We start from the raw sequence: 112,839 nt of genomic DNA on the forward strand, positions 1-112,839 counted from the left end.
ATGTTCGAGGCCGCCCTCAAGAAATAAAAAACTAATTACCATGTGCAGCGGCGGCGGACGCCGCCGCACTGCAGCGTCGAATTCTATTCATGAACCTATGGCATCCACTACCAAAGTTGCCGCAATCCTGATCAATATGGATGGATTGGCGGCGGTCGGGCCGCGCAAGCCGCTTCCGTAACGGAGCGGGGACACCGGCCGCAAGCTTTTGGATCGGTCTCCGAAGTCCGGCACGCGAAACCGTCGTGCCGGACTTCGCACGCGAGGGCTGTGGGGTCACGATGTTCAGAGTAGCGGCGCGCAACTGGGCTGGCGCGCACCTTGCCGATATTGCCGCGCTGGCGCTGCTTGGCGCGCTCTCCGTGGTGGCGCTCCTGACCTTCCGCCACTACGGCCTGGGATGGGACGACTACACCCACGCCGAATATGGCGAACTGCTGCTCGCCTACTACACCTCCGGCTTCGAGGACACGCGGGCGCTGTCCTTCGTCAATCTCTATTATTACGGCGGCGGCTTCGACATGCTGTCGGCGATCGTGGCGCGCATCCTGCCGCTCGACCTGTTCGCCGCCCGCCGCCTGATGGGCGCCGTCGTCGGGCTGATCGGCCTCGTCATCACCTGGCGGCTCGGCCGCCGGCTCGGCGGCCCCAATGCCGGCCTTGCTGCGCTGGTGCTGCTGACGCTCTGCCCGCTCTATTACGGCCACATGTTCATGAACGCGAAGGACGTACCCTTCGCGGTGGCCAAGATCAGCCTGCTCTATGCGCTGGTGCGCGCCTTCGAGGAATATCCAAAACCGTCCTGGAAGACGGTGGCGCTGTTCGGCCTGACCCTCGGCCTGACCCTCGGCACCCGGGTGATGGGCGGCATCGCCGTGCTGTCGGTGGGGCTCGCCGGCATCGTGCTGCTGACGCTGGAGGCGCGGCGGATCGGCCTGAAGTCGGCCATCGGCCGGTTCGGCGCCTTCGCCGGCATTCTGTGCTGCGGCCTGGTGCTGGCCTATGGCGTGATGGGGCTGGTGTGGCCGTGGTCCATCGCCGAGCCGCTCAACCCGGTCCGGGCGGTGATGTACTTCACCAAGTTCTGGGAGGTGCCCTGGCGCGAGCTCTACGAGGGCTCGGCGGTTCTTGTGCCGGAGATGCCGCGCGGCTATGTGCCGACGCTGTTCGCGGTCACCATGCCGGAAGTGTTCCTGCTGCTGGCGCTGCTCGGCATCGGGGTGGCGCTGCGCACGCTGTTCCGCGCCGACGCGCCGCCGATCCGCCGCACCATCGAGATCCTGCTGCTCGGCGCCGCCCTGGTGCCGATCCTGGTGACGGTGGCGACCAAGCCGGCGATGTACAACGGCATCCGCCACTTCGTGTTCGTCACCCCGCCGCTGGCGGTGCTCGGCGGGCTGGCCGTGGCCTGGCTGATCGAGCGGCTGGCGCCGCTGCCCCGGCTGCGCGCCGCCACCTTCGGCGCGCTGGGCCTCGCCGCGTCGGTGACTGTCGTCGACATGGTGCGGCTGCACCCCTACCAGTACGCCCACTACAACCATCTGATCGGCGGGCTGCAGACCGCCGACCGCGAGTTCATGCTTGACTATTGGGGCCTCGCCTTCAAGCAGGCCGGTGAGGAGCTGCGCGCCGAGATCGACCGGCGGGGCCTGAAGCCGCCGGTGGGGCGGCGCTGGAAGGTCGCCACTTGCGGCCCGCACAATGCGGCGCGCATCGCGCTCGGCCCCAATTTCGTCGTCACTTACGACACGCACGGCGCCGACTTCGCTCTGATGCTCGGCGAATACTACTGCCAGCGGCTCCCGCTGAAGCCGATGGTCGAGGTGAGCCGGGAAGGCGTGATGTTCGCGGCGGTCTATGACGTCCGCAGCGCCGACCCGCTGGCCAGCGTGTTCTCCACCCCGCCGATCCAGCCGCCGCTGCCCAACCAGCAGCAGGCCTCCGGCCGTGCGGCGATGCCGCGGCCGGCGGCGCCCTGACCGCGGCCGCCGCCGCCACCGCGCGCCGGGCCGGCTGACGGCCGCGGAGCCTCTTGAAGGCGCGTGCCTGTTGTGGGCACTGTGAGCCGGCGCGCCGGGAGCGGGAAGCCGTCAGCGGGAACCTGCGCGCGGGGGGCGGCGCATGAACAGCCTGGCACGGATCGACTGGATCGCGAAGGTTCCGGGGCTCGACCGGCTCGACGGCGAGGCGCGAGCGCTGATCGCCACCCGCACGCCGCTGGTGCAGGTGCCCAAGGGCGGCCACGCCTTCGCCGCCGGCACCGAATGCAGCTCCTATCTGGTGGTGGTGACGGGCTGCGTGCGCGTCCAGCTCATCGCCGAGAACGGCCGCGAGATCGTGCTCTACCGCGTTCGCTCGGGGGAGAGCTGCGTGCTCACCACCTCCTGCCTGATGACCCGCGCGCCCTACGGCGCCGAAGCCATCGCCGAAGACGACGTGGTGGCAGCGGCGCTGCCGGGCGAGACCTTCCGCGCCCTGCTCGCCAGCTCGGCGACCTTCCGCGACTTCGTGCTGGCGGCCTATGCCGACCGCGTCGCCGACCTGATCCTGACCATGGAAGACGCGGTGTTCCACCGCATCGACCGGCGGCTCGCCCGCCTCCTGCTCGCCCGCAGCATGGCGGCGGTGACGGCCACCCACCAGGAACTCGCCGCCGAGCTCGGCTCGGCCCGCGAGGTGGTGTCGCGACAGCTCAAATCGTTCGAGAAGCAGGGGCTGGTCGTGCTGTCGCGCGGCCGCATCGACATCGTCGACCGTGCGCGCCTCGTCCGCCTCGCCGACGAGGCGGATTGACCCGCCGCCCGTCTGCCGTTTGTGACGTTTCCCGGCCGTTTGTGACAAGGTCACCGACGCTGCGGCGGCCATCGGTCATGGTGACGCCATGCCCGACGGGCACCGGCGTCCCCGGCCGGCCACCAAGTCACTTCTGGAGACGTAGAGAATGACCACCAACGTTGGCGGGATCGACCGCGCGCTGCGTATCATCGCCGGTATCGCCCTCATCGCCTTCGCGCTGCTGTCGGGCAACCAATATGCCTGGATCGGCTGGATCGGCGTGGTCCCGCTCGCCACCGCCATGCTCGGCTGGTGCCCGGCCTATTCGATGATCGGCGTGTCGACCTGCTCGCGGTAGAGCGTCCGCCGATCTGATTGGATCAAGCGGACGCGTCTCAAGTCTTTGAGTTATCGCATTCTCTCTCGCAAAACCGGTTCCCACTTTTGCGGAGAATGCTCTAGACGCAAGCCGCACGCCGTAAGACGATCCCGGCCTGCGCGGCTCACGCCGCCGGGCCGGGACGACAGCCTGGGCCTCATCATCCCGAGCGAGGCGCCGGCCGAGACCGGGATCGTCGGCAGAATAGGCCCCCTCTATCCTGAAGGCGATCCCGGCTTGCGCGCTGCGTGCTTGGCCGGGACGGCGACGGGGGCTCACCAGCCCACGTCGGGGGCCTGGGCTTGGCGCTGCTTCATCATGCGCTGCGAGATCTCCACCGCCTGGCCGAAGGTGCCGAGACCGCGCGCCTCCAGCATCACCAGCAGCTTCACCCACAGCTTGGCGGTGGCGATGGCGTCGCCGAGCGCGGTATGGCGGCCCTCGACATTGACGCCGAGCCGGTGGGCCATCGCCGACAGCGAATGGTCGGGCTGGTCGGGAAACACGTGGGCGGCGAGCAGCAGCGCGTCGAGCACCGGATTGTCGAAGACGACGCCGGCCTCCTTCTCGCGCTTGGCCAGGAAGGCCATGTCGAAGGCGATGTTGTAGGCCACCAGCACCGCATCGCCGGCGAATGCCTTGAACGTCGGCAGCACCTCGCGCACCGGCGGCTGGCCGGCCACCATGTCCGCCGTGATGCCGTGGAACTTTATCGAGGCCTCCGGAATCGGCCGGCCGGGATCGATCAGCTGCAAATAGGTTTCGCCGGTCAGCAGCCGGCCATTGACCACCCGGACCGCGCCGATCGAGATCAGTTCGTCGCCGCCGCCGGGATTGAGGCCGGTGGTCTCGGTGTCGAACACCACGAACGCAATCTTGCGCAGCGGCGTCTCGGACAGCGTGGTGCGCGCCGGCTTGAACAGGTCGAAGTCGTAGAATTCGGGGCGCGGCGGGATCGGCTCGGGCGACGCGGGCACGCTGACCGGCCCCTCGGTGGTCTCGGTGAAGGTCAGCACATAGCCGGAGATCTCGCCCGTGGGCTCGCGCATCAGGCCGAGCCGCGCCTTCAGCGAGATTTCGGAGTCGAGCGCCGACACCACGCAGCGGTGAATCCGCAGCACCGGGTGGGCGTCCGAGGCGGAGCGGCGCAGCATCTCCAGGGTCTGGCGGATCGGCTCCTCGGCCAGCACGCCGAACAGCGGCCGGTCGAGCCCGAGCCCCGCCGGCCGGTGCAGCAGGCGCCGGGCCGCCTGATTGTAGAGCAGGATGCGGTGGTCGAGATTGCACACCACCACGCCCTCGGCGAGGTCGACCAGGATCGCCTCCAGCCGGCTCATCTGCTCCTCGGCGCGCCGGGTGGCCGCCGCGATGGCCTTGCCGGTGGCCTGCTGCGCCGCGTCGAGCTTGCCGAGCAGGGCCGCGATCTGCTCCGGCAGCCGGCCCAGCGCGTGCCCGTCCGGCACGTCCAGCGCCCGCGCCTGCGGATTGTCCTGCAGGAGCCGCAGGTCGCGCGTCAGCGCCTCCAGCGGCAGGATCAGCCGGGCGTGCAGCAGCCACCACCCGGCGAGCCCGGCCAGGATGCCGCCGCCGGCGACCAGCGAGACATAGAGCCCGGCCTGCGCCGGCGGCGCCCCCGCCGCACTGGCGACGGCGAGGATGGCCGCCGCCGCCACCACGGCGCCGACCAGACCGATGCCGCCGACCACGGCCAGGACGAGCGTGCGTGGCTGCATCCTCTGCTCCCTGTGCGGTTTCCGGGCGATCCCTACGGGAACCCGCAAACGATCTCGCCGAAAATCCTCGTCCGGCAGCGGGATTTCCGCGACCGGACGACGGCTCGAAGGCCCGATCGGCCGCAAACCGCCTGAACCCCATCCAGACGGAAGACTGGTTCGACCGAAACAATCGTACAAGGTCGCATTGAGACGAGTCGACTGTGCCTGCATATTGTTGCAGGGAAAACGACATGCTTCAGACCAGCGCCACGCCGCTGATCGCGCTCGACGCCGTGGCCATCGATTGCGATGCCAGCGACGTCGATCCGCGGCGCGCCCGGCTCGGCCGGATCGGGGCGGCGCGCATCCGCGCCGGCCGGCTGACCGACGACAGCCTCGACGATACCCTGCCGGCCGCAACGGACGATGCCGCGCTGCCGGACATGGCGGGCGTGGCCGGCCGGCTCGACGGGTTTCTCGGCACGGCGGTGGTGATCGGCCACGAGGTCGGGTTCGACCTGGCGGTGCTGGGGCGCGAATACGAGCGCGCGGGCCTCGCCCGCCAGCCGCCGCGGGTGCTCGACGTGCGGGCGCTGGCCGAGGTCGTCCGGCCCGACCTCGCTGGCTTCTCGCTCGATGTTCTCGCCGGCTGGCTGGGGCTTGCCGCGCCCCCGCAAGCGACGCCCCCGCACGCTTCCCCGGCCGCGCCCGAGCGGGCGCGGCTGATCGCCGCGATCTTCATCGCCCTGGTGCCGCACCTGCGCGAGACCGGCATCCGCACCCTGGCCGAGGCCGAGCAGGCCTGCCGCGGCCTGCTGGAGGCGCGCGAGAGCGGCCGGCGCACCGTGGCGGAAGACGACGCCGCGGCCAGCCGCGTCGATGCCGAGCGCACCTTCGCCCAGCTCGACAGCTATCCCTACCGCCACCGCGTCGCCGAGGTGATGTCGCAGCCGCCGCTATTCACCGCTGCCGACGCGCCGGTGGCGGCGGCGCTGAAGGAGATCATCGACCGGCGCATCTCCTCACTGTTCGTCGCCCCGCCGGGGGCCGCGCCGGAGGACGGCCCGTTCGACGCCGAGGGCGTCGGCATCGTCACCGAACGCGACCTCGCCCGGGCCCTGGCCGAGCACGGGGTGGCGGTGCTGGCCATCTCGGTCAGCGCGATCATGAGCGCGCCGCTGGCGGCGGTGCCGGCGGACGCCTTCGTCTACCGGGCCATCGGCCGGATGGACCGCCTGAGGGTGCGCCATCTCGGGGTGGTCGACGAGATCGGCCAGGTTGTCGGCGCGCTCTCGGCGCGCGATCTTCTGCGCATGCGCGCGCGCGATGCCGTCTCATTGGGTGACGAGATCGACGAGGCGCCGGATGTGCCGGCGCTGGCCAAGGCATGGGCGAAGATCGCCTCGGTGGCGGCGAGCCTGCTCGCCGAGGGCGTCGGCGCCCGCGACATCGCCGCGGTGATCTCGCGCGAGCTCGGCGCGCTCACCCGCCGTGCCGCGGTGCTGGCCGAGCAGACGCTGAGGGCGCGCGGCCGCGGCAAGCCGCCCTGCCGCTACGCCGTGCTGGTGCTGGGCTCGGCCGGGCGCGGCGAGAGCCTGCTGGCGATGGACCAGGACAACGCCATCCTGTTCGCGCACGGCGCGCCGGACGGACCGGAGGACCGCTGGTTCGCCGAACTCGGCAGCGAGCTCGCCGACATCCTGCACGCCGCCGGGGTGCCGCTGTGCAAAGGCGGGGTGATGGCCAAGATGCCGGCCTGGCGCGGCAGCCTTGAGACGTGGCGCGAGCGCGTTCGCCACTGGATCACCCGCTCAAAGCCGGAGGATCTGCTGTCGGTCGACATCTTCTTCGATCTGCGCTGCGTGCACGGCGACGCCCGCATGGCGCGCGACCTGTGGCAGGAGGCGTTCGACGCGGCGCGCGGCCAGGTCGGCTTCGCCAAGCTCCTGGCCGAGGCCGGCGGCCATGCCCAACCGGCGCTCGGCCTGTTCGGCGGCTTCAAGACCGAGAGCGGCCGCGTCGACCTCAAGAAGACCGGGCTGTTCGCCATCGTCACCGCGGCGCGCTGTCTCGCCATCCGCCACCATGTCGTCGAGCGCTCGACCCCGGCGCGGCTGGCCGGGGTGCGGGCGCTTGGCGTCGGCGGCGAGCGCGACCTCGACCATCTGGCCGAGGCGCAGAGCGTGCTGCTCGAAGCCATCCTGCATCAGCAGATCGAGGACGTGCATTCCGGGCGGCGGCTCGGCAATGCCGTCGATCCCGGCCGGCTCGATGCGACGATGCGCGAGCGGCTGAAGGAGGCGCTGCGCGTCGTCGGCACCATCGACGAGCTGGTCCGGACGCTGATGTTCGCTGCCGCCCGCTGAAGCAGAATGCGGGCTTCACTCCGGCACGCAGATCCGGCCCTGCGCCTGCGCCACCAAGGTGCGCACCAGCAGGACGACAATCAGCACCAGGAGAAACGCCCACAGGCCGAGCCCGGCAAAGGTGACGCCGGGGATGCCGGCCTTGGCGCCATAGGTGAGGGTGGCGATGGTCAGCCCGGCCGTGGGGAAGGACAGCGCCCAGAACGGCACGCCGAACGGTGCCTTGGCGATACGGCCGGCGGCGGCGACCACCAGCAGGGCAAAGGCGATGGTGGCGCCGAAGAGCACCTGCGCCCCGGCATCGAGCCCGCCGGTGAGCTTCACATAGGCGATGAAGGCCACCGCCGGCGGCGCGATCAGGATCGCCAGCGTCGGCACCAGCTTGGGCGGCAGCGGCGCCTCGAACACGAAGCGGTGGATCACCATCGGCAGCAGCACCAGCCAGAACATGAGGCCGGTGCCGAAGAACAGCCACGACACCGACAGGTAGCCCAGATCGACGCCGGCGATCGGCATCACCACATTGCCGACGGCGGGGATGAACCAGGCCGGATTGAGCGTGGCGACCGGAATGGTGCGCGGCCCCATCCAGTGCGACACCACGCCGACGAAGCCGATGGCGTGACCGATGGCGGCGATGATCCACACCACCCGCGCCACCCCCGGCGCATGGGGCAGCAGCATGGTCGCCACCAGCGCCAGCGCGATGCTGGCGGCCGGGAAGAAATTGATGCGCACGTGGTGGTGCCATTCCGCGACCACCGCGTGGGGATAGCGCAGGAGCTTGATGAAATAGGCTAGGAAGATGAAGCTGCCCACCGCCAGCGTGATGCCGGCCGCCGTCAGCGCGATCCACTGCGCGGTGACGGCGAGGCCGCCGCCCAGGGCGCGCGCCGCCGCCTGGCTCGCCAGCGTGGTGCCGGCCAACCCCATGACCATGCCGAACAGCCCCACCGGCATGTGCGCCAGCGCACCCTCTTCGCGTGCCGGCGGGGTGTGGAATTGTGCCGGTTTCTCAAATGTCTCGACCGCCTGCAATTGCGACATGGCCTGCTCCAGCTTCACCAAGTGAACCATTCCCCAGCGAGCTCTTCCGAGTGAACTATTCCAAGTGACCTATTCCAAGTGAACTATTCCAAGTGGATCATCCCCAAGTGAGCGATCCCCTATTTGGCGGTCCCCGATTTGGCGGTCCCCACTTGCGCTTGACCTCGCAGGTTCCCCTCGCAGGTTCCACGCGCGGCGTCGGTGACCTTGTCACCGACGCCCGCCGGGCGCGCAAGGCGCGCAAGGCGCACCAGATGCGCTTGGTACGCTAGGCGCACCAAGGATCGGTATTTGTTGCGTCTATTCACATGTGTAAATGTGTAATGACATTGGCCGTCCGCATGCCAAGCTTTCGCGAGGGGATGTCATGAGCGGTCCGGCGCGTCCCGCCCGCTGCGTTTCGACGGTGCCGTCGCGGCCGCGCCGCCCGGCGAGCGGCGCCGGCGCGCTGCCCTCGCCCTTCCCAACCGGCGCGATATCCCGATGACTCCTCCGCATCTCCCCCGCAGCGACGCCGGCCCAGGCGAGCCCTCCCTCGACGTCGCCGAGCTGTTGCGGCATGCGCGCGACGCCAGCGAGTTCCTCAAGGCGCTGGCCCACGAATCGCGGCTGGTGATCCTGTGCCTTCTGGTTGAGGGCGAGAAGTCGGTGATGGAGCTGGCCGAGCTTCTGGACGAGCGCCAGCCCGCGGTGTCGCAGCAACTGGCGCGCCTGAAGGGCGAGCACCTTGTGCGCGCCCGGCGCGAGGGCAAGCACATCTATTACTCCCTGGCGCGCGACGAGGTGCGCGCGATGATCGTCGCCCTGCACGCGGCGTTCTGCGCGCCGTCCTGCGGCGGCAAATGACCGCATCCCTGCCGCGCGTTTGCAGGCGTTCAGAATTGGCGCCGTGCGTGATTTGGTAGTCGTTTCCGCTCCGGTGAGTCTGAACGGGTCCGCACCGTCGCCGCGCGCCTCGTCCCCCCCGATCCCCCGGTCTCCGTGCCGCGCCCTCCCGTGCGGCAGGCCCCGCACTCTTTTCCTCACACCTTTTGCCCCGACCCTGCGGCCATGACGCTTCCCCTGAAGGGCATGCTCCTCAAACTGCTGGCGGTGTTCTGCTTCACCGGCCTGTCGGGGCTCGTGCGCCACATCGGCACGGCGGTGCCGGCCGGCGAGGTGGTGTGCTTTCGCGCCTTCTTCACGATCGTGCCGCTCCTGGCGTGGCTCGCCTATGAGGGCGAGCTGGCCACCGCCCTGCGCACGCAGCATCCGCTTGGCCACTTCTTTCGCGGCCTCACCGGCATCTTCGCGATGTTCTTCATGTTCACCGGCCTCGCGCTGCTGCCGCTGGCAGAGGCCACGGCCATCAGCTTCGCGATGCCGCTGATCTCGGTGGCCTTCGCGGCGCTGTTCCTCAAGGAGAAGGTGCGGCTGTTCCGCTGGAGCGCGGTGGCGGTGGGGCTCGCCGGGGTGCTGATCATCCTGTGGCCGCGCTTCGGTGGGGGCGACGTCACCAGCACGGCGGCCATCGGCGCACTCGCCTCGCTCACCGGCGCGGTGCTGTCGGCGGGTGCGGTGGTGCAGATCCGGCGGCTGACCTACACCGAGACCACCGGCGCCATCGTGTTCTATTTCGCGCTCTATTCGACGCTGATGGCGCTGGCGACCGCGCCGTTCGGCTGGGTGGTGCCCGACATCGAGACCATCGCCGCCCTGATCGCCACCGGCCTGCTCGGCGGGGTGGCGCAGATCCTGATGACGCAGAGCTACCGCTACGCCGACGCCTCGCTGCTCGCGCCGTTCGACTATACGGCGATCATCTGGGCGACGGCGCTGGGCTGGGTGGCGTTCCGCGAGGTGCCGGGGCCGATGGTGCTGGTGGGCGCGGCGATCGTCGTCGGCGCCGGGCTCGTGGTGATCTGGCGCGAGCGCCGGCTCGGCCTCAAGCGCAGCCGCGAACGCGAGGCGGCGACGCCCGATTGAGGCGGCTTGCGGACGATCGGGATTGCGGCTGATCGGCCGCAATCCCGGTGAGTGTCCGGGCCGCCGCCTCAGCCGGCCGCGGCGCCGCTGGCCTCCGCCCGGCGGCGAGCCCGCCGCTCGGAAAAGCCCGCGATCCAGCGGCAGATCACATAGAACACCGGCGTGAAGACGAGGCCGAACACGGTGACGCCGATCATGCCGGAGAACACCGCGGTGCCGAGCGCGCGCCGCAGTTCCGAGCCGGCGCCGGTGGCCCAGGCCAGCGGCACCACGCCAAGGATGAAGGCGAGCGAGGTCATGATGATCGGCCGCAACCTCAGCCGCGCCGCCTCCATCGCCGCGGCGAAGCGGTCGCGGCCCCCGTCCTCCAGCTGCTTGGCGAACTCGACGATCAGGATGGCGTTTTTCGATGCCAGCGCGATCAGCACCACGAAGCCGACCTGGGTGAGGATGTTGTTGTCCATCCCGCGCAGCAGGATGCCGGCGATCGAGGCGACGAGACACATCGGCACGATCAGGATCACCGCCAAGGGCAGCGTCAGGCTTTCATATTGCGCGGCCAGCACCAGGAACACGAACACCACGCCGAGCACGAAGGCGAAGGTGGCGGTGTCGCCGGCGCGCTGCTGCTGGAAGGCGATGTCGGTCCACTCATAGCCGATGCCCGGCGGCAGGGTCTCGGCGGCGATCTTCTCCATGATCGCCATGGCCTGCCCTTGCGAGGTGCCGGGCATGGTGTCGCCGTCGAGCTCGGCCGCGGGATAGATGTTGTAGCGCGGCGTGCGGTAGGAGCCGGAGATGTCGCGCACCGTGGTGAAGGAGCCGAACGGCACCATCTCCCCGGCCTTGTTGCGCACGTGCAGCTTCAGAATGTCGTCCGGCTCCAGCCGGTAGGGCGCGTCGGCCTGCGCCTGGACGCGGAAGGTGCGGCCGAACAGATTAAGGTCATTCACGTAGGACGAGCCGATATAGACCTGCAGCGTGTTGAAGGCGTCGGCGATATTGACGCCGAGCATCTGCGCCTTGGTGCGGTCGATATCGAGATAGAGCTGGGGCGTCGCAGTCTCGTAGAGCGAGAACACCTGCTTCAGCCCCGGCGTCTGCGCCGCCTTGCCCATCATGCCATAGACCGCGCCCTGCAGCGCCTGCGGCCCGAGCCCGGCCCGGTCCTCGATCATCATGCGAAAGCCGCCGGCATTGCCGATGCCGTCCACCGGCGGCGGCAGCACGACGATCATGAAGGCGTCCTGGATCGCCGCGAACTTGCGGAACAGCTGGCCCTGGATCGCCGTCGCCGACCGGCTGGGATCGCCCCTGCGGGCCTCGAACGGCTCCAGGATGACGAACATCGCCCCCGCATTGGGCGCGTTGGTGCGGGTGGCGCCGGAGAAGCCGACGATGTTGACGACGTGGGCGACGCCGGGCGTCGCCAGCACCATGTCGGCCGCCTTGCGCATCACCGCGTCGGTGCGCGCCATCGAGGCGCCGGGCGGCAGCTGCGAGGCCACCACCAGCACGCCGCGGTCCTGCTGCGGGATGAAGCCGCGCGGCGTATCGGCGAAGAAGTTGAGGCCGGCGGCGATGATCGCCGCATAGGCGATCAGCATCACCACCGCGATGCGCACGACCTTGCCTACCACCCAGCTGTAGCTGCGCGCCACGCCGTCGAAGCCGCGGTTGAAAAGGCGGAAGAACGCGTGGAACGGCTTCTCCCACCATGTGTCGCGATGGCGCGGATCGTGGGGCTTCAGCAGCAGCGCGCACATCGCCGGCGACAGCGTGAGCGAGATGATCAGCGAGATCACCGTGGCGCTGGCGATGGTGAGCGCGAACTGGCGGTAGAACTGGCCCGAAATGCCGGTGATGAACATCGAGGGAATGAACACCGCGCACAGCACCAGCGCGATGGCCACCAGCGCGGTGCCGACCTCGTCCATGGTCTTGCGCGCCGCCTCGTGCGGCTCCATCCCGGTGGCGATGTTGCGCTCGACGTTCTCCACGACGACGATGGCGTCGTCGACGACGATGCCGATGGCCAGCACTAGGCCGAACAGCGACAGATTGTTGATCGAGAAGCCGGCGACGCTCATCACGAAGAAGGTGCCGATCAGCGAGATCGGAATTGCCAGAATGGGGATGATCGCCGCCCGCCAGGTCTGCAGGAACAGGATCACCACCAGCACCACCAGCGCCACCGCCTCCAGCATGGTCTCGATCACCGCATTGACCGACTGCTGGATGAACTGAGTGGGGTTGTAGAGGACGGCGTATTTGACGCCCGGCGGGAAGGACTTGGACAACTCCTCCATCGTCGCCAGCACGGCGTTGCCGGCGGTGAGCGCGTTGGAACCCGGACGCTGGAAGACGCCGAGCCCGACCGAGGGGTCGCGGTCGAGATAGGAGGTGGAGGCGTAGTCCTGCGCCGTCAGCTCGACCCGCGCCACGTCCTTGATACGGACGATGGCGTTGTCGGTTTGCTTGACCACGACGTTGGCGAACTGCTCGGGCTCGGTGAGCCGCCCCAGCGTCTGCACCGCGACCTGGAAGGCAAGCTGGTCTGGCACCGGCGGCTGGTTGAGCACGCCCGAGGCGACCTGGATGTTCTGCGCCTGCAGCGCGGCGGTGACGTCGCCCGCCGTCAGGTTCAGCGACTGCAGGCGGTCGGGATCGAGCCACACCTGCATCGCATAGTCGCGGCTGCCGAACACCGTGATGGAGCCGACGCCGTCGACGCGCGACAGCACGTCCTTGATCTGGATGTTGGCGAAGTTGGAGATGAACAGCGTGTCGCGCGACTTGTCGGGCGAATAGAGGCTCACCACCATCAGGATGTTGGGGGAGCTCTTGGCGACCGTGACGCCGATCTGCTGCACCTGGGATGGCAGGCGCGGCGTGGCGGTGGCGACGCGGTTCTGCACCTGCACCTGGGCGATGTCGAGATTGACGCCGATGTCGAAGGTCACCGAAATCGTGAAGCGGCCGTCGGCGGTGGAGTTGGAGTAGATGTAGAGCATCCCCTCCACGCCGTTGATCTGCTGCTCCAGCGGCGCCACCACGGTGGCGGCCACGGTCTCGGAGCTGGCGCCGGGATACTGTCCGGTGATGTTGATCACCGGCGGCGCGATCTCGGGATACTGCGCCACCGGCAGGCGGAGGAACGCCACGCCGCCGAGAATGATGAAGACGATCGACACCACCGAGGCAAAGATCGGCCGGTCGATGAAGAAGCGGGACAATCGCATGGGGGCGCTGCCTTATTTCGCCGGGGCGGCGGTGGGGCCGGGGGGCGCCGCGCCCTGCGGCTGCGGCGTCACCTTCATCATCGGCCGGATGCGGGCGAGGCCGTTGACCACCACGCGGTCCTGCGGCGACAGCCCCTCCTTAACCACCCTGAGCCCGTCGACGAGCTGGCCGAGCACGACATATCTGGGCTTGGCGATGTCGTCGTCGCCGACGACATAGACGAACTTGCGGATCTGCTCGCTGGCGATGGCGGTGTCCGGCACCATCAGCGCCTCGCCCGCCGCCGCCGCCGGCACCTGGATGCGGGCGAACACGCCGGGCGTGAACAGGCCGTTGGCATTTTCGAACACCGCGCGGCCGCGAATGGTGCCCGAGCCCTTTTCGACCACATTGTCGATGAAATCCATCTGGCCCTTGTGGCCGAAGGTCTTCTCGTCGATCAGCCGCAGCAGCACCGGCGTCCGGCCCTCCCGGCTGGAGATGCTGTCGACCCCCTCCTTGGCCAGCCGCTGGTAGCGGATGAAGGAGGCCTCATCGATGGTGAACTCGAAGCGGATGGGATCGGTCGAGACGATGGTGGCGAGCAGCGTGGTGTTGCCCGTGACGCCGCCGGTGACCAGATTGCCGGGCGACACCCGCCGGTCGCCGATGCGGCCGGAGATGGGGGCGCGCAACTCGGTGAAGGCGAGGTCGAGCTCGGTCTGCTTCACCGCCGCCTCCTGCGCCGCCACATTGGCCTCGGCGACCCGCTTGGCCTGGACGCGCTGGTCGAAGGTCTGTTCGGTGATAGTCTTGTCGCGCACCAGCTGCTGGGCGCGGTTGAGATCGGACTCGCTGAAGGCGAGGTTGGCCTTGGCTTGGGCCAGATTGGCCTTGGCCTGGGCCAGCGTCGCCTCGAACGGCCGCCGGTCGATGGTGAACAGCAGGTCGCCCTGCTTGACGAGCTGGCCGTCGGTGAAATGGATGGCGTCAAGATAGCCGGACACGCGGGCGCGAACCTCGACGGCGTCGATCGCCACGAAGCGGCCGACATATTCGTCGGTCTCGGCCACCACCTTGCGCACCGGGTTGGCGACCGTGACGGCCGGCGCCGCCGGCGGTGCCGGCGGCTGGCTGCCGCCGCAGCCCGCCAGAAGACCGAAGGCCACCAAGCCCAAGACGAACAAGCCGGTGCGGCGTGCACCAGCGCCCATGATCCGCATGCGGTCTCCCCTCGCCGCCCTCGGCCTCCGATGTGTCCGGCACGGGGCGGCATTATCACGGACTGTGTCGAACGCTCCCTATGGCACCGGGACGCGGCGACAATCAAATGCGATCTATTGCTGCCGATCCATCAACGCCGGCGATGGCCGATGCTCCGGCCGCCCTGTCACGATGAACCTGCGTCTTCGGCAACCGAACCGATATGGGGGATGGCGGACGATTTCGCGAGTCATGGCGCGCCACGCCGCGATAATCCCTGTCCGAACAGGCGGTTCCCGGCGGACGCGCGATGAGGCGCCGCCCGCGGGCGCGGTTTCAGCCGCAACAAGACATGCGGTTCGATCGGGACTGACCTTCAGTCACCTTTCCGTGATCGACGGGCTGGCCGGCGCCCCGCGCCGCCCCAGCAGGGCCCGCAGGCGCCGCCGCCCAAACAGCGCCAGCACCACGCCGACATAGACCAGCGCACCGATGAGCCCGAGCGCCGCCAGCGTCAGCTCGTCGTGCAGCGGCAGGCCGGCCAGTGCGGCGCGCAGCGGCGCCTCGGCGAACACCAGCACCAGCGCCAGCGCGCCGCCGGCGGTGAGAATGCGGGCGGCGGTCGCCACCGTGTCGCGCCCGAGGCCGGGAAAGCCGCGGCGCGCCGCCAGCACGGCAAGGAGGCCAACATTGACCCAGGCGCCGGCCGCAGTGCCGAGCGCCAGGCCGATCTGCGCCAGCGGCGCCATCAGTGCCACCTTCAGCGACACATTGACGAACACGCCGGCGAACACCGCCACCATCGGCGTGAAGGTGTCGCGCCGGGCGTGGAATGGCGCCACGAACGCCCGCAGCACCACGAAGGGCAAGAGACCGGTGGCGTAGGCCGCCAGCGTCTGGCCGGCCGCGGCCGCGTCGGCACTGGTGAATGCACCGCGCGCGAACAGCGCCTTCATCACCAGGTGCGGAATGGTCAGGAACACCGCAAGGCACGGCACCGCCAGCAGCAAGGTGATGGCGATCACCCGGCGCTGCGCCTCGGCGGCGCCCGCCTCGTCGCCCGCCGCCAGCCGGCGCGCCATCTCCGGCAGCAGCACGGTGCCGGCGGCGATGCCGATGACGCCGATCGGCAATTGCTGCAGGCGGTCGGCATAATAGAGCGCCGACAGCGCCCCGACCGGCAGCAGCGAGGCGATGATGGTGTCGGCGAACAGCGCGATCTGCGTGCCCATCGAGCCGATGGTCGCTGGCCCCAGCGCCTTGAAGAAGCGGGCCACCGCCCCGCCGAAGCGCGGCCAGCGGAAGGGCGGCAGGATGCCGGCCCGGCGCGCATCGGCCATCAGGAGGGCGAGTTCGGCGATGCCGGCAACGAACACGCCCCAGGCGGCCGCATGGGCGGCGGTCGGAAACGCCGCGGCACCGGTCAGCGCCGCGACGATCGCGACATTGAGCAGGATCGGCGCGCCGGCCGCCGCGGCAAAGCGCTTGTGGGCGTTCAGCATGCCGCCGAGCAGGGTGACGACGGAAATGAACACCAGATAGGGGAAGGTGATGCGGATCAGCGCCACCGCGAGGTCGAAGCGGCCGGCATCGCCGGCAAAGCCCGGCGCCAGGAGGTCGATCACCTGCGGGGTGAACGCCATGGCGAGCGCGGTGACGAGCCCGGTCGCCAGCACCAGCAGCGTGAGGATGCGGCCGGCGAAGGTGCGCGCCGCCTCCTCGCCCTCCTCCTCGCGGGCTCTCGCATAGGCCGGCACGAAGGCGGCGTTGAAGGCGCCTTCGGCGAAGATGGCGCGGAAATGGTTGGGCAGCCGCAGCGCCACCAGGAAGGCGTCATTGAGCGGGCCGGCGCCGAGCACGGCGGCGAGCACCACGTCGCGGACGAAGCCGGTGACGCGGGAGAGAAGCGTGAAGCCGCCGACGGAGAGGATGCCCTTCAGCATGGCATGCGCTTATGTGAGGAGACTGAGGTCGCCGACGCGAGACGCGTGAATCTTGTGGTGATCCTAGAAAAGACGCCGAAAACCTAGTTAGCGTCGGCATCTGCCTTGCGGAGAGGGTGCCAAATGAAGCGAGGGCGGGTGAGGATGTCTCCTAATTAGATGGGTTGGGCTTCAATATTGCGCCAACCTTGTTCCCGGCTGGACGGAGTTGTTCAATTAAAAACTCCTCGAAAGAGGGCGCCTCAAACGCGTTAGCCACGGTGATAAGCGTCACCGACGCTGCATTTTCTCGCCACCATGACATAGGTAGTCTGTGGTCATGTGCAAACAAGCGATCACCAATGCTTTTTGCAAATGACGCCTTTCCAATGTAAAGCGGCTTATAATCTTCCGAAAAATACACGTAGCAGCCAGACTTGTAACTTTCTGATGTGCCGCGCCAACTTTTTATGGTGTGGTGAAACACTCCAAACGACATGAGGGCAGGGTGTCGAAATTCATTGCAATATTTCGCAACGACTCCAAGTAGGAATTCTCCATCTTTCATGCCCCCACTCCTGCTCGGCCACATTGTTAACTGCACAGCGTTGATGAATAATTCTCCGCCTAAAATGGTGGCTTCAAAATTAGGGCATTACCGGTTGACTGGTAAACTGGTGGCGTCCGTTTCCCTTACCCGCCTCGCTATCTCTCGCCACATTAAGATTGCGAGCCGCCCTCCCAAAAATGAAGAGGGTCGATAAGTCACGCCAGCGCCCGACGCACCGCCTCGATGATACGGCCTTGCGTCGCCTCGTCGAGATAGCCGTGCATCGGCAGCGAGATCACCTCGTCGACCAGCCGCTCGGTCACCGCCAGGCCGCCGTCGGCGACCGGGAAGTGGCGGTAGGCCACCTGCTGGTGCAGCGCCTTGGGATAATAGATCGCGGTCGGGATGCCCTGCGGGCGCAGGTCGGCGGCGAGCCTGTCGCGCCGGCCGGGCCGGAGGCGCAGGGTGTACTGCGCCCACACCGAGGTGAGCCCCTCGGGCACGCGCGGCACGATGGCGAGGTCCTTGAGCGCGGCACTGTAGGCGGCGGCGGCGCGGTCGCGGGCGGCGATCTCGTCGTCGAAGATCTTCAGCTTCTCGATCAGCACCGCCGCCTGGATGGTGTCGAGCCGCCCGGTCATGCCGAGGCGGACATTGTCGTACTTGTCGGCGCCCATGCCGTGGACGCGCAGCGAGCGCAAAACCTCGATCAGCGCATCGTCGTCGGTGAACACCGCGCCGCCGTCGCCATAGCAGCCGAGCGGCTTGGCCGGAAAGAAGCTGGTGGCGGTGGCCACGCCGAACGTGCCGACCTTGCGGCCCCGATAGGTGGCGCCGAAGCTCTGGGCGGCGTCCGACAGCACCGGCAAGCCGTGGCGCTCGGCGACCGGCAGGATCGCGTCATAGTCCGCCGGCAGGCCGAACAGGTCGACCGGAATGACCAGCGCCGGCCTGAGGCCCAGCCGCCTGGCGGTGGCGATGCCGCGCTCCAGCCCCTGCGGACTCATGTTGAAGGTCGCCGCCTCGACATCGACGAACAGCGGCGTCGCCCCCACCAGCGCCACCACCTCGGCGGTGGCGCAGAAGGTGAAGGACGGGCAGAACACCGCATCGCCCGGCTTGATGCCCTGCGCCAGCAGCACCAGCATCAGCGCGTCGGTGCCCGAGGCGCAGCTCAAGGCGTGCCTGGCGCCGCAGACGGCGGCGAGCCGGCTCTCCAGCTCGCGCACCTCCGGCCCGAGAATGTACTGGCCATGGTCGATGACCCGTGCCACCGCCTGATCGACGGCCGCGCCGAGGCGGCGGCGCTGGGCGCCAAGGTCGATGAAGGGAATCGCGGCAGGCTCGGTCATGTCGTGCATCCGGTCTGGGAGGACGTTTGGAGCATCCGCCGATCAGACTGAAACGGCCGGACGACCTAAGCTTGTCGCATTCTCGTTCGCAAAACCGCTTCCCGCTCTTGCGGAGAATGCTCTCGTGTCCTGCCCGCGAAGTTCGCCGGATTGCCAGCGAACGAAGCGGACAAGCAGGCCACTAGCGCGCCTTGCGCACCTTGGCGGCGGCGAAATCCGCAATGGCGGGCGCGTTCGCCGCGCCGGCGAGGCAGCGCATGGCGATGTCGAGGCTGATCACCCCCTCCTCGCCGGTGACGCCGGGCGGAATGCCGCTGCTCAGCGCATTCAGGAAGCTGTTCAGCTCCAGGCGCAGCGGCTCGGTATGGCCGACCGGCAGGTGGCGCATCGAATAGCTGCCGTCGGGGCGGTAGCCGGAACATTCGGTCACCTGGCGGGTGATCAGGTCGCCGATGACATACTTGTCGCGGGTGGCGACGTGGATGTGGCGCGCCTTGAACGGCGTGAGCCAGTTGGTGTTGATGTGCGCCAGCACGCCCGAGGCGGTGCGGAACTGCAGGAGCGCGATGTCCTCGCGCTCGGCCACCGCGTTGGAAAGCTGCGGCTGGACCTCGACGATGTCGGATTCGGTCAGCCAGCGGATCAGATCGATGTCGTGCACGGCGAGATCGATCACCACGCCGACATTCGACATACGCGGCGGAAACGGGCCGACGCGGGTGATGGCGATCGACAGGATGTCCTCGTCGCGGATCGCCTCCTTGACCGTCTGAACGGCCTGGTTGAAGCGCTCGACATGGCCGACCATCAAGGTGACCCCGGCGCGGACGGCCTTTTGGACCAGGTCGCGGCCTTCCTCGGGGTTGGAGGCGATCGGCTTCTCGATCAGAACATGTATGCCGCGCTCGATCGCCAGCGTCGCCAGCGGGTGGTGCAGATGAGTGGGGGCGGCGATCACCATCGCCTCGCAGCCCAGCGCGATCAGCGCCTCGATGTCGGGGACCGCCTGGGTGCCGAGCTGGGCGGCGACCGGCGCGGCGGCCGCGAGGTCTGGATCGGCAATCGCCACCAGATCGGCGGCCGCAATCTCCGAGAGCACCCGCGCGTGGTTGCGCCCCATGACGCCGCAGCCGACCACGCCGATTCGCACCCGTTCCCCGTCCGGCCGCACCGTCTGTGACGCCATCACCTTCTCGACCTCGAACATGACTTCCGACTTCCGGCGCATCTAACACGCTCGAAACGGCGGCGCGACACAGGAAGCCGGCCGGCCCGGCGCGTTTGCGATCACGACTCGTTGCGACACGTTACCGGTTTCGAGCGCATCCGGCGAGTTGTGCCGGTTGCAGCCAGCCTGCCCTAACGTCCGCTGGTGCCACGCGAATCAGCTTCTTTATCCGCACCACGGTAACTCTTTCTTCGGCGACCTCGATTAGGTTGTGTGGCTGACCCCGCCCGATCCTGCGTGGAATGCCATGTCCCTGTCCTTGTCCTTGTCTGCCGCCAAGGCTCCGCTGCTCGCCGACCTCGACACGGTGCTGACCCGCAGCTCCCACTCCCAGCGCGTCGATGCGCTGCGCAGCGTAACGGACCTGTTCATCTCCTCCGAGCCGAGCCTGACCGACGCGCAGGCGGCGCTGTTCAATTCCGTGTTCCAGCGCCTGGTCAGCAACATCGAGGCGGCGGCGCGGGTCGAGCTGTCGGAGCGGATTGCCCGCCTGCCGCAGGCGCCGCACGGCGTCGTGCGTGGGCTTGCCCTCGATCCGGACATCCACGTCGCCCAGCCGGTGCTGCGCCATTCGCAGGTGCTGCGCGACGAAGACCTGGTGTGCGTGGTTGAAAGCCACGGCCGCGAGCACATGCTGGCGATCGCGCAGCGCGAAACCCTCGGCGCCACCGTCACCGACGCGCTGGTGAAGCACGGCGACAATGAGGTGATCCGCATCGTTGCGGCCAATGACGGCGCCAAATTCTCCCGCGCCGGCTTCCACCGGCTGATCGACCGCTCCAAGGGCGATTCCGACCTGCAGGAGGTGATCGGCACCCGGCCGGACCTGCCCGACGACTGCTACCCGGCGCTGCTCGCCCAGGCCACCGAGGCGGTGGTGCGCAAGCTCAACGCGGCGCGCTGCTTCCACGACCCCAGCCGCATCCGCCGCGCCGCCCACGACGCCGCCGACCGTTTCGCCGCGCTGCTGCTCGACGAGGACTCGGACCTGGCGCAGGCCATGGTGGAGGTGCAGGCGCTGCGCGACTGCGGCCGGCTCGACGAGCGCCAGCTTCGCGATTTCGCCCGCCGCCGCCAGGCCGCCCACGTGCTCGCCACCATCAGCCTGATGTGCGACCTCGGCCTCGCCGTGGCCAAGCGCCTGTTCGAACTCGACACCGTCGATCCGCTGGTGGTGGTGGCCAAGGCCAACGGCATCAGCTGGCTGGCCTTGCGCGACGTGCTGCGGGCGCGCGACGATCGCGGCACCACCGAGGCGGCGCTGGCCCAGGCGTTCGACGCCTATACTAAGATGACGCGTGAGACCGCCGGCCGCATCATCCGCTTCTGGCAGGTGCGCGACCCTTCGGTGCGCCCGCCCGCCGCGGCGTGAGAGGCCTTGCGGGCGAGGGGCTTGCCGCCGCGCCGCGGAGTCGGCCCCTGCGCTAAAATCCCAGCAGCGCCGCGATCTCCTCGGCGGCCAGCGACACCGGCAAGGTGCCCTCGGCGACCGCCTTCTCCAGTGCCGGCACGCGGGCGCGCACTGTCGGGTCGGAGTGGATCTTGGTCTTCAGCCGGTCGTCGACCATCGCCCACATCCATTTCACCTGCTGGGTGCGGCGCTTCTCCTGCAGCTCGCCGACGTCCGAGGTCTTCTTGCGGTGGTCGAGCACGTGCGACCACAAAAGCTCGATGCCCTCTTTCGTCGCCGCCGAATAGGTGATCACCGGCGGCTGCCACACCGCCGAGGCCGGGGCGAGGATGTGCAGTGCCGCCTTGTATTCGGCCGCAGCAATGCGGGCGCGGGCGAGGTTGTCGCCATCGGCCTTGTTGACGGCGATCAGGTCGGCGAGCTCCAGCAGGCCCTTCTTGATGCCCTGCAGCTCGTCGCCGGCACCGGGCAGCATCAGGGCGACGAAGGTGTCGGTGAGGTCGGACACCGCGGTCTCCGACTGGCCGATGCCGACCGTCTCGATCAGGATGACGTCGTAGCCCGCCGCCTCGCACACCAGCATGGTCTCGCGCGTCTTGGCGGCGACGCCGCCCAGCGTGCCGGCCGAGGGCGAGGGCCGGATGAAGGCGTTGTCGTCGGCGGCCAGATTCACCATGCGCGTCTTGTCGCCGAGGATCGAGCCGCCGGTGCGGGTCGAGGACGGGTCGACCGCCAGCACCGCGACCCGGTGGCCCTTGGCGGTGAGGTGGCTTCCCAGCACGTCGATGGTGGTCGACTTGCCCACGCCCGGCACGCCGGTGATGCCGACCCGGGTCGCCCGGCCGGTGAAGGGCAGAAGCTCCTTCAGCAGCGCGCGGGCATCGGCCTGGTGGGCCGGCTTCTTGGACTCGACCAGCGTGATGGCGCGGGCCACCGCGGCGCGGTTGCGGGCGCGCACGCCTGAGACCAGCGCCGCGATGCCAGCAAGATCGGGGGAGCGGGCGAGGTTCGTCATGCCCTTCGCTTAGAGCATTCGCCGCAAAAGTGGAAACCGGTCGTGTCGGGAATTGCGCGCCGGCGCAGGGGAGGGCGGACCGCGGCCGCCATCGGCCGCTTGACTTCGTCGCGAGGGAGCCGCAAAGCGGCGCCATGTCGCTCGCTCGCCCTTCCGGTTCCGCAGCGCCGCCGGTTCGGGCGGCCGACTCGTCCTGGTTCGACCGCGCGCTCGCCGCGCGACGGCCGCTGGTGATGGGCATCCTCAACGTCACGCCCGACTCGTTCTCGGACGGCGGCAGGTTCGATGCGCCTGACTCCGCGCACACCCGCGCCCGCGCGATCCAGGCCGAAGGCGCCGACATTCTCGACATCGGCGCCGAATCGACCCGCCCCTATGGCGACGCCACGCCGGTTTCGGCCGAGGCGGAATGGGCGCGGCTCGCCCCGGTGCTGCCGGCGGCGGTCGGCCTCGGCATTCCGGTGTCGGTCGACACGATGAAGGCCGAGGTGGCGGCCCGCGCGCTGGAGGCCGGCGCGGCGATGCTCAACGACGTGTGGGGCCTGCAGCGCGACCCCGACATGGCCAGCGTCGCCGCCGAGCACGGCGTGCCGGTGGTGGTGATGCACAACCGCGAGGCGGTCGACCCCGACATCGACATCGTCGCCGACATCGAGCGCTTCTTCGACCGCTCGCTGGAGATCGCGGCGCGCGCCGGCATCTGGCGCGAGCGCATCGTGCTCGATCCCGGCATCGGCTTCGGCAAGACGCCGGCCCAGAGCCTGATCGCCATCGCCAGGCTCGCCGAGTTCTCGGTGTTCGGCCGGCCGGTGCTGATCGGCCTGTCGCGCAAGCGCTTCATCGACGCGGTGTCGCCGGCCGCGGTCGAGCGGCGGCTCGGCGGCTCGCTCGCCGCCAATCTCGCGGCGGTGTCGGCGGGCGCGCGCATCGTGCGGGTGCACGACGTGTTCGAAACCGTGCAGGCGCTGCGGGTGGCCGCCGCCCTCGAGGGCGTGCGATGAGCGGCCATGCCGGCGACCGGCTGTTCGTCACCGGCCTGACGCTGCACGCCTTCCACGGCTGCCACGCCTTCGAGGCCAAGCTCGGCCAGCGGTTCGTGCTCGATCTGGTGCTGGAGCTCGACCTGGCCGCCGCCGCGGCCAGCGACCGGCTGGAGGATACCGCCTCCTATGACGCGATCGTCGAGGTGGCGCGCGACGCCTTCTGCAGCCGGCGCTTCAAGCTGGTGGAGGCAGCGGCCGGCGCCGTGGCCGACGCCCTGCTCGCGGCGTTCGAAAGGCTCGAATGCGTGCGCGTCACCGTGCACAAGCCCAACGCGCCCTTGGAGGCAGTGTTCGCCGATGTCGGCGCCACGCTGGTGCGCCGCCGCCCGCAGTCCTGACATGACGGCGGCCGCCGTCGACACCATTCTCGGGCTTGGCGGCAATCTCGGCGACGTGCCGGCGACGCTCGACCGGGCGCTGGCGCTGCTGGCAGAGGGCGGCAGTGTGCAGATCGTGCGCGCCTCCTCCGACTGGCTGACGCCGCCCTGGGGCCTCGCCGACCAGCCGACGTTCGTCAATCGCTGCGTGCTGGTGGAAACCACGCTGACGCCGCGGGCGCTGCTGGAAACGGTGCTCGGCGTCGAGCGCCGGCTCGGCCGGGTGCGCGAGGCCGGGCCGCGCTGGGGGCCGCGGCCGATCGACATCGACATTCTCGCCTATGACGACGTGACCCTCGACGAGCCGGGCCTCGTGCTGCCGCACCCGCGGCTGTTCGAGCGCGCCTTCGTGCTGGTGCCGCTGGCCGAGATCGCGCCGGACCGGGTGATCGCCGGCCGGCGGGTGCGGGACGCGCTGGCCGAACTCGACACCGGCGGCATCGTGCGGCGGGCGTAGGAAGTTATCCGGTTTCCGGTCGATCCCTTCGGGATACCGGAAATGGTCTCGCCGAAAACCCCTTGTTCGATAACGGGATTTTCGGCGATTTGAATACGGTTCTCCGGCTTGATCAGCCGGAGAACCGTATTACCTCGCTATCGGCGCGGCGGGCGAGGCGGTGCGCTTGTCGAACTGCCGCACCGCCGCGTTGGCATCGGCTTCGCCGGCGCCATAGACCTCGTCGCGGCCCTTGCGGCCGAGGTCGCGTGCCGATGCGGCGAGGGCTGCGCGCACCGCGTCGGCCGAGAGCGTCGGGTCGCGCTCCAGCATCAGCGCCACCACGCCCGAGACGTGAGCGGCGGCAACCGAGGTGCCCGAGGTGAAGGCGTAGGCGCCCTCGGGCCCCGGCACCAGCACGTCGACGCCGGGCGCGGCGATGGTGACGTGGCGGCCGCGATTGGCCAGGTCGAACACCTTGTCGTCGGCGTCGGTGGCGGTGACGGCGATGACGTTGCGGTCGGCCGCCGGATAGAGCGGCGGCGATTTCGGCCCGGCATTGCCGGCCGCCGCCACCAGGATCAGGCCGCGCTCGTGCGCTCCTGCCAGCGCCCGGCCGAGCAGCGCGTCGCGCGGGCCGGCGAAGCTCATATTGACCACCCGCGCGCCCTCCGCGAACGCGGCATCGAGCGCCCGCAGAACGGTGACGGTGGTGCCGCCGGCGCCCTCGCCTTCCGGCCGGAAGGCGGTGATGGCAACAAGCGACGCCCCGGGCGCGACGCCGACGAGCTGGGCGCGGGCGGCCAGGGCGCCGGCCATGCCGGTGCCGTGGCTGTGCGGCGCCGCCGTCCCGTCGGTGCCGGTGACGTCGAGGCTCTTGGCGAGCGCCCCGGCGAGTTCCGGATGGGCCGGATCGACCGCGGAATCAATCACCGCCACCAGCACCCTGTCGCCGCGCGCCATCTGGTGGGCCTCCGCCAGGCGAAGCGCCCGCGGCGCATAGAGCAGCGAGGGATCGATCGTCGCGGCGGCGGTGCCGGAACTGGCCAGCTTGAACGTCGCCCGCGGGGTGCTGAAACGGTAGTTGGGCTGGGCGGAGGCGACGCGCCGCTCGCGCGACAGCGCCGCCAGCACCGCCGGCAAGCGGACGCCGTCCGGGAGCCGGTAGCGATAGATGGTGCGGCCGGCCAGCACGAAGCTCTCCTCCGACAGCCGGACCAGCTTCAGCCGCCGCTCGATCGCCGCGATCTGGGCCGGCGTGACGCCGCGGCCGACCTCGACCAGCACCTCGTTGGGCACGAACCGCGTCTCGCCGCGGGCGATGGTGAAGCGCGGCGCGGGCGGCGACGCGGCGGAGGACGGCGCGGAAGGCGGATTGGGCGGCGGCGTGGGCGTGTGATGGAACGGGCGGGGCGGCGGATTGTCGCGCACATTGCCGCGCCAATCGTCCTCGTCGCCGCGCGGCCGCGTGGCGGCCTGGGACTGGGAGGCAGCGATCAGGGCGCCGATCGCCAGCGCCGCGCCGATGCCGATCGCCACGCCGGCGGCATTGCCGCCGCCGCTGTGGCCGCCGGACCCGCCCGAGAAGGGGCTGCCGCGCTCGTAATTGGTCTGGGCGGCGGACACGCCGGCCCGGCCGATCAGGGCCAGCACGGCGATGGCGACAACGGCGCAGTGCCGCAGCGCACGGATTCGGGGTCGGGACATCGCCATCTCCTCGCTGTCTCGGCTCGCGTGGCCCTGGTCGTCACTGTCACACGTCGCGTCGGTCCATACGTCTTATTTAGTGCACCGGCGCAGCCATCCGCACCAACGTGCGGTCGGCGCCAAGGCGCTGAACGATCTTGTTCAACTCCTCCGGCGGCAGCCTATCAGCCGACACGCGCAGCTTGAACAGGCCGCCGGCGCGCGGACCATCGACAATGACGGCTTCGTTGGCTTTCAGGAACGTCAGCACCTGGGCGGCGGTCGCCGTCTCGGTGAAGCCGACCAGCACGAAGCTGCCGCCCTGCGGTTCGAACGTCGGGGCGGACGCGGTGGAAAAGCCCGCCGGCCGCTCCTCGATCAGCAGCGAGCCGATGATGCCGGCCTGCACCACCAGCGCCAGCGCGGCGGCGGTGACGGCCAGCGCCAGCGTGCGCGGCGCCAGCGCCGCCAGCCATTCCGACAGGCGCGAGGCAAGCCCGCCCGGCGTGGCCAGGGGGTATTTCGGCTCGGCGTCGATCTTGGCGAACAGCTTCTCGATGGCGTGGGGCGAGGGGGCGCCGAGCCGCTCATTGACGCGGATGGTCTCGTCCAGCTCGTCGCGGACCAGATCGAGCCGGCGCGCAAGCTCGGGGTCGGCGCGCAGCGCGGCCTCGACGCGGGCAGCCTCGGCGGCAGACAGCCGGCCGGTGGCATGCCACGGCAAGAGCTCATCGATGGCGGCGCGCTCGTCCTTCAACTCGGTCATGGCCAACCCCTATCGATTCCTGCCGCCTGCAGCATTTCGGAGAGCTTCTTTCGCGCATAGAACATGCGAGTCTTGACGGTATTCTCCGGAATTCCGACGATCTCGGCGACCTCCTCGATCGTTTTCTCATGGTAGTAGACCAGATCGATCACTTCGCGATGATCCACCGACAGCCGCTGGATGCAGTCGCGAAGCAGCTCGCTCTTGTCCCGCTTCTGGGCCGCAACTTCAGGATCATCGCCGGTGTCCTCGATCGCCTCGGCCTTGGCCTCGTCCAGTTCTTCGGACTTGGGACGCCGCAGCGCCGAGTAGGCCTTGTTGCGGGCGATCGCCAAGAGCCAGGTCGAGACGCTGGAGCGCGCCTCGAAGCGGCCGGCATAGCGCCAAACGTCGAGAAACACCTCGCTGATCACGTCCTCCGCCGCGGCCTCGTTGCCGATCAGCCGCAGGACGAACCGGAACACCTTGATCTGGTGCCGGGCGAACAGCACCTGCATGGCCATCCGGTCGCCATTGGCGATCCTCAGGATGAGCGCCTCGTCCGAACTCGCCGTCATGCAAGCTCCGATGTCGTCCGCTCGCAGGTTGGACGCGCGAGCCGCAGATTGGGTTCAATCACGGGAGCGCAATTTTGCACGGGCTTGAGTGCACGCAAAGCCGCAACCGGGACGTTTTTTGCCCAGGCGCACAAACCCAGGTGCACAATATGAAAGTGGCCGGGACGATGCCCGGCCACTTTGAAGATCGGTCTTTCAGAGCCCAGTCAGGCCTGCGCGCGCAACTGATAGCGGGCGCCCGGGATCGCGTGCAGGAAGCCGTTGGACATCGGCGCGTCGCCGATCAGCCCCTGCAGCGCGGTGGTGGCCTCCGCCCCGTCGCGGGCGCCGTCGGCGACCTCGCGGAAGAGCTTGGCCACCGCCACCATGTCGCAGGCATGCGGCGACAGCCGGAGCGCGGTGACGCCGGCTGCGGCAAGCGCCGGCACGTCGGCCAGCAGGTTGGCGTAGGTCTGCGACATGGTCTGGATGCCGTTGACCGCCAGGAAGCGCTCGCCGTCCAGCGTGTCGACGGCGAGGCCGTCGAGATCCTGGGCGCAGACGAACTGGCAGGAATCCTTGTGCAGGCCGTGGACGCGGGCGTGGTAGCAGCGCGCCGAGACCGCCAGCGGCACCCGGCCGAAGGCGAACAGCTCGGTGTCGACGCCTAGGGGGGCTGCCGCCTTGGCGATCACCGCGATCGAGGTCAGCGGCAGCTCCGGCGGCAGGCACACGGTCTTGGCGCCATAGCCGGCCAGCGTGCGCATCGTGCCTTCATTGTAGACATTGACCAGCGGCCCGACCGCGAACGGCCGGCCGGCCAGCGCCGAGACCGCGGTGATGTCGTTGGCCTCGACCAGACCGGTCCAGTCCTCGGCGGTCGCCACCACCCGGTGGCGCTCGCGCGGCAGCGTGACCAGCGCCAGCGTGGACAGCACGACCTCCTTGCCAGCGCGCTGAAGGCGCTCGACGGCCTCGCCCATCGCCTGCTCGCGGAACGGCTCGCGCTTGGAGCACACCACCTCGCCGATATAGACGCGCTCGACCGGCATCTCGTCGGCTACGCGGGCGTAGAAGTCGCTCCAGATGTCGTTAGGCCAGTTGAACAGCACCGGCCCGAGGGACAGCTTCATCGTGTTGGTACTCATGAGCGGACTCTCAGCGCCACGTCTTGCGGTAGGCGCCGCCGGTGGTGGCGCCGCCCTCGGTGAGCGCGGCCAGCGCGCCGGCGCGGATCTCCAGGCCGCGGTCGAGCGAATCGACCGCCGCCCGGAACGCCTTCACCACCGCGTCGGCATAGGCGCGGCTCCTCTGCCGGCCCTCGATCTTCAGCGCCTTGACGCCGGCCGCCTTGAGGCCGGGCAGGAGCTGGGAGGCATCCAGGCTCGCCGGATCCTCGAACACGTGCGTGGCCTTGCCGTCGATGACGAAGCGGCCCTTGCACAGCGTCGGATAGGCCGCGGGCTCGCCCTTGGTCACCCGGTTGATGGTGAACTCGCCCAGCCGCGACACGAAGGTCGAGCCCTCCTCGCGGTAGGAGATGCAGCCGGCCGGCGAGCAGGCGCCGTGCATGTTGGGCGACTTGCCGGTGGCATAGCTGGAGAGCAGGCAGCGCCCCTCGGCCATCACGCACAGGCCGCCGAACACGAACACCTCGGTCTCGCAGGTGATCTCGCGATGGATGGCGGCGATCTCCTCGACGGTGACCACGCGCGGCAGCACAACCCGCTCGACGCCGAACTGCTTGACGTAGAACTGGATGGCGTCCGGATTGGCCGCCGCCGCCTGCACCGACAGATGAAGGCGCAGGTTGGGGTGCTTCTCGCGGGCGTGGGCCAAGAGGCCGAGATCGGCCAGGATGACCGCGTCGGCACCGGCGGCTTCCGCGTCGGCGATCGCCCGGTGCCACAGGTCGACGTCGCCGGCCCGCGGGAAGGTGTTGATCGCCACCAGCACGTTGCAGCCGCGCGCATGGGCGCGGGCGATGCTGTCGGCCAGTTCGGCGCGCGAGAAGTTCAGGCCCGGAAAGTTGCGGGCGTTGGTCTCGTCATTGAAGCCGCAATAGACGGTGTCGGCACCGGCGGCGACGGCGGCGTCCAGCGCGGCCGGCGTGCCGGCGGGGCAGACGAGTTCGAGCGAACCCTTGGCAGGTCTCATGGCGTGCTCTCCCGGGGAGGCGTCGCCTGGCGATCGCTGCCGGCGACCAGGAAGGTGCGGGCGAAGCGCTCGGCGAGGTCGGCGCCGTGCGTCACCAGGCCCGAGGCCGGGCCGAAGGCATGGGCGGTCTCGACGACGATGTCGACCGCCTCGGCGTCGAGCGCATTGCGCAGCGCCACCACGGCCTCCATGTCGCCCTCGACCACGATGTCGCGCGAGAAGAACAGCGCGTCGCCGTCGAGCCGGCCGCGCACCATGTCGAGCAGCACCAGGAACGGGCCGGCGATGCGGGCCGCGACATCATGCCCCTTCAGGCTGCGCAGCGCCTCGATGCGCGGGCCGGCCGGATCGGGCGTCAGGATGAACGCGAAGGGCAGGTCGGTCGGCTCGATGCCATAGCGCTTGAACGCGTTGTCGCCCAGGCGGTCGAACATGCCTGTGTGCTGGGCGAATACGCGCGTCAGGCTGGCGGCGACGCCCCATTCCAGCGGCGTCAGCGGCAGCGGCCGGGCGAGCAGGCGGACAAGGGGGTGCAGAACGGGGAGGTCGGTCACGGGCTCTGTCACACTGATGGTTGGCGGGTGGGGCGGACGTGTACCCGCAAACGGCAGCGGGCGGTTTGGCACAGATCAATCCCTTCGCGCCATTACGGGATTCACCGGGCATGGCAGCATTGCCCTGTGTGCACCAAGTTGCCAATCCCGAACGCGCGGCCTAAGGCCTCAGGCCTTCGCAGAGGATCACCCCGTGCCCATCCGCAGCCTGCCCCCCTTCCGCGACCTGCCCGCCTTCCTGACCTTCCTTGAGGGAAAGGGCCAGATCCACCGCATCCGCGAGCCGGTCTCCACCGTCCACACGGTGACCGAGATCCACCGCCGGGTGATCGAGAAGGGCGGGCCGGTGCTGGTGTTCGAGCGCCCGATCCGCGCCGACGGCACCATCTCCACCATTCCGCTGGTGACCAATCTGTTCGGCACGGTGGAGCGGGTGGCGCTGGGCTTCGGCATCGGGACGGAGGATCTGCGCCCGCTCGGCGAGGCCTTGGCCGAGCTGCGCAGCCCCTCGGCGCCGAACTCGCTGCGCGACCTGCTGAAACGGCTGCCGCTCGCCCGCGCCGCGCTGCGCACCCGCCCGGCCGAGACCTCCTCGGCACCGGTGCAGGAGGTGGTGATCACCGGGGCGGAGGTCGACGTCACCCAGATCCCGGTGCAGACCTGCTGGCCGGGCGAGCCGGCGCCGCTGATCACCTGGCCCTTGGTGATCACCTGCCCGCCCGGCGAGTTCGAGCCCACCCACGCCAATGTCGGCGTCTACCGCATGCAGGTGCTGGGGCCGGACCGCCTCATCATGCGCTGGCTCGCCATGCGCGGCGGCGCCCAGCATTTCCGCCGCTGGCAGGCGCAGGGGCGCGACATGCCGGTGGCGGTGGCCATCGGCACCGACCCGGCCACCATCCTGTCGGCGGTGATGCCGCTGCCCGAGGGCATCTCGGAACTCACCTTCGCCGGGCTGGTCCGCGGCGAACGGCCGCGCCTGACCAAGGCCGTCAGCGTGCCGCTGATGGTGCCGGCCGATGCCGAGATCGTCATCGAGGGGGTGGTGTCGGCCACCGAGACCGCGCCGGAAGGCCCGTACGGCGACCACACCGGCTATTACAACTCGGTCGAGCCGTTCCCGGTGATGCGGGTCACCGCCATCACCCGCAAGTCGAAACCCGTCTATCTCTCCACCTTCACCGGCCGCGCGCCCGACGAGCCCTCGGTGATGGGGGCGGCAATGAACGAGATGTTCATTCCGGTGGTGAAACGGCAGTTCCCGGAGATCGTCGACGTCTGGCTGCCGCCGGAGGCGTGCTCCTACCGCATCGCCGTGGTGGCGTTCAAGAAATCCTATCCCGGCCATGCGCGGCGGCTGATGATGGCGCTGTGGAGCGTGCTGCCGCAGTTCACCATGACCAAGCTGATCATCGCGGTGGATGCCGATGTGAAGGCGCGCGAATGGTCGGACGTGATGTGGGCGGTGGCGACCCGCTCGGACCCCTCGCGCGACCTGCTGGTGCTCACCGACACGCCGATCGACTATCTCGACTTCGCCTCGCCGAAGGCGGGGCTCGGCGGCAAGCTCGGCATCGACGCCACCACCAAGATCGGCACCGAGACCGAGCGCGAATACGGCCAAGTGCTGGGCATGTCGTCCGATGTCGCGGCGGTGGTCGATGCGATCTGGCCGAAGCTGGGGCTGAAGTAACCGCCGAATATTCGAGCGGCATCTTCACTCCGCCGCGATCGGCAGGGCGCCGGCGGCGAGATGCCGCGAGGCGGACAGCACCTCCAGGGCGACGATGCGGCCGTCCTTGTCGAAGTCGAGCACCACGCCCGGCGCGACCTCCTCCGACTCCACGACCTTCGCCTCGGCGAAGCGCACATAGAGCGCGTCAGTGTCCTTGTCGTAGAGCGTCTTCATCGGCGCCGGCCGGCTCACTCGGCGGCCGAGAGGATTGTGCCGCCGAGGTGGCGCGAGGGCGCCGGCACCTCGCGGCCGAGATCGCGGGCGGCTTCGATCCAGGCGCGGATGGCGTCCTGGACGTTGACGATCGCCTCTTCCGGCGTCTCGCCGTCGCTCATGCAGCCGGGCAGGTCCGGCACGATCGCCGCGAAGCCGCCGCCGTCCGCCTCGGACAGCGGCTCGACCACCACCGGGTATTCAAGACGGGTTGGGTCATTGCGGGTCATGGGCTTTCCTCACGGTGTCGACGAACGCCACCAGCCTGCGAATATATACCGGCTTGATCGGCCTCTTGTAGGGCACGGTGAGAATCGCCGGCACCGCCGGGTGGGCGACCTTGAAGTGCGAGCTGCCGCCTCGCGCCGCCTCGCAGGTGATGCCGTGCTCGCGGCATAGCGCCTCGACGTCCGCGATGCGCCAATCGCCCTGCGGGTTGCCGCGCATCTGCTCCAGGCGCTTGCTCACCTCGGTTGCCCTTCCGCACGCCGGCGCTGCCGATGGTCCCGCCGGCGTCGCTCAGGCCTTCTTGAGGAACTCGGTCTTCAGCACCAGGCCCTTGACCTGCTTGGTGTTGCACTCGACCTCGCCGGAGGTGCCGGTCAGGCGGATGTTCTTGACCAGCGTGCCGCGCTTGATGGTCTCCGACGTGCCCTTGACCTTGAGGTCCTTGATCACGGTGACGGAATCGGCGTCGGCGAGCTGGTTGCCGTTGCTGTCTCTCACGATGTCGTCGCTCATTGCTTTTCCTTCCTGCGCCGGGGCGGCGTGCATGTCATTGATGATCAAGCAGTTGCGCCGACTCGGCACATTGTCCCCATTATCCCCGGTGACCTACTATATTTGGGGCTTTGTTCATTCCTGGCGTCGACTTCTTGACGTCGGACGGAGAGTCGACCTAGCTTCCGGTTGCGTCGCGAACAAAAAGAGGCCGCCGCGTTGGCGCGCGACGGCCTCGATATTGCGACCACGGGGCTGGCCCGTTTTCGTATGCACCGCGAGGTCTATAACCCGCGTGGAAATTGTCCAGCCTCAGGCGCTACCGACCAAAGTCAAATCCCCCCGGGAAGGAGGCTTTTGGTCACCACCTCAAGCACCTGAAAGGGCTGGATAAAATGGCAAAAGTTCCCAATTTGGTCACCATCCCAGACCAACTCACGCTCGACCTGGAAATTGCCGCCGAGCGCGAGATTGACGGAATTGGCATGGGCGTCCTGTCGGACGGTTCGACCTATCTGACGCTTCGCGGCTTGGCTAAGATGTGCGGGGTCGATCACTCCGGCCTCATCCGCCTGACTGCGCAGTGGCAGGAAAGTCCGCAGCCGCCACGTATCCGAAAAATCAGGGAGATCGTCCGCGATCAGGATGGCGATGATCGAAGGGCTTTCCTGGGTATCAAAAAAGACGGAATTATCCATCATGCAGTTCCAGAGAAGGTCTGCATGGCTATTCTTGAGTATTATGCATTCGAGGCCCCCGGAGAGCAGCGGGAGCTCGCGGCGCGAAATTATCGACTACTGGCTCGCAAGAGCTTCCGCGACTTCATTTATGCGGCAGTTGGCTATAACCCAACGAACTCAAATGTTATTGAGTGGCAACAGTTTCACGATCGAGTTTCCTTAACCTATCACATGGTTCCTGACGGATACTTTAGCGTGTTCAAGGAACTTGCGGACATGATAGTTACATTAATCCGCGAGGGCGCCAGTCTTGGGCCGAACTTTGTCCCGGACATCAGCGTTGGACTGCACTGGGGGCGTCATTGGACAGACAATAACCTCGACCACGTATACGAAGCGCGAATTAAATACCCACACAGTTATCCAAGATATTTTCCGCAGTCTGCATCCAACCCGCAGCCGGCTTTTTGCTATCCGGATGAATCTCTTCCTGAGTTTCGCAAGTGGATGCGGGATGTTTACTTAAAACAGAAGCTGCCGACCTATTTGCTCGGAAAGCAAAAATCTGGTGAAATTGCCGCCCCTGCTGTGACAAAAGCTCTCACGGCACTTTCGGCTAATCGGAAGAGAGCCCTAACAAGCCACTGACGGGCACACGGTGACCGGTCTGCCCAACGTGCGTTGGCCGGTCACCATCTGCCCGTAAAGCTTGGCCCACCTCCCAGACCTATGCCCTTCCGCAGCCGTACGCCCGGCCCGCCGCCGTTTTCCGGGATGAACTCGACGCCGGCCTCTTCGAGGGCGCGGCGGATGGCGGCGAGGTTGCCTGTTGTTGGAACTCGACGGCCCTTCTCGGAATCTCGGAGCGTACTCTCGTCAAGGTCGGACTGATTGGCGAACAGTGTCTGCGATCAGTCCAACAAGCCTCGCACGGCCAAGGTCCAGACCAAGTCGGGGCGCCGAGCCATCACCTGCACGAATTCTTGGCATACGCCTCGGGCGCCGAGCCCCAGCCGCGGATCTCCTCGGCGCGGGCGATGGCGGCCTCACGGTCCATCGGCCCGTCGACGGCGCAGTACCAGCCGGGCGCGAAATTGGGGGTGTCCGGGCCGGCTTCAACGACGACGCTCATGATCGCCTCGTGCTGGTCGCTCCAGTAGGCCGCCTCGCTCCGCTCGCGCGAGCACACGAGATCGCGTACCAGCCGCAGGCGGCGCGGCTTTCGGCCATCGTGACGGGGCCGGACTCAGCGGCACCGGCGATGGTCAATCCCAAGGAACAAGCGAGAGCGCCCGCAAACCGCATCGGCCCGTCCGACTCACAGGTTGCAGGGCATCATACCGCAACCGCGCCCGACCAGCGCCCCCCGCTCACCCCTTGTCGTAGGGGTTCTTCGGCTCGCGATAGGCGACGCGGATCGGCGTGCCGGGCAGCTCGAAGGTCAGGCGCAGCGAATTGACGAGGTAGCGCGTGTAGCTCTCCGGCAGGGCGTCGAGCCGGGTGCCGAACAGCACGAAGCTCGGCGGGCGCGCCTTGGCCTGCGTCGCGTAGCGGATCTTGATGCGCCGGCCGCTGACCGCCGGCGGCGGGTGCTGCTCCAGCACGCCCTCCAGCCAGCGATTGATGCGCGCGGTCGAGACCCGCTTGTTCCAAACCTCGTAGGCCGCGACCACCGCGTCCATCAGCCGGTCGAGCCCCTGGCCCTGCTGGGCGGAGACCGCCGCGATCGGCACGCCGCGGATCTGCGGCAGGGCGTGGTCGGTGTCCTCGCGCAGCCGCTTGATGGCGCCGGCCTTGGCCGGCACCAGATCCCATTTGGTGAAGCCGATCACCACCGCCCGGCCCTCGCGCTCGGCGAGGTCGGCGATGCGGGTGTCCTGCTCCTCAAACGGCTTGGTGGCGTCCATCAGCACCACCACCACCTCGGCGAAGCGCACCGCGCGCAGCGCGTCGGCCACCGACAGCTTCTCCAGCTTGTCCTCGATGCGGGCGCGCCGCCGCAGGCCGGCGGTGTCCCACACCTGGAAGGCGCGGCCGTTGAAATTGAGGTCCACCGCGATGGCGTCGCGGGTGATGCCGGCCTCAGGCCCCGTGAGCAGCCGGTCCTCGCCGAGCAGCGCGTTGATCAGGGTCGATTTGCCGGCATTGGGCCGGCCGATCACCGCCACCTTGATCGGCCGGGACGGATCGGGCGCCTCCCCGGGCTCCGCCTCCTCCTCGTCGTCGGGCGGCGGGCGGGTGGCCTCGGGCAGGGTCTCGCAGATGGCGTCGTAGAGGTCCGACAGGCCCTCGCCATGCTCGGCCGACAGCGGGATCGGCGTGCCGAGCCCGAGTTCGAAGCCCTCCACCGCGGCCGCGCCGCCCTTGCGGCCCTCGCTCTTGTTGGCGATCAGGATCACCGGCCGGCCGGCGCGGCGCACCAGGTCGGCGAAGGCGCGGTCGGTCGGCGTCAGGCCGGCGCGGGCATCGATGACGAACAGGATGGCGTCGGCGTCGCGGATCGCCGCCTCGGTCTGGGCGCGCATGCGCCCCTCCAGGCTTGCGGTGGCCGCCTCCTCGAGCCCTGCGGTATCGACGATGGTGAAGCTGAGGTCGCCCAGCCGGCCCTCGCCCTCGCGGCGGTCGCGCGTCACGCCCGGCCGGTCGTCGACCAGGGCCAGGCGCTTGCCGACCAGCCGGTTGAACAGCGTCGACTTGCCGACATTGGGCCGGCCGACGATGGCGAGGGTGAACATCTGCGCTTCCTGACGAAACGGGCTGAGACGGTCTCCGTCTCGGAGTCTTGTCCCTCTCCCCATGTGGGAGTGGGTGCCGAGCGATCAAAGATCGCGAGGCGGGTGAGGGGTAACATCGAGGCGACGTGAAGCCCCCTCTGCCGGCTCGACCTCGCTCCGCTCGGCCTTGCCACCCTCACCCGCAAGGGGAGAGGGCCGGAAGAGGGCCGGTCAGCCCCGCCCTCAATCCTCCGGGGCCGGCTGCTGTTCTTGCTGCTGCTGGGCCTTGGCGCGCTTCTTGGTCTTGCCCGCGGCCGGCGCGGCCTGCTGCGCCGCCTCGGGCGGCTGCTCGACCACCGGCGGCGGCGCGTTGGCCGGCTGGGGCGGCGGCTCGCCATAATTCACGCCGGGCACGCCTTCCGGAAACAGCGGCTTGCGGTCGCCGGGCAGCGGCGCCTTGCGCTCGTCGAACGGGTTGAGCTTCTCCATCGTCTCGCAACCGGCCACCGCCAGGGTCGCGGCGACGAGCAGCGCGAGACGCACCGCCGGAAATGATCGCCTGCGCATCATCGCCTCAATTCGCCTTTGCCGGTTCGGTCTTTGCCGGTTCGGTCTTGGCCGGCTCGGTCTTGGCCGGTTCGGCTTTGGCCGGTTCAGCCTTGGCCGCCTTGGGCGCGCCGCCGGTCGACAGAAGCTCGCGCAGGATCTCGCCGCGCAGCCGGAGGCTGGAGCTTGCCGCCGGATCGCTCATCAGCATGTCGGTCCATTTCATGGCCTCGGAGCGCTCCCCGGCCTTCCAGGCCGAGGCCGCCAGAAGCTCGCGCGCGGTATGCCGGTAGGCGCTCGCGGCCGACCCCAGCGGCTCCAGGCGCGGCTTCATCTCGGCATAGGGAGCGGAATCGATCAGGATCAGCCCGGCCCGCACCTGGGCGAGGTCGCGGATCAAGGCCGGCGCGCCGGAATCGGCGGCGATGGCGTCATAGGCGGCAACCGCCGCCGCCTTGTCCGTGGCCGACAGCACGTCGGCGCGCGTGAGGCGCGACAGCAGGGCATAGCCGCCCGGCCCGTCGCCCTGCAGCGACGCCAGGGCGGCCTCCGACTCGGCTGTCTTGCCCTCGGCGGCAAGGCGCAGCGCCGCCTCGAAGCGGACGCCCGCGGCTTCCGCTTGGCGGTGCTGCCACCACTCCCAGCCGCGCCAGCCCGCCACCCCGATGACGATGGCGACAGCCAGGGCGAGCACGAGGCCGCCATACTTGTCCCACAGCGCCCGCAGCTTCTCGCGGCGGACTTCCTCCTCGACTTCCCGGAAAATGTCGGACATCGGCCCAATGAACTCCCGATCGGCCGTCAGGCCTTAAGGTGGGGTCGTGGCGAGGCCGTGGCAGAACCGGCCGCCCTGGTCAAGCCCCGACGCCCGGCAGCACCGGCACGCCGATCAGCCAATGGTGCACGCCGAACAGGAAGGCGAGCCACAGCAACGTGCCGGCGATCACCGAAATGGTGTCGGCCCTGGTCCAGCCGCCGGGGTTGTCGGGCACCTTCAGGCCGCGGCGCTTGACCGAGATGCGGTCATAGACCCCGAACGCCAGGAACGAGCCGAACAGGGCGATCGAGCCGAGGTCGCCATTGGCCAGGAGATGGGCGAGCGCCCAGATCTTGATGCCGGCCAGCATCGGATGCTTGATCCTGTAGCGCAGCAGGCTCGGCCGCGGCGGCATGGCCGCGAACACGATGAAGGACGGCAGCATCAGGGTCAGCGCCAGGTGCTGGGTCCACACCGGCGGGGTCCACACCGGGATCATGCCCGCGGCGCGATAGTCGCCGAAACCCACGACGATCAGCACCAGGCCGGTCATCGCCACCGCGCCGTGGACGGCCTTGTAGACGTTCTCGTTGCCGCCGAGCGCGGCGACGAGGCGCCCGCGCAGCGGCCGAAAGGTCGGCAGCAGATGGGGGGCGAAGAACAGCGCAAGGCCGAGAACGAGCAGCGTCATGGGAGATCCGCGGGCTGAGGGCGGCAGGAAAGGTGGCAGATGGGGCGGCGCAGATATAGGCGAAAACCATGCCCGCCGGTACTCATCGTGTCATCGTCGCCCCGGGCGAGCGCAAGCGAGACCCGGGGCCGTCAGCAGGACAGCGAGCGAGCGCCCAAAACGATCCCGGGCCGCGCCGCTTGCCCGGGACGACAGGAAGCCGCCCGAACCTCACCCCGCCGGCTTCTTCATCGCATAGGTGTGCTCGGGGCCGGGGAAGGTGCGTGCGCGCACCTCGCTCGCATAGGCCTCGATCGCAGCAGTGATGCCCGGCCCGAGGTCGCCGAAGCGCTTGACGAACTTCGGCACCCGCGGGGTGAGGCCCAGCATGTCCTCCATCACCAGCACCTGGCCGTCGCAGGCCGGCGAGGCGCCGATCCCGATGGTCGGGCACGCCACCTCGGCGGTGATCTTGCGGGCCAGCGGCTCGGCCACCGCCTCGATGACCATGGCGAAGGCGCCGGCCTCGGCGACCGCTTTGGCGTCGTTCTCGATAGCCGCCCAGTCGGCCTCCTCGCGGCCCTGGGCGCGGAAGCCGCCCAGCACATTGATCGACTGCGGGGTGAGGCCGATATGGGCCATCACCGGGATGCCGCGCTCGACCAGGAAGCGGATGGTCTCGGCCATGCGGCGGCCGCCCTCCAGCTTCACCGCGCCGCAGCCGGTCTCCTTCATCACCCGCGCGCAGTTGCGGAACGCCTCCTCGCGCGAGGCCTCGTAGCTGCCGAACGGCATGTCGACCACCACCAGCGCGCGCTTGGAGCCGCGCATCACCGCCTGGGCCTGCAGGATCATCATGTCGAGCGTGACCGGCACGGTCGATTCCAGCCCGTGCATCACCATGCCGAGCGAGTCGCCGACCAGGATGACGTCGCAGGACGCATCGGCAATGCGCGCGGTGTGGGCGTGGTAGGCGGTGAGCGACACGATCGGCTCACCCCCCTTGCGGGAGCGGATGTCGGGCGCGCTCAGGCGGCGGACCTCGGCGGACGCGGACGGCAGGGGGGCGTGAACGGACATGGGGGGACTCGTGATGGCGGACTCGTGATCGCCGACGCGCGACCCGGCAGACCCCGCGCAAAGGGGAAGACTCGGAGCCGGGACGCCGGGCGGTGGCAAAGCCGGGCAGTCTCCCTACATATTCGGCGTCGTCAACAATCGAAAGGAGGTGATCCAGTGTCCCATTGTCCCTCGCCGCGGCCGGCGGCGCAGTCGGCCTGGATCCTCGCCTCGGCGGAGATCCGCACGGCCTGAGCGGCCGGACCCGGTTCAATCCTGGAAGGGCCGCCCACGGGCGGCCCTTCGCCTTTGCATCGCCGCCGCCGGGCCGCTATCACCCTGCGGCTCATGACCCAGACCGCCGCACCCATCTCCTTGCGCATCCTTGTCGACGCCGACGCCTGTCCGGTGAAGGACGAGGTCTATCGCGTCGCCGAGCGTTTCAACCTGGCGGTCGTCGTGGTCGCCAACAGCCCGCTGCGGGTGCCGCAGAGCCCGTTCATCCAGCGCATTCTGGTCGGCGACGGCCTGGACGCCGCCGACGACTGGATCGCCGAGCGTGCCGGGCCGGACAGCATCGTGATCACCGCCGACATTCCGCTCGCCGCCCGCTGCGTTGCCAGCGGGGCGGCGGTGATCGCCCCGAACGGCCGGCCGTTCACCACCGACTCGATCGGCATGGCCTTGGCGATGCGCGACCTGATGACCGATCTGCGCTCGGCCGGCGAGGCCACCGCCGGCCCGCCGCCCTTCACCCCGCGCGACCGCTCGGCGTTTCTGTCCGAGCTCGACCGCACCCTGCGACGCCTGCACCGTACCCGAGCCTGATCCATGGCGCCGCCGCTGCTCCAGCTCCGCAATATCGGCCTCACCTTCGGCGGCCCGCCGCTGCTGGACGACGCCGAGCTGTCGCTCGCGCCCGGCGAACGGGTGTGCCTGGTCGGCCGCAACGGATCGGGCAAGTCGACGCTGCTGCGCATCGCCGCCGGGCTGATCGAGCCCGACCGCGGCACGCGCTTCCTGCAGCCCGGCGCCACCGTGCGCTACCTGCCGCAGGAGCCCGACTTCGGCGACGCGCCGACCGTTCTCGCCTATGTCGAGGCCGGCCTGGGGCCGGGCGATGATCCCCATCGCGCCCGCTATCTGGTGGAGCAGCTCGGCCTGCACGGCGAGGAGAACCCCGCCACCGTGTCGGGCGGCGAGGCACGGCGCGCGGCGATCGCCCGCGCGCTGGCGCCGGACCCCGATCTCCTGCTGCTCGACGAGCCGACCAACCACCTCGACCTCGCCGCCATCGAGTGGCTGGAGGCGACGCTGCTCTCAAGCCGCGCCGCGCTGGTGCTGATCAGCCACGACCGGCGCTTCCTCACCAATCTGTCGAACGCCACGGCGTGGCTCGACCGCGGCCGCACGCGGCGCATCGAGCGCGGCTTTGCCGCCTTCGAGACGTGGCGCGACGAGGTGCTGGCGGAGGAGGAGCGCGACCAGCACAAGCTCGACCGCAAGATCGTCGCCGAGGAGCACTGGCTGCGCTATGGCGTCACCGCGCGGAGGAAGCGCAACGAGCGGCGCCTCGCCAACCTCCACGCGCTGCGCCAGTCGCGGCGCGACTATCGGTCCACCGCCGGCAAGGCCCAGCTTGCCGCCGTGCAGGCCGACGCCTCCGGCGCGCTGGTGATCGAGGCCGAGCGCATCGCGAAGAGCTATGACGGCCGGCCGATCGTCGCCGAGTTCTCGACCCGCATCCGCCGCGGCGACCGCATCGGCATCGTCGGGCCCAACGGCGCCGGCAAGACCACGCTGATCGAGATACTGACCGGGGTCGCCGCGCCCGATTCCGGCACCGTCAAGCTGGGGGCTGGCCTCGCCATGGCCCGGCTCGACCAGCACCGCGACAGCCTGGATGCCGCCTCCACCGTCGCCGACACGTTGACCGGCGGGCGCGGCGATTCGGTGATGGTGGGCGGCAAGCCGCGCCACGTCATCGGCTACATGAAGGACTTTTTGTTCGCGCCGGAACAGGCGCGCACCCCGGTCGGCGTGCTGTCGGGCGGCGAACGCGGCCGGCTGATGCTGGCGCAGGTGCTGGCCAAGCCCTCGAACCTCTTGGTGCTCGACGAGCCGACCAACGACCTCGACCTGGAAACCCTCGACGTGCTGGAGGAGATGCTGGCCGATTACGCCGGCACGGTGCTGCTCGTCAGCCACGACCGCGACTTCCTCGACCGGGTGGTCAACGGGGTGATCGCGCCGGAGGGCGAGGGCCGCTGGGTGGATTATGCCGGCGGCTATTCCGACATGCTGGCCCAGCGCGGCGCGGACCTGTCGCGGCCCGCCGCCAGGGCAGCCGCCAAGGATGCCGCGAAGGAGGCGCCGAAGGACAGGCCGGCGAAGTCCACGGCCCCCGCCAAGCGGCGCCTGAGCTTCCACGAGAAGCACGCGCTGGAGACGCTGCCGGCCAGGATGGCCAAGCTGCACGACACCATCGCCGCGCTGCAGAAGAGGCTCGACGACCCGGCGCTGTTCGCCCGCGACCGCAAGACTTTCGACGACGTGTCGCACAAGCTCGCCACCGCTCATGCCGAGCTGGCGGCGGCCGAGGAGACCTGGCTGGAGCTGGAGATCCTGCGCGAGGAGATCGAAGGCGGCTGACGGCGCGTGCGGCGCGGCATGACGGCGCCGCCGCCTTGGCAACCCCTGACTGCGAAATCATTCCAGGCTTTCGCTTTGCATTCGCATGATTTCCGGTTTTCCGCGCAATTCACGCAGAAACTTCCCATGCGTTAATGAATTCGCTCAAACCCTAGTAATGAGATTACCGGATTATTTGAGCGTGTCGTTAACCTCAAGGTCATATTTGCCGCCGGCCGGCTGCCGAAAGCCTTGTCCCGACGGATGATGCAACCTCTAATAAGGAGTTACTGCAACCAAAGATGTCGTTTGCATGGCGCCCGTTTTCCGTCACAGTTTTAAGTGGAGGGGGTGCCGGTTGCGCCGCAACCGGGGGCGGGGAAGCAATGAAGATCCGGAAGTTCCGCTCGGCGGAGAGATTTGCCTCGGCTGCCCAGGTGTGGCTGCTCGGCACGGTTATCGCCGTGGTGGCGGTCGCCGTGGCGTTCTTCGCCCTGGGCGGCTATCGCGACTATGACGTGACCCTCGAAAAGGGCTGGTCGCAGGCCGAGACTACCGCCCTCGTGCTCGCCGAGCAGGCGAGCCGGATGATCGAGATCAGCGAGATCCTCACCGCCGAAATTGCCGACGCCGCCATCCGGGACGGCCTCGACCACGTCACCGGCGCCGGCTGGCCGCGTTTTCTCGACCGTCTCGAACCGGTGCCGCAGATCGGCTCGCTGTGGATCCTTGATGCCGACGGCACCGTGCTGGCCAGCTCCTTCCGCCCCGTCCCGGCAGCCACCAGCTTCGCCGACAGCGACTATTTCCAGCGGCTCAAGAGCGGCACGCGCGTGCTGATCTCGCCGCTGATGTTCGGCCAGTTCAGCCGGGTGTGGTTCTTCGGCTACAACCGCGCCATCGTGAAGGACGGCGCGTTCCTCGGTGTCGTGCAGGTCTCGATCCACGCCGACCATTTCAAGTCGTTCTTCGAGCGGCTGGCGCTCGGGCCGGACGCGGCGATCGGCATCTATGACACGGACGGCGCGGTGGTGATGCGCTGGCCGCTGCCGGAGAATGGCGCTCCGACCGGCCCCGGCCACCTGCTTCCGCCGGGCGCGATGCAGGCGGCGGCGGGGCGTCTGGAATCGACCTCTCCGGCCGGCGTGCCGCTGCTGGTGGCCTACCGCCGGCTTGACCGCGCGCCGCTGGTGGTCGCGGCCGCCGTGTCGAAGGACAACGTGCTCGCGCCCTTCCGCACCCGCCTGGCCTGGGGTGTGATGCTGCTCGGCATTGGCGGCGCCATCGTCGCCGTCCTGGGCGCGGCCGCCTTCGGCACCGCCCGCCGCGAGCGCGCGGCGCAGGTGATGGAACGCGCCGCCGCCCGCAAGCTGGCCGCCATGCTTGCCGACCGCAATCATCTGGTGCAGTCGCTGCAGGAGAGCGAGCGGCGGTTCGATCAGATCGCCGCCGCCATCGGCGACGTGTTCTGGATCGCCGAGCCCGCCGCCCGGCGCTACATCTATGTCAGCCCCGCCTACGTGACGCTGTGGGGTCGCAGCGCCGAGGCGCTCTACCTCGACGCCAGCGAATGGGCGGCGGCCGTGCATCCGGACGACCGCGACCGCCTGCGCGACAGCTGGAGCATGATCGCCGCCGGACGCGATCTGCAGTACCGGATCATCCGCCCCGATGGCAGCATTCGCTGGATCCGCGACCACGGCTTTCCGGTGGCGGACGCGCCGGGACGCTTCGCCGGCATCGCCGCCGACGTCACCGACTTGGTCGCCGCCGAGGCGGCCGAGCGCGCCGAAGCCGCGCGCATGCGGGTGGCGCTGCGGGCCGGCGGCCTCGCCGCCTTCGCGCTCGACGTCGTCGACGGCACCTTCGTGCACGATCCGGCCCTCGCCGAGATGCTCGGCCTGCCCGCCGACGCCAGGGTGCCGACCGAGGCCGATTTCATCGCCGCCATCCACCCGGAGGACCGCGACCGCTGCGCCGCCGAATTCCGCAAGGCGTTCAGGCCGGCCGGCCTGTTCCGCGCCGAGTTCCGGATCATCCGGCCGGACGGCCAGACCCGCTGGCTGATCGGCGCCGCCGAAGGCGTGCGCACCGCCACCGGCATCGTGCAGGCGGTCGGCTTCACCGGCGACATCACCGAGCGCAAGCTCGCCCACGACCGCCAGGCGCTGCTCATCCGCGAGCTGCACCACCGGGTGAAGAACATCCTCAGCGTGGCGCAGGCGATCGCCGGCATCAGCCTGCGCTCGGTGCGCAGCCTCGATGAGTTCCGCGAGGTGTTCAGCGAGCGACTGGTGGCGCTCGGGCGCACCCATTCGCTGCTGATCGACAGCGGCTGGGCGGGCGCCCAGCTCGCCGACCTGTTCCGGCTGGAATTCGAGCCCTATGCCGACCGCGCCCACCAGCTCCATTACGAGGGACCGCAGGTGCTGATGCCGCCGGGCACGGTGGTGACCTTCGGCCTGGCGGTGCACGAGCTGGTGACCAACTCCGCCAAGTACGGCGCCCTCTCGGTGCCCGAGGGCCGGATCGAGGTCAGTTGGCGCGTCGAGGGGAGCGAGTCGGTGCGGCGGCTCAAGATCGACTGGGTCGAGACGGGCGGCCTGACGCCGGCGGCGCCCAAGCACGCCGGCTTCGGTACGCAGCTTCTGCAGAAGATCCTGCCCGGCCAGCTTCGCGCCGATGTGAAGGTGAGCCATTCCGACGGCGGCCTGCGGGTGGCGATCGACGCGCCGCTGCCGGCCGAGGGCGCCCCGGACCCGACGCCGCCCGTCAGCTCGGCGGCGTGATGCGGCTCTGCGGCCGATCTGGCCGGAGAACCCTATGCCGGCGCCGAAAAATCCCTCCCAAATCAAGGGTTTTTCGGCGACACTGGTTCTGCGGTCGCGGAGCGGTCGGCCGGAAGCCGCATGAGGGCCGATCGGCTGCGCAATCGTCCCGGCGGGCATCCGGCCGGCGCCGGCTCTTTTTGCACCGCAACGAAACTATTCCGTCATCCCGCCGTTGCCCGCCTTGGAACAGCAGGAGACCCCGATGCCGCTGCGTGGACTGGAAGACTTGGCGGCCGGCCTCGCCGCCCAGCGCCGAAGGTGGCGGGGGCTCGCCGGCCTGCCGCTGGAGCCCCGCCCGCCGCTGCCGACCGGCAGCCCGCTGGTCGAGATCAAGGATTTCGGCAGCAATCCCGGGCGGCTGCGGATGTTCGCCCACATTCCAACCCGCCTCGCCGAGCGGCCCGGGCTGGTGGTGGTGCTGCACGGCTGCACCCAGAACGCCGCCGCCTACGACCTCGGCGCCGGCTGGTCGACGCTGGCCGACCGCTATGGCTTCGTGGTGCTGGCGCCCGAACAGACCCGGATCAACAATCCGCGCACCTGCTTCAACTGGTTCCGCACCGGCGACATCCGGCGCGAGCGCGGCGAGTGCGCCTCGATCCGCCAGATGGTCGAGCGCATCGTCCTCGACCACGGCCTCGACCGCGGGCGGGTGTTCGTCACCGGCCTGTCGGCCGGCGGCGCCATGACCAGCGTGATGCTCGCCACCTATCCCGAGGTGTTCGCCGCCGGCGCCATCATCGCCGGCCTGCCCTATGGCTGCGCCGACGGCGTGCCGCAGGCGCTGGAGGCGATGAAGGGCGGCCGCACGCGGCCGGCGCGCGACTGGGGCGACCTGGTGCGCGCCGCCTCCAGCCACCGCGGGCCGTGGCCGCGCGTCGCGGTCTGGCACGGCGACGCCGACGACGTGGTGGCGCCGCTCAATGCCGGCGAGATCACCAAGCAGTGGAGCGACCTGCACGGCCTGCCGGAGGCGCCGGACGCGACCGACCGGCTCGACGGCCACCCGCGCCGGCTCTGGCACGGCCAGGGCGGCGAGGTGCGGATCGAGGAAGTTTTGGTGGAGGGCATGGCCCACGGCACGCCGCTGGCGATCCAGGGCGTCGAGGCGCCGCATGGTGCCGCCGGCCCGTTCCTGCTCGATGTCGGCATCGCGTCGAGCTACCACATCGCCAAGTTCTTCGGCCTCACCGGCCCGGTGACGTTGCAGGCGACGACACAGGCGGGCGAGCGCCCCCCGCCGCCGCCCGACGCGCTGCCCGGCGTCTCGGGTACCATCGCCCGCGCCCTGCGCGCCGCCGGCCTGTGGCGGGGATGATCCGGATTCCGGGTCGTCGCTTCGTGATAGCCCGGGACAGACTCGCCGAGAACCTTTGTTCCGAGAGGAGATTTTTTGGCGCGCCGAATGCGAGATTCAGGCCTAATCAGCCGGAAGCTGTATGATTCTATTTTAGGTTGATTCTTCCGAGATGCCGGGATTCGGGATACCGGCCACCTCCTCGCCGAACCCCCTTGTTCGATAACGGGATTTTCGGCGGTCGCACGGCGGTGCGCCGGCCTGATCAGCTGGAAACCGCACGATGAGTCGGCGCAGAAGGGCCGGATGTCGCAGGACGGGCCGAGCCCGTCCGAAGGCCGCGCGGCGCGGCACCTGTGCATGCGTTCCCATCCACCCTGGCAAGCCCCAGGCGCACATGAGAGGCGTTGACGTCCGCCGTGCGGCGCCTATGCCAAGCGTCGGAATACGAGGTCATGTTGAGCACGCCTGAGCACACGCGGCAATTTGCGCTCAATGACAGCGCCACAACCGGATGCGCGCCGAGCCGGTTCCGGATTTCGGCGCCGGCAGCCCGGATCCTGCTGGACCTGGGCGAATTCATCGCGATCGTGCTGCTCGGGCTCGCCTCGGGCGTGGCCTATTCCACATTCGTGCTGGGCAGCGCCCCCGAATTTGACGAGATCGCGGGCATCTCGGTCTGCGCGGCCATCCTCTATGCGCTGACGCGGGGCCTGCGGCGCGTCCAGCGGCCCAGCGGGCCGGCGAGCCTGTCGCATGAGCTGATGGCGATGCTGGGAAGCTGGGTGCTGGCGCTCGTCACGATGAGCATGATCGCCTTCGTGATGAAGTCGGGCGCCGACTATTCGCGCGGCTTCGTGCTGGTGTTCGCCACCGTCGTGCCGGCGGCGCTGGCCGTGCTGCGCTGGACGTTCCGGCGGCTGTCGCGCCCGCGCGGCGGAACGCGGCTGATCGGCCGCGGCGTCGTCGTGCTCGCCGACCCGGAGGAACTCGCCGACCGCAACCTCAAGGAACGGCTCGACGCGCGGGCGATCGACGTGGTGAGCTCCTTCGCCCTGCTTGCCGCCTCGCCCGGGCGATGCGGGCTGGGCGAGGTCGACCGGCGCACGCTCGACCACCTGATCGAGACCTGCCGGTGGAACGGCGCCGACGAGATCCTGCTGGTCCTGCCCTGGCAGGACCAGCAGCGCATCCACGCGGTTCTCGACGAGCTCACCCGGGTTCCGCTGCCGGTGCGCCTGCTGGCCGACCGGTCGCTCGAAGGCATCATGGCGCGCTCCGCCGGCTGGAACGCGCTTACCACCATCGAGGTGCAGCGGGCGCCGCTCGGTCTCGGCGAGCGGCTGCAGAAGCGGACCTTCGACATCCTTGCCGCCGCCGCGCTGCTGCTGCTCCTGATGCCGCTGCTGCTGGGCGTGGCGGCGCTGATAAAGCTCGATTCGCCGGGTCCCGTGCTGTTCCGGCAGCGCCGCAACGGCTTCAACGGACGGGTGTTCCGGATCTGGAAGTTCCGCTCGATGACCACCGCCGAGGACGGCGCGACGATCCGCCAGGCCGTCCGCGACGACGCCCGCGTCACCCGCCTCGGCCGCTGGCTGCGCCGCACCAGCATCGACGAGCTGCCGCAGCTTTGGAACGTGCTGGCGGGCGACATGTCGATCGTCGGGCCGCGGCCGCACGCCGTCGCCCACAACAACGACTACACCCGCCGCATCGCCAATTACGCCCTGCGCCACCACATGAAGCCGGGTCTGACCGGCTGGGCGCAGGTGAACGGCTATCGCGGCGAGACCCCGCATTTGTCGCTGATGGAGCGCCGGGTCGAGCACGACCTCTGGTACATCAACAATTGGTCGATCTGGCTCGATATCCGCATCCTGGCCACGACCACGCGCGTGCTGCTGAAACCCTGCGCCTACTGAACCGACCGCGGCGCCGACGCGCCGCCGAACTCGGGCGCGGCCAGGAATGGCGCCGCGCCGGTGAGGCCGGCCGGGGGCAGCCGGCACTGGACCGACAGATCCCGGATCATTGCCGGGAAATCGCCAAGATCGACCTCGCCGGCGGTGACGTCGGCGCCGCCATTGATGACCCGGAAGGCCGCCCGGCGGGCGCGGGCGGCGGCCTGCAGGAACACGGCGGCGTCCTCCGGCATCAGCCCCACTGTGGTCGGCGGCAGCAGCACGGCGGCCCTGGCCTTGACCGGCGGGCGATCGTCCAGCCGCCATTCGATCTGCGGCCGGTCGCGCGGCGGGATCGGCACGATCAGCGCCAGCACCACGTCGAGGCCGCCCTGGCCGCACCGCACCATCAGCGCGGCGAAATCCGGCCCGGACCGCAGCGTGTCGGCGATCTTGACGGTGCTCACCAGATCGGAGCCGCCGCGCGGATCGGGCGTGCGCAGAAGCCGCCAGCCGCTGCCCTCGGCAGCCAGCGCGCCGCCGGCCGCGGCAAAGGCCAGCACCGTTGCGATGATGCGGGCCGCCGCGCGGCCGGACGTGAGAAGCTTGGTCATGGCACCCATGGTGGCGGACGAGGAGATTGCCGCCGCCGTCGGCGTTTGAAAACCGTGATTGCGCGACCCGGCCCGCCGCGCCCGTTCGAGTCATCCGGTTTCCGGCCGTTTCCCCTCGCGATCCCGGAAACACCTTCGCCAAAAGTCCCCAGAACGGGAATTTTCGGCGCGCCGTCCGCAGGGTCATGAAGAAGTCTTACGGAAACCGTATCCTTCGCCCCGGCGCGAGGATGGGACCTGAACCAAAGGTTGCCGAAAACACGCCCTGATGCAAGGCGCCGGGGTGCCCGCGCAGATCCTCAATCAAGTCAGGCCACCGCGGCGGTCTCGCCGCGCTGCCACAATCTTTTGGTGCATAACCCACGTTGTAATTGCGCCACAGTCGGCAAGATTCCAGCAGGTTAGGTGGCAAACGACCGTAAACAAGCTTGGCAGCTTCCATGGGCAAGGCTAAGTGTCCTGTGTCTTTTCGGAGGCTCCCGCATGACCATCAATTCTCGGCATCCTCGGTCCAGTCGGCTGGTCGCGGTTATAGGGTTCGCGCTTCTCGCCGGCGGCTGTTACGTGTTGCCGGCGGCCGGTCCAAATGGAGCCTACGTCAAGTCGGAGGCCGTTGGCGACCAGAGTGGGCTGCCCTACGACCTGATCGAGCTGAACGCAGGGGTTGCAGCCGTGCTGGCAACCCGCGGCAGCGGCACGTTTGCCGGAACGTTCAAGGATCGGCGGCCGCCGGCCGACATCCCGATCGGCATCGGCGACGTGGTGTCGGTGACGATCTTCGAAGCCCAGCAGGGCGGCCTGTTCATTCCGGCCGAGGCGAGCGTGCGCCCCGGCAACTTCGTCACGATTCCCGACCAGGTGGTCGACCGGTCCGGCTTCATTTCGGTGCCGTATGCCGGGCGCATTCCGGCGGCCAATCGCGGGCCGGCGGAAGTGCAGGGCATCATCGAGGCGCGCCTGCGCGACCGGGCGATCGATCCGCAGGTCGTGGTGGCGGTGACCAACCAGCGCTCCTCGCAGGTCAGCGTGCTCGGCGAGGTCAATTCGCCGGTCAAGTATCCGCTGACCAGCGCCGGCGACCGCATCCTCGACGCCCTGGCGCGGGCCGGCGGCCCCAAGGGCCAGGACTACGACACCTGGATCACGCTGCAGCGCGGCGGGCGCGAAGCCTCCGTCGGCTACGGCACGCTGATCAGCGCGCCCTCCAACAACATCTATGTGCAGCCGGAAGACACCCTGATCGTGTCCCGGCAGGCGCCCGCCTTCATGGCGTTCGGTGCCTCCGGTGCCAACGGTCAGTTCAAGTTCGACAAGGAGCAGGTCAATCTGGCCGAGGGCATGGCCATGGCCGGCGGCCTGCTCGACGACCGGGCCGAGCCGTCCTACGTGTTCCTGTATCGGCTGGAGACACGCGAGGTGGCCGAGAGGATCGGCGCCGACATGACCAAGTGGGAAACCAAGCAGGTGCCGGTGATCTACTCGCTGAACCTGCGCAATCCGGGCGGCTTCTTCCTCGCCCGCAAGGTGCCGCTGCGCGACAAGGACATCATCTACGTCGCCAATGCCGACGGCGTCGAATGGGCCAAGTTCCTCCAGTTCGTGCGGCTGCACATCACCACGGTGCTGGAAGCCGACGCGATCAAGACCGTGGGCCAGTGATCGGAAGTCTGGTCCCGGACACCCGACGCGACATCCGGACCATCTCCCGCCAAGAGATGCGAACTCCGGCCGAGAGGCCGGAGTTTTCGTTGAAACCGACACGGCGCCCTTGGTGCCATCGGCTTGCCGCCGAAATCCGGGCTGGCTTTCCCCATCCCGCGCGGCAGCCTCACAAACCGGCAACCGCCGTCCTCGCGGTCCGGCCTCCACTCTTTCGGAGACTGCTCTACCGGACCGGATGTCCGATGAGCGCGGCGCGGTAGCGCTCGCGCACCACCGACAGCGGATGCCCCTGGGCGTCGAGCAGCACGGCGCGGTGTTCCAGCACCACCCCCGGATCCAGCGCGTCCGGGGCGATCGCCACGCGGAAGGTGCGGCGGTAGGGCTGCAGCGGCGCGACGATGGCGCCGAACGGCACGTCGGTGGTGTGCAGCGCCTGCGCCATCGCCGCCGGCAGGCGGCAGGGCAGGAACCAGTTGTCGGCCTCCGACAGCACGAGGTGGCCGCGCAGCAGTAGCACTGACCGATAGCCGACCGGCTCGCCGGCCTGCGGCGCCAGCTCGGCGCGCTCCTGCGCGTCCAGCGCGGGCGGCTCGGCCGGGCGGCGGTGGACCACGGTGATCGGGCCGCTCGACAGGCCGCGCGCCTCGCACCACAGCAGCAGGCCCTCGGTCGCCGTCGGCGAGCCCAGCAGGTGCTCACTCAGCCGGTGGGCGGCCTCCAAGTGGGTGCAGTCGGTCACTGTGTTGGTGGAACGCATCCGTGTCCCGGCGGTCTTCCGAACTGGTTCGTCCAAGGCCGCGCGCGGCGTGCCCCGATGTCGCCGGCGGCCAGCCTGACGCGACCCTGGCGCGACCGGCGGCCGGCGACGCTCGCGCCGCCATCAAGGCGATGTTACCGGCGTTGTCAAACACCGCGGCGGCTGCCCGAAGCAAAAACCGGTTGCGGCCGCATCCGCGCGCAACACGGACGGGAAGCCTCAACGCCCGATCGTGACGCTCTCGCGTCGCCGCCCCGTTTCCTGCCCGGCGGCGTATGCTAGAGAAAGGCCGCTTTTTTTGGGGGGGCGCATGCAGCCGAGCCATATCGATGCCGTCTGCGGCATCCTGCCCGGCCATCGCATCCGTGCGCTGGTCGAGGGCGGGCACGTGCGCGCGGCGACCGAGATCGCGCCCGACCAGATCCAGCCTGCGAGCCTCGATCTCCGGCTCGGCCGGCGGGCGTGGCGGGTGCGGGCGAGCTTCCTGCCCGGCCGCGACGTCTCGGTGCACCAGCGCCTCGACGCCCTGGCGCTGCACCAGATCGACCTTGAGCCCGGCGCCGTGCTGGAGACCGGCTGCGTCTATCTGGTCGAACTGCTGGAGCGCTTGGCGCTGCCGCCCTCCATCGCGGCTGCCGCCAACCCCAAGAGCTCGACCGGCCGGCTCGACGTGTTCACCCGGGTGATCGCCGACGGCATGCGCGCGTTCGACCAGATCCCGGCTGGCTATGACGGCCCGCTCTATCTGGAGATCTCGCCGCGCACCTTCCCCATCCTGGTGCGCGCCGGCTCGCGCCTGTCGCAACTGCGGTTCCGGTTCGGCTCGGCGGTGCTGACCGAAGACGAATTGGCGCGGCTGCAGGCCGCCCAGCGCCTCGTCGACACGCCCGAGCCCGACCTCGGCTCCGGCGGCATCGCCGTGTCGATCGACCTCGCCCCGCGCGACGGCGTCGTCGGCTACCGCGCCAAGCGCCACACCGGCCTCGTCGATGTCGACCAGCGCGCGGCCTGCGACGTGCTCGATTTCTGGGAGCCGATCCGCCGGGTCGGCAAGGTCGGCCTCGTGCTCGACCCCGACGAGTTCTACATCCTGGCCTCCAAGGAGGCCGTGCAGGTGCCGCCGGCCTTTGCCGCCGAGATGGTGCCGTTCGACCCGCTGGTCGGCGAGTTCCGCGTCCATTACGCCGGCTTCTTCGATCCCGGCTTCGGCTGGGCGGCGGCCGGCGGCGCGGGCGCCCGCGCCGTGCTGGAGGTGCGCTCGCGCGAGGTGCCGTTCATCCTGGAGGACGGCCAGATCGTCGGCCGGCTGATCTATGAGCGCCTCACCGAGCCGCCGCAGACGCTCTATGGCGCGGGCCTCGGCTCCAACTACCAGGCCCAGGGGCTGAAGCTCTCCAAGCATTTCAAGACGGACGTCGCCGCTGGCCCGTAGCCGGGCAAGAGGGCGCGATGCCGGCTGTACCGTGCCGGGAGGCTCCCGTCCGCCGCGTCCCTGCCGGACCGGCCGGTGCCGGCGCCATCGCCGTTGCCCCGGAATTCCTCTTGTTTCGGACGTCCGCCTGCCGCTGCCTCTTGCCCCCGCCTGCCCTTCCTCGCTAATGTCGGCGCCTGCTGCGGGCGTAGTTCAGTGGTAGAACATCAGCTTCCCAAGCTGAGTGTCGTGGGTTCGATTCCCATCGCCCGCTCCAGTTTTCGAGAACTCCGAAAAATCGATCCTTGCGGCGATCTCCCCTGTGACGGCCGCAGGGGCGTGGGGCCGCATGCGGCGTTGCGAGGCGCCGGACGCCGCATGCTGTTGGGGCCGTCGGGCGCCCGCGCCAGCACGTGCGCGCAACCTGCCCACGGTTGGGTTTGGTGCGGGCGGCACGAGGCGGATTCTGCGATGGCGAGTATCGGACGACGAAACTCCGGCTTGAGCGGCCGGAGTTCGCTTACACGGCCTCGGCGTAGACGGCGGTGCGGCCGGACGCGATCTCCGGATCGATGAGCCTCAGATTGAAGGCCCGCGAGATCAGATGCGCGCGGTTGGTGCAGTTCAGCTTGAACCGCGCGCTTTCGAAATAGGCCCGCACCACGCGCTCGGAAATATCCAGCTCCCGCGCGATCTCCTTGTTGGTCTTTCCCATTGCCGCCCAGCACAGACACTGCCGCTCGCGCGACGACAGCGACCGCAGGATCGTGCTTTCGGATCGTACGAAGCCGAGAACCCGCTCATGGACAAGATGGGACAGGAAATGAAAGTCCCGCAGATAGGCGCGCTTCAGCTTGGCCCACTCGGCATCCGCAACGCCGCTGGTGATGGTGAAGAGGGCGCGCTCGCCGCTCACGCCGCGGATCGGGAATGACAGGCCATGAGGGCCGATGCCGAACTCCGCCGCCTCGTCGAACACCTGTTTGGCGCCGGGGCCGCGCCGGTCGAGCTCGGCCCAATCGACCGGCAACAGGCTGGTCGCCGCCGCACCGATCACCGGATCGACCGAGAAATAGTTCTGCTCGACATAGCGTTCCACCCATTGCGCCGGATAGGTCAAGATGGTGACCGGGTTCGTCTGCTGCACCGCGGGCAGGCTGATGGCGTGATAGACGGCGTGCTGGAGGCCGTAGCGCTCGATCAGGCGCTTGAGAAACTCGAACAGGGCGGCTTCCGAAGGCACCCCTCCGAGTTCGTTGACCGAGCTTTCGTAGGCGTCATCGAACATGCCGTCACCCTGCAGACGCAAGGGTGGCATCGTAACATAGGCGGCGGCACGGACAACGGAGGTTTGCAGGCGCAGCACCACTCCACCATGCCGATCACCGTCTCCAGCGAGGGCCCGGTTGTCGCGCAGCACTGCGGTGCCCGGCCGGCCCGCTACTGCCGGCCGGTCTCGAACCGAAGCTGCAGCAGCGCGTAGCGCAGGGCGATCGACGTCTCGCTCAGCCCCATTTCCTCCAGCAGCCCTGCCGCGAGCTCGATCGTCTTGTCGATTTGCGTGATCAAGCGCTCGTCGTCGGTCGACCCGAGACCCGAAAGATCGATCAACCTTGCGTCAAGAGCGTGGTACGGCATCGTTTCCTCCAGTCCGATGGCCCACCTTCGTCCTTTCGCCGCACCGGAAAAGCCGGCCGCAACGCCAGTGGCAGGAATGCCCCCGTCGAAAACGACGGGGATCTTCCTCAGGGCGGCACGCGCCCGGCGGGGATGGACGCGGCGCCGATCGCCGCCCATAGTGCCGCGATGCACAGCCCTGCGCCGTCCCCGTCGACGTCATCGGCCCGGCCGGGATGGGCGACGCTTATGGTCGCCGGCGCCATCGCTGCGCTCGCCTTCGCCGCCGGGCTTCTGTGGGCCACCCAGGGGGGCGCGGTGTTCTTCGAGGCGGTCACCGCCGGCATCGCCGCCTGCTTCTGAGCCGCCAAGGCCTTTGCCATGCGCCAGGACGCTCTTTCGCCATGCGCCAGGATACTCCGCGCTCCCCATCGCCGCGCACGGTTGCGCTTCTCGTCGGCTTCTTTCTCGTCGCCATCGCCGCCGGCATCGGCGCGGGGGTGTGGCTGAACAGCCGCGAGGCGTCGGCACCCGCGGGCGCCGCGGTCGGCGGGCCGTTCCGCCTCACCGCCCATGACGGCCGCACCGTGACGGAGGCCGACTTCATGGGCATGCCGGTGCTGCTGTTCTTCGGCTTCACCCATTGCCCGGACATCTGCCCGACCACGCTCGCCGACGTCTCCGAGGTGCTGGAGCGGCTCGGGCCGGACGCGGAAAAGGTGCAGGCGTTGTTCGTCAGCATCGATCCCGAGCGCGACACGCCGCAGGTGCTGGCGAGCTATATCGGCGCCTTCCACCCGCGCATCCTCGGCCTGAGCGGCGACGAAGCGACGACGGCGGAAATCGTGCGGGCCTATCGCGTCTACGCCAAGAAGGTGCCGCTGAAGGATGGCGGCTACACCATGGACCACACCGCGGTGGTCTATCTGCTGGACAAGGAGGGCCGCTTCGTCGCGCCGTTCGATCTCAGGCGGCCGGCCGAGGCCGCCGCCGCGGAGCTGCGGCGGTATTTCTGAGGCGGCTTGCGGGTGACGGGCTCCTTTCTTCCCTCTCCCGCACGGGCGGGAGAGGGAAGAAAGGGACCTTGTCGGCAGGAAGTCGGATCACACCAACCGGGATCACACCGCCAGCGAATGGCGGGCCTTGCCCTTGGCGAGGTAGGTGTCGAACGCTGCGGCGGCGAGCCGCACGAACGGCCGGCCGGCCTCGGTGATGGCGATTTGGCGGCCGGCGATCTCGATCAGCCCCTGGGAGGCCAGCGGCGCCAGCGCCGTCAGCTCCTCGCCGAAGGTCAGGTCGTCGGCCCCGGCGGAGGCCGCGACCTTGTCGAGATCGACCGAGAAGTCGCACATCAGCCGCTCGATGATGCTGGCACGCAGCTTGTCGTCGGCCGACACCGCAATGCCGCGCACAGTGGCGAGCTGGCCGGCGTCGATCGCCCGGCTCCAGCCGGCGATGTCGGGGGCGTTCTGGATGAAGCCCTGCGGCACCCGGCCGATCGAGGAGGCGCCGATGCCGAGCAGCGCGTCGGCCTCGTCGGTGGTGTAGCCCTGGAAATTGCGGTGCAGCCGGCCGGTGCGGGCGGCCACCGCCAGCTCGTCGTCGGGCCGGGCGAAGTGGTCGAGGCCGATCGGCACGTAGCCGACGCCGGCCAGCGTCTCGTGCGCGGTCTCGGCCTGCTCCAGCCGCTCGGCCGGGCTCGGCAGGTCGGTATCGTGGATCAGCTTCTGGTGCGACTTGAACCACGGCACGTGGGCATAGCCGAACAGCGCCAGCCGGTGGGGCTTCAGCGCCTCGGCCAGCAGCACCGTGCGGCGCACGTCGCGCAGCGTCTGCTTGGGCAGGCCGTACATCAGGTCGACATTGAGCTTGTCGATGCCGACGCCGCGCAGAAGCGCCACCGACTGCTCGACGACGTTGAACGGCTGCACCCGGCCGATGGCTTCCTGCACATGGGCCGAGAAGTCCTGGACGCCGAGGCTGGCGCGGGTGACGCCCATCTTGGCCAGCGTCTCGACCAGTGCCGGGGTGACTTGGCGCGGATCGAGCTCGACGGCATGCTCGGTCGCGGCGTCGAACCTGAACAGCGCCTTCAGCGTCTCGGTGACCTTCAGCATCTCGGCGCCGCCGAGCATGTTGGGCGTGCCGCCGCCCCAATGGATGTGGACGATCCGCCGGCCGCCCGCGCGCTCGCCGATCAGCTCCACCTCGCGCACCAGGCGCCGGGCGTAGGCCTCGACCGGCTCGCGCCGCCGCACCACCTTGGTGTGGCAGCCGCAGTACCAGCACATCGACGCGCAGAACGGCACGTGCAGATAGATCGACAGCGTGGCGTCGGGCGGCAGCGCCTCAAGCCAAGCGCCGTACTGGTCCGGGCCGACATCGGCCGAGAAGTGCGGCGCGGTCGGGTACGATGTGTAGCGGGGTACCGTGCGCTCGGCGAGTAGAATCGGCGTATCGCTCATGCTTAACCCTCGACCGCACTGGAACAAAGATAAGGTGGCAACCTAGCGGGACAGGTCCCGGTCAGCACCTCCGGAAACATCCCGATCCGTCGCATGTTCCTCTCGCGCGTTCCTGCCACCGCGGTCAAGGGCCACAGGGTCCGACCGCGAGCCGGGGCGCGGGCGCATAGGCCCTATGCGGACAATCAGGGTGAAACCGGATGCGTTTTGTTTATTAGGAATAATTCGCAGGCGAATTTTTTGATAAGCTCCAATGTCGACGCGCGGGAGCCCCCTATAATGCAACCAGACGCGGTCGAAACAATCGGTCGGCATCGCCAGGCCGGGGCTACAGGGTAGACAATGGCAGTCGCAACCAGCCGCTCATCCGTCACGTTCGGAGAAGCAGGCGCCGTCCTGGCACTCTCGGCCGGCCTCCTGCTGTGCATCTATGTTGCGGCCAACGCTGCGGATTCGGTGATGACGTTTCACGCGCTGCTCGCGGCCGCTGCCGCGGTCGGCGGGGTGGCTGCGATCTTCAGCCGCTACGCCTCCGGCACGCGCGACTTGCGCGCCGAGATCGACGGCAAGCCCAACTACAATTGGGGGCCGGTCAAGTTCGCCACCATCGCCGCGGTGGTGTGGGGCGTCGTCGGCTTTCTGGCCGGCAACATCCTGGCCTGGCAGCTCGCCTTCCCGGCGCTGAACCTCGACCTGCCCTGGACCAATTTCGGCCGGCTGCGGCCCTTCCACACCTCGGTGGTGATCTTCGCCTTCGGCGGCAACGCGCTGATCGCGTCGTCGTTCTATGTGGTGCAGAAGACCTGCCGCGCCCGGCTGGCCGGCGACATGGCGCCGTGGTTCGTGGTGCTGGGCTACAATTTCTTCATTCTCGTCGCCGGCACCGGCTATCTGTTCGGCGTCACCCAGTCCAAGGAATATGCCGAGCCCGAATGGTACGCCGACCTGTGGCTGACCATCGTCTGGGTGGCCTATCTGCTCGTGTTCCTGGCGACGCTGTGGAAGCGCAAGGAACCGCACATCTACGTCGCCAACTGGTTCTATCTGGCGTTCATCGTCACCATCGCCATGCTGCACCTCGGCAACAACGCGACGCTGCCGGTGTCGTGGCTCGGCACGAAGTCCTACATCGCCTGGGCCGGCGTGCAGGATGCGATGTTCCAGTGGTGGTACGGCCACAATGCGGTGGGCTTCTTCCTCACCGCCGGCTTCCTGGCGATGATGTACTATTTCGTGCCCAAGCGGGCCGAGCGGCCGGTCTATTCCTACCGGCTGTCGATCATCCACTTCTGGGCGCTGATCTTCATCTACATCTGGGCCGGGCCGCACCACCTCCATTATACCTCGCTGCCCGACTGGGCGCAGACGCTCGGCATGACGTTCTCGATCATGCTGTGGATGCCGTCCTGGGGCGGCATGATCAACGGGCTGATGACGCTGTCGGGCGCCTGGGACAAGCTGCGCACCGACCCGGTGCTGCGCATGCTGGTGGTGTCGGTCGCCTTCTACGGCATGTCGACCTTCGAGGGGCCGCTGATGTCGATCAAGGCGGTCAACTCGCTCAGCCACTACACCGACTGGACCGTCGGCCACGTGCATTCGGGCGCGCTGGGCTGGGTCGGCTTCGTGTCGTTCGGCACCCTGTACTGCATGGTGCCGTGGCTGTGGAACAAGAAGCAGCTCTATTCGCTCAAGCTGGTCAACTGGCACTTCTGGATCGCGACGCTCGGCATCGTGCTCTACATCACCGCGATGTGGGTGGCGGGCATCCTGCAGGGCCTGATGTGGCGCGCCTACACCGGGCTCGGCTTCCTCGAATACTCGTTCATCGAGACCGTCGAGGCGATGCACCCCTTCTATGTGATCCGGGCGATCGGCGGACTCCTGTTCGTCATCGGCAGCGTGATCATGGCCTACAATTTGTGGATGACCGTGCGCCACGGCGAGGCCGAGGTGCCGGCCGCCGCCCGCCCTGCCCTTCAGCCGGCCGAGTGAGGAGGCGCACATGTCCGTCTGGGCCAAGCATCAGGTTCTCGAAAAGAACTCGATCCTTCTCCTGCTCGGCATCCTGTTCGTGGTCGCCATCGGCGGCCTCGTCGAGATCGCCCCGCTGTTCTACCTCAAGAGCACGATCGAGAAGGTGGAGGGGATGCGTCCCTATTCGCCGCTCGAGCTCGCCGGCCGCAACATCTACATCCGCGAGGGCTGCTACAATTGCCATTCGCAGCAGGTACGGCCGCTGCGCGACGAGGTCGAGCGCTACGGCCATTATTCGCTGGCCGCGGAGTCGATGTACGACCACCCCTTCCAGTGGGGCTCCAAGCGCACCGGGCCGGACCTTGCCCGCCTCGGCGGCAAATATTCCGACGAGTGGCACAAGGAGCACCTGATCAATCCGCGCGCCATCGTGCCGGCCTCGATCATGCCGGGCTATCCGTTCCTGTTCCGGCGCGAACTCGACGCCAACGACATCGCCGCGCACATGAAGACGCTGCGCCTGCTCGGCGTGCCCTACACCGACGAGCAGATCGCCAATGCGGAAGCGGACCTGAAGGCGCAGACCATGCCGGACGATCCGGGCGCGGCGGCGGTGCAGGCGCGCTATCCGAAGGCGGTGGTGCGCGAGTTCGACCGCAATCCCGACCGTCTCACCGAGGGCGACGCCCTGATCGCCTATCTGCAGATGCTCGGCACGCTGGTCGACTTCAAGCTCTACGACAACAAGGCCAACTTCCGGTGAACGCCATGGAAACCTATTCCACGTTTGCGGCCTTCGCCCAGACCTGGGGCCTCGTCTATTTCGTCGCGATCTTCCTGGGGATCGTCGCCTATGCGCTGTGGCCGACGAACCGCGCCCGCTTCGACGACGCCGCGAACATCCCGTTCCGGGAGGACTGATCCATGGCCACCGAACACAAGGAAATCGACGCCGTTTCGGGCATGGCGACCACCGGCCACGAATGGGACGGCATCAAGGAACTCAACACGCCGCTGCCGCGCTGGTGGCTGTGGATCTTCTATGCCTGCATCGTCTGGTCGATCGGCTATTGGGTCGTATATCCGGCTTGGCCGCTGATCACCACCCACACCAAGGGCGTGCTGGGCTATTCCTCGCGCGCCGCGCTGGCCCAGGACATGGCGGCGCTCGCGGCACGCCGCGGCGAGGCCGGCCGCGCGCTCGCCGAAGCCTCGCTGGAAGACATCCGCAAATCGCCGGATCTGCTGGCGTTCGCGATGGCCCAGGGCAAGGCCGCCTTCGGCGACAATTGCGCCCCCTGCCACGGGCTTGGCGCCACCGGCTCGAAGGGCTTCCCCAACCTCAATGACGACGACTGGATGTGGGGCGGCACGCTCGATGCCATCCACTTCACCATCGCCCACGGCGTCCGCAGCGACGATCCCGACACCCGCGTGAACACCATGCCGGCCTTCGGCAAAGACAGCATCCTGACCAAGGATGAGATCGGAACGATTGCCGATTTCGTGCTGTCGATCTCCGGCCAGACGCCGGGCGCGGGCGCCGATCTCGAAAAGGGCCAGCAGCTCTTTGCCGACAATTGCGCGGTCTGCCATGGCGAGGAGGGCAAGGGCAATCCCGAGCTCGGTGCGCCCAACCTGACCGACAGGATCTGGCTCTATGGCGGCGACCGCGCGAGCATCGTCGCCACCATCACCAACGCCCGCGCCGGCGTGATGCCGACCTGGAAGAACCGCCTCGACGAGCCGACCATCAAGGCACTCACGGTCTATGTTCACGCACTCGGCGGCGGCAAATGACGCCGCGGGCGGGACGCCGTCGCGGCGCCCCGCCATCCTCCCGGACCGAGGGATGCGGCAAGACGCTGGCCGCAGCCTGCATCAGTCTGCGGAGCGTCCGCCGATTGCGCGAAACCGGTGGGACGCCCCGCTTTTTCGGCTCCCTGCTTCAACCGGATCGGCGGACGCGCTAGCGCTGCACGCGCTCGAACGCCGCCTTGATTTTCGGCAGCGCCCGGTTGGCAAAGACGTACATGCGGCCGTTGTCGCCATAGAGCGCGTAGTTGGTGAACAGCGTCAGCGTCGCATCATGGGCGGAGGCCATCAGCGGCCCAAACGCCGCGTCGAAGCCTGCCGCATCCAAGTCCTTGAGCTGCTGCAGGATGGCGGCACGGTTGCGGTCGGTGAAGTTCGTCCCGCCCGGCAGCTGGGCGCCGCCCGGCAGGGCCGCCGGCAGAAGATGCGAATTGAGGAGCAGCTCGTTGCGCAGCGGCACCTGTTGGGCGATCACGGCCTCGGCCGCCTGCCGCACCGCCGGGTTCTGCGACTTCTCCAGCGCCAGCCGAGCCGCAGCGATCTTGAAGGTCGAGCTGAACAGTACCTCCTGCCGGAACGACGGGGTCGGCTCGGCGGTGGGCGCGGACCTGACGACGTCGGCGCGGGCCGCCGCGAGGGGTCCGGTCACGGCCGCGATCAGGGCCGCCGATGCGACGGTGGCGACACGCAGCGACAGTCGAGATACCGACTTGCCGGATACCAGTCTGGCGTAAGAAGGCGTCACGGACGATCTCCTCGATCTTGCTATGATTGCCCCGCAGCCGGCCGGTTAACTGAATCGCGCCGGCGAGGTTCCCAAAACCCACGCGCCGATTTCGCATCACGATTGTGCGAGAGGCCTGTGCGCATCATGTCTGGCGCCAGATCTACCGGCGCACTGCCCGTCACGATGCTGTGGCCCGGCCGCGGCCGGCTTTCCCCCGCACGGACGATGCCAAGGACGCCGCCAAGGGCGTTCCCAAGGATGATCCCATGAACTTGCACGCGGCTCCCGATCCGGTCGACGAGCTTCCGCTCTACGTTCCGCACAGGAAGATCTATCCGCAGAGCGTCCAGGGCATCTTCCGCAAGATCAAATGGTGGCTGTTGGCGTTCTGCCTTGGCGTCTACTACTTCCTGCCGTTCGTGCGCTGGGACCGCGGGCCGGGCGTGCCGAACCAGGCGGTGCTGATCGATTTCCCCAGCCGACGGTTCTATTTCTTCGACATCGAGATCTGGCCGCAGGAGGTCTACTACATCACCGGCCTCCTGATCCTGGCGGCGCTGGTGCTGTTCCTGATGAACTCGGTCGCCGGCCGGCTGTGGTGCGGCTATCTCTGCCCCCAGACGGTGTGGACCGACCTGTTCTACGGCATCGAGCGCTGGGTGGAGGGCGACCGGCGCGAGCGCATCAAGAAGGACCACGAGCCGATCACCGCCTGGCGGGTCGGCGAGATCGTGCTGAAGCACTGGCTGTGGCTGATGATCGCCTGGTGGACCGGCGGCGCCTGGGTGCTCTATTTCGCCGACGCGCCGACCCTGATCAAATCCATCGCCACCGGCCAGGCGCCGACCGTCGCCTATGTGTGGATCGGCATCCTCACCTTCACGACTTATTCCTTAGCCGGCTTCATGCGCGAGCAGGTGTGCGTCTACATGTGCCCGTGGCCGCGCATCCAGGCGGCGCTCACCGACGAATGGGCGCTCAACGTCACCTATCGCTACGACCGCGGCGAGCCGCGCGCTCACGTCAAGGAGGCGAAGAAGCTCCGCGCCGAAGGCCAGCCGGCCGGCGACTGCGTCGATTGCGGCCAGTGCATGGCGGTGTGTCCCACCGGCATCGACATCCGCAAGGGCGCGCAGCTCGACTGCATCATGTGCGGCCTGTGCATCGACGCCTGCGACCGGGTGATGGAAAAGGTCGGGCGCCCGACCGGGCTGATCGCCTACGACACCGACGACAACTGCCAGCGCCGCGCCCGCGGCGAGGCGCCGGTCTACCGGCCGCTGCGGCCGCGCACGCTGATCTATGTCGGCGCCATCGTGCTGGTCACGGCGGTGATGATGTGGTCGCTCGCCACCCGCACCACCACCAGCCTCAATGTGCTGCACGACCGCAACCCGCTGGTCGTGGCGCTGTCGGACGGCGCGGTGCGCAACGGCTACACCGTGCGGCTGCTCAACAAGCAGCAGAGCCCGCGGTCCTTCACGCTGGCGGTGGAGGGCGTGCCGCGGCCGCACATCGAGGTGGTCGGCATCGACACGCCGGCGGGCGAGGCGCCGCGCGTCGCCATCGGCCCGGACACCACGCGTGAGCTGCGCGTGCTGGTGACGGTGCCGGCCGATGCGGCGGCCGGGCTTGCGCGCTCATCGGACGTGACGTTCCGCATCATCGACGAGCACGGCGCCAGCGCCAGCGCCAGCGCACACGACCATTTCGTCGCCCGCTGAGCGAGTCTCCGGCTATCGGCTCGAAACTGTCATCAGCCTGAAGCCGCCCCTTCCCTCTCCCCTTGCGGGAGAGGGTGGCGAGACCGTGCAAAGCGAGGTCGAGCCGGGTGAGGGGTAAATGCGGGCACTCGCCTGAAGATTCACCCCTCACCCGCCTTGCGATCTTCGATCGCTCGGCACCCTCTCCCACAAGGGGAGAGGGAAGGAAGGCTCAAGCGGATCAGCCCGAAAGCGCGCTCACGCCGCCAATTCGTCGCGCACCACGGCACGCAGCTCGTCGATCGGCCGCAGCCGGCTGCCGTCGCTGAAGTGCCAGAAGGTCCAGCCATTGCAGGCTTCGGCGCCCTGCACCAGCGCGCCGATGCGGTGGATCGAGCCCACCACGGCGTTGTGCTCGAGCGTGCCGTCGGCGCGCACCCGCGCCGCATAGCGGCTGCGGCCATCGGTGAGCATGGCGCCGGGCTGCAGAAGGCCGCGCTCGACGATGGTAGCGAAGGCGACGCGCGGCGCGTCGCGCTTGGTGGCGAACGGCGCCAGCGTCGCCTCGGGCAGAGGGTCGACGGCGGCGATGCGCGCCTCGGCGGCGGCGGCATAGTTCGCATCGCGCTCGATGCCGACGAAGCGGCGGCCGAGCTTCCGCGCCACCGCGCCGGTGGTGCCGGAGCCGAAGAACGGATCGAGCACCACGTCGCCGGGCCTGGAGGCTGCGAGCATCACCCGCGCCAGGAGCGCCTCGGGCTTCTGGGTCGGGTGCAGCTTGCGGCCCGACTCGTCCTTGAGCCGTTCGGGACCGGTGCACAGCGGGATCGTCCAGTCCGAGCGGACCTGGGTGTCCTCGTTGCCGGCCTTGAGCGCCTCGTAATTGAAGGTGTAGCCGCGCGCGTCCTTGTCGCGCGCCGCCCAGATCAGCGTCTCGTGCGCGTTCTGGAAGCGGGTGCCGCGGAAGTTCGGCATCGGGTTGGTCTTGCGCCACACGACATCGTTGAGGATCCAGAATCCGAGATCCTGCAGTGCGGCGCCGACACGGAAGATGTTGTGATAGGAGCCGATGACCCACAGCGTGGCGGTGGGCTTCATCACCCGCTTCGCCGCAAGCAGCCAGGCGCGGGTGAAGGCGTCGTACGCCTCGAACGAGGCGAACTTGTCCCAGTCGTCGTCGACCGCATCGACCACGCTTTCGTCGGGACGCTTGAGCGCGCCTTCGAGCTGCAGATTGTAGGGCGGATCGGCGAAGACGAGATCGACCGAGGCCTGCGGCATCGCCGCGAGGATGGGAATGCAGTCGCCAATATGAATGCGGTCGAGATGGCTCTCGAAGGCGGCCGGCGATGGGCGGGAGATGCGGGACGCCGAACTGGGCGCCCCGCGACGCAACTGACGCATACTCGTACTCGGGATACGCAACGCGGACTCAACGTCCACAGGATGCGGCTCGCAGGGTAAAAAAAGCGTTCAGGCGTGGCTGCATGCAGACGGGCAGGGTCGCGCGGCCAAGGCCGCTTGCCCGGGCGACAAATGCAGGCGGAAAATATCGGTATCAGAACAGCGACAGCTGCTCGCCGCAGCGTGCCGGCCGCACGAACAGGTCGGTGCGCAGCTTCAATGAGCGGCGGTTGAGGCCGAGGCGGGCGCAGGCGGTCTCGAACCGGCGGCCGATCATCCACGCATACGGGCCCTCGCCGCGCTCGCGCTTGCCCCAGGTCGCGTCATAGTCCTTGCCGCCGCGCATCTCGCGCACCAGCGACAGCACGTGGCGATAGCGGTCGGGATGGTTCAGCACCAGCCACTCGCGGAACAGATCCTTCAGCTCGTGCGGCAGGCGCAGCATCACATAGCCGGCCTCGCTCGCGCCATTGGCCTTGGCGGCATCGAGGATGCGCTCGATCTCGGCATCATTGAGGGCGGGAATGATCGGCGCCACCATGACCGCCACCGGAATGCCGGCCTCCGCCAGCGCCTTGATGGTCTCGAGCCGCAGCGCCGGCGTCGGCGCCCGCGGCTCCATGGTGCGGGCGAGCCGGACATCCAAGGTGGTGAGCGAGATCGCCACCTTGACCAGCCCCTTTGCCGCCATCGGCGCCAGGATGTCGATGTCGCGTCGGATCAGCGCCGACTTGGTGACGATGGCGACCGGGTGGTCGGCGCGCGCCAGCACCTCGAGACTCGCGCGGGTGATCTGATAGCGCCGCTCGATCGGCTGGTAGGGATCGGTGTTGGTGCCGAGCGCCAGGGTCTTGGGCTCGTAGCCCGGCGCCGTCAGCTCGCGCTCGAGCAGCGTTGCGGCGTCCGGCTTGGCGAACAGCTTCGATTCGAAGTCGAGCCCCGGCGACAGGCCCATATAGGCGTGGGTCGGCCGCGCGAAGCAGTAGACGCAGCCGTGCTCGCAGCCGCGATACGGATTGATCGAGCGGTCGAAGGCGATGTCGGGGGAGTCGTTGCGGGTGATGATCCGCCGCGCCTTCTCCTCGGTGACCTCGGTGACGAAGGCCGGCAACTCCTCCAGCGAACGCCAGCCGTCGTCGACATCGACGCGCGCCTCGCGCTCGAACCGGCCGGACGCGTTTGACACCACGCCGCGGCCGCGGCGCCTGTCGCCATCGACGCTGGCGCGCTGGGCGCGGGCGCCGTCGACCGCCCGGTCATTGGTCCAGGCGGGCGCGAGGAGGCGGGTGCGGGCGATTCGAGCCATGATGAATGCTAACGCAACCCCTCGAACAAAACAAGAACATGGTCGTTGCTCCGCCGACCTAGGCGGGGCCGCCGCCCGCCGCCCAATTTCTGCGCTTGCGCAAGGCGCGGGCGGTTTGCCACCTGTCGCTTCGGGCGGTAATCGGGAGCGCGGAGGCGAGGGCAGCGTGATCAGCGTCATCATCCCGACCGAGAACAGCGAACGTATGCTGGTGCCCTGCTTTGCGGCGCTGGTGCCGGCGGTCTCTGCCGGCGTGGTGCGCGAGGTGGTGGTGGCCGACGCCGGCTCGCGCGACGACACGCTGAAGGTGGCGGACGCCGCGGGCTGCACGCTGATCGAAGGGCCGGCCGATCTGGGCGCCCGGCTGACGCGGGCGGCGGCGGCGGCGCGTGCGCAGTGGCTGCTGTTCCTGCGGCCGGACGTGGTGCTGGAGGACGGCTGGGCCGGTGCCGTCGAGGCGTTCATCGCCGCCGCCGAGCGGCGCGGCACCGTCGACAGGACGGCCGCCGCCTTCCGCTATGCCATCGACGCCGATGGCGCCGCGGCCCGCCTCGCCGAGCAAGCGAGCGCCATCGCCCGCCTCCTGTCGGGCCGGGTGCGGCCGGAGCAGGGGCTGCTGGTCCACCGCCGGCTCTATGACGGCGCCGGCCGCCACCCCGATGGGGCGTCCGCCGCGCGCCGCCTCATCGGGCGGCTCGGCAGGAAGGTGACGCTCCTGCGGGCGCGCGCCTTCGTGCAGGCCCGGGATTGATCCGTTTTCTCCGAGGGCGTGATCCGGTCTGACTGAGTCGGACCGGACGCTCCAAGTTTTCGAGTCGTCGCCTTTTCTGACGCAAAACCGGTTCCCACTTTTGCGGAATATGCTCTGGCAGATGATCGCGACGCCGGCTTCTGCTACATCGGCGGCAAGATCAGATCGGCACGACGATGCTGGACTCCTCTCCGCCGCCCGCGCTCACCGACGACGCCGTTCTGGGCGGCCGGCTCAAGCTGCTGCAGCCGGCGCGCGGCCATCGCGCCGGGCACGACGCCATCCTGCTCGCCGCCGCCGTTCCCGCCGCGCCGGGCGAGCGTGCCGCCGATCTCGGCGCCGGCATCGGCACCGCCGGGCTGGCGGTGGCAGCCCGCGTGCCGGGCCTGTCGATGGTGCTGGTGGAGATCGACCCGGGCCTTGCCGCGCTTGCCTTGGAGAATTCCCGTCGCAACGGCCTCGACGAGCGGGTATCGGCTGTGGCCGCCGACATTGGCGATATCGGCCGCGCCAACGGCCCGCCCGCGCTTCCGGCCGACCGCTTCGACCAGGTGCTGTGCAACCCGCCCTTTCTCGATCCCGGCCGCCACGCCGCCTCGCCCGATCCCGACAAGCGCCGCGCCCACCTGCCGGAGCGGCCGCGCGCCGACTGGATCGCCGCGGCGCTGCGGCTGCTGACGCCCGGCGGCACGCTGACGCTGATCGAGCGCGCCGACGCGCTGGCCGGCGTGCTGGCCGACCTCGACGCGCGCTGGGGGGCGATCGAGGTCGTGCCGGTGCATCCGCGGCCGGGTGCCGCCGCAGCCCGCGTGCTGGTGCGGGCGCGCAAGGGGCGGCGCACGCCGCTGGCGCTGTTGCCGGCGCTGGTGCTGGCGGACGCGGCGGGCCGGCCGAGCGAGGCGGCGGACGCCGTGCTGCGGGCCGGCGCCGCCCTGCCGGCCTGAGCGGCCTTTCGGCGCCGCAGAGCCTCCAAACTCTTGGTTTGACGCATTCTCTTTCGCGAGACCGGTTCCCGCTCTTGCGGAGAATGCGCTATTGGCCCGCGCATCCTTGGCCTTATGTATCGACAATGTCTGCAAGTCTCGCCAACCGGCTGCTGCAACGCCTGCGCCCCTATCTGCCCGCGCCGCTGCGCCCGCCTGAGATTCCGGTGGTGCCGGTGGTGCGGCTCACCGGGGTGATCGGCTTCTCCACGCCGCTGTCGCCGGGCATCACCATGGTCGGCGTGGCGCGCATGCTGGAGCGGGCGTTCGATGTCGCCGACGCCAAGGCGGTGGCGATCGTCATCAATTCGCCGGGCGGCTCGGCGGTGCAGTCGCACCTGATCCACCGCCGCATCCGCATGCTGGCCGAGGACGCCGACCTGCCGGTGCTGGTGTTCGTCGAGGACGTCGCGGCGTCGGGCGGCTACATGATCGCCTGCGCCGGCGACGAGATCTTCGCCGACCCGTCCTCGATCGTCGGCTCGATCGGGGTGATCGGCGCCACCTTCGGCTTCGACCGGCTGATGGACAAGATCGGCGTCGAGCGCCGCGTCTATACCGCGGGCGAGCGCAAATCGATGCTCGATCCATTCCGGCCCGAAGACCCCGACGATGTCGAGCGGCTGAAGACCATCCAGCGCGCCATCCACGCCAAGTTCATCGCCCTGGTGAAGGAGCGCCGCGGCGAGCGGCTCAAGGAGCCCGACGGTTCGCTGTTCACCGGCGAATACTGGGAGGCGGAGCGGGCCGAGGCGTTCGGCCTGATCGACGGCTTCGGCGATGCGCGCTCGGTGCTGCGCGGCCGCTTCGGCGACGAGGTGGCGACGCCGCTGATCACCGCCGAGCGCACGCTGTTCGGCCGCCGCCTGCCCGGCTTCAGCGCCGCCCCGGCGGCCCCGGGCGCCGGCCTCGCCGCCGACCTGGTGTCGGCGATCGAGGCGCGCGCGCTGTGGTCACGCTACGGGCTGTGAACGGGCGGACGGGACACCGAAGCCCCCGTCACGCCGTGGTCGTCTGCGGCTGGGTCAGCACCACATAGAGCGCCTGGGCGTCGCGCGAGGCGCGCAGCCGCTGGGCGATGTCCTGGTCGCGCAGCAGGCGGGCGATGCGGGCGAGCGCCTTGAGGTGGTCGGCGCCCGCCGATTCGGGGGCCAGCAGCAGGAAGATGAGATCGACCGGCTCGCCGTCGAGCGCCTCGAAGTCGATCGGCTTCTCCAGCCGCGCGAACAGGCCGAACAGCCGGTCCATCTTGGCCATCTTGCCGTGCGGGATGGCGATGCCGTTGCCGACGCCGGTCGAGCCCAGCCGCTCGCGCTGCAGCAACGTCTCGAAGATCTCGCGCTCGGAGTGGCCGGTGAGTTCGGCCGCCCGCTCGGCGAGTTCCTGCAGCGCCTGCTTCTTGGAATTGACCCGAAGCGACGGATACACCGCGTTCGGGGCCACGAGATCGCTCAGCGGCATGGCCGGCCCGGTCGTGCAGGAAGCGGGGCGCGATGACCGCCCCGGTTGCGAAGGCGGCGGACGATAGGCGCGGCGCCGGCCACGGTCAATGGGGCTCCGCCGGAGGGTCGACCCATCCGATATTACCGTCCGGGCGGCGATAGACGACGTTGATCCGCCCGGACGTGGCGTGGCGGAAGACCACCACAGGCGCGCCGGTGATGTCGAGCTCGACCACCGCCTCGGCCACCGAGAGCTGGCCGACCGCGGTCTTGGTCTCGGCCACCACCACCGGGTGATCGCCGTCCGGCCCGGTTTCGGTCTCGACGTCCTCGTCCTCGGAGGGCGCCTGCAGCACATACATCGGCGCCATCGGCATGGTGCGCTCGCCGCCATGCTCCTCGCGCAGCTTGCGCTTGTAGCGGCGCAGCCGCTTCTCGATGCGCTCGCAGGCGAGATCGCAGCTCTGATAGGCATCAGCCGCCGTGGCGTGCGACTGCAGCTCGGCGCCCGACGACAGATGCAGGATGCAGTCGGTGCGGAAAAACGTGCCTTCGCGCTCGACGATGGCGCGGCCGGACCAGCCGCGGTCGAAGAACTTCTCAATCGCTTCGGCGATGCGCGCCTCGATGCGCGTGCGCAGGGCATCGCCGATGTCGAGGTTCTTGCCGGACACTCTCAATGTCATTTTTGTTTGTCTCCAAGGCACCACGCCATCGGGGCACGGAGTCCGATGGTCACAGGTGATTTAGCCCACAATTGGCGGCAGCGGAATCCGGTTGAGCATGCGTCGATCCCCTTCAGGAGGCGGCGGCCGCGCTCTGCTTCTCGCGCCGGCGCTGGACGGAGGAGGGAATGCGCATGCCCTCCCGGTACTTGGCGACGGTACGCCGGGCAATGTCGATGCCCGCCTCGCGCAGCCGCTTGACGATGGTGTCGTCGGACAGCACGTCGGCGGCGCTCTCGGCGTCGATCATCTGCTTGATTCGGTGACGCACGGCCTCCGCCGAATGCGCATCGCCGCCGCCGGCCGCCGCGATCGCCGAGGTGAAGAAGTATTTCATCTCGAAGATGCCGCGCGGCGTCGCCATGTATTTGTTGGAGGTAACGCGCGACACCGTCGATTCATGCATCGAGATGGCGTCGGCCACGGTCTTGAGCACGAGCGGGCGCAGGTGCTCGACGCCGTGGGCGAGGAACGCGTCCTGCTGGCGGGTGATCTCCATCGCCACCTTGAGGATGGTCTTGGCGCGCTGGTCGAGGGCGCGGGTGAGCCAGGTCGCCGTCTGCAGGCAGTCGGCCAGGAAGGTCTTGTCCTTGGCGTCCTTGGCCACCGGGGCGACGCGGCCGAAATAGGCCTGGTTGATCAGGAGGCGCGGCAGGGTGTCGGTGTTGAGATCGACCTGCCAGCCGCCATCGGGGGCCGGGCGCACGAACACGTCCGGCACGATCGGCGTCACCGGGCCGCCGCCGAAGGCGAGCCCCGGCTTGGGGTCGAGCCGCTTGAGCTCGGCCACCATGTCAACCAGGTCCTCGTCGTCGACCTCGCACAGCTTCCTGAGCGCGGCGAAGTCGCGCTTGGCGAGCAGCGGCAAATTGGCCACCAGCACCTGCATCGCCGGGTCGAAGCGGTCGCGGTCCTTGAGCTGCAGCGCCAGGCACTCGGCGAGCGAGCGGGCGGCGACGCCCGCCGGGTCGAAGGTCTGGATCACCGCCAAGACGTCCGCCACCGTCTCCTCGGGCGCGCCGAGCTTGGCCGCCACCTCGGGGACATCGGCGGCGAGGTAGCCGGCATCGTCGACGAGGTCGATCAGATACTGGCCGATCAGCCGCCGCCGCGGGTCCGGCTCGGCCAGCGAAAGCTGCTCGGACAGGTGGTCGGCGAGCGAGGTCGACGCCGAGACATAGGCGTCGAGGTCGCTGTCGTCGTCGATGCGGCCGCCGGAGCCGACCGAGGCCCACTCCGAATAGCCCACCGGCTCGGACGCGCCGTGCGGCGGCTCGGCCGGCCCGTCATCCTGGAACACATTGCCGAGGTCGGTATCGAGCCGCGCCTCGATCGCCTCGCGCGAGCCGAGCGGGGACTCCAGCCAGTCGCCGTCGCGCTGGTCGTCGGAGGCGGGCGGCGGCGGCTCGGGCTCGCCGCTGGCGGCGTCGGTGGGCGAGGAGAAGTCGGGCTCCTCCGCCCGCTCCAGCAGCGGGTTGCGCTCCAGCTCGGCGTCGACATAGGCGGAGAGATCGAGGTGGGACAGTTGCAGAAGCTTGATCGCCTGCATGAGCTGCGGCGTCATCACCAGCGACTGGCTCTGGCGAAGTTCGAGCTTTTGCGAAAGCGCCATGGCGATTATCGGCCTTCAGGACTCTTCTACGGTTTCCGGATGATCCCTTCGGGATACCGGAAACGGTCTCGCCGAAAAATCCTTGCTCAGGACTGGATTTTTCGGCGAACGGCATACGGCTCGAAGGCCTGATCGGCCGGAAACCGCATTCGAGGGTGCGGAAGCTGGTACGAACCTTGCTTCCGCTCCCTTTAAAGCCTGAATTCTTCGCCCAGGTAAAGCCTGCGGACATCCGGACTGGACACGATGTCCTCGGCCGAGCCCTCCATCAGCACCTCGCCGGAGTGGATGATGTAGGCGCGGTCGATCAGTCCCAGCGTCTCGCGCACGTTATGGTCGGTGATCAGAACGCCGATGCCGCGGCGAGTCAGGTGACGCACCAGGGCCTGGATGTCGCCGACCGCGATCGGGTCGATGCCGGCGAACGGCTCGTCAAGCAGCATGAAGGAGGGCCGGGTGGCCAGCGCCCGGGCGATCTCGCAGCGCCGCCGCTCGCCGCCCGACAGCGCGATCGAGGGCGACTTGCGCAGCCGCGCAATGCCGAACTCGTCGAGCAGCGCGTCGAGCTCCTCCTCGCGCTTTCGGCGGTTGGGTTCGACCACCTCCAGCACGGCGCGGATATTGTCCTCGACATTGAGGCCGCGGAAGATCGAGGGCTCCTGCGGCAGATAGCCGATGCCGAGCCGGGCGCGCCGGTACATGGGCATCTGGGTGATGTCGTAGCCGTGCAGGAAGATGCGGCCGGCGTCGGCCTTCACCAGGCCGGTGGTCATGTAGAACACCGTGGTCTTGCCGGCGCCGTTGGGGCCGAGCAGGCCCACCGCCTCGCCCTCGCGCACATAGAGCGAGACGCCGCGCACCACCTTGCGGCCACGGTAGCTCTTCTCCACCGCATCGACCGCCAGGATCCCCTCCAGCCCGGGCAGCGGGCCGGTGCCGGCCTTCCGCTTCGCGGACGCTTTGGCCGGCTCCTTGGCCTGCGCCTTCGGTGGTGTCTTTGCGGGCGACTTGGGTAGCGACTTGGGGGGCGTCTTGGCCGAGTCCCTGGCCGTCGGCGCGGGCCGTTCCCTGGAGGACTGCGACGGCGCGCCCCTTTGCGCAGGCGCTTCGCCGGGCCGCGGCCAGACCGCATCCTCCGGCGCGTAACCATAGGGCGCCTCGCGCGGAAGCTGCATCGGCACGGCATCCGACCACGGCGGACTTTCCGGTCCGGCCAGATACTCGTCATCGTAATAGGTGTCCGCCGGCTCCGCACCGCGCCAGTCAGGCCCAGGCCGCCGACGCCGGAACAGGCTCGCGAAGAAATTACGCACGCGCGCCCCACCCTTCGGGGTGTCGTCCCCAACCGCGCTCATAAGCGTTCAGCCCGCCGGACGCAATGTCGGGTGCCGCCGCTCAATTGCCGCGCGCAGGGCCGAGCGGTATCGGCGCCCGCAGCGGCTGGGGCTGCGGAATGGCGGACGATTGGGGCTTGGCCTCCTGTCTCGCATCCGGCTTGCCGGACTTCTCGCTGCCCGGCACGAACAGGCCCTGGACGCGACCCGTGCCGCCCTTGCCGGCCTCGATGCGCGAGACGCCGGAATTGAGGTCGACGATCAGGCGCTCGCCGCGCAGCACGTTCGGCCCCTGCGTCAGCACGACGTTGCCCGACAGCGTCACGGTGTTGGTCGCCATCTCGAACAGGCCGGTGTCGCCGGTGGCGGTCTGCTCCTGGGTCGACACGATCACCCCGCCGGTGGCCTCCAGCCGCTTGATCTGCCGCGGCGCGACCGATTCGGCCCCCGCCTTGGCCGGCGGCTGCGATGCCTTGGGCTTTGCTTGAACTTGTGCTTGTGGTTGGGCTTGGGTCTGGGGCTGGCCCTTGCCCCCTCCCTTGCCGGCCTCAAGGTCGTAATGGACCACGAGCTGCTTGGAACGCATGGTGGTATCGCCCTGCTGCACCATCACGTTGCCGGCGAACACGGCGGCCTTGTCGCGCTCGCGCACTTCCAGGCTGGCGGCCTCGATCCGCACCGGCTTGTCGCGGTTCTTGGCGAACCCCTGAAGCGCGTTGGGCACATTGTTGCCCTGCTGCGCGCCGGCCGGCGACGACAGGGCGAAGGCCGCACACGCGGCGAGAAGGGCCACAGACATGGTGGCCGGAGATTTGAACCCGCGCATCAGCGGAGCGCTCCCGAAGCTTCCCCGGCCGTGCCAGCCGATTGCGGCAGCATCACGTTCAGCACCACGCCACCCTCGAAGCGCACGACCTGGCCCTTGTCGCGCAGGTCCATGGTGTCGGCCCGAAGATCGCCCTGCAGGAATTTGAGCTCGACCGGCTTGTTCGAGACGATGGTGCCGGCCCGCACGTCGATCTTGGCCTCGGTCAGGCGGCCCTCATAGCCTTCGCTCGACTTGAGGAAAATGCCGCGGCTCAGGGTCAGAAGCTCGGTCTTCGCGTCGAACTGGCCGTGCTCGGCGATCAGGTCGGCGCGCCCCTTGTTCGCCAGGTCGACCTTGGCCCGGATCTCCTCCAGATCGACCAGGTGCGGCTGGGTGACATCCTGCTGGGCGCGCTTGGCGGTGACCTCATAGGCCTGATTGTCCTTGGTGAAGCCGGCAAGCCGCGGCGCCTCCATGGTCAGCTTCGACCCCGACAGCACCAGCCGGCCGAAATCCCCCAGCGGCACGGTGATGGCAATCGAGCGGATGGCCGAATAGGCGAGCGGCAGCAGGATCAGCCCGACCACCACCAGCGGCACCAGCACGCGCAGCGCCCGCACCCGCCGGCTGTGGCGCAGCGCCACGCGGAACACCTCGTCGATATCCCGGCGCTGGTCGAACACGGCATCAAGCTGCCGGCCCGGCGGCGGCCGTCTCGAACCTGCGGTCTGGGACATCGTCACGCGTTCTGCCTCGCTCGGCCGGCCTCGCCATGCGGTTGCCGGTTGATCCCTCCGGGATACCGGAAACGGTCTCGCCGACCCCCCGCGTTCGGGAACGGGATTTTCGGCGATCGGAATACGGCTCGAAGGCCTGATCGGCCTGAAACCGTATCACCCACCTTCGACGCGGCCACCATAGCCGACTGCGGCGCCGCCGTCGCCCGAACGTCCGAATGCCCGGGCGCTCAGGAATGGGCGAAGATATCCTGATCCGGCCAGCCGGCGAGATCGAGGCGGGCGCGCGTCGGCAGGAAGTCGAAGCAGGCCTGCGCCAGCGCCGTGCGGCCCTCGCGGGCGAGCAGACCGTCGAGCCGGTCCTTGAGCGCATGCAGATGCAGCACGTCGGCTGCCGCATAGGCGATCTGCGGATCGGTCAGGGTGTCGGCGCCCCAGTCCGAGCTCTGCTGCTGCTTGGACACGTCGATGCCCAGCATGTCGCGGACCAGATCCTTGAGCCCGTGCTTGTCGGTGTAGGTGCGGGTGAGGCGCGAGGCGATCTTGGTGCAGTAGACCGGCTGCGGCATGACGCCGAAGGCGTTCTCCAGCACCGCCAGGTCGAAGCGGGCGAAGTGGAAGATCTTCAGCACCTCGGGATCGGCTAGCAGGCGGATCAGATTGTCGGGCCGGTCGCCACCGGGCGGAATCTGCACGATGTCGGCCGAGCCGTCGCCGGGCGAAAGCTGCACCACGCACAGCCGGTCGCGGTGCGGCATCAGCCCCATGGTCTCGGTATCGATGGCGACGGAGGCGCCGTAGTGCGACAGATCGGGCAGGTCGCCGCGATGAAAGCGCAAGGTCATGCTGGGCTCGCAATGCGCAACAGGACCACGTGCCGAACGGCCGGCCCTGCGCGGATGGAAATGCACCTTGTCGGGGCGCATCCTGGAAGCGCGTCGCCAGCGCGCGGTATGACGTTGATAAACAACGAGAATTTCAGTCTTCGCCAGGGCCTGTGTACCAGCCCGGCGCCAGCGAGGCAAGGGCGTCAGCGCGGCGGTGCCGGCGTGCCGATGGCGGCGGCGAGGCGTTCGCGCAGCACCTGCGGCATGCGCGGATGGTCGAGGATGGTGCCGTGGCTGGCATCCTCGAGCGCCACCACCGTCATCCGGGGGTTGGCGTAGCGCAGCACCTTGATGTGCGCGGCCGGAACCAGCCCGTCGGCCGGCGCATAGACCACGGTGACCGGCAGGGTCAGGCCGGGCAGGATGTCCTCGGTGGCCCACGGGCTCTTGAGCAGCAGCGTCACCGGCACGAACGGATACTGCTCCTGGGCCAGCCGGCGGATCGAAGCCGGCGGCGCGACCAGCACCAGCCCCGCCAGGGAACGCTGGCTCGCGAGATACGTCGCCACCGCCGAGCCGAGCGAATAGCCGATGGCGACCACCGCGTCCGGCCGGAACCTCTCGACCATGGCGTCATGGACCAGGAGCGCGTCGGCCTTGAGCGCCCGCTCCGAGGGCACACCGGTGCTCGCGCGACCCAGCGCGTTGGGATAGCCGCGATAGCTGACGCCGGCCACGGCCACGCCCGGCTGCGGAAACACGGTGTTCTTGAGGAAGGTGGCAAACCCCACCACGTCGTGGGCGTTGCCGCCGAAGGCGAGCACCAGCGCGGTGCGCGGCGGCGAGCCGGACCCGCCTCCCCTGTCCGGTCGCTCGGGGCCTTCGGGCGGAAACACGACGCCGGATAGCTCGGCGCCGTCGGGCGTGGAAAGACGGACCGCCTCGAAGCGCGCCTGGGCGTCACCGGGCGGCGGCACCTCATTGACGATGCGCGGATAGATCAGGCCGTCCTGCGTCAGATAGAGGTAGACGACAAAGCCCACCGGAACCAGCAGCACGGCCAGCAGCAGCAGAGCGATCTTCACGCGCACCTCGTCATGCGGTTTCCGGCCGACCGGGCCCGCGCGCCGCACGCGGCTTTCCGAAAAACCCCTTCCGGGTCAACGACTTCTCGGCGAGAGCGCGTCCGGGATCCCGAAGGATCGTCCAAAACCCGTATCACACGGCCGCCGGCCGGGCGCATTCGCCGGCCGAAAGCCCGGCGTCCGCGTCGTGGAGGGGCATGCCTACCCGGCGTTCCGGGCGTCCCGCGCCGCCTGCGCGTTCTTGGTCGCCTGCGAGATCCGTCCGATCCAGGAGCCGGGAACCCGCGTCATCCGCCGGCGCGGCGGCAGCGATTGCATGCCCTCGTTCGGCATGCGGCCGGCCTCCGGGCGCGGCGGGAACTGCGCGGCGCGGCGCATCGCCAGCGCGCGGCGCGCGGCATCGACGTGGGCTGTCCGCGCCTCCAGCTTTTCGAGGCGGTGGATTTCCTTGGTCACGCGCTTGAGCGCGCCGCTGAACACCTGCTTGCGCTGGGAGGGACGCTCCGCCGTGCCGGGAAAGCTGCCCCCTCGCGCCCGACCCTTGCCGCGGGACTCGCGCTGCTTTTCGCGCGCCAAAGTCCGCTCGCGATCGCGCATGTCGCGAAGGCGCTGGCGCAGGGCCTTCAGCCCCTCAAGCTCGATGTCGTAGATATGCGGATGATGGGACGGCAGAACCGTCTCGAACTCGTCATGGCTCAAAAGGCTCCGTTCAAATTTGCACGGAATGGCCATCTCGACTTTCCTGTTCGTCTTCGCGGTCACGGAATTCCGTCGCCAGAGGCGCGGAAAGTCCATCGACCCCAGGTGCTGCAGCCTCCCCGCGACCCCATGCCCTTATAACCAGAGGTGGCGTCACTGTATAGACAAACGCGAATGGCCGACTGCCTCCAACCAGCTGACCGTGTTCCGGATCCGGAGCCGTCTCACACGTCCACGCTGGCGGCGAGCGCGTTGTCCTGGATGAATTCGCGGCGCGGCTCGACGACGTCGCCCATCAGCTTGGTGAAGATGTCGTCGGCCTCGTCGGACTCCTTCACCTTCACCTGCAGCAGCGAGCGGACGTTGCGGTCGAGCGTGGTCTCCCACAGCTGCTCGGCGTTCATCTCGCCGAGGCCTTTGTAGCGCTGCAGCGTCACGCCCTTGCGGCCGGCATCGGTAACCGCCTCGAACAGGCCGACGGGGCCGAAAATGGCGCGGCTGTCGCCCTTGCGAGTCAGCGTCGCCGGCCGGGCATAGACCTCCTGCAGCGACAGGGCGTGGCTGTCGAGCTTGCGGGCGTCGGCGCTCGACAACAAGGCGGTATCGATGGTCGCGACCTCGCGCACCCCGCGCACGGTGCGCACGAACCGGAACGTACCGGCGGCGAACTCGCCCTCCCAGCCGCGCTCGGTCTCGTCGGCCAGCACGTCGAGCCGGCGGGCGATGTAGAGGGCGGCCTCCGCGGCCTTCTCGGCGTCGTCGAACACGGACGGCGTCAGCACGCCGGCGATCGCCGCCTGCTCGACCACCGCGCGGTCGTAGCGCGGGTGGAGGCCGGCCAGGATGGCGCGGACGGTGCGGGCCTCGTCGAGCACGCGGCGCAGATCGGCGCCGCCGCGCACCTCGCCGGCGGCGAGCGTCAGCGTCGTGTCGTCGAGGCCGGTATCGATCAGATAGTCCTCGAGCGCGCGCTCATCCTTCAGGTACTGCTCGCTCTTGCCGCGCGTCACCTTGTAGAGCGGCGGCTGGGCGATGAAGAGGTGGCCGCGATCGATCAGCTCCGGCATCTGGCGGAAGAAGAAGGTGAGCAGCAGCGTGCGGATGTGGGCGCCGTCGACGTCGGCGTCCGTCATGATGATGATCTTGTGGTAGCGCAGCTTGTCGGGGTTGAACTCCTCGCGGCCGATGCCGGTGCCGAGCGCGGTGATCAGCGTGCCGATCTCCTGGCTGGACAGCATCTTGTCGAAGCGCGCCCGCTCGACATTGAGGATCTTGCCGCGCAGCGGCAGCACCGCCTGGAAGGCGCGGTCGCGGCCCTGCTTGGCCGAGCCGCCGGCCGAGTCGCCCTCGACGATGAACAGTTCCGATTTCGCCGGATCCTTCTCCTGGCAGTCGGCGAGCTTGCCGGGCAGCGAGGAGATGTCGAGCGGCCCCTTGCGGCGGGTGAGTTCGCGCGCCTTGCGCGCCGCCTCGCGGGCGGCGGCGGCCTCCACCACCTTGCCGACGATGGCCTTGGCCTCGGCGGGGTGCTCCTCGAACCACACCGACAGCGCCTCGCCGACCAGGTTCTCGACCACCGGCCGCACCTCGGAGGACACCAGCTTGTCCTTGGTCTGGGAGGAGAATTTGGGGTCCGGCACCTTGACCGACAGCACCGCGGTGAGGCCCTCGCGGCAATCGTCGCCGGTCAGATCCACCTTCTCCCTCTTGGTCAGGCCGGAGGATTCGGCATAGGCGGTGACGTGGCGGGTCAACGCGGCGCGGAAGCCGGCGAGGTGGGTGCCGCCGTCGCGCTGCGGGATGTTGTTGGTGAACACCAGCACGGACTCGTGGTAGCCGTCGTTCCACCACAGCGCGCACTCCACCGTGATGCCGTCGCGCTCGGACTTCGACACCACCGGCGCCGGCACCAAGGGCGTCTTGTTGCGGTCGAGATAGCGCACGAACTCCTCGACGCCGCCGTCGTAATGCATCTCCTCGCTGCGCGGCTCGGGGCCGCGATAGTCCTCCAGCAGGATGCGAACGCCGGAATTGAGGAAGGCCAGCTCGCGCAGCCGGTGCTCCAGCGTGGCGAAGTCGAACTCGACCATGGTGAAGGTCTGCGTCGAGGGCAGGAACGTCACCTCGGTGCCGCGCTTGTCGCCTGCCTCGCCGACCACGGCGAGCGGCGCCACCGGGTCGCCGTGGCGGAACTCCATGACGTGTTCCTTGCCGTCGCGCCAGATGGTCAGCTTCAGCGAGGTCGAGAGCGCGTTGACCACCGAGACGCCGACGCCGTGCAGGCCGCCGGACACCTTGTAGGAGTTCTGGTTGAACTTGCCGCCGGCGTGAAGCTGGGTCATCACCACTTCCGCCGCCGAGACGCCCTCCTCCGAATGGATCTCGGTGGGGATGCCGCGGCCGTCGTCGGTCACCGTCACCGAGCCATCGGCGTTGAGGCGCACCCGAACGTGGGAGGCGAAGCCGGCCAGCGCCTCGTCGATGGCGTTGTCGACCACCTCGTAGACCATGTGGTGCAGGCCCGAGCCGTCGTCGGTATCGCCGATGTACATGCCGGGGCGCTTGCGCACGGCATCGAGGCCGCGTAGCACGGTGATCGACTCGGCACCGTAATCGCTTTCGGACGCGGACTTGCGGACAGGCTCAACCATTTACGTGAACGGTCCTGGCTTTCGAGGAATCGGCAGGCGGACTATAGGCAGTCGCGCGGGCGAATTCATGCGAAATCGGCACGCATTTTTGCGGGCATTTTCAAAAGATTAGGGCGCTTTGCGCAAAAGTGGATGCCGTCATTGTGCCACACCTGCGTGACCGCGCGGGCAAAGGGGCGCAAACCCAAGTCCAAACCTGGGAATATGGCGCGCGGCCGGGGAGGCCCGGCATCCGCAACCCGTCCGCCGGGAATCCGCCGCCGATCGAACGTCCCATGATCGCCCCGGCCCTCTGTCCTCCTCGCCAGCGTGGGAGAGGACGGCGAGGCTACGGGTCCGGACCGCAGGCGCGCCGTCAGCGCTTGGCGGGCGCAGAGGCACCGGAAGCGGGCATGGCGGCAGCGGGCGCACTGGCGGGGAGCGCGCCGGGCTGGGACGCACTGGCCGCCGGCACGTTGCCGGTGGGGCCGTTGGCCGCAGGGGTGCCTGATGCCGAAGGCGCGGGCGCCGGTGCGCCGGGCGCCAGAAAGGCGGGGAGCGGCAGGGTCTCGGCCAGGCTCGGCCCGCCGTGGACCACCATGATGTGCTGGTTGACCAGATAGATGCCGAATCCGACAAGTCCGGTACAGATCACCGAGACGGCGAGCGCGGCGCCGGCCAGCCACACGACCAGCCGGTCGTTGCGCTCCAACGCGGCGGACGCCTCGGCCGCCGTGATCGCCGGCAGGTCCGCGTCGGCATCCGGTGGTTGCGCCGCGGGCTCGGTAACGGTGATGCCCGGCGTATCGCGAACCTCGACCAGCGGCCGGTAAGAGCCCGGCAGCATGTGAAACCGCAGCGCCGCGTCGCGTCCCTCGTCGGCATAATAGGCGGTGAGCGCGGCGCGCAGCCGCGTCGCCTCCACCCGCACGATCGGATCCTTGCCCGGGTCGAAATCGCTGGGCCGGCCGAGCGCCCGCGTGGCGATGGTGTAGGCCTTCAGCTTGTCGCCGCGGCCGGCCAGGCTCTCCTCGACGACGAAGGCGAGAAAGCGCCGCAACTGCACAGCGCTGCGCAGCCGCCCGCTGGCCATCACCTGGGCCAGAGCGTCATTGACGGTCTCATCATCGACGAGACCCGGCGACAGCGGCACGGCGCCACCCACCGGCTTCACCATCGAAAGCACCTGTGCGTCTCCAGCCGCGCCATTCACGCTGTCCGGCACTCCGGACTCGCCATAGTCTGCGCGCATCCCATGCCTCTCCGCCCACGCCCCCGCCCGGAGAACCGGCCGCGAATCAACCCGCTATCCTGAAGCGAACGATGACGGATAGCCGGTTGCCGAGTCATTCCCATTTCTAGGAGCATTAAACCACCTTGACGTTTCTTCGGACGCAGATTCATCGTCCTGCGGTCGGAAAGCGGTGCTTTTGTCCGTAACGGTCAATAGCGGTGCGCAACTTACGAGAGTTATAGTACCGCAGCATGCCAGACATGCAACTGCTGCCTAGCCGGAATTTTCCCGTCCGCGCCGCGACGTCTTCCCAAGGTTTCGGGATGCCCCTCGCCACCCTGGAAACGATTTCGCCGGAATCCCCGTTCGCGAACGGCCCGTCTGCGAGCGGACACGCGCGGACGGCGGGGATCAACCGGACGCTGGTCATTCGATCAGGCCGCGGCGCAGCGCCTCGGCGACCGCATGGGCGCGCGAGGCGGCGCCGAGTTTGCGGACCGCCGCATTGAGGTGGGCCACCGCGGTGTGCTCGGAAATGCCGAGGATGCTGCCGATCTCCCAGGCCGTCTTGCCGACCGAAGTCCAGGCCAGGCATTCGCGCTCGCGCGCGGTCAGGTCGCTGGCGGGGTGAGCCGCCGGCAGATCGAGCGCGGCGAGGTGCAGCGCCGGCGCCACCAGATCCAGATATTCGACCTCGGCATCGGTGAATTCGGGCTCTCGGCGCTGGAACACCACGCCGCCGCCGAGTCGCCCCCGGAACCGCAACGGAATGGCCACCACCGCCGGCCCCAGCGCCTCGGCGCTGGCGAGGTAGTTCGGCATCAGCGCCGGCTCGGCCTCGGCGGCAGCGCGGATGTCGGCGGTCCGCACCGGCCGGCTTGCCGCGCGCAGGGCGATGATCAGCGGGTCGCGCTCGTATTCACGGTTCTCGATGTAGCGGGTGCGGAAGTCGTCCGGCAAATTGGTGGCCAGCAGCGTCCCCTTCCGGATGCTGCGCCACGCAATCGGCGCGCCGCCGACGGCGTAGATGTCGAACCGGACACTTGCGGCAACCCGGTCGAGCAGTCGCTGGAAGCGTTTCGTCGCCTCGCTGGACATGTCCGGTCGGGCCGGCGTCGGCGGATCGAAGCTAGACATGCGACCGGTTGCCCAAGGTTGTCCTTTGTGAGCGCAAAATTAACGCCAAGACCGTTGCGGAAAGTGAAAATATTGCGGCGCAAAACGATTAAAATTGTCGCTGATCGCACTGAAGTGCGCCTGATCTTTTGCGGCCGATTATCGGGCGGAACCGCGAACAATCAAGGTACCTCACGCCGAATCTCGCCAGGCCGCACCCCAATTACAGCCGAGCACGCGCTTAAGCCTCCGCCCTCGCGCGGAAAACGCGAATTCAACATGCACCGTCCGTATCCTGCGGGCGGCGGCTGCGCGGTTGATGGAGGGGGGCGACGGAGACGGCGGGACGGCCGCGTTGACGCGGTTTCAGGTCGACCCCTCGGGAGACCGGAAACCGCCGTATGGAACTGCGCCCTCAAGACCGGGATTGGCGGCGATCCAAGCGCAGAACGCCGGCCGCGGGGCCGGCGTTCTGAAGCGGTCGGTCCGGGAGGACATATTATACGGTTTCCGGTTGATCCCTTCGGGATGCCGGAAACGCCTCGCCGAAAATCCTTGTTCGTCAACGGGATTTTCGGCGATCGGAATGCGGCCCTAGGGCCTGTTGAGATTCATCGGGAATGGATGACGGCGGCGGCGAGATAGATCATGGCGGTGAAGCTGGTGTCGGTCTTGTCGGCGCGCATGGCGATGCGTTTAAATTCTTTAAGCTTGCAAAAGAAGTTCTCGATCAGATGACGCCATTTATACACCTCGTCGTCGATAGGGATCGGCTTGGCTCGACGCGGATGCTGCGAGATGACGATCTTGGCGCCACGCGCATCGAGATCAGCAATGATGGCATTGCTGTCAAAGGCCTTGTCGGCGATCAAACCGCCGAAGGAGACCCCCTCGATCAGCGGCTCGACGCCGACAGTGTCGAAGCGATGCCCCGGCAACAACGCAAAGCGCACGAGGTTGCCCAGGGCATCGGTCAACGCCAGGATTTTGGTGGTCAAGCCGCCCTTGGAGCGCCCGATGGCCTGGCTTTGAGTCCCCCTTTTGCCCCCTGTCCGTGCCGGTGGACCTTGACGATGGTGGCATCGACCATGGCGTATTCCATGTCCGGCTCCTCCGAGCAGGCCTCGAAAAGCCGAACAAAAACATCGGCTTTGACCCAGTCACGGTATCGCTTGAAGACGGTATTCCAGTTGCCGAACGAGGCAGGCAAGTCGCGCCATGGACTGCCGGTGCGCACGATCCACAACACCGCCTCAATGAACAGGCGGTTGTCCTTGCCGCTGCGCCCGGGGTCGGTCGGCTTGCCCAGGCAATGCGGTTCCATCTTCGCCCATTGGGCGTCCGTCAGCACAAATCGCTCCATCCAAAGCTTGAATCACATTCAAGCCACCGGTGGAATCCCAAATCTCAACAGACCCTAGAGCGTCCGCCGATCTGAGTGAAACGGGCGGACGCCCCAAGCTTTTGGTTTGTCGCATTTTCTTTCGCAAAACCGGTATCCACTTTTGCGGAAAATGCTCGAAGGCTTGACCGGCCGGAAACCGTATCAGCGGTGCAGCAGCGTTCCAGCGCCGGCGTCGGTGAGCAGTTCGATCAGCACGGCGTGCGGCGCCTTGCCGTCGAGGATGACCACGCCCTCGACGCCCTTCTCCAGCGCGAAGATGCAGGTCTCGACCTTGGGGATCATGCCGCCGGAAATGGTGCCGTCGGCGATCAGGCGGCGCGCCTCGGCCACCGACAGGTCCTTGATCAGCGTCTTCGACTTGTCGAGCACGCCCGGCACGTCGGTGAGGAACAACAGGCGCTTGGCCTTCAGCGCGCCCGCCACCGCACCGGCAAAGGTGTCGGCATTGACGTTGAAGGTGCCGCCGCCGGCCGCCGCCGCCACCGGCGCCAGCACCGGAATGATCTCGGTGCCGATGATGCGGTCGAGCACGGTGGTGTCCACCGTCTCCGGCTCGCCGACGAAGCCGAGATCGACCACCTGCTCGATCGCCGAGTCGGGATCGGTCACCGTGCGCGTCACCTTGCGCGCGGTGACCATGTTGCCGTCCTTGCCGCACAGGCCGATGGCCTTGCCGCCGGCCGCATTGATGAAGCCGACGATCTGCTTGTTGATCGAGCCGGCCAGCACCATCTCGACGATCTCGACGGTGGGCGCATCGGTGATGCGCAGGCCCGCCGCGAACTTGCTCTCGATGCCGAGCCGGGTCAGCATCGACTGGATCTGCGGCCCGCCGCCATGCACCACCACCGGGTTCACCCCGGCCTGCTCCAGCAGCACGATGTCGCGGGCGAATTCGCGCGCCAGATGCTCGTTGCCCATGGCGTGGCCGCCATACTTCACCACCACCGTGGCGTCGTCATAGCGCTGCATGTGGGGCAGCGCCTGGGCCAGAACCCGGGCCTGCATCTGCGGATCGGTGGGGACGGCGATCTCGGCCATGACCTGACTTCGTGTTGCGGCTTGTTGCGGCGTGGACATTTGCGCGAAACGCCGGCCAGGCGCCGGCGCGCCCCTGTCTACCAACCGTCGCGGGGCGCTGCTAGTGTCTGACGGACATGCTCACCGTTCCCGATTCCGCACCGCCCCGCGCCGCGCGCGGCTTCGAGGCCGTCGACACGTGGGTGTTCGACCTCGACAACACCCTCTACCCGCCTCACCTCGATCTGTGGTCGCAGATCGACCAGCGCATGAAGACCTACATCGCCGGTTTCCTCGGCCTCAGCCATGACGAGGCGTTCCGGCTGCAGAAGGACTATTACCGCCGCTTCGGCACCTCGATGCGCGGGCTGATGATCCATCACGGGCTCGATCCCGAGGAGTTCCTGGCCTACGTCCACGACATCGACCATTCGCCGCTTGCGCCCGACCCCAGGCTCGGCGCGGCGCTGGAGCGGCTTGCGGGCAAAAAGCTCATCCTCACCAACGGCTCGGTCGCCCACGCCGAGGCGGTGACGAAGCGGCTCGGGCTCGACCACCATTTCGACGGCGTGTTCGACATCATCGCCGCCGATTTCATCCCCAAGCCGAGCCCCGAGACCTACGCCCGCTTCCTCGACCGCCACGCCATCGACCCCGGCCGCGCCGCGATGTTCGAGGATCTCGCCCGCAATCTCGAAGTCCCGCACGCGCTGGGCATGACCACGGTGCTGGTGACGCCGGACAACACGCGCGAGATCGAGCGCGAGGCGTGGGAGCTGGAGGGGCACGCCGACCCCCATATCGACCACGTGACCTCGGATCTCGCCGGCTTCCTCGGCGGCCTCGCCCCGGACGGTGTGGAACGTTGACGCCTCAGGCCCGCCGTGATTGATCGCCCCATCCGGGAGCATGACCATGACCGACCTTGCCAGCATCATCGACGCCGCGTTCGAAGAGCGTGCCCTCATCGGCCCCCACACCACCGGCGCGGTGCGCGAGGCGGTCGAGGCCGCGCTGGATCTGCTCGATTCGGGCAAGGCGCGCGTCGCCGCGCGCGACGACGACGGCAAATGGGCGGTGCATCAGTGGCTGAAGAAGGCGGTGCTGCTGTCGTTCCGCCTCAACGACATGGCACCGATCTCGGGCGGCCCCGGCGGCGCCACCTGGTGGGACAAGGTGCCGTCGAAATTCGCCGGCTGGGGCGCGGAGCAGTTCCGCAGCGCCGGCTTCCGCGCCGTGCCGCATTGCGTAGTGCGCCGCTCGGCCTTCATCGCGCCGGGCGTGGTCTTGATGCCGTCCTTCGTCAATCTCGGCGCCTATGTCGACGAAAGCGCGATGATCGACACCTGGGCGACGGTGGGCTCCTGCGCGCAGATCGGCAAGCGGGTGCATCTGTCCGGCGGCGCCGGCATCGGCGGCGTGCTGGAGCCGCTGCAGGCCGGCCCGGTGATCATCGAGGACGACTGCTTCATCGGCGCCCGCGCCGAGGTGGCCGAGGGCGTGATCGTCCGCCAGGGCTCGGTGCTGTCGATGGGCGTCTATCTCGGCGCCTCGACCAAGATCATCGACCGCGCCACCGGCGAGGTGTTCATGGGCGAGGTGCCGCCCTATTCGGTGGTGGTGTCGGGCACCATGCCCGGCAAGCCGCTGCCCGACGGCACGCCCGGGCCGGGGCTCTATTGTGCGGTGATCGTCAAGCGGGTGGACGAACGGACGCGCTCGAAGACCGCGATCAACGACCTGCTGCGGGATTAACCTCACCGATATGTCGCCGCAATCTTGACTTGCATCACCCCCCGGCTGCGCTATCCTTGCCGCAGCCGGGGGCTTATTGTCATGTCTCAGACGAACTATTCCGCGAATCCAGTCAGCAGCGATGCCCGTGCGATGATGATGTACGAGGCAAACAAGAAATCGATGCTGATCTCTTATCTCCTTTGGATTTTCTTCGGCGGTCTGGGCGGCCACCGCTTCTATAATGGCAGGACTGGAACGGCCGTTGCTCAGCTCCTGCTTTCGATATTTGGCGTTCTGCTGTCCGGAGCCGGCGGCATCGGCCTGCTGTTGCTCCTGCCCGTCGCCATCTGGGTGATTGTCGACGCCTTCCTGATTCCCGGATGGGTTCGCAAGCAGAACACGCTACTCGCGGCGCAGCTGGCGTCGTAACCGTCACCGGGATCGGTTGACGGCCGGTTCGCGGCGATAGACAACCGGCCATATGGTACGTGTCATCGACCCCCTGGCTTTCGCCCGCGCCCTGGTGCGGTGTCCCTCGGTCACGCCGGCCGAGGGCGGCGCGCTCGATCTGCTCGCCCGCACGCTCGCCCCGCTCGGCTTCGCCGTGCACCGCGTCACCTTCTCCGCCCCCGGCACGCCGGACGTCGAGAACCTCATCGCCACCCTCGGCGAGGGCCGGCCGCACCTCGTGTTCGCCGGCCACACCGACGTGGTGCCGCCCGGCGACGCGGCGGCCTGGAGCGCGCCGCCATTCGCGGGCGAGGTGATCGATGGCAGGCTCGTCGGCCGCGGCGCGGTCGACATGAAGGGCGGCATCGCCGCCATGGTGGCCGCAGCGAGCGAATTCCTCGCCGCACGGGATCTCAAGTCGGGCGGCACCCTCTCCTTCCTCATCACCGGCGACGAGGAAGGCCCGGCGATCAACGGCACGCAGAAGCTGCTCGACTGGGCGCGCGAGCGGGGCTTCGCCTTCGATCACTGCGTGCTCGGCGAGCCGACTTCGGTGGCCGAGCTCGGCGACACGCTGAAAGTGGGCCGGCGCGGCTCGCTGTCGGGCACGCTGGTGGTGGAGGGCACGCAGGGCCACGTCGCCTATCCCCACCGCGCCGACAATCCGATCCGGCGCCTCGCCCGCATCCTCAATCACCTCTACGCCCGCCCGCTCGACGGCGGCACCGCGCAGTTCCAGCCCTCGAATCTGGAATTCGTGTCGATCGACACTGGCAATCCGGCCTTCAACGTCATCCCGGCCAAGGTCGAGGCGCGCTTCAACATCCGCTTCAACGACCGCTGGACGCCGGCCAGCCTGCGCGCCCACATCGAGGCCGAGATCGGGGTTGCCGCCCCGGTCGGCCGCTGGCGCGTCGCGTGGGACCCCACCGTGTCGGAATGCTTCCTCACCCCGGCCGGGCCGTTCACCCAGCTTGTCTCGGATGCGGTGTTCGAGACCACCGGCCGGCGGCCGGAACCCTCGACCGGCGGCGGCACCTCGGATGCGCGCTTCATCAAGTCGGCCTGCCCGGTGGTCGAGCTCGGGCTCGTCGGCACCACCATGCACCAGGTCGACGAGGCGGTGCCGGTGGCCGAGCTTCAGGCGCTCACGGCGATCTACCGCCGCATCCTGGAACGCTATTTCGCCGGTTGAGGCGGGTGCTGCGTGATCGGCTCGGCTTCTTCCCTCTCCCCTTGCGGGAGAGGGTGGAGAGACCGAGCGGCGCGAGGTCGAGCCGGGTGAGGGGTACATATTGCGAATGCTGGAAGATTTACCCCTCACCCGCCTCACGATCTGACGATCGCTCGGCACCCTCTCCCACAAGGGGAGAGGGGAACGAGCGCTCCTGCCTCACGTCTCGCCGCGCTCGGCCGAGATGATCTTGTGGACGTGCACCATGTAGACGGTGGCGAAGATCGGCGTGATCAGGCTGAGGATCGGCACCGACACCAGCGCCGCGATCGGCAGGCCGGCGAGGAACACCCGCCCGGCATGGGCGCGGCGCAGCGCCTGCGCCTCCTCGGGCGAGCGGAAGCGCATCGCCACCATCTCGAAGTATTCGCGTCCCAAGAGGTAGGTGTTGGCCAGGAAGAACACCACGATGCCGATGCCGGCGATCAGCAGCGTCGGCAGCGCGGCGAGGTTGACCAGCAGCACCACGCCAAAGAACTTCGCCGCCTCCCACACCGCCACCCAGACAGGCAGGGCGCGGCCCGGCGGATGGTGGGGGTAGTCGCGCCGCTCCACCGTCTCGGCGACGTCGTCGGCGAACATGCTGGCCACCAGCGCGGTGACCGGCGGCACCAGGAAGACGAAGGCGATGAACAGGCCGAGCCCGGCCAGCACCGCCACCACCCCTTCGGCCACGCCGATCGGTCCGGCATAGCCGCCGCCCGACAGGGCCAGCAGCCAGTCAGCGCCGCGGTCGACGAACCACACCATCGACCGGTGCAGCGCTACCGCGCCGATCAGCAGCAAGCCGGTGGCCAAGCCGATCGACCTCCACAGCACGCCGCGCAGCGCCGGACTGAGGGTCTGGCGCAGCGCGCGGATCGCAGCCTCGAACAGATTCATATGGGTCTCGCCCCCCCGAAACCGCGATGAGGTATGCCGGCGGCCCGTCGCCCGCAAGGGTGCATCCAATAAGCCTGCGTGCTAGCGTTCGAAACTGACATGCTGATGAATCGCAGACATTTTCTGGTTGCCGGCGCGGCCGCGGCGGCAATGCCGGGCCGTGCGCTCGGCCAAGTCGCGGCGGCGGGCGAGGTCGACGTCGCCATCGTCGGCGCGGGTGCCGCCGGCCTCGCCGCGGCGCGGCGCGTCGCCAGCTACGGCCGCACCTATGCGCTGACCGAGGCGCTCGACCGGGCGGGGGGACGGGCCCAGACCAATGCCACGACGTTCGGTCTGCCGTTCGACCTCGGGGCCGACCGGCTGTGGGGGCCGCGACGCAATCCGCTGGTCGAGATCGCCCGCGCCAACGGGCTCGACGCCGCCACCGCGCTGCGCCTGCAGCGCGTGCGCATCGGCTCGCGGGACGCCCGCGACGCCGACGCCGAGGATTTCGCCAGCGCGCTGAGCCGCGCCAACCGCGCGATCCTCACCGCCGGCGAGCAGCGCACCGACATCGCCGCCGCCCGCGCCGTGCCCGACATCGGCGACTGGCTGCCGACCGTGTCGTTCCTGCTCGGCCCCACCTTCTCCAGCAAGGATCTCGACGAGGTCTCGGCCGCCGACTACGCCCGCGCCGAGGAGCGCGACGAGGAGGCAGTCTGCCGCCAGGGGCTCGGCACCATCCTGGCGCTGGCCGCCGTGCCGCTCGCCGTTCAGCATTCGACGCCGGTCACCGAGATCGACTGGTCCGGCCGGCTGATCACGCTCGCCACCCCGCGCGGCACCCTGCGCGCCCGCGCCGTCGTGCTCACCGTGTCGACCGCGGTGCTGGCGGGCGGCACCATCCGCTTCAAGCCGGGGCTGCCGGCGGCGCTCGCCGGCGCCTGCCAGCGCCTGACGCTGGGCAGCTACAACCGCATCGGCATCGAGCTGGCCGGCAATCCGCTGCGGCTGCGCGACGACGAGCGCGTGGTGTTCAAGGTGCCAAGCCCCGCCGCGATGACGCTGCGCGGCCGCGTCGGCGGCACCGACCTCGCCGTTGCCGGCATCGGCGGGCGGGCGGGGCGCGAGCTGGAGCAGGCGGGCTCCGCGGCCATGGTGGCGTTCGTCACCGACACGCTGGCCGCCCATTACGGCGCCGGCATCCGCAAGGCCATCGGCCGCACCTTTGCCACCCGCTGGGGCCATGAGCCGACCATCCTGGGCGCGGTCTCGGCGGCGCCGCCCGGCGCCCAGCCGATGCGGCGCGCCCTCGCCCAGCCGATCGACAACCGGCTGTTCGTCGCCGGCGAAGCCAGCCACGAGACGCAGTGGGGCACCGTTGGCGGCGCCTGGCTGTCGGGCGAGCGGGCGGCCGACCAGGCGCTGCGGGCGGTCGGCGTCGCCATCCCGCTGCCGGCGAGTCCTGCCCCGCCCGCTCAACCCAAGCCGGAGCGGACGCCCAAGCGCCGCCAGCCGCGCCGCGATGACGTGCCGCGGCGCGACTGAGCCGAAAAACCATTGATCTGAAAAGATTTTTTCGGTTGCCGGAAGCCCTATCAGCCCGCCAGATCCTGCCAGCTTTCCACCGTCGAATCGGCGTTGAGGCGGTAGACGATCGGCACGCCGGTGGCGAGCTCGCGCTTGAGGATGCCTTCCGGCGTCAGCCGCTCCAGCACCATCACCAGCGCGCGCAGCGAATTGCCGTGGGCCGAGACCAGCACGTGCCTGCCGCGCAGCACCTGCGGCAGGATCTCCTGGACGTAATAGGGCAGGGTGCGGGCCACGGTGTCCTTCAGGCTTTCGCCGCCGGGGGGCGCGATGTCGTAGGAGCGGCGCCAGATGTGCACCTGCTCCTCGCCCCATTTCTTGCGGGCGTCGTCCTTGTTGAGGCCGGTCAGGTCGCCATAGTCGCGCTCGTTCAGCCGCCAGTCGCGGATGGTCTCAAGCTCCGGCTGGCCGATCTCATCGAGCGCGAGGCGCAGCGTCTCCTGGGCGCGCGACAGGTCCGAGGTGAAGGCGATATCGAAGGTGAGACCGAGATTCTTCAGCTTGCGGCCGGCGGCCTTGGCCTCTTCGACGCCCAGCTCGGTGAGGCCGGGATCCTTCCAGCCGGTGAACAGGTTCTTCAGGTTCCAGTCGCTCTGGCCATGGCGGCAGAGCACGAGGAGGCGATCGCTCATCGGAAATCCTTGCGGTTGTCAGAAGTCTTTGAGGCCGAGCACGTCGGCCATCGAATAGAGGCCCGGCGCCTTGCCCCGCGCCCACTGCGCGGCCCGGAGCGCGCCACGCGCGAAGATCATGCGGTCCTCGGCCTTGTGGCCGAGCACGAGGCGCTCGGACGTGCCGGCGAAGATCACGTCGTGGTCGCCCACCACCGTGCCGCCGCGCAGCGCGGCGAAGCCGATGTCGCCCGCGTGCCGGGCGCCGGTGATGCCGTCGCGGCCGCGCACCGCCCGCTCGTCGAGGTCGACGCCGCGGCCCTCCGCCGCGGCCCTGCCGAGCAGCAGCGCCGTGCCGGAGGGGGCATCGACCTTCATGCGGTGATGCATCTCGACGATCTCGATGTCGAAGTCCGGCCCGAGCGTCGCCGCGGCGCGCTTGACCAGCGCCGCCAGCAGGTTGACGCCGAGGCTCATATTGCCGGACTTGACCAGCACGGTGCGTTCGGCCGCCGCCGCCAGCGCCGCCTCGTCCTCGGCCGAGAGGCCGGTGGTGCCGATGACGTGGAAGAGGCCGGCGTCGGCGGCGAGCCCAGCATGAAGCACGCTCGATTCGGGCGCGGTGAAATCGAGCACCCCGTCCGCGCCCTCGAAGGCCGCCTGCGGATCGTCGAGCACCGGCACGCCGAGCGCCGGCAGCCCGGCCAGCACACCGGCATCGCGCCCCAGCGCCGGAGACCCCGGGCGCTCGAGCGCGCCGGCCAGCGTCACGCCGTCGGCTTCCTCGATCGCGCGAATAAGGGCGCGTCCCATGCGCCCGCCGGCGCCCACCACCACCAGCCGCAGATCGGCCATCCCATCCTCCCGCATTGACGCCCGGGACTGTCGCGAGGCGCCTCGCGGAGTCAAGTCGCTTTCGGAGCGGTCAGCCGGGCTGCGGCCCGTCATAGCCCTCGATGACCACAACATCGACCTCGCAGCCGCGCAGCAGATACTGCTTGGCGTCCTGATACTCGGGCGAGGCGTAGCAGGCCTTCGCGGCCTCGATGCTCGGGAATTCCAGCACCACATTGTGGGCCCTGGAGGTGCCCATCCCCTCGAACGGGCCGCCGCGCACGATGAACCGGCCGCCGAACTTGGCGAACGCGATAGCGTTGCGCTTGCGGTATTCGTCGTAGAGCGAGGGGTCCTTCACATCGACCCGCGCGATCCAGTATCCCTTGGCCATCGTCACCTCCAAGTGGTCATCGTCGTCCCGGTCAGGCGCCGGGATGCCTCGCAATCGGCGCACGAGCCGGGATGGCGAGACGAAAGGGTGCCGAGACGAAAGTGTGCTTGTCCTGCCGGCGGCCGAGGGGCTCGCAGCCTGGCTGTCCGCCCGGGACGGCAGGCGGGGAGCGCCGCCTCAGATCGCGGCGGCCGCGGCGATCTCGCCGACGATGGCGTCGGCGGCGCGCTTGGGGTCGGGCGCGGCGATGATCGGGCGGCCGACGACGAGATAGTCCGCCCCCGCCCGGACGGCGGCGGCCGGTCCCACCACCCGCTTCTGGTCGCCCTTTGCGGCGCCGGCCGGGCGGATGCCCGGCGTCACCAGCGCCATGTCCGGGCCGACGATGGCCCGCACCGCGGCGGCCTCCGCCGCCGCGCAGACGATGCCGTCGACGCCGATCTCCTTGGCCTGGGCGGCCTGGCGCGCCACGGTCTCGGCGACCGAGCCCTGGATGCCGGCGGCGGCGAGATCGCCGTCGTCCCACGAGGTCAGCACCGTGACCGCGAGAATCCGCAGGTCGGAACTGCCGCGCCCGGCGACGGCGGCGCGCATGGTCTGGGGATAGGCGTGGACGGTGAGGAAGGACACGCCGAGCTCGGCGGCGCGCCGGGTGGCGCGCTCCACCGTGTTGCCGATGTCGTGCAGCTTGAGATCGAGGAAGACGTGATAGCCGGCCGCCGCCAGCTCGCCGGCAAACTCGATGCCGCCGGCCACCGCCAGCTCCAGGCCGATCTTGTAGAACACCGTCGATTCGGCCAGCGCCTCGACCAGTTCCTCGGCCTCGCCGACCGTCGGGACGTCGAGCGCAACGATGAGGCGTTCGCGAGCCGCTACGAGCATGGACCTTCGTTCCCTGTCCGCCTGAAGGCTGATACGCAAGCCGGCCCAAGGGCCGGGGTTCTGGATCCGGCGCGCCGAAAACCCTCGGTTGCGATTCGGATTTTCAGCGATCGGAACACGAAACGCCAGCCCCGCGGCCGGACCTCGCATCGGGCGACGGGCTGTGGGTCAGGCCGCCGCCGCGCGCCGAGCGATGCTGGCGTCGAGCAAACTCTAGCTCAGCCGCGGCGATAAACCCAGACCCGTGCCGGCGGCACGTTCATCCAGATTCGCGGGCTCACATGGGCGGAATAGTCGCCGGCATGCTTGGGGATCGGCGGCACCACCGCATAGGTGAACTGGATGAAGGGCGCGCCCGGATGCATCATCCGGAACGCTGCGTCGAGCAGCGACAGCCGTTGCGGCAGCGGCTTGGTGAACAGCGGCAGCGACGACACCACCGCCGCGGCCGGCTCGGTGAGCTGGTGGTGCAGCGCCCGCGTCAGCGCATAGGCATCGCCCTGCACCACGGTGGCGGCCGGATAGCGGCGGGCCAGCAGGCGGCAGAACTGGTCGTTGAACTCCACCAGCACCAGCCGCTCGGTCGACAGGCCGCGGGCGATCAGCGCCTCGGTGACGGCGCCGGTGCCGGGGCCGAGCTCGATCACCGCCCCGGGTCGGGACAGATCGACCTGCTCGGCCATGGCGCGCGCGAGCGCGCGGCCGGAGGGTGCCACCGCGCCGGTGATCAGCGGACGCTGGAACCACGACTGAAGGAAGCGCACCTCGTCGTCGAGGCGCAGCGGCTTCTTCGCGTTAAAATTTCTTTGGAGCATGACCGGTTTCCGGACGGGCCCGGCGAGGTGACGAAAGGCTTAAACCGAGCGTTTGGGCCGGTCAAGGCAAGGGGCCCCGCAAGGCCCCTCTATTCGCGCATGCCGTCGAAGAAATCCCGCACCTTGGCGAAAAAGCCGGCGGATTCGGGATGGTTCTCCTTGGAGGAGGCGCGGTCGAACTCCTGCAGCAGCTCCTTCTGGCGCTTGGACAGCTTCTGCGGCGTCTCGATCACCACCTGGACGTACATGTCGCCGGAAGCCTTCGAGCGCAGCACCGGCATGCCCTTGCCCGGCAAGCGGAATCGCTTTCCGGACTGGGTGCCCTCGGGCACCTTAACCTTGGTCTTGCCGCCGTCGATGGTCGGCACCTGGAACTCGCCGCCGAGCGCGGCGGTGACCATCGAGATCGGCACCCGGCAGTAGAGGTCGGAGCCCTCGCGCTGGAAGAAGGGGTGCGGCTGGATCGACAGGAAGATATAGAGGTCGCCGTTCGGGCCGCCGCGCATCCCGGCCTCGCCCTCGCCGGCAAGGCGGATGCGGGTGCCGTCCTCGACGCCGGCCGGAATATTGACCGCCAGGTTGCGCTCGCGCGTCACCCGCCCGGCGCCGCCGCAGGCCTGGCAGGGGTCGTCGATCACCGTGCCGCGGCCCTGGCAGGTCGGGCAGGTGCGCTCCAGCGTGAAGAAGCCCTGCTGATGGCGGATGCGCCCGGCGCCGCCGCAGGTGCGGCAGGGGACCGGGCTGGTGCCGGGCGCCGCGCCCGAGCCCGAGCACGCCTCGCAGGCGACCGTGGTGGGGATGCGGATCTGGGCGCTCTTGCCCTTGAAGGCCTCGTCGAGCGTGATCTCCATGTTGTAGCGGAGATCGGCGCCGCGCTCGCGGCCCGGGGCGCGCGAGCGCGCCCGCCCGCCGACCCCGAACAGATCGTCGAAAATGTCGGCAAACGTGTTGGCGAAGTCGGAGCCGAAGCCGGCCGGCCCGGCCCCGCCCCCGCCGTGCTCGAAGGCGGCGTGGCCGAAGCGGTCATAGGCGGCGCGCTTCTGCTCGTCCTTCAGGATGTCGTAGGCTTCGTTGATTTCCTTGAAGCGATGCTCGGCGTCGGTGTCGCCCGGGTTGCGATCCGGGTGCCATTTCATCGCCAGCTTGCGGAATGCCGACTTGAGGTCCACGTGCGTCGCCTCGCGCGACACGCCCAGAACCTCGTAATAATCGCGCTTGGACATGGTTTCAGTGCCGTGCATGTTCCGCACCGCCCCTCAGGACGCGTGCGGCGCACCCCTTTGCGAGGTGCGCCGGCCGAATGCGACCGATAAGGGGTGAAACGCCCCCGTCCCCTGGACGCCGGCTGTCGGCATGGAGGACGAGGGCCATGGTCCGGTCTCCAGCGGTCAGGCCGACTTCTTGTTCTTCTTGTCGTCGTCGACCTCGGTGAACTCGGCGTCCACCACGTCGTCCTGCTGGCCGCCGGTCGCACCCGCGCCAGCGCCCGGCCCGCCGGCATCGCCCTGGCTGGCGGCATACATCGCCTCGCCGAGCTTCATCGACACCTGGGCCAGCGTGTTGGCCTTGGCCTTGATGGCCTCGGCGTCATCGCCCTTGAGCGCGGTCTTGAGGTCGGCGAGCGCATCCTCGATCATCTTGCGGTCGGCCGCCGACACCTTGGCGCCGTAGTCGGCCAGCGACTTCTCGGTCGAGTGGACCAGCGCGTCGGCCTGGTTCTTGGCCTCCACCGCCTCGCGCCGCTTCTTGTCCTCGGCGGCGTGCGACTCGGCGTCCTTGACCATGCGCTCGATGTCGGCGTCGGAGAGGCCGCCCGAGGCCTGGATGCGGATCTGCTGCTCCTTGCCAGTGCCCTTGTCCTTGGCCGAGACATTGACGATGCCGTTGGCGTCGATGTCGAACGTCACCTCGATCTGCGGCACGCCGCGCGGGGCCGGCGGAATGCCCATTAGGTCGAACTGGCCGAGCATCTTGTTGTCGGCCGCCATCTCGCGCTCGCCCTGGAAGACGCGGATGGTCACCGCGTTCTGGTTGTCCTCGGCGGTCGAGAACACCTGGCTCTTCTTGGTCGGGATGGTGGTGTTGCGGTCGATCAGGCGGGTGAAGACGCCGCCCAGCGTCTCGATGCCCAGCGAAAGGGGCGTGACGTCGAGCAGCAGCACGTCGCGCACGTCGCCCTGCAGCACGCCGGCCTGGATCGCCGCGCCGATCGCCACCACCTCGTCGGGGTTGACGCCCTTGTGCGGCTCCTTGCCGAAGAACTGCTTCACGATCTCCTGGACCTTCGGCATGCGGGTCATGCCGCCGACCAGCACCACTTCGTCGATCTCGCCGGCGGTGAGGCCGGCGTCCTTCAGCGCTTTGCGGCAGGGCTCGACGGTCTTCTGGATCAGGTCGTCCACCAGCGCCTCGAACTTGGCGCGGGTGAGCTTCATGGTCAGGTGCTTGGGGCCGGATGCGTCCGCCGTGATGAACGGCAGGTTGATCTCGGTCTGGGTGGTGGAGGACAGCTCGATCTTGGCCTTCTCCGCGGCCTCCTTGAGCCGCTGCAGCGCCAGCTTGTCGCGGCGCAGGTCGATGCCCTGCTCCTTCTGGAACTCGTCGGCGAGGTAGCCGACGAGGCGCATGTCGAAGTCCTCGCCGCCGAGGAAGGTGTCGCCATTGGTCGACTTCACCTCGAACACGCCGTCGCCGATCTCGAGGATCGAGACGTCGAAGGTGCCGCCGCCGAGGTCGTAGACGGCGATGGTGCCGTTGCCCTTCTTCTCCAGGCCGTAGGCCAGCGCGGCCGCGGTCGGCTCGTTGATGATGCGCAGCACTTCCAGGCCGGCGATCTTGCCGGCGTCCTTGGTGGCCTGGCGCTGGGCGTCGTTGAAGTAGGCCGGGACGGTGATCACCGCCTTGTCGACCTTGGCGCCGAGATAGGCCTCGGCGGTCTCCTTCATCTTCTGCAGCGTGAAGGCGGAGATCTGGGAGGGCGAATAGCTCTTGCCGTCGGCCTCGACCCAGGCGTCGCCATTGCCGGCGCGCACGATCTTGTAGGGGACGAGCTTCTTGTCCTTCTCGACCATCGGATCGTCGTAGCGGCGGCCGATCAGGCGCTTCACCGCGAAGAAGGTCCGTTCCGGATTGGTGACGGCCTGGCGCTTGGCCGGCTGGCCGACGAGCCGCTCGCCATCGTCGGTGAAGGCGACGATCGAAGGCGTGGTGCGGGCGCCTTCAGCGTTCTCGATCACTTTCGGCGTCTTGCCTTCCATGACCGCGACGCAGGAATTGGTGGTTCCGAGGTCGATGCCGATGACTTTCGACATTGCGGTAGCCTTCCTTCTGCAGCGGGCCGGCCGGGCCTTTTAGAGCACCCGGATGCTGGTGGAATCGCGAAGCGGCCGTAAAGCCCCGCCGCGTCCAACCAAAGCGCGGCCCCTCAAGGGTTCGGCGGCTATATAAGGAGCGGGGGTAAAGCCCACAAGAGGCGTGGCCGGGACGGTCCGCCCGCCGTCCCGGCCACGGGATACCTTTCGCGCCCCCCGGCCCGCAGTGCCGCGCCAATGCGTCCGGCACGGGATCGAGATCATCCGGCTTCCGGTCGATCCCTCCGGGAGGCCGGAAACGGCTTTGCCGAAAACCCATTGTTCGCCAACGGGATTTTCGGCGATCGGACCACGGCTTCGCGGCCCGACCTGCCGCAAACCGCATCATGCGGGCAAGCCGTTCTCCGCCGCCAGTGCCTGGAGATTCGCCTCGGGCCGCGCCCCCATGTGCGAGATCACCTCGGCCGCCGCCATCGCGCCGAGCCGCGCCGCGGTGGCGTGGTCGAAGCCGCGGGCGAAGCCATGCAGGAAGCCGGCGGCGAACAGGTCGCCGGCGCCAGTGGTGTCGACCACCCGCTCCACCGGCATGGCCGGCACCTCGACCGGACCCGCGGCATTCATCACCAGCGCGCCCTTCTCGCTGCGCGTCACCACCGCGAGCCTGGCGTCCTGGCGGATCGCCGCCAGCGCGGTGGCGAAGTCAGCGGTCTGGTAGAGCGCGTGCAGCTCGGCCTCGTTGGCGAACACGATGTCGACGGTGCCGGAGCGCAGAAGATGCAGGAACTCGTCGCGCCAGCGATCGACACAGAACGCGTCCGACAGCGTCAGCGCCACGTGGCGCTTTGCCTCATGGGCGTAGGCCGCCGCCGCCCGAAACGCTTCCTTTGCGTTCGGCGGATCCCACAGATAGCCTTCGAGATAGGTCACCGCCGAGGCCGCCACCGTGTCGCGGTCGATGTCGCCGGGGGCCAGATCCTGGGCGGCGCCGAGATAGGTGTTCATGGTGCGCTGGCCGTCCGGCGTCACCAGGATGAAGCAGCGCGCGGTGGCCGGGCCGTCGGCGGCGGCCGGCGTGTCGAAGGCGACGCCGAGCGAGCGGATGTCGTGGCGGAAGGTGGCGCCGAGCCCGTCCGCCTTCACCTTGCCGGCGAAGGCGGCGCGGCCGCCGAGCGCGGCGATGCCGGCGATGGTGTTGGCGGCCGAGCCGCCGGAGACCTCGATCGCCGGCCCCATCGCCGCATAGATCGCCTCGGCGCGGGTCTCGTCGATCAGCGTCATCGCGCCCTTGGTCATCGCCTGGGCGGTGAGGAAATCCTCCTCGCAGCGCGACAGCACATCGACGATTGCATTGCCGAGACCGAGGACGTCGTAGCGAAAGGTCATGGGACAGGATCCGCGCTGAGGAGGGCGGCCGCGGCCTAGCATCGCCACCGGCCTGGCGCAACGCCGGTCCCCAGGAACGCCGGTCCCCATGACGGCTTCATCCTGGCCGGCTAGGGTCGGCCGAAAGCGAATCGCATGTCCCTCCTGCGCAAGGTCTCGTCCGTCGGCGCCGCCACGCTGGTCTCGCGCGTGCTGGGCTTCGTGCGCGACGCGCTGATGGCCGCGGTGCTGGGGGCGGGTCCGCTCGCCGACGCCTTCGTCGCCGCCTTCCAGTTGCCCAATCTCGCCCGCCGCCTGCTGGCCGAGGGCGCGCTGAACGCCGCCTTCGTGCCGGCGTGGCTGACGCGCAGGGCCGAGGCCGGGCCGGAGGCCGCCCGCGCCTTCACCGGCCGGGTGTTCGGCTCGCTGGCGGCGGTGCTGGCGGGGCTGGCGGCGCTCGCCGCCCTGTTCATGCCGCAGGTGGTCGGGCTGATCGCACCGGGATTCGCGCCGCAGGATGCCCGTTTCGCGCTCGCCGTCGGCTGGGCGCGCTGGACGGTCGGCTATGTGGTGCTGGCCGGGCTGGTGGCGGTGCTGGCCGGGGTGCTCAACGCCACTGGCCGAGTGGGGGCGGCCGCCGCACTGCCGATCGCCTTCAATGTGGTGATGATCGCGGCCCTGGCGGCGGCGCTGTTCGGCGGCATGGCCGAGACCCCGGCGGCGGGCACGCTGCTGGCGCTGGCGGTGCTCCTGGCCGGGCTCGTCCAGCTCGCGCTGGTCGGCGTCGCCGCCGCAAGGCTGCCGGTGCGGCCGCTCGACCGGCCCTGCGTCGATGCCGGGCCGGACATGAGGCGCTTCTTCCGCCGCGCCGGGCCGGGGCTCATCGCCGCCGGCATTCCGCAGATCAAGTTCTTCGCCGCGGTGGCCATCGCCTCGGGCGTGCCCGGCGCCGCCTCCTACCTCTGGTATGCCGACCGGCTCTACGAGCTGCCGCTCGGCATCGTCGCGGCGATCGCCGCGGGCGTGCTGGTGCCGGTGCTGGCCGCCCACGCCCGCGCCGCCGATGGCGCGGCGCTGGGCGGCGCCCAGTCGCGGGCCGTCGAGTTCGCCGCCGGGCTGGCGCTGCCGGCCGCGGTCGGGCTGGTGCTGCTGGCCGACCCGATCGCCCGCACCCTGTTCGAGCGCGGCGCCTTCGGGCCTGCGGACAGCGCCGCCACCGCCGCGGTGCTGGCGGCCATGGCCTTCGGCCTGCCCGGCCACGTTCTGGAGAAGGTGTTCGCCGCCGGCGCCTACGCCCACACCGATACCGCCACTCCGATGATGACGGCGCTCGCCGGGCTCGTCGTGGCGATCGCCGGCGGCGTGCTGCTGTTGCCGGCGTTCGGCGCGGCCGGCGTGGCGGCGGCGATGGCCGCCTCGGGCTGGGTCAATGCCGCGAGCCTCGCCGCCATCGAGGCGCGGCGCGGCCGGCTGCGGCTCGATCGGTCAACGCCGCGCACCCTGGCCAAGGTGGTCGCCGCCGCAGCGCTGATGGCGCTCGCGCTCGCGCTCGTGCGGGAGTTGGCCGCGGGTCTTCTGGAGGGCGGCACCGCGGCGCGGGTGCTGGCGCTCACGGCCCTCATCGGCTGCGGCGGCGCGGTCTATGCCGCGGCCGTCCAGGCGATGGGCGCCTTCGACCTCGCGCAGCTCGCCGGCCTTCGCGGCAGGCGGACCTGACGTCCCTCCACCGGTCGCGCCGGCTGTCGCAAGGTTGTCGTCGCCGGGCGATTCATTAATATTTGACCGTTCCGGCAGGTTCCGGCCGGGCGGACCCCGCGTGAGGCAGGGTTTGTTGACCGTCATGCTGCAGCTTCGTGGTCGGCCGCCGCATGAGGGAGGGGTTCGTTTGCTGGCGTTTCAAAGCGCTTTGGAACTCCCGCGAGCTCTTGGCCGCAGCATGTGTGCGGAGAATTTGGGCGCCACGGGCGGAAGATCACGAAAGATCGGTATGCCGTTGATAAGAAATACGTGCTAGCACGCCGCATGATCCCCGGCCCATGACCCCCCGGCTCATGACCCGCGAACCATGACCACCGGCCTTGGTAAGCACAGGACAGTTTGTGGACAGAGGCAGATGACTGCGAACCGACAGGCAGCCCGCCCCGGCGTGGCGTTCCCGAAATCCCTCTGGGCGGCGGTCACGGCCGGCGGACCCACCTATCGCACCCTTGACGGCGAGGCCGAGGCCGATGTCGTCGTCGTGGGCGGCGGCCTTTCCGGTCTGGCGGCGGCGCTTCATCTCGCCGAGACCGGCCACAGCGTGGCGGTGATCGAGGCGGCCGAGCCCGGCTGGGGCGCCGCTGGCCGCAACAACGGCCAAGTCATTCCCACCCTTCCGTTCCACGATCCCGACGACATCATCGCCCGCGAAGGCGAGGCCGGCGAACGCTTCGTCGGCCTGCTGCGCAACAGCGCCCAGCATCTGTTCAACACCGTCTCCCGCCTCGGCATCGTCGCCGAGGCCCAGCAGACCGGCTGGCTCCAGCCGGCCCACTCGGACGGCCGCATGCGGCAGGTCGAGAGCCGCGTCGAACAGTGGGCGAAGCGTGGCGCGCCGGTCAGTCTGCTGACCAGCGAGCAGGTGCGCCAACTGACCGGCTCGGACGCCTGGTTCGGCGGCTGGGAGAACCGCTCGGGCGGCCACGTCAATCCGCTGGCGCTGACGCGCGGCCTCGCCCAGGCGGTGACGGTTGCCCGCGGCCGCATCTACGCCAATTCGCCGGCCTATGGCATCCGCCGCGACGAGGACCGCTGGGTGGTGGACACCAAGGACGGCCGGCTCACCGCCCGCGCGCTGATCCTGGCCACCAACGCCTATACCGGCGAGTTCGCCTCGCTGATGGGCACCCCGGCCACCCATATCCGCCGCGAGATCCTGCCGGTGCTGTCGTGGCAGATCGCCACCGAGCCGATGCCGGCCTCGGTGCAGCAGGCGGTGCTGCCGCGCCGCCATGCGCTGACCGACACCCATCTCGATCCGCATTTCATGCGCTGGGATGCCCGCGGCCGGCTGGTCACCGGCGGCGCGCTCGCCAACCCGCTCAGCGGCGCCTGGAACCTGAAGACCCACATCACCCGCCGCCTGCAGCGCCTCTACCCGGGCGTGTTCGACGACGTGCGGTTCGACTATGTCTGGAACGGCCGCATCGCGGTGACGCCCGACCATTTCCCGCGCTTCCACAAGCTCGGCCCCGACGCGGTGGGCTGGACCGGCTGCAATGGCCGCGGCGTGGCGCTGGCGCTGTCGGTCGGCCGCGAACTGGCCCGCTCCGTCACCGGTACGCCCGACCAGGACATCGCATTGCCGTTCGGGCCGCCGACGGTGGTGCCCTATCAGTCGCTGGCCAAGGCGGCGACGCCGCTGGCTGTGGCGTTCCTGCGCTGGCAGGACAGCCGCGAGGTCGCCTGATCCGGGGTTCGGCCCGAACGGACGCGTTCGGGCCCATACGGCTTCCGGGTGGTCGGCGCAGCGTGATCGGCGCGGCTTCTTTCGACCCTCTCCCCTTTCGGGAGAGGGTGGCGAGACCGAGCATAGCGAGGTTGAGCCGGGAGAGTGGGGATTTTCCGGCCTGAGAGCCCACCCCTCACCCGCCTCGCGATCTGAAGATCGCTCGGCACCCTCTCCCGCAAGGGGAGAGGGGAAGGGAGCGCGGCTCACCGGCGTTGACCGCCCCGAGGACCGCCCCGAGTTTGTCGCCCGGAAACCGTGCGAAGGGCGCGATGCCGCGGTTCAGCCTGACCATCGAATATGACGGCACCCCGTTCGTCGGCTGGCAGGTGCAGGCTGCCGGCGCCAGCGTTCAGGGCGTGCTGGCGGATGCGGTGTTCGCGCTGTCGGGCGAGCGGGTGCGGCCCACCGGCGCCGGGCGCACCGATGCCGGCGTCCATGCGCTGGGGCAGGTCGCTCATCTCGATCTTGCGCGCGACTGGCGGCCGGACACCCTGCGCGACGGCCTGAATGCGCATCTGCGGCCGTACCCGGTGGCGGTGCTGGCCGCAGCGCGGGCCGCCGACGAATTCAATGCCCGCCTGTCGGCGCGCCAGCGGCACTATCGTTATCGCATCGTCAATCGCCGGGCGCCGCTCACCGTGCTGCGGGCCCGCGCCTGGCACGTCATCCGCCCGCTCGATGCGGAGACGATGCACGCCGCCGCCCAGCTTCTGGTCGGCCGGCACGACTTCACCACCTTCCGCGCCGCCGAGTGCCAGGCCAGGAGCCCGGTCAAGACGCTGGATCGCCTCGCGGTCGCCCGCGACGGCGACGAGCTGACGATCGAGGCCTCGGCGCGCTCCTTTCTGCATCACCAGATCCGCTCGATCACCGGCTCGCTGGTACTCGTCGGTCAGGGCAAGTGGACGCCCCATGACCTCAAATCGGCGCTCGATGCCCGCGAACGCGCGCGCTGCGGCCCGATGGCGCCGCCGGATGGGCTCTATCTGGTGGCGGTCGATTATTGAGTTCGGAACCCGGTGGCGTGTTGGCGAGTTGGCGTACTGAAGCTGAGCGGTGAGCGCGCCTGAACCGCGGGCAGAGCTAGAAGGCGTGTCAGCGCCAAGCACCACGCTTTAACCAAGGATCGAGGCAAAGTTTTCGGCAAAGTTCCAGACACAATTCGTAGCAAGGATTTTCGGCAAGGGTAGGGTCCGGGGTCACGACGTGCGTTTTCGGATCCTGCGAGTCGGTTCTGTGCGGACCCAAACAGCAACAAGGGTGGAGGACAATGAAGAAAATTCTCGTGGTTTCAGCTATCGCTTTGGCGCTGGGGGGATGCAGCCAATACTCGTCGCGCGACCGCGCCGTTGCCGGCGGCCTGATCGGCGCCGGCACCGGGGCGGTGATCGGCGCTGCGGCGACCGGCACCGGCGGCGGCGCGCTAGCCGGCGGCGCGATCGGCGCGGTCGCGGGTGCGGCAATCGGCGCGGCCACCACGCCGGAGCGCTGCTACTGGTCCAGGCGCTATCAGCGGACGATCTGCTACCGCAACTGATACGGTTTCCGGTGGAAGCCGGAACACCATATTCCGCTCGCCGAGAATTCCGGTTTCGAACCGGGATTCTCGGCGAGACCGTTTTCGGGGTCGGTGCGGATCAGCCGGAACCGTCGGTCAAGCCGCCGAAAAATCCCCTTTCGGTCAAGGAAATTTCGGCGAGACTGTTTCCAGCATCCCGAAGGGATCAACTGGAAACCGTATGTGGGAGCGTTTCATGCGTCTGCGGGACAAGGTTGCCATCGTCACCGGCGGCGGATCGGGCTTCGGCAAGGTGATCGCCGAGACCTTCGCGCGCGAGGGCGCCAAGGTGGCGGTGCTCGACATCAACACCTCCGCCGCCGAGGCCGTGGCAAAGCGGATCGATGGGTCGGCCATCGCCCTCGCCGCCGACGTCGCCAAGGCGGCCGATGTCGAGGCGGCGATCTCGCGCACCCGCAACGCGTTCGGCCACGTCGACATCGTCGTCAACAATGCCGGCATCACCCACCACAACCGGCCGATGCTGGAGGTCGGCGAGGCCGAGTTCGACCGCCTGTTCGCAGTCAATGTAAAGTCGATCTTCCTGTTCGCCCACGCCGTGGTGCCGGTGTTCCAGGCGCAGGGCTCGGGCATGATCCTCAATATCGGCTCGACGGCCGCCATCCGGCCGCGGCCGGGCCTCACCTGGTACAACGGCACCAAGGGCGCCGTGCACACGCTGACCAAGTCGATGGCGATCGAGCTGGCGCGCCACAAGATCCGCGTCTGCGCGCTGGCGCCGGTGGTCGGCGAGACGCCGCTGCTCGCCAGCTTCATGGGGCAGGACACGCCCGAGACGCGCGCCAAATTCGTCGCCAGCGTGCCGCTCGGCCGCCTGTCGAGCCCTCAGGACATCGCCAATGCCGCGCTGTTCCTGTGCTCGGACGAGGCGTCGTTCCTCACCGGCGTGGTGCTGGAGGTCGATGGCGGGCGGTGCATTTGAGGGCGATTCCAGGCTGACCGGCCCAACGTCCTGTGACCGCGAATTGCCCCTCGCCCGGATCGCTGCTGCGAGCGGGTGAGGGACTGAACAGATCATCCAGCAACCGGACGACGACGACAGGACGAGAGCTCCGGCGAACTCACCGGCGCTCCCGTCCCTGGGGATCCGCGCGCGTCAGTGCACGCTGACGGCCTGCAGCTCGTTCTGGATCGCGTTGGCCACCACCGCCTCGCGCGAGTCGGCGAGCATGATCGGCGTGCCGTCCGCGCCATGCAGCGCAAACAGCATCAGGCCCGGCTCGATCGACGGCGCCTTGGGAAACAGTGCCTTCACGTCTTCGGAGCGGATCGGCTTGACATAGGCAAGCTGGCCGCCGCCGAGCAGCGCGAACGCCTCCGCACTCATCAGAGCGCCGGTGTGGGTGGCCGTTTCGTTATCGTTGGTCATTCCCGACTCCTGTTCGTTGTCGAGACCGGTTCACTCATCCGAAGCGATGGCGATCCGCCGCGCGACCCGTTCCGGCTCCAGCCGGACGAGGTCGACCGTGAGCAGGCCATTCTTCAGATCCGCGCCGAGCACCTCGATGCCCTCCGCCAGCACGAACGCACGCTGGAACTGGCGGGCGGCGATGCCGCGATGCAGATACACGCGGCCATCGTCGGCATCGACCTGCCGGCCGCGAATGACGAGCTGGTTCTCTTCCAGCGACACGTCGAGCTGGTCGCGCGTGAAGCCGGCGACCGCCAGCACGATGCGCAGCCGATCCGACCCCACCGCATCGCGCGGCAGGCGTTCGATATTGTACGGCGGATAGCCGTCTGCGCCCTTGCTGACGCGATCGAGAACGCGCTCGATCTCTTCGAAGCCGAGCAGAAAGGGGCTCGACAGGGACGATACACGGGACATGGTCTCAAAGCCCTCGTGAAGCGACTTCGACCGCGAGGCCCGCCTCAAGCAGCACCCCGCCTGTCCGCCCGGCCTGTCCTTTCGGCAGTCGGGCGCCATGTGGCAGATATGGACACCCGTACGTCCCCCCGCAAGGGCGCAGGGCCTGACGCCAGCGGACGCTGGCGGCCCGCCAGCGTCAAAATGCCATGTATGCTAAACATTATGGCCACCGGCCGGCCGGTGCCGGGAGCGCCGGGCGGGGAGAGGCCCACGCCGAGGCCCTGGCCGCGTGGGCCAACCGGCCGGCCGGTGCCGGGAGCGCCGGGCGGGGAGAGAGCAAGCCGGAGGAAGACGGGTCGCAGCATGGCGTTTGTGGCGCAGGCGGGCGGACAGGCAGCAGGCCAGGGCGCCACGGGCACCAGCCCCGGGCCGTCCGGCGTGGCGCTGCAGCGCCTCGCGCTGATCCTGGCGTGCGGGCTGGTCGGGATCCTGGTCGCGCTGGCCGTGCTGGTCTTTGCGCCGCCGCGCTATCGTGCCAGCGCCGAACTCGCGCTGCCGTCGCCGGCCGCCGCCGCGGTGGCCGAGGACGCGCTGGCTTCCGAGCCGGTGCTGCGGGTTGTGGCCAACGTGCTGGCGACCGGCACGCTGATGCCCGACGTCCCGCCAAATCCCGACGCCCCGCTAAGTTCCGAAACCCTGGCCCGCGTGCAGGCGCGGCTCGCCGCGCGACGAACCGGCGAGCGGCTGGTGATCACGGCCAGCGGCGACGAGGCGGTCGAGACGGCCCGGCTGGCCGATGCCGCGGCCCAGGCGCTGCTGGTGCTCGCCGACCTGCCGGCGACCCCACCACCGCCCGCCCGTCCCGACGCCGCGGCGGAAGCCCGGCTCGATCGTCTGGCGCAGGAACTGCGCGACGCCGAGGCGCGGCTCGACCGCGCCCGTGCCGAAACCGGCATCGCTGCCGCCACCGGCGGCCCGGCCGTCGAGCCGTCCCAGCTTGCCGCCCTGCAGGCGCGCCTGTCGCTGGCGCGGGTGCGCACCGCCGAGGAGCGGGTTCGCCTCGCCCAGATGGAGCGGCTTGCCGCCAGCGGCGCCGATCCCGACACCGTGCCCGAGGTGGTTCGCTCGCCCGTCATCGCCGCGCTGCGCGGCGACCTCGCCGAAGCGCGGCGGCTGGAGCGCCTCGCCGCCACCGAGCTGGGACCGCGCCACCCCCGGCTGGCGGCCCAGCGCGAGGAGCGGCGGCGCATCGAGAGCCAGATCCGCGCCGAGACCGTCCGCCTGGCCGCGGCGGCCCGCCAGGACGTGGAGCGGGCGGAGGCGGCCGAGCGGGCGCTGTCGGCCGAGATCGAGGCCCAGCGCGCCGCCATGACCGCGGCCATCGACGCGGTTGCCCGTCTGCGGGCGCTGGAGCAGGCGGCCGAGCGCGCCCGCACCGCGCTCGATCTCGCCCGCCGCGAGGCCGCGGCGCCCGCAGCCCCGCCCGCCGTCGAGCGGCCGGCGGGCCGGCTGGTCTCGGCCGCGGTGCCGCCCTCCAAGCCCGAGGGCCTGCCGCCCGCGGCTTTGCTCGCGCTGGGCCTCACCGCCGGCTGCAGCATCGGCGCCGCCTTCGCCACCGCCGGCGGACGCCGCTGGCGGTGAGCGTTTTTCGCCCTCTTCGAACCGGAGCCCCACGCATGGCCCAAGATGCCGAGCCTGACGTCGCCGAGTCCCAATTCGCCGAATCCCGCTTCCGCCTGCTGCGCACCGAGCGCGTCCACAACGGCTGGGCGCGGTTCCTGATCGCCCGCTACGCCACCGCCGACGGCAGCGAGATCACTCGCGAGATCGAGGACCATGGCGACGCGGTGGCGGTGCTGCCCTACGATCCGCAGCGTGGCACGGTGTTCCTGGTGCGCCAGTTCCGGGCGCCGGTGGCGATCGCCTCGGGCGCGCCCGACACGCTGGAGGTTTGCGCCGGCTGCGTCGAGTCTGGCGAGGACGAGGAGACCTGCGCGCTGCGCGAACTGGAGGAGGAATGCGGCCTCGTGCCGCTCAAGCTGGAGCGCGTCGCCACGCTGTGGAGCATGCCCGGCGTCTCCACCGAGCGGCTGACCTATTTCCTGGCCGAGGTCGACGGTGCTGCGCGCGGCACCGGCGGCGGCCGTGACGACGAACACGAATTCATCACCGTCATCGAGGTACCGGTCGCCGAGCTTGCCGGGCCGGACCGCTTCGCCCGCCTGCCCGACGTCAAGTCGCAGTTCCTGCTAGACCGGCTGCTCGACCGGCTGGCCGGGCGCTGAGCGCAGCCACGGCGGCACAGCGAACCGGGCCGGACGAATCGTCACGCGAGGTGCCGAGGCGGGTCTTGCGGCCGAAACGGCGTCCAACCAGGACACGCCCAGCCAGCACCAACGTCACATCCGGAGGACCGTCACATCAGGGGAATTTTGGTGGAGCCAAGGGGAGTCGAACCCCTGACCTCTTGAATGCCATTCAAGCGCTCTCCCAACTGAGCTATGGCCCCACCTGGCAACGGCGAGGAGCCTTCGGATCGAGGTCTTGCAGACCCGGATCCTGCGGCCCCATGGGATGTGTCACCGATGCGGGCGCTTCCGATCGAGCGTGACTCGCCGGACGCTGAGGCGGAGAAACCACAAACTGACGACAAGCACAAGCGTCCTTCGCATCGAAATCCACGCCTGGGTGCTTGCCTGTGCGCGACTGCACCGCCCTCTGGCAACCAGGGGGTGCGGGCGGGCGGCCAAACGCGTCAAATGCCGGTGATGCCGCCGCCGGGCGCATCGTTTGCCGGCGTTGCGCTGTTATAGATTCGGCAAGGCCCGGATCGAACCAACCACCAACCCTGCCGCCGAATCGGCATAGCTCCCCTGCTTTGCCGAAAGGGCTGGTTTGCTCCGGAACCCGAGAGCAAAGGCCGCACGATGGAGCTGCCCGATGACGCCGCGCCTGAACTGCCGATGAGCATCCATCTATGAGCGTCCATGACCGAATGCCCGAGGACGGCGAGAGGCCGGCCGGCCGGTGGCGGCGAAGGCTGCCGCTCATCCTCGTGCTCGCCGCATCAATGCTGATCGTCGCGCTCGGCGGCCAACGCTACGTCTCCTTCACCGCGCTGGTCGACCACCGGTCCGCGATCGACGCCTTCGTGGTGCACCATCCGCTGGCGTCGGTCCTGGCGTTCGTCGCCGTCTATGCCGCCATTGTGGCGCTGTCGCTGCCGGGGGCGGCGGCCATGACGCTGATCGGCGGCTTCCTGTTCGGCTGGCCGGTGGGAACGGCAGCCTCCGCCTTCGCCGCCACCACCGGCGCCACGCTGATCTTCCTGCTGGCGCGCACCTCGCTCGGCGACGATCTGGTCCGCGCCGCCGGGGCCGGCGCGGCACGGCTTGCTGCGCGCTTCCAGCAGCACGCCTTCAGCTATCTCCTGTTCCTGCGGCTGGTTCCGGCCTTTCCGTTCTGGATGGTCAATCTGGTGGCGGCGATCGCCGGCATGCGGCTGCCGGCCTATGTCGCCGCGACGCTGCTCGGCATCCTGCCGGGCACGCTGGTGTTCGCGGTGATCGGCTCGGGGCTCGGCGAGCCGCTGGCGGACCAGTCGGCCGCCCTCCACGACTGCCGGGCACGCGGCGGCAGCGATTGCCGGGTCGCGCTTTCGGTCGCCGATTTTCTCACGCCCGAGCTCGTCGGCGGTTTTGTCGCGTTGGGTGCGTTGTCGCTGCTTCCGGTTCTGGCGCGGCACGTTCGCCGGCCGGACGCGGCGAAGCGGCCGACCTGACGCGGCCAGGCTGGTCAGGCAAAGCGATGGCAACGCGCCTCACTCCCGATCTCTGCGTCATCGGCGCGGGCTCCGGCGGCCTGTCGGTTGCCGCGGCGGCTGCCGGATTCGGCGTGCCGGTGGTGCTGGTCGAACGCCACAGGATGGGCGGCGACTGCCTCAACACCGGCTGCGTCCCCTCCAAGGCGTTGCTGGCGGCGGCGAAGCGGGCGCAGGCGATCCGCACCGCCGGGACGTTCGGCATCGCGGCCGGCGCGCCGACGGTCGATTTCCGCGCGGTGATGGCGCACGTGCGCGCCGTGCAGGCTGCGATCGCGCCCAACGATTCGGAGGAGCGGTTCACCGCGCTTGGCGTGACGGTGATCCGCGCCAGCGCCCGCTTCGTCAGCGCCGGGGTGGTGGCGGCCGGCGATGTCGAGATCGCGGCGCGGCGCTTCGTCATCGCCACCGGCTCGAAGCCGGCACTGCCGCCGATCGCGGGGCTCACCGACACGCCGCATCTGACCACCGACACGATCTGGGATCTCGACGTGCTGCCGCGCCATCTCGCCATCATCGGCGGCGGGCCGGTGGGCTGCGAGCTGGCGCAGGCGTTTTGCCGCCTGGGTTCGGCGGTGACGGTGCTGGAGGCGGCGCGCCCGCTCGCCGGGCACGCGGCCGATTGCGCCGATGTGGCGATCGCGGCGCTGCGGCGCGAGGGCGTGGTGGTGCGAAGCCCGGTCGACGTCGCCGCCGTGCATCGCGCGGCGGATGGCGTGGCGATCGAGATCGCGGAGAACGGCGGTCGCGTCACGCTTGAGGCCTCGCACCTCCTGGTCGCCGCCGGCCGCCGGCCGAATGTCGATTGCCTCGGGCTCGACCGGGCGGGCATCGCGTCTTCGCCGCGCGGCATTGCCGTGGATGCCGGCCTGCGCACCACCAACCGCCGGGTCTATGCCATCGGCGACGTCATCGGCGGCACCATGTTCACCCACGCCGCCGGCTGGCAGGCCGGTCTGGTGGTGCGCAGCGCCCTGTTCCGCCTGCCGGTGACGTTCGATCCCGACGTCATTCCCCGCGTCACCTTCACCGATCCGGAGCTCGCCGCGGTGGGGCTCGACGAGGCATCCGCGCGATCGCGCCATCGCGACGTGCGCGTGGTGCGCGTGCCGTTCTCCGACAACGACCGCGCCCAAGCCGAGCGCGACACCGCGGGCTTCCTCCAGGTGGTGATGACGGCGCGTGGCCGCATTCTGGGGGCGGCGATCGTCGGCCGCGATGCCGGCGAGATGATCGGCGCGTGGTCGCTCGCGGTGGCGCGGGGGGCGAACATCCGCACCTTCGCCGCGCTCATTGCGCCCTATCCGACGCGCGCGGAAATCGGCCGGCGGGCGGCCTTTGCCTTCTTCGCGCCGCGTTTGACCGGTCGGCTGGCGAAAGGCATCATCCGGGCACTGCGATGGTTCGGATGACGCCGCAGCAGCTCGCCGCCGGCCATGAGCAACATCAAGACCGACAACGACACCGACAGAGAGACCGGACACGACAGGAGCGGACACGAAGGCGCCGCGACCGCGCCGGGTTTCCGATCCGTCGGGCCTGGGCTGTCGGGCCGGCTTCTTCTGCTCACCATCGTGTTCGTGATGCTGGCGGAAGTGCTGATCTTCGTGCCGTCCATCGCCAATTTCCGCGTGGCCTGGCTGTCCGACCGGCTGGCGGCGGCGCGCACGGTGGCGCTGGTGTGGGCGGCGGCACCCGACGGCACGATCTCGGCCGATCTGACGCGCGACCTCCTGGTCAGCGTCGATGCCCACGCGGTGGCGCTCAAGACGCCCGATAGCCGGCGGCTCCTGGCGATCGCCGGCAAGGTGCCCGATGTCGACGTCCACGTCGACACCCGCAGCGGCCCGCCCTGGCTTACGATCATCGAGGCCTTCGAGACGCTCACCTCCACCGAAAACCGCATTCTGCGGGTGGTCGGGCCGGCGCCGATGGATGGCGGCTTCATCGAGATCGTGCTGGAGGAGCGTCCGCTACGCACGGCGATGTTTGTCTATTCGCGCAACATCCTGCTCCTGTCGCTGGCGATCTCCGGCATCACCGCGACGCTGGTCTATCTTGCACTGATGTGGCTGATCGTGCGGCCGATCCGCCGGCTCGCCGGCAACATGACGGCGTTCCGCGCCCATCCCGAGGATGCCAGCCGCGTCATCGTGCCGTCTGCGCGCACCGACGAGGTTGGCTTGGCCGAGCACGAGCTGGCGGCCATGCAGCGCCAGTTGCAGAGCACGCTGCAATCGAAGAGCCGGCTCGCGGCGCTCGGGCTCGCGGTGTCCAAGATCAATCACGACCTGCGCAACATGATGGCCTCCGCCCATCTGTTGTCCGATCGGCTGTCGGCGATCGACAGCCCCGAGGTGCAGCGCTTCGCGCCGATGCTGATCCGCGCGATCGACCGCGCGATCGGCTTCGCCGAGGCGACCCTCGCCTATGGCGGGGCCCAGGAGACGCCGCCGGAGCGGCAGCGTTTCGCGCTTGGCCCGCTTGCCCAGGAGGTTCGCGAGGCGGTGGGACTGCTGCCGGGCAGCGCGATCGACTGGGTGGCGGCGATCGACCGCGGCCTCGAAGTGGACGCCGATCCCGATCAGCTCTTCCGCGTTCTGGTGAACCTCGTCCGCAACAGTCTGCAGGCGCTGGAGCAGCGCGCGCCGAACGATCCGGGGCGCGACCAGGTTCGGCTTGCGGCGCGGCGCGAGGGCACGGTCGTCACCATCGAGGTGTCGGACACCGGCCCCGGCGTGCCGGCCAGGGCCCGCGCCCATCTGTTTGAGGCGTTCCAGGGCTCGACGCGGCGCGGCGGCGCGGGGCTCGGCCTCGCCATATCCGCCGAGCTCGTGCATGCGCACGGCGGCGATATCCGCCTCGCCGAAGGCACGCTCGGCGCGACGTTCCGCATCACCATTCCCGACCGCACCACCAGCCTCGATGCGGCGCGCGCCGAGCGCGCACATGCGTGATCAGCGGTCGCGCGAAAGATAAATTAAGCTGTTGGCATCAAATTTGAGCTGTTGGACTTGACGCGTCGCGCGCATTGACGAAAGGCTGAGTCGCTGCGTCGAGTCGCGCGGCGAGCCTAGCAGGGAGGATTTGTCGTGGCGGGCTACAGCTTCGAGATCACCAAGGACCGCAAGGGCGAGTTTCGCGTGCGCTTCAAGGCGCGCAACGGCGAGACGCTGTTCCAGAGCGAAGGCTACACCGCAAAGGCTTCGGCCCTGAACGCCGTCAAATCGATCCTCAAGAATGGCGCCACCGCGGCGATCGTGGATTCGACCAAGGCGCCGAAGGAATCGGCCGCGAAGGCCGCAAAGACCACGAAGGCAAAGACCGGGAAGGCCGCCAAGGCGCCGAAGACCGCCAAGGCAGCGAAGCCCGCGAAGGCCAAGGCGACCAAGGCCGCGAAGGCTGCCGCGCCGAAGGCCGCGACCGCCAAGACGGCGGGCCGCAAAGCCACGGGCAAAGCCGCCAAGACGGCTTCCACGAAGACGGCCGCCACCAAGACGGCTGCGGCCAAGACCACTGCGAAGGCCGCCACTGCAAAAGCCGCCACCGCGAAGGCGGCGAAGCCGAAGCTCGGAAAGCCGAAGACGACGAAGCCGAAGCTCACGCGTGCCCGCAAGCCGAAGGCCGCGCCGGCGCCGGAAGCTGCGCCTGCGTCCGACGCAGCGCCGATGGCGGCGCCGACGGTCTGATCGTCGCCGCGTCATCCCGGCATCGCGCACTGCGCGAGCCGGGATCGGACGTGGAGGCGCGAGCGCACATGAGCCGCGTTCCGTTCACGAACGGTACGCGCTGATGGAGTTGTGCTTCGCCGCGCGATCGATGCTGGATCGTGCGGTTGCGGAAGAAGAACGCCGGCTGATGAGGAACGCCGGCCGATCGAGCCGCCGTTCCGGAGGCCGTTCGCCCGGCGCCCGTCATCATGCGGTTCCGGGCAACGCGTTCGGAATAGCCTTGTTCGGAATGGCCGCGTGCCGAAGGCCGCGCTTGTTCGCTCGCAGATGGGATCCTGCACCCGGGCGCGGGCGGGCACGGTTCGGCTGGACGAGAGTTCGGCTGGACTTGAGGTCGGCTTGACTTGAGGTCGGCTTGACACGCGCACGATTGCCGAGCCGATCGGCCGAAACTCATCGGGACCGCGGACGACCGGCAGGGCCGCTCCACGCGATCTCGAGGCCGCAGGATCGCGAGGCGGTCTCGCGGACTGTGCAAGACGACAGCTCAGCGAGGCCGGCATGGTGCTGACGCGTGTTGTTCTCCTCCCGGCGCTCGTCGCCGCGTCGGCGCTGCTGGCGGCACTTGGCCCGGCCGCCGCGCAGACGCCGGGCACGCTCGATCCGGTGCCGCTGCCGCCCCTGTCCAACCCCTCCGATCCGTCGCTCGCCGCGAAGGAGCTGTTCGGCCGCGCGACCAGCCCGGCGCCGGGGCCGGCGCGGGTGATCGGCGGGTTCGCGCGCGGCTGCCTTGCCGGCGCGGTGGCGCTGCCGATCGACGGCGAGGCGTGGCAGGTGATGCGCCTGTCGCGCAACCGCAACTGGGGCCATCCATCGCTGATCGGCTTCCTGGAACGCGTTGCGCGCAAGGTGCCGGCGGCGGTCGGCTGGCCCGGCATCCTGGTGGGCGACCTGTCGCAGCCGCGCGGCGGCCCCATGCTCACCGGCCACGCCAGCCACCAGATCGGGCTCGACGCCGACATCTGGCTGACGCCGATGCCGAAGACCACCCTGTCGCGCGCCG

The 112,839-nt window shown here is 69.2% G+C and carries 104 protein-coding genes and 2 tRNA genes (2 of these 106 running past the window's edge); 47 read left to right on the forward strand and 59 right to left on the reverse strand.

Translation table 11 applies throughout. The annotated features are described in order from the left end of the window. The 4 genes from F1193_RS03290 to F1193_RS03305 all read left to right on the forward strand — a co-directional run. Positions 1-27: the final stretch of a superoxide dismutase gene (locus F1193_RS03290; protein WP_150096244.1), read on the forward strand. 576 nt of this gene lie to the left of the window's left edge; only the last 27 of its 603 coding nucleotides appear in the window; its start codon lies beyond the left edge, outside the window; it ends in the stop codon at positions 25-27. Between the two features lie 254 nt (positions 28-281). After that, entirely contained in the window at positions 282-1,979 is a 1,698-nt protein-coding gene (locus F1193_RS03295) for a glycosyltransferase family 39 protein (protein WP_246164094.1), read from the forward strand. A gap of 142 nt (positions 1,980-2,121) precedes the next feature. Then, positions 2,122-2,793: a Crp/Fnr family transcriptional regulator gene (locus F1193_RS03300; protein WP_150096245.1), complete on the forward strand. Its 672-nt coding sequence runs from the start codon at positions 2,122-2,124 to the stop codon at positions 2,791-2,793. A gap of 148 nt (positions 2,794-2,941) precedes the next feature. Further along, entirely contained in the window at positions 2,942-3,133 is a 192-nt protein-coding gene (locus F1193_RS03305; protein ID WP_150096246.1) for a YgaP family membrane protein, read from the forward strand. 296 nt (positions 3,134-3,429) lie between these two features. Here F1193_RS03305 and F1193_RS03310 read toward each other — a convergent pair whose 3' ends face one another. Beyond that, entirely contained in the window at positions 3,430-4,887 is a 1,458-nt protein-coding gene (locus tag F1193_RS03310; RefSeq protein ID WP_170263312.1) for a 3'-5' exonuclease, read from the reverse strand. 233 nt (positions 4,888-5,120) lie between these two features. On the opposite strand from F1193_RS03310, the gene F1193_RS03315 reads away from it, so the two are divergent. Further along, the gene (locus F1193_RS03315; protein ID WP_150096248.1) at positions 5,121-7,235 is read left to right on the forward strand and encodes a DUF294 nucleotidyltransferase-like domain-containing protein; all 2,115 of its coding nucleotides are present in this window, start codon (positions 5,121-5,123) and stop codon (positions 7,233-7,235) included. 15 nt (positions 7,236-7,250) lie between these two features. Here F1193_RS03315 and F1193_RS03320 read toward each other — a convergent pair whose 3' ends face one another. Continuing rightward, a complete protein-coding gene (locus F1193_RS03320; RefSeq protein ID WP_150096249.1) occupies positions 7,251-8,312 on the reverse strand; it encodes an SLAC1 anion channel family protein in 1,062 nt (353 codons plus the stop codon). A gap of 453 nt (positions 8,313-8,765) precedes the next feature. Here F1193_RS03320 and F1193_RS03325 point away from each other — a divergent pair, with 453 nt between their 5' ends. Together F1193_RS03325 and F1193_RS03330 are read left to right on the forward strand one after the other, a co-directional pair. Beyond that, positions 8,766-9,128: an ArsR/SmtB family transcription factor gene (locus F1193_RS03325; RefSeq protein WP_150096250.1), complete on the forward strand. Its 363-nt coding sequence runs from the start codon at positions 8,766-8,768 to the stop codon at positions 9,126-9,128. Between the two features lie 204 nt (positions 9,129-9,332). Then, positions 9,333-10,247: a DMT family transporter gene (locus tag F1193_RS03330; protein WP_150096251.1), complete on the forward strand. Its 915-nt coding sequence runs from the start codon at positions 9,333-9,335 to the stop codon at positions 10,245-10,247. 68 nt (positions 10,248-10,315) lie between these two features. On the opposite strand, the gene F1193_RS03335 is transcribed toward F1193_RS03330, so the two are convergent. The 6 genes from F1193_RS03335 to F1193_RS03360 all read right to left on the reverse strand — a co-directional run bounded on the left by F1193_RS03335 (position 10,316) and on the right by F1193_RS03360 (position 19,682). Next, positions 10,316-13,489, reverse strand: a complete 3,174-nt coding sequence (locus F1193_RS03335) for an efflux RND transporter permease subunit (RefSeq protein ID WP_150096252.1) — start codon at positions 13,487-13,489, stop codon at positions 10,316-10,318. A 12-nt stretch (positions 13,490-13,501) separates the two neighbouring features. Continuing rightward, positions 13,502-14,683, reverse strand: coding sequence for an efflux RND transporter periplasmic adaptor subunit (locus tag F1193_RS03340; protein ID WP_150096359.1), 1,182 nt, complete (start codon positions 14,681-14,683; stop codon positions 13,502-13,504). Positions 14,684-15,052: 369 nt separating this feature from the next. After that, entirely contained in the window at positions 15,053-16,615 is a 1,563-nt protein-coding gene (gene murJ, locus F1193_RS03345) for a murein biosynthesis integral membrane protein MurJ (protein ID WP_150096253.1), read from the reverse strand. A gap of 151 nt (positions 16,616-16,766) precedes the next feature. Continuing rightward, complete coding sequence (locus tag F1193_RS03350; protein ID WP_150096254.1) at positions 16,767-17,162, reverse strand: GIY-YIG nuclease family protein; 396 nt, start codon at positions 17,160-17,162, stop codon at positions 16,767-16,769. 197 nt (positions 17,163-17,359) lie between these two features. Further along, the gene (locus F1193_RS03355) at positions 17,360-18,505 is read right to left on the reverse strand and encodes a DegT/DnrJ/EryC1/StrS family aminotransferase (RefSeq protein ID WP_150096255.1); all 1,146 of its coding nucleotides are present in this window, start codon (positions 18,503-18,505) and stop codon (positions 17,360-17,362) included. Between the two features lie 172 nt (positions 18,506-18,677). Continuing rightward, on the reverse strand, positions 18,678-19,682 hold the full coding sequence (locus tag F1193_RS03360) for a Gfo/Idh/MocA family protein (RefSeq protein WP_150096360.1): 1,005 nt from the start codon (positions 19,680-19,682) through the stop codon (positions 18,678-18,680). A gap of 289 nt (positions 19,683-19,971) precedes the next feature. Here F1193_RS03360 and F1193_RS03365 point away from each other — a divergent pair, with 289 nt between their 5' ends. Beyond that, complete coding sequence (locus tag F1193_RS03365) at positions 19,972-21,096, forward strand: DUF2336 domain-containing protein (protein WP_150096256.1); 1,125 nt, start codon at positions 19,972-19,974, stop codon at positions 21,094-21,096. Between the two features lie 52 nt (positions 21,097-21,148). Here the strand turns inward: F1193_RS03365 and meaB are convergent, their stop codons facing one another. Further along, positions 21,149-22,150: a methylmalonyl Co-A mutase-associated GTPase MeaB gene (meaB, locus tag F1193_RS03370; protein ID WP_150096257.1), complete on the reverse strand. Its 1,002-nt coding sequence runs from the start codon at positions 22,148-22,150 to the stop codon at positions 21,149-21,151. A gap of 134 nt (positions 22,151-22,284) precedes the next feature. On the opposite strand from meaB, the gene folP reads away from it, so the two are divergent. The 3 genes from folP to folK are packed head-to-tail and all read left to right on the forward strand — an operon-like array spanning position 22,285 to position 24,027. Further along, the gene (folP, locus tag F1193_RS03375) at positions 22,285-23,151 is read left to right on the forward strand and encodes a dihydropteroate synthase (protein WP_150096258.1); all 867 of its coding nucleotides are present in this window, start codon (positions 22,285-22,287) and stop codon (positions 23,149-23,151) included. Further along, positions 23,148-23,531, forward strand: a complete 384-nt coding sequence (gene folB / locus F1193_RS03380) for a dihydroneopterin aldolase (protein WP_150096259.1) — start codon at positions 23,148-23,150, stop codon at positions 23,529-23,531. Before folP ends, folB begins: the two co-directional genes overlap by 4 nt. 1 nt (position 23,532) lies before the next feature. Beyond that, a complete protein-coding gene (folK, locus tag F1193_RS03385) occupies positions 23,533-24,027 on the forward strand; it encodes a 2-amino-4-hydroxy-6-hydroxymethyldihydropteridine diphosphokinase (RefSeq protein WP_150096260.1) in 495 nt (164 codons plus the stop codon). A gap of 129 nt (positions 24,028-24,156) precedes the next feature. Here folK and F1193_RS03390 read toward each other — a convergent pair whose 3' ends face one another. The 6 genes from F1193_RS03390 to ubiT form a co-directional block, all read right to left on the reverse strand. Next, positions 24,157-25,713, reverse strand: coding sequence for a S8 family serine peptidase (locus F1193_RS03390; RefSeq protein WP_150096261.1), 1,557 nt, complete (start codon positions 25,711-25,713; stop codon positions 24,157-24,159). A 76-nt stretch (positions 25,714-25,789) separates the two neighbouring features. After that, positions 25,790-26,458, reverse strand: a complete 669-nt coding sequence (locus tag F1193_RS03395) for a hypothetical protein (protein WP_150096262.1) — start codon at positions 26,456-26,458, stop codon at positions 25,790-25,792. After that, a complete protein-coding gene (locus F1193_RS03400; protein WP_150096263.1) occupies positions 26,455-27,015 on the reverse strand; it encodes a sigma-70 family RNA polymerase sigma factor in 561 nt (186 codons plus the stop codon). Before F1193_RS03400 ends, F1193_RS03395 begins: the two co-directional genes overlap by 4 nt. A gap of 206 nt (positions 27,016-27,221) precedes the next feature. Next, entirely contained in the window at positions 27,222-28,127 is a 906-nt protein-coding gene (gene ubiV, locus F1193_RS03405) for a ubiquinone anaerobic biosynthesis protein UbiV (protein ID WP_150096361.1), read from the reverse strand. Positions 28,128-28,152: 25 nt separating this feature from the next. Further along, positions 28,153-29,151: a ubiquinone anaerobic biosynthesis protein UbiU gene (gene ubiU / locus F1193_RS03410; RefSeq protein ID WP_150096264.1), complete on the reverse strand. Its 999-nt coding sequence runs from the start codon at positions 29,149-29,151 to the stop codon at positions 28,153-28,155. Next, the gene (gene ubiT / locus F1193_RS03415) at positions 29,148-29,705 is read right to left on the reverse strand and encodes a ubiquinone anaerobic biosynthesis accessory factor UbiT (protein ID WP_150096265.1); all 558 of its coding nucleotides are present in this window, start codon (positions 29,703-29,705) and stop codon (positions 29,148-29,150) included. The genes ubiU and ubiT overlap by 4 nt, the downstream gene beginning before the upstream one ends. Positions 29,706-29,898: 193 nt before the next feature. Between ubiT and F1193_RS03420 the strand changes: the two genes are divergently transcribed. Continuing rightward, the gene (locus F1193_RS03420; protein WP_246164098.1) at positions 29,899-31,398 is read left to right on the forward strand and encodes a UbiD family decarboxylase; all 1,500 of its coding nucleotides are present in this window, start codon (positions 29,899-29,901) and stop codon (positions 31,396-31,398) included. A 24-nt stretch (positions 31,399-31,422) separates the two neighbouring features. Here F1193_RS03420 and F1193_RS03425 read toward each other — a convergent pair whose 3' ends face one another. The 4 genes from F1193_RS03425 to F1193_RS03440 are packed head-to-tail and all read right to left on the reverse strand — an operon-like array spanning position 31,423 to position 32,394. After that, positions 31,423-31,614 (reverse strand): DUF2283 domain-containing protein, encoded by a 192-nt coding sequence (locus F1193_RS03425; protein ID WP_150096267.1) that lies wholly within the window; start codon positions 31,612-31,614, stop codon positions 31,423-31,425. A gap of 14 nt (positions 31,615-31,628) precedes the next feature. After that, positions 31,629-31,883 (reverse strand): type II toxin-antitoxin system HicB family antitoxin, encoded by a 255-nt coding sequence (locus F1193_RS03430; RefSeq protein ID WP_150096268.1) that lies wholly within the window; start codon positions 31,881-31,883, stop codon positions 31,629-31,631. Continuing rightward, positions 31,870-32,121, reverse strand: coding sequence for a type II toxin-antitoxin system HicA family toxin (locus tag F1193_RS03435; protein WP_150096269.1), 252 nt, complete (start codon positions 32,119-32,121; stop codon positions 31,870-31,872). The genes F1193_RS03430 and F1193_RS03435 overlap by 14 nt, the downstream gene beginning before the upstream one ends. A gap of 51 nt (positions 32,122-32,172) precedes the next feature. After that, complete coding sequence (locus F1193_RS03440) at positions 32,173-32,394, reverse strand: alkylphosphonate utilization protein (protein ID WP_150096270.1); 222 nt, start codon at positions 32,392-32,394, stop codon at positions 32,173-32,175. A gap of 374 nt (positions 32,395-32,768) precedes the next feature. On the opposite strand from F1193_RS03440, the gene F1193_RS03445 reads away from it, so the two are divergent. After that, the gene (locus F1193_RS03445) at positions 32,769-33,701 is read left to right on the forward strand and encodes a BstA C-terminal domain-containing protein (protein ID WP_150096271.1); all 933 of its coding nucleotides are present in this window, start codon (positions 32,769-32,771) and stop codon (positions 33,699-33,701) included. A 319-nt stretch (positions 33,702-34,020) separates the two neighbouring features. Here the strand turns inward: F1193_RS03445 and F1193_RS17020 are convergent, their stop codons facing one another. The 6 genes from F1193_RS17020 to panB form a co-directional block, all read right to left on the reverse strand. After that, entirely contained in the window at positions 34,021-34,185 is a 165-nt protein-coding gene (locus F1193_RS17020; protein ID WP_170263315.1) for a hypothetical protein, read from the reverse strand. Positions 34,186-34,423: 238 nt separating this feature from the next. Next, positions 34,424-35,788 carry a ribosome biogenesis GTPase Der gene (gene der / locus F1193_RS03455; RefSeq protein WP_150096272.1) on the reverse strand — a complete coding sequence of 455 codons (1,365 nt, stop codon included), beginning with the start codon at positions 35,786-35,788 and terminating at the stop codon, positions 34,424-34,426. 222 nt (positions 35,789-36,010) lie between these two features. Continuing rightward, positions 36,011-36,334 (reverse strand): hypothetical protein, encoded by a 324-nt coding sequence (locus tag F1193_RS03460; RefSeq protein WP_150096273.1) that lies wholly within the window; start codon positions 36,332-36,334, stop codon positions 36,011-36,013. A 7-nt stretch (positions 36,335-36,341) separates the two neighbouring features. After that, positions 36,342-37,088 carry a tetratricopeptide repeat protein gene (locus F1193_RS03465; protein ID WP_150096274.1) on the reverse strand — a complete coding sequence of 249 codons (747 nt, stop codon included), beginning with the start codon at positions 37,086-37,088 and terminating at the stop codon, positions 36,342-36,344. 79 nt (positions 37,089-37,167) lie between these two features. After that, the gene (locus tag F1193_RS03470) at positions 37,168-37,761 is read right to left on the reverse strand and encodes an NnrU family protein (protein WP_150096275.1); all 594 of its coding nucleotides are present in this window, start codon (positions 37,759-37,761) and stop codon (positions 37,168-37,170) included. Between the two features lie 210 nt (positions 37,762-37,971). Continuing rightward, complete coding sequence (gene panB / locus F1193_RS03475; protein WP_150096276.1) at positions 37,972-38,820, reverse strand: 3-methyl-2-oxobutanoate hydroxymethyltransferase; 849 nt, start codon at positions 38,818-38,820, stop codon at positions 37,972-37,974. Between the two features lie 327 nt (positions 38,821-39,147). Here panB and F1193_RS03480 point away from each other — a divergent pair, with 327 nt between their 5' ends. From F1193_RS03480 to F1193_RS03500, 5 genes are all read left to right on the forward strand, one after another. After that, positions 39,148-39,627, forward strand: a complete 480-nt coding sequence (locus F1193_RS03480; RefSeq protein ID WP_150096277.1) for a YaiI/YqxD family protein — start codon at positions 39,148-39,150, stop codon at positions 39,625-39,627. A 3-nt stretch (positions 39,628-39,630) separates the two neighbouring features. Then, positions 39,631-41,451: an ABC-F family ATP-binding cassette domain-containing protein gene (locus F1193_RS03485; RefSeq protein ID WP_150096278.1), complete on the forward strand. Its 1,821-nt coding sequence runs from the start codon at positions 39,631-39,633 to the stop codon at positions 41,449-41,451. 365 nt (positions 41,452-41,816) lie between these two features. Continuing rightward, a complete protein-coding gene (locus F1193_RS03490; RefSeq protein WP_170263317.1) occupies positions 41,817-44,219 on the forward strand; it encodes a PAS domain-containing protein in 2,403 nt (800 codons plus the stop codon). 244 nt (positions 44,220-44,463) lie between these two features. Further along, positions 44,464-45,579, forward strand: coding sequence for an extracellular catalytic domain type 1 short-chain-length polyhydroxyalkanoate depolymerase (locus tag F1193_RS03495; protein WP_150096280.1), 1,116 nt, complete (start codon positions 44,464-44,466; stop codon positions 45,577-45,579). 434 nt (positions 45,580-46,013) lie between these two features. Beyond that, on the forward strand, positions 46,014-47,480 hold the full coding sequence (locus tag F1193_RS03500) for an undecaprenyl-phosphate glucose phosphotransferase (protein WP_150096281.1): 1,467 nt from the start codon (positions 46,014-46,016) through the stop codon (positions 47,478-47,480). On the opposite strand, the gene F1193_RS03505 is transcribed toward F1193_RS03500, so the two are convergent. After that, positions 47,474-48,073, reverse strand: coding sequence for a hypothetical protein (locus F1193_RS03505; RefSeq protein WP_150096282.1), 600 nt, complete (start codon positions 48,071-48,073; stop codon positions 47,474-47,476). The genes F1193_RS03500 and F1193_RS03505 overlap by 7 nt on opposite strands. 483 nt (positions 48,074-48,556) lie before the next feature. Between F1193_RS03505 and F1193_RS03510 the strand changes: the two genes are divergently transcribed. After that, on the forward strand, positions 48,557-49,732 hold the full coding sequence (locus F1193_RS03510) for a polysaccharide biosynthesis/export family protein (RefSeq protein ID WP_150096283.1): 1,176 nt from the start codon (positions 48,557-48,559) through the stop codon (positions 49,730-49,732). Positions 49,733-49,958: 226 nt separating this feature from the next. Here the strand turns inward: F1193_RS03510 and F1193_RS03515 are convergent, their stop codons facing one another. Then, on the reverse strand, positions 49,959-50,492 hold the full coding sequence (locus F1193_RS03515; RefSeq protein WP_150096284.1) for a hypothetical protein: 534 nt from the start codon (positions 50,490-50,492) through the stop codon (positions 49,959-49,961). 310 nt (positions 50,493-50,802) lie between these two features. Between F1193_RS03515 and F1193_RS03520 the strand changes: the two genes are divergently transcribed. Both F1193_RS03520 and F1193_RS03525 read left to right on the forward strand, forming a co-directional pair. Next, entirely contained in the window at positions 50,803-51,924 is a 1,122-nt protein-coding gene (locus tag F1193_RS03520; RefSeq protein ID WP_150096285.1) for a 2'-deoxycytidine 5'-triphosphate deaminase, read from the forward strand. 181 nt (positions 51,925-52,105) lie between these two features. Beyond that, positions 52,106-52,180: transfer RNA gene (locus F1193_RS03525), tRNA-Gly, on the forward strand. Positions 52,181-52,423: 243 nt separating this feature from the next. On the opposite strand, the gene F1193_RS03530 is transcribed toward F1193_RS03525, so the two are convergent. After that, the gene (locus F1193_RS03530) at positions 52,424-53,323 is read right to left on the reverse strand and encodes a LuxR family transcriptional regulator (protein ID WP_150096286.1); all 900 of its coding nucleotides are present in this window, start codon (positions 53,321-53,323) and stop codon (positions 52,424-52,426) included. A 20-nt stretch (positions 53,324-53,343) separates the two neighbouring features. After that, positions 53,344-53,472, reverse strand: coding sequence for a hypothetical protein (locus F1193_RS17630; RefSeq protein ID WP_281287227.1), 129 nt, complete (start codon positions 53,470-53,472; stop codon positions 53,344-53,346). Positions 53,473-53,924: 452 nt separating this feature from the next. On the opposite strand from F1193_RS17630, the gene F1193_RS03540 reads away from it, so the two are divergent. After that, entirely contained in the window at positions 53,925-54,536 is a 612-nt protein-coding gene (locus F1193_RS03540; protein WP_150096288.1) for an SCO family protein, read from the forward strand. A gap of 102 nt (positions 54,537-54,638) precedes the next feature. Here the strand turns inward: F1193_RS03540 and hemN are convergent, their stop codons facing one another. Then, positions 54,639-55,985, reverse strand: a complete 1,347-nt coding sequence (gene hemN / locus F1193_RS03545) for an oxygen-independent coproporphyrinogen III oxidase (protein ID WP_150096289.1) — start codon at positions 55,983-55,985, stop codon at positions 54,639-54,641. A 459-nt stretch (positions 55,986-56,444) separates the two neighbouring features. Between hemN and ccoN the strand changes: the two genes are divergently transcribed. Genes ccoN through ccoP form a run of 4 tightly spaced genes read left to right on the forward strand, consistent with a single transcriptional unit; the run spans position 56,445 to position 59,762 of the window. Next, entirely contained in the window at positions 56,445-57,980 is a 1,536-nt protein-coding gene (gene ccoN, locus F1193_RS03550; protein ID WP_425457200.1) for a cytochrome-c oxidase, cbb3-type subunit I, read from the forward strand. 10 nt (positions 57,981-57,990) lie between these two features. Then, positions 57,991-58,725 (forward strand): cytochrome-c oxidase, cbb3-type subunit II, encoded by a 735-nt coding sequence (gene ccoO / locus F1193_RS03555; RefSeq protein ID WP_150096291.1) that lies wholly within the window; start codon positions 57,991-57,993, stop codon positions 58,723-58,725. Between the two features lie 5 nt (positions 58,726-58,730). Continuing rightward, positions 58,731-58,883 carry a cbb3-type cytochrome c oxidase subunit 3 gene (locus F1193_RS03560; protein WP_150096292.1) on the forward strand — a complete coding sequence of 51 codons (153 nt, stop codon included), beginning with the start codon at positions 58,731-58,733 and terminating at the stop codon, positions 58,881-58,883. Between the two features lie 3 nt (positions 58,884-58,886). Continuing rightward, complete coding sequence (gene ccoP, locus F1193_RS03565) at positions 58,887-59,762, forward strand: cytochrome-c oxidase, cbb3-type subunit III (RefSeq protein ID WP_150096293.1); 876 nt, start codon at positions 58,887-58,889, stop codon at positions 59,760-59,762. A 169-nt stretch (positions 59,763-59,931) separates the two neighbouring features. Here the strand turns inward: ccoP and F1193_RS03570 are convergent, their stop codons facing one another. Then, on the reverse strand, positions 59,932-60,522 hold the full coding sequence (locus F1193_RS03570) for a DUF4142 domain-containing protein (protein WP_170263319.1): 591 nt from the start codon (positions 60,520-60,522) through the stop codon (positions 59,932-59,934). Positions 60,523-60,770: 248 nt separating this feature from the next. Here F1193_RS03570 and ccoG point away from each other — a divergent pair, with 248 nt between their 5' ends. After that, on the forward strand, positions 60,771-62,228 hold the full coding sequence (ccoG, locus tag F1193_RS03575; RefSeq protein ID WP_150096295.1) for a cytochrome c oxidase accessory protein CcoG: 1,458 nt from the start codon (positions 60,771-60,773) through the stop codon (positions 62,226-62,228). Positions 62,229-62,465: 237 nt separating this feature from the next. Here ccoG and F1193_RS03580 read toward each other — a convergent pair whose 3' ends face one another. Together F1193_RS03580 and F1193_RS03585 are read right to left on the reverse strand one after the other, a co-directional pair. After that, positions 62,466-63,611: a site-specific DNA-methyltransferase gene (locus F1193_RS03580; RefSeq protein ID WP_150096296.1), complete on the reverse strand. Its 1,146-nt coding sequence runs from the start codon at positions 63,609-63,611 to the stop codon at positions 62,466-62,468. A 154-nt stretch (positions 63,612-63,765) separates the two neighbouring features. Then, positions 63,766-64,917: a PA0069 family radical SAM protein gene (locus F1193_RS03585; protein ID WP_150096297.1), complete on the reverse strand. Its 1,152-nt coding sequence runs from the start codon at positions 64,915-64,917 to the stop codon at positions 63,766-63,768. 166 nt (positions 64,918-65,083) lie between these two features. On the opposite strand from F1193_RS03585, the gene F1193_RS03590 reads away from it, so the two are divergent. From F1193_RS03590 to F1193_RS03600, 3 genes are all read left to right on the forward strand, one after another. Beyond that, complete coding sequence (locus F1193_RS03590; RefSeq protein WP_150096298.1) at positions 65,084-65,668, forward strand: glycosyltransferase; 585 nt, start codon at positions 65,084-65,086, stop codon at positions 65,666-65,668. A 176-nt stretch (positions 65,669-65,844) separates the two neighbouring features. Then, positions 65,845-66,612, forward strand: a complete 768-nt coding sequence (locus F1193_RS03595; RefSeq protein WP_150096299.1) for a tRNA1(Val) (adenine(37)-N6)-methyltransferase — start codon at positions 65,845-65,847, stop codon at positions 66,610-66,612. A gap of 125 nt (positions 66,613-66,737) precedes the next feature. After that, positions 66,738-67,622 carry a S49 family peptidase gene (locus tag F1193_RS03600; RefSeq protein WP_150096300.1) on the forward strand — a complete coding sequence of 295 codons (885 nt, stop codon included), beginning with the start codon at positions 66,738-66,740 and terminating at the stop codon, positions 67,620-67,622. A gap of 28 nt (positions 67,623-67,650) precedes the next feature. Here F1193_RS03600 and ptsN read toward each other — a convergent pair whose 3' ends face one another. The 14 genes from ptsN to argB form a co-directional block, all read right to left on the reverse strand. After that, complete coding sequence (gene ptsN / locus F1193_RS03605; RefSeq protein WP_150096301.1) at positions 67,651-68,112, reverse strand: PTS IIA-like nitrogen regulatory protein PtsN; 462 nt, start codon at positions 68,110-68,112, stop codon at positions 67,651-67,653. Positions 68,113-68,197: 85 nt separating this feature from the next. After that, complete coding sequence (gene hpf / locus F1193_RS03610; RefSeq protein ID WP_150096302.1) at positions 68,198-68,779, reverse strand: ribosome hibernation-promoting factor, HPF/YfiA family; 582 nt, start codon at positions 68,777-68,779, stop codon at positions 68,198-68,200. Positions 68,780-68,891: 112 nt separating this feature from the next. Then, positions 68,892-70,430, reverse strand: a complete 1,539-nt coding sequence (rpoN, locus tag F1193_RS03615) for an RNA polymerase factor sigma-54 (protein WP_150096303.1) — start codon at positions 70,428-70,430, stop codon at positions 68,892-68,894. A gap of 191 nt (positions 70,431-70,621) precedes the next feature. After that, positions 70,622-71,785: an LPS export ABC transporter ATP-binding protein gene (gene lptB, locus F1193_RS03620; protein ID WP_246164100.1), complete on the reverse strand. Its 1,164-nt coding sequence runs from the start codon at positions 71,783-71,785 to the stop codon at positions 70,622-70,624. A 40-nt stretch (positions 71,786-71,825) separates the two neighbouring features. Beyond that, entirely contained in the window at positions 71,826-72,563 is a 738-nt protein-coding gene (locus F1193_RS03625) for an LptA/OstA family protein (RefSeq protein WP_246164102.1), read from the reverse strand. Between the two features lie 26 nt (positions 72,564-72,589). After that, positions 72,590-73,309 (reverse strand): LPS export ABC transporter periplasmic protein LptC, encoded by a 720-nt coding sequence (gene lptC / locus F1193_RS03630; RefSeq protein ID WP_170263322.1) that lies wholly within the window; start codon positions 73,307-73,309, stop codon positions 72,590-72,592. 230 nt (positions 73,310-73,539) lie between these two features. After that, on the reverse strand, positions 73,540-74,154 hold the full coding sequence (locus tag F1193_RS03635) for a ribonuclease D (RefSeq protein ID WP_150096306.1): 615 nt from the start codon (positions 74,152-74,154) through the stop codon (positions 73,540-73,542). A 185-nt stretch (positions 74,155-74,339) separates the two neighbouring features. Further along, entirely contained in the window at positions 74,340-75,221 is an 882-nt protein-coding gene (locus F1193_RS03640) for an alpha/beta hydrolase (protein WP_150096307.1), read from the reverse strand. 201 nt (positions 75,222-75,422) lie between these two features. Next, positions 75,423-75,953, reverse strand: coding sequence for a hypothetical protein (locus tag F1193_RS03645; RefSeq protein ID WP_150096308.1), 531 nt, complete (start codon positions 75,951-75,953; stop codon positions 75,423-75,425). A 191-nt stretch (positions 75,954-76,144) separates the two neighbouring features. Then, complete coding sequence (gyrB, locus tag F1193_RS03650) at positions 76,145-78,571, reverse strand: DNA topoisomerase (ATP-hydrolyzing) subunit B (RefSeq protein ID WP_150096309.1); 2,427 nt, start codon at positions 78,569-78,571, stop codon at positions 76,145-76,147. A 355-nt stretch (positions 78,572-78,926) separates the two neighbouring features. Continuing rightward, entirely contained in the window at positions 78,927-79,802 is an 876-nt protein-coding gene (locus F1193_RS03655; protein WP_150096310.1) for a hypothetical protein, read from the reverse strand. A 408-nt stretch (positions 79,803-80,210) separates the two neighbouring features. Further along, on the reverse strand, positions 80,211-80,921 hold the full coding sequence (locus F1193_RS17635; protein ID WP_150096311.1) for a helix-turn-helix transcriptional regulator: 711 nt from the start codon (positions 80,919-80,921) through the stop codon (positions 80,211-80,213). Between the two features lie 590 nt (positions 80,922-81,511). Beyond that, a protein-coding gene (locus F1193_RS03665) for an IS5 family transposase (RefSeq protein WP_150096312.1) occupies positions 81,512-82,263 on the reverse strand; the annotation gives its coding sequence in 2 pieces (ribosomal slippage) (positions 81,512-81,933 and positions 81,933-82,263; 753 coding nt in all). Positions 82,264-82,446: 183 nt separating this feature from the next. Then, positions 82,447-83,346 carry an acetylglutamate kinase gene (gene argB, locus F1193_RS03670; RefSeq protein ID WP_150096313.1) on the reverse strand — a complete coding sequence of 300 codons (900 nt, stop codon included), beginning with the start codon at positions 83,344-83,346 and terminating at the stop codon, positions 82,447-82,449. Positions 83,347-83,462: 116 nt separating this feature from the next. Between argB and F1193_RS03675 the strand changes: the two genes are divergently transcribed. From F1193_RS03675 to dapE, 4 genes are all read left to right on the forward strand, one after another. Beyond that, positions 83,463-84,194, forward strand: a complete 732-nt coding sequence (locus F1193_RS03675; RefSeq protein ID WP_150096314.1) for a pyrimidine 5'-nucleotidase — start codon at positions 83,463-83,465, stop codon at positions 84,192-84,194. A gap of 40 nt (positions 84,195-84,234) precedes the next feature. After that, positions 84,235-85,080: a 2,3,4,5-tetrahydropyridine-2,6-dicarboxylate N-succinyltransferase gene (gene dapD, locus F1193_RS03680; protein WP_150096315.1), complete on the forward strand. Its 846-nt coding sequence runs from the start codon at positions 84,235-84,237 to the stop codon at positions 85,078-85,080. Between the two features lie 81 nt (positions 85,081-85,161). Beyond that, entirely contained in the window at positions 85,162-85,491 is a 330-nt protein-coding gene (locus tag F1193_RS03685) for a TM2 domain-containing protein (RefSeq protein ID WP_150096316.1), read from the forward strand. A gap of 52 nt (positions 85,492-85,543) precedes the next feature. Further along, entirely contained in the window at positions 85,544-86,707 is a 1,164-nt protein-coding gene (gene dapE / locus F1193_RS03690; protein WP_150096317.1) for a succinyl-diaminopimelate desuccinylase, read from the forward strand. Between the two features lie 198 nt (positions 86,708-86,905). Here the strand turns inward: dapE and F1193_RS03695 are convergent, their stop codons facing one another. After that, on the reverse strand, positions 86,906-87,628 hold the full coding sequence (locus tag F1193_RS03695) for a sulfate transporter family protein (RefSeq protein WP_246164104.1): 723 nt from the start codon (positions 87,626-87,628) through the stop codon (positions 86,906-86,908). 99 nt (positions 87,629-87,727) lie between these two features. Here F1193_RS03695 and F1193_RS03700 point away from each other — a divergent pair, with 99 nt between their 5' ends. Continuing rightward, positions 87,728-89,155 carry a flavin monoamine oxidase family protein gene (locus tag F1193_RS03700; RefSeq protein WP_150096318.1) on the forward strand — a complete coding sequence of 476 codons (1,428 nt, stop codon included), beginning with the start codon at positions 87,728-87,730 and terminating at the stop codon, positions 89,153-89,155. A gap of 50 nt (positions 89,156-89,205) precedes the next feature. Here F1193_RS03700 and F1193_RS03705 read toward each other — a convergent pair whose 3' ends face one another. The 8 genes from F1193_RS03705 to F1193_RS03740 all read right to left on the reverse strand — a co-directional run bounded on the left by F1193_RS03705 (position 89,206) and on the right by F1193_RS03740 (position 97,427). Continuing rightward, positions 89,206-89,829, reverse strand: a complete 624-nt coding sequence (locus F1193_RS03705) for a 2,3-bisphosphoglycerate-dependent phosphoglycerate mutase (RefSeq protein ID WP_150096319.1) — start codon at positions 89,827-89,829, stop codon at positions 89,206-89,208. Between the two features lie 18 nt (positions 89,830-89,847). Beyond that, positions 89,848-90,663, reverse strand: coding sequence for a 4-hydroxy-tetrahydrodipicolinate reductase (gene dapB, locus F1193_RS03710; RefSeq protein ID WP_150096320.1), 816 nt, complete (start codon positions 90,661-90,663; stop codon positions 89,848-89,850). 70 nt (positions 90,664-90,733) lie between these two features. Continuing rightward, positions 90,734-91,036, reverse strand: coding sequence for a DUF1330 domain-containing protein (locus F1193_RS03715; RefSeq protein ID WP_150096321.1), 303 nt, complete (start codon positions 91,034-91,036; stop codon positions 90,734-90,736). Positions 91,037-91,213: 177 nt separating this feature from the next. Continuing rightward, on the reverse strand, positions 91,214-91,918 hold the full coding sequence (gene pyrF, locus F1193_RS03720; RefSeq protein WP_150096322.1) for an orotidine-5'-phosphate decarboxylase: 705 nt from the start codon (positions 91,916-91,918) through the stop codon (positions 91,214-91,216). Positions 91,919-92,136: 218 nt separating this feature from the next. Continuing rightward, a complete protein-coding gene (locus tag F1193_RS03725) occupies positions 92,137-92,733 on the reverse strand; it encodes a class I SAM-dependent methyltransferase (RefSeq protein ID WP_150096323.1) in 597 nt (198 codons plus the stop codon). An 89-nt stretch (positions 92,734-92,822) separates the two neighbouring features. After that, complete coding sequence (gene dnaJ / locus F1193_RS03730; protein WP_150096365.1) at positions 92,823-93,956, reverse strand: molecular chaperone DnaJ; 1,134 nt, start codon at positions 93,954-93,956, stop codon at positions 92,823-92,825. A 165-nt stretch (positions 93,957-94,121) separates the two neighbouring features. Continuing rightward, entirely contained in the window at positions 94,122-96,044 is a 1,923-nt protein-coding gene (gene dnaK / locus F1193_RS03735) for a molecular chaperone DnaK (RefSeq protein ID WP_150096324.1), read from the reverse strand. A gap of 384 nt (positions 96,045-96,428) precedes the next feature. Beyond that, on the reverse strand, positions 96,429-97,427 hold the full coding sequence (locus F1193_RS03740) for an adenosine kinase (protein WP_150096325.1): 999 nt from the start codon (positions 97,425-97,427) through the stop codon (positions 96,429-96,431). 135 nt (positions 97,428-97,562) lie between these two features. Here F1193_RS03740 and murJ (F1193_RS03745) point away from each other — a divergent pair, with 135 nt between their 5' ends. From murJ (F1193_RS03745) to F1193_RS03765, 5 genes are all read left to right on the forward strand, one after another. Beyond that, positions 97,563-99,122: a murein biosynthesis integral membrane protein MurJ gene (murJ, locus tag F1193_RS03745; protein ID WP_150096326.1), complete on the forward strand. Its 1,560-nt coding sequence runs from the start codon at positions 97,563-97,565 to the stop codon at positions 99,120-99,122. Between the two features lie 397 nt (positions 99,123-99,519). Further along, entirely contained in the window at positions 99,520-100,854 is a 1,335-nt protein-coding gene (locus F1193_RS03750) for an NAD(P)/FAD-dependent oxidoreductase (RefSeq protein ID WP_150096327.1), read from the forward strand. A 311-nt stretch (positions 100,855-101,165) separates the two neighbouring features. Then, positions 101,166-101,903: a tRNA pseudouridine(38-40) synthase TruA gene (truA, locus tag F1193_RS03755; RefSeq protein WP_150096328.1), complete on the forward strand. Its 738-nt coding sequence runs from the start codon at positions 101,166-101,168 to the stop codon at positions 101,901-101,903. Between the two features lie 263 nt (positions 101,904-102,166). After that, positions 102,167-102,433, forward strand: a complete 267-nt coding sequence (locus F1193_RS03760) for a glycine zipper domain-containing protein (RefSeq protein ID WP_150096329.1) — start codon at positions 102,167-102,169, stop codon at positions 102,431-102,433. A 217-nt stretch (positions 102,434-102,650) separates the two neighbouring features. Next, the gene (locus tag F1193_RS03765) at positions 102,651-103,397 is read left to right on the forward strand and encodes a glucose 1-dehydrogenase (protein WP_150096330.1); all 747 of its coding nucleotides are present in this window, start codon (positions 102,651-102,653) and stop codon (positions 103,395-103,397) included. 174 nt (positions 103,398-103,571) lie between these two features. Here F1193_RS03765 and F1193_RS03770 read toward each other — a convergent pair whose 3' ends face one another. After that, positions 103,572-103,844: a BQ00720 family protein gene (locus tag F1193_RS03770; RefSeq protein WP_150096331.1), complete on the reverse strand. Its 273-nt coding sequence runs from the start codon at positions 103,842-103,844 to the stop codon at positions 103,572-103,574. A 30-nt stretch (positions 103,845-103,874) separates the two neighbouring features. Next, positions 103,875-104,303, reverse strand: a complete 429-nt coding sequence (locus F1193_RS03775) for an Hsp20 family protein (protein WP_150096332.1) — start codon at positions 104,301-104,303, stop codon at positions 103,875-103,877. 345 nt (positions 104,304-104,648) lie between these two features. Here F1193_RS03775 and F1193_RS03780 point away from each other — a divergent pair, with 345 nt between their 5' ends. Both F1193_RS03780 and F1193_RS03785 read left to right on the forward strand, forming a co-directional pair. Beyond that, complete coding sequence (locus F1193_RS03780; protein WP_150096333.1) at positions 104,649-105,926, forward strand: hypothetical protein; 1,278 nt, start codon at positions 104,649-104,651, stop codon at positions 105,924-105,926. A 35-nt stretch (positions 105,927-105,961) separates the two neighbouring features. After that, positions 105,962-106,570, forward strand: a complete 609-nt coding sequence (locus tag F1193_RS03785; protein ID WP_150096334.1) for an NUDIX domain-containing protein — start codon at positions 105,962-105,964, stop codon at positions 106,568-106,570. Between the two features lie 148 nt (positions 106,571-106,718). On the opposite strand, the gene F1193_RS03790 is transcribed toward F1193_RS03785, so the two are convergent. Beyond that, a tRNA-Ala gene (locus tag F1193_RS03790) sits at positions 106,719-106,794 on the reverse strand. A gap of 468 nt (positions 106,795-107,262) precedes the next feature. On the opposite strand from F1193_RS03790, the gene F1193_RS03795 reads away from it, so the two are divergent. The 5 genes from F1193_RS03795 to mepA all read left to right on the forward strand — a co-directional run. Then, positions 107,263-108,066 (forward strand): TVP38/TMEM64 family protein, encoded by an 804-nt coding sequence (locus F1193_RS03795; protein WP_150096335.1) that lies wholly within the window; start codon positions 107,263-107,265, stop codon positions 108,064-108,066. A 26-nt stretch (positions 108,067-108,092) separates the two neighbouring features. Next, entirely contained in the window at positions 108,093-109,517 is a 1,425-nt protein-coding gene (locus F1193_RS03800; RefSeq protein WP_150096336.1) for a dihydrolipoyl dehydrogenase family protein, read from the forward strand. Positions 109,518-109,541: 24 nt separating this feature from the next. Continuing rightward, positions 109,542-111,062, forward strand: a complete 1,521-nt coding sequence (locus F1193_RS03805; RefSeq protein ID WP_150096337.1) for a sensor histidine kinase — start codon at positions 109,542-109,544, stop codon at positions 111,060-111,062. A 135-nt stretch (positions 111,063-111,197) separates the two neighbouring features. Beyond that, complete coding sequence (locus F1193_RS17745) at positions 111,198-111,794, forward strand: YegP family protein (RefSeq protein WP_150096338.1); 597 nt, start codon at positions 111,198-111,200, stop codon at positions 111,792-111,794. Positions 111,795-112,337: 543 nt separating this feature from the next. Continuing rightward, positions 112,338-112,839, forward strand: partial view of a penicillin-insensitive murein endopeptidase gene (gene mepA, locus F1193_RS03815; protein WP_150096339.1) — the 5' portion only. It continues 431 nt past the right edge of the window; the window shows 502 of its 933 coding nt (coding positions 1-502); it begins with the start codon at positions 112,338-112,340; its stop codon lies off the right edge, out of view.

The sequence above is a fragment of the Blastochloris sulfoviridis genome (assembly GCF_008630065.1).
GTDB lineage: Bacteria > Pseudomonadota > Alphaproteobacteria > Rhizobiales > Xanthobacteraceae > Blastochloris > Blastochloris sulfoviridis.

Coding starts and splice junctions, on each gene's coding strand:
- F1193_RS03350 (WP_150096254.1), bottom strand. CDS start 17,162: ATGAAAGATGGAGAATTCCTACTTGGAGTCGTTGCGAAATATTGCAAT.
- lptB (WP_246164100.1), bottom strand. CDS start 71,785: ATGAGCGCGGTTGGGGACGACACCCCGAAGGGTGGGGCGCGCGTGCGT.
- F1193_RS03775 (WP_150096332.1), bottom strand. CDS start 104,303: ATGTCCCGTGTATCGTCCCTGTCGAGCCCCTTTCTGCTCGGCTTCGAA.
- hpf (WP_150096302.1), bottom strand. CDS start 68,779: ATGACATTGAGAGTGTCCGGCAAGAACCTCGACATCGGCGATGCCCTG.
- F1193_RS03740 (WP_150096325.1), bottom strand. CDS start 97,427: ATGACCTTTCGCTACGACGTCCTCGGTCTCGGCAATGCAATCGTCGAT.
- ccoG (WP_150096295.1), top strand. CDS start 60,771: ATGAACTTGCACGCGGCTCCCGATCCGGTCGACGAGCTTCCGCTCTAC.
- F1193_RS03430 (WP_150096268.1), bottom strand. CDS start 31,883: ATGACCCGCAATGACCCAACCCGTCTTGAATACCCGGTGGTGGTCGAG.
- F1193_RS03425 (WP_150096267.1), bottom strand. CDS start 31,614: ATGAAGACGCTCTACGACAAGGACACTGACGCGCTCTATGTGCGCTTC.
- der (WP_150096272.1), bottom strand. CDS start 35,788: ATGTTCACCCTCGCCATCGTCGGCCGGCCCAATGTCGGCAAGTCGACG.
- F1193_RS03685 (WP_150096316.1), top strand. CDS start 85,162: ATGTCTCAGACGAACTATTCCGCGAATCCAGTCAGCAGCGATGCCCGT.
- F1193_RS03360 (WP_150096360.1), bottom strand. CDS start 19,682: ATGGCGTCACAGACGGTGCGGCCGGACGGGGAACGGGTGCGAATCGGC.
- F1193_RS03500 (WP_150096281.1), top strand. CDS start 46,014: ATGTTGAGCACGCCTGAGCACACGCGGCAATTTGCGCTCAATGACAGC.
- F1193_RS03335 (WP_150096252.1), bottom strand. CDS start 13,489: ATGCGATTGTCCCGCTTCTTCATCGACCGGCCGATCTTTGCCTCGGTG.
- gyrB (WP_150096309.1), bottom strand. CDS start 78,571: ATGGTTGAGCCTGTCCGCAAGTCCGCGTCCGAAAGCGATTACGGTGCC.
- F1193_RS03400 (WP_150096263.1), bottom strand. CDS start 27,015: ATGACGGCGAGTTCGGACGAGGCGCTCATCCTGAGGATCGCCAATGGC.
- rpoN (WP_150096303.1), bottom strand. CDS start 70,430: ATGGCGCTTTCGCAAAAGCTCGAACTTCGCCAGAGCCAGTCGCTGGTG.
- F1193_RS03585 (WP_150096297.1), bottom strand. CDS start 64,917: ATGGCTCGAATCGCCCGCACCCGCCTCCTCGCGCCCGCCTGGACCAAT.
- F1193_RS03800 (WP_150096336.1), top strand. CDS start 108,093: ATGGCAACGCGCCTCACTCCCGATCTCTGCGTCATCGGCGCGGGCTCC.
- F1193_RS17635 (WP_150096311.1), bottom strand. CDS start 80,921: ATGTCTAGCTTCGATCCGCCGACGCCGGCCCGACCGGACATGTCCAGC.
- murJ (WP_150096253.1), bottom strand. CDS start 16,615: ATGCTGAAGGGCATCCTCTCCGTCGGCGGCTTCACGCTTCTCTCCCGC.
- folP (WP_150096258.1), top strand. CDS start 22,285: ATGTCGCTCGCTCGCCCTTCCGGTTCCGCAGCGCCGCCGGTTCGGGCG.
- F1193_RS03805 (WP_150096337.1), top strand. CDS start 109,542: ATGAGCAACATCAAGACCGACAACGACACCGACAGAGAGACCGGACAC.
- ubiV (WP_150096361.1), bottom strand. CDS start 28,127: ATGAAGCTGTCCCTCGGGCCGGTGCTGTTCAACTGGCCTAACGACATC.
- folB (WP_150096259.1), top strand. CDS start 23,148: ATGAGCGGCCATGCCGGCGACCGGCTGTTCGTCACCGGCCTGACGCTG.
- dapD (WP_150096315.1), top strand. CDS start 84,235: ATGACCATGACCGACCTTGCCAGCATCATCGACGCCGCGTTCGAAGAG.
- F1193_RS03595 (WP_150096299.1), top strand. CDS start 65,845: ATGCTGGACTCCTCTCCGCCGCCCGCGCTCACCGACGACGCCGTTCTG.
- F1193_RS03505 (WP_150096282.1), bottom strand. CDS start 48,073: ATGACCAAGCTTCTCACGTCCGGCCGCGCGGCGGCCCGCATCATCGCA.
- truA (WP_150096328.1), top strand. CDS start 101,166: ATGCCGCGGTTCAGCCTGACCATCGAATATGACGGCACCCCGTTCGTC.
- pyrF (WP_150096322.1), bottom strand. CDS start 91,918: ATGCTCGTAGCGGCTCGCGAACGCCTCATCGTTGCGCTCGACGTCCCG.
- F1193_RS03480 (WP_150096277.1), top strand. CDS start 39,148: ATGACCCAGACCGCCGCACCCATCTCCTTGCGCATCCTTGTCGACGCC.
- F1193_RS03675 (WP_150096314.1), top strand. CDS start 83,463: ATGCTCACCGTTCCCGATTCCGCACCGCCCCGCGCCGCGCGCGGCTTC.
- F1193_RS03705 (WP_150096319.1), bottom strand. CDS start 89,829: ATGAGCGATCGCCTCCTCGTGCTCTGCCGCCATGGCCAGAGCGACTGG.
- dnaJ (WP_150096365.1), bottom strand. CDS start 93,956: ATGTCCAAGCGCGATTATTACGAGGTTCTGGGCGTGTCGCGCGAGGCG.
- F1193_RS03520 (WP_150096285.1), top strand. CDS start 50,803: ATGCAGCCGAGCCATATCGATGCCGTCTGCGGCATCCTGCCCGGCCAT.
- F1193_RS03320 (WP_150096249.1), bottom strand. CDS start 8,312: ATGGTTCACTTGGTGAAGCTGGAGCAGGCCATGTCGCAATTGCAGGCG.
- F1193_RS03750 (WP_150096327.1), top strand. CDS start 99,520: ATGACTGCGAACCGACAGGCAGCCCGCCCCGGCGTGGCGTTCCCGAAA.
- lptC (WP_170263322.1), bottom strand. CDS start 73,309: ATGTCCCAGACCGCAGGTTCGAGACGGCCGCCGCCGGGCCGGCAGCTT.
- dapB (WP_150096320.1), bottom strand. CDS start 90,663: ATGGCCGATCTGCGGCTGGTGGTGGTGGGCGCCGGCGGGCGCATGGGA.
- F1193_RS03510 (WP_150096283.1), top strand. CDS start 48,557: ATGACCATCAATTCTCGGCATCCTCGGTCCAGTCGGCTGGTCGCGGTT.
- F1193_RS03600 (WP_150096300.1), top strand. CDS start 66,738: ATGTCTGCAAGTCTCGCCAACCGGCTGCTGCAACGCCTGCGCCCCTAT.
- meaB (WP_150096257.1), bottom strand. CDS start 22,150: ATGACGAACCTCGCCCGCTCCCCCGATCTTGCTGGCATCGCGGCGCTG.
- argB (WP_150096313.1), bottom strand. CDS start 83,346: ATGGCCGAGATCGCCGTCCCCACCGATCCGCAGATGCAGGCCCGGGTT.
- F1193_RS03295 (WP_246164094.1), top strand. CDS start 282: ATGTTCAGAGTAGCGGCGCGCAACTGGGCTGGCGCGCACCTTGCCGAT.
- F1193_RS03355 (WP_150096255.1), bottom strand. CDS start 18,505: ATGCACGACATGACCGAGCCTGCCGCGATTCCCTTCATCGACCTTGGC.
- F1193_RS03695 (WP_246164104.1), bottom strand. CDS start 87,628: ATGAATCTGTTCGAGGCTGCGATCCGCGCGCTGCGCCAGACCCTCAGT.
- F1193_RS03560 (WP_150096292.1), top strand. CDS start 58,731: ATGGAAACCTATTCCACGTTTGCGGCCTTCGCCCAGACCTGGGGCCTC.
- murJ (WP_150096326.1), top strand. CDS start 97,563: ATGTCCCTCCTGCGCAAGGTCTCGTCCGTCGGCGCCGCCACGCTGGTC.
- F1193_RS03795 (WP_150096335.1), top strand. CDS start 107,263: ATGAGCGTCCATGACCGAATGCCCGAGGACGGCGAGAGGCCGGCCGGC.
- F1193_RS03470 (WP_150096275.1), bottom strand. CDS start 37,761: ATGACGCTGCTCGTTCTCGGCCTTGCGCTGTTCTTCGCCCCCCATCTG.
- F1193_RS03340 (WP_150096359.1), bottom strand. CDS start 14,683: ATGGGCGCTGGTGCACGCCGCACCGGCTTGTTCGTCTTGGGCTTGGTG.
- dnaK (WP_150096324.1), bottom strand. CDS start 96,044: ATGTCGAAAGTCATCGGCATCGACCTCGGAACCACCAATTCCTGCGTC.
- F1193_RS03700 (WP_150096318.1), top strand. CDS start 87,728: ATGCTGATGAATCGCAGACATTTTCTGGTTGCCGGCGCGGCCGCGGCG.
- F1193_RS03725 (WP_150096323.1), bottom strand. CDS start 92,733: ATGCTCCAAAGAAATTTTAACGCGAAGAAGCCGCTGCGCCTCGACGAC.
- ccoN (WP_425457200.1), top strand. CDS start 56,445: ATGACGTTTCACGCGCTGCTCGCGGCCGCTGCCGCGGTCGGCGGGGTG.
- F1193_RS03580 (WP_150096296.1), bottom strand. CDS start 63,611: ATGCGTCAGTTGCGTCGCGGGGCGCCCAGTTCGGCGTCCCGCATCTCC.
- F1193_RS03785 (WP_150096334.1), top strand. CDS start 105,962: ATGGCCCAAGATGCCGAGCCTGACGTCGCCGAGTCCCAATTCGCCGAA.
- F1193_RS03760 (WP_150096329.1), top strand. CDS start 102,167: ATGAAGAAAATTCTCGTGGTTTCAGCTATCGCTTTGGCGCTGGGGGGA.
- ccoP (WP_150096293.1), top strand. CDS start 58,887: ATGGCCACCGAACACAAGGAAATCGACGCCGTTTCGGGCATGGCGACC.
- F1193_RS03715 (WP_150096321.1), bottom strand. CDS start 91,036: ATGGCCAAGGGATACTGGATCGCGCGGGTCGATGTGAAGGACCCCTCG.
- F1193_RS03440 (WP_150096270.1), bottom strand. CDS start 32,394: ATGAGCGACGACATCGTGAGAGACAGCAACGGCAACCAGCTCGCCGAC.
- F1193_RS03490 (WP_170263317.1), top strand. CDS start 41,817: ATGAAGATCCGGAAGTTCCGCTCGGCGGAGAGATTTGCCTCGGCTGCC.
- F1193_RS03330 (WP_150096251.1), top strand. CDS start 9,333: ATGACGCTTCCCCTGAAGGGCATGCTCCTCAAACTGCTGGCGGTGTTC.
- F1193_RS03310 (WP_170263312.1), bottom strand. CDS start 4,887: ATGCAGCCACGCACGCTCGTCCTGGCCGTGGTCGGCGGCATCGGTCTG.
- F1193_RS03465 (WP_150096274.1), bottom strand. CDS start 37,088: ATGTCCGACATTTTCCGGGAAGTCGAGGAGGAAGTCCGCCGCGAGAAG.
- F1193_RS03655 (WP_150096310.1), bottom strand. CDS start 79,802: ATGCGCGCAGACTATGGCGAGTCCGGAGTGCCGGACAGCGTGAATGGC.
- F1193_RS03445 (WP_150096271.1), top strand. CDS start 32,769: ATGGCAAAAGTTCCCAATTTGGTCACCATCCCAGACCAACTCACGCTC.
- F1193_RS03365 (WP_150096256.1), top strand. CDS start 19,972: ATGTCCCTGTCCTTGTCCTTGTCTGCCGCCAAGGCTCCGCTGCTCGCC.
- F1193_RS03635 (WP_150096306.1), bottom strand. CDS start 74,154: ATGACCTTGCGCTTTCATCGCGGCGACCTGCCCGATCTGTCGCACTAC.
- F1193_RS03395 (WP_150096262.1), bottom strand. CDS start 26,458: ATGACCGAGTTGAAGGACGAGCGCGCCGCCATCGATGAGCTCTTGCCG.
- F1193_RS03305 (WP_150096246.1), top strand. CDS start 2,942: ATGACCACCAACGTTGGCGGGATCGACCGCGCGCTGCGTATCATCGCC.
- F1193_RS03540 (WP_150096288.1), top strand. CDS start 53,925: ATGCGCCAGGATACTCCGCGCTCCCCATCGCCGCGCACGGTTGCGCTT.
- F1193_RS03460 (WP_150096273.1), bottom strand. CDS start 36,334: ATGCGCAGGCGATCATTTCCGGCGGTGCGTCTCGCGCTGCTCGTCGCC.
- F1193_RS03780 (WP_150096333.1), top strand. CDS start 104,649: ATGGCGTTTGTGGCGCAGGCGGGCGGACAGGCAGCAGGCCAGGGCGCC.
- F1193_RS03625 (WP_246164102.1), bottom strand. CDS start 72,563: ATGTCTGTGGCCCTTCTCGCCGCGTGTGCGGCCTTCGCCCTGTCGTCG.
- panB (WP_150096276.1), bottom strand. CDS start 38,820: ATGTCCGTTCACGCCCCCCTGCCGTCCGCGTCCGCCGAGGTCCGCCGC.
- ptsN (WP_150096301.1), bottom strand. CDS start 68,112: ATGCCGCTGAGCGATCTCGTGGCCCCGAACGCGGTGTATCCGTCGCTT.
- F1193_RS17020 (WP_170263315.1), bottom strand. CDS start 34,185: ATGAGCGTCGTCGTTGAAGCCGGCCCGGACACCCCCAATTTCGCGCCC.
- folK (WP_150096260.1), top strand. CDS start 23,533: ATGACGGCGGCCGCCGTCGACACCATTCTCGGGCTTGGCGGCAATCTC.
- ubiU (WP_150096264.1), bottom strand. CDS start 29,151: ATGAGACCTGCCAAGGGTTCGCTCGAACTCGTCTGCCCCGCCGGCACG.
- F1193_RS03495 (WP_150096280.1), top strand. CDS start 44,464: ATGCCGCTGCGTGGACTGGAAGACTTGGCGGCCGGCCTCGCCGCCCAG.
- ccoO (WP_150096291.1), top strand. CDS start 57,991: ATGTCCGTCTGGGCCAAGCATCAGGTTCTCGAAAAGAACTCGATCCTT.
- F1193_RS03300 (WP_150096245.1), top strand. CDS start 2,122: ATGAACAGCCTGGCACGGATCGACTGGATCGCGAAGGTTCCGGGGCTC.
- F1193_RS03315 (WP_150096248.1), top strand. CDS start 5,121: ATGCTTCAGACCAGCGCCACGCCGCTGATCGCGCTCGACGCCGTGGCC.
- F1193_RS03325 (WP_150096250.1), top strand. CDS start 8,766: ATGACTCCTCCGCATCTCCCCCGCAGCGACGCCGGCCCAGGCGAGCCC.
- hemN (WP_150096289.1), bottom strand. CDS start 55,985: ATGAGCGATACGCCGATTCTACTCGCCGAGCGCACGGTACCCCGCTAC.
- F1193_RS03485 (WP_150096278.1), top strand. CDS start 39,631: ATGGCGCCGCCGCTGCTCCAGCTCCGCAATATCGGCCTCACCTTCGGC.
- F1193_RS03645 (WP_150096308.1), bottom strand. CDS start 75,953: ATGGCCATTCCGTGCAAATTTGAACGGAGCCTTTTGAGCCATGACGAG.
- F1193_RS03765 (WP_150096330.1), top strand. CDS start 102,651: ATGCGTCTGCGGGACAAGGTTGCCATCGTCACCGGCGGCGGATCGGGC.
- dapE (WP_150096317.1), top strand. CDS start 85,544: ATGGTACGTGTCATCGACCCCCTGGCTTTCGCCCGCGCCCTGGTGCGG.
- F1193_RS03515 (WP_150096284.1), bottom strand. CDS start 50,492: ATGCGTTCCACCAACACAGTGACCGACTGCACCCACTTGGAGGCCGCC.
- F1193_RS03770 (WP_150096331.1), bottom strand. CDS start 103,844: ATGACCAACGATAACGAAACGGCCACCCACACCGGCGCTCTGATGAGT.
- F1193_RS03390 (WP_150096261.1), bottom strand. CDS start 25,713: ATGTCCCGACCCCGAATCCGTGCGCTGCGGCACTGCGCCGTTGTCGCC.